Below are 110,992 nucleotides of genomic sequence, written 5' to 3' on the forward strand. Positions count from 1 at the left end.
GCCTCCGATCAGCTCCACCACGGCGTCCAGCAGGGCGTCATCATGGAAACTGGCTTTGGCTAAATAATAGTCGGCGCCGGCGTCCAGTCCACGGCGTCGGTCTTCTTCGCGATCCTTGTAGGACACCACCATCACCGGCAAAGATTGCAAGCGACTGTCTCGGCGCAAGAGTGTGACCAATTCAATACCGTCCATACGAGGCATATCAATATCAGTGATCAACAGGTCAAAGTCTTCGGAGCGCAAGGCGTTCCAGCCGTCCATGCCATCGACCGCCACGGCCACTTCATAACCACGATTAAGTAACAATTTGCGTTGCAACTCACGCACCGTCAACGAGTCATCCACCACCAACACCCGCTTACGCGGTGCCTCGGTGGTTTGTTGGCTGCGCCGGGCAATCCGTTCCAATCGACCGGTATTGAGTAACTTGTCCACCGAACGCAGCATGTCTTCAACGTCAACGATCAACACCACCGAGCCGTCATCCAGCAATGCGCCGGCGGAAATATCCTGGACCTTGCCCAGGCGATCATCCAGCGGCAGCACCACCAGGGTACGCTCGCCGATAAAACGCTCCACGGCAATTCCATACACGGCGTCGCGCTCGCGGATCACCACGACCTTCAAGGTGTCCGACTGACTCTGCCCCGTCGGGCGCTGCAACAACTGGCTGGCGGCGACCAGGCCAACATGCCGGCCCTCATGCCAGAAATGCTGGCGGCCTTCCAGTTGCACGATGTCGTCCGGCGCCAGGTCGCACATGCGCTCAATATGGGCCAATGGGAACGCGTAGGCTTCTTCGCCGACTTCCACCACCAGGCTGCGCACCACCGACAGGGTCAATGGCACTTCCAGATGGAAACGACTGCCCTGCCCCGCCGTCTGCTCAAGTACCACTGCGCCGCGCAGTTGGCGGACCATATGCTGCACCGCATCCAGACCGACACCACGCCCGGACACTTCGGTGACCTTGTCGCGCAGGCTGAACCCCGGCAGGAACAGGAACGTCAGCAATTCTTCTTCGCTCAGGCGCAGAGCGGTTTCCAGCGGCGACAGATGCCGGTCGACGATGGTGCCGCGCAGGCGTTCCAGGTCGACGCCATTGCCGTCATCACTCAATTCAAGTACCAGCAAGCCGGCCTGGTGGGACGCGCGCAGGCGGATCAAACCTTCCTCCGGCTTGCCCGCCAGCAGGCGTTGCTCAGGCATTTCGATGCCGTGGTCAACGGCATTGCGCAACAGATGGGTGAGCGGCGCTTCGAGCTTTTCCAATACGTCACGGTCGACCTGGGTCTTTTCGCCCTCGATCTCCAGGCGTACCTGCTTGCCGAGGCTGCGGCCAAGATCGCGCACCATGCGTACTTGGCCGGCCAGCACGTCGGCAAACGGGCGCATGCGGCAGGCCAGTGCGGTGTCATAGAGCACCTGGGCACGCTGTCCGGCCTGCCAGCCAAATTCGTCCAGTTCGGCGGTTTTTTCCGCCAACAGGGCTTGAGCTTCACTGAGCAAGCGGCGGGTATCGGCCAGTGCTTCCTGGGCTTCCAGGTTCAGATTTTGGGTCTTGAGTTGCCCGTCCAAGGCATCCAGGGCCCGCACACTCTGGCTTTGAATACGTTTGAGGCGCTGCAGGCTGACCAAATAAGGCTTGAGCCGCTGGGTTTCCACCAGGGATTTGCTCGACAGATCCAGCAGACTATTTAAGCGTTCGGCAGTCACCCGCAACACACGCTCACCGCCTTCGGTCATGCGCTTGTTCTGGCGCAGCGGCTCGGCGGCCACCGGCGGCGCTGGCGCGGGCTCCGGCGGCAGTTCTTCAACCACAGGCGCAGGTTCCGGTGGCGGCAGTGGCGCTTTGACCGGCGCCTGGGACGGGTCCAACAGGCGCTCCATCAACGCCACATAGGCTTGGATATCCGCAGGCCCCACGTCATTGCCGGGCGTGGCGATGCGCATCAGCAGGTCGGTGCCTTGCAGCAACGCATCAATATGTTCGGGTTGAAGGTACAGGCGACCTTCCTGCGCGCTGACCAGGCAATCCTCCATCACATGGGAGACGCTGACGCCCGCGTCGACCCCGACGATTCGCGCCGCGCCCTTGAGCGAGTGGGCAGCGCGCATGCAGGCCTCAAGCTGGTCGGCCTGGGTCGGGTTGCGCTCCAGGGCCAGCAGGCCCGCGCTCAGCACCTGGGTCTGCGCGTCGGCTTCCAGGCTGAACAGCTCCAGCAGCGAGGCATCGCGCATCTGGTCGGGGGTCATGTGAGGCTCCGGGTCACGGCGGACAACAATTGCGCCTCGTCCAGCCAACGCAGGCTGCGGCCTTTCCACTGCAACACACCTTGGGTGTAGCGCGCGCTGGCCTGGGTGCCGGAGGCCGAAGCCGCCTTCAAGGTGCGCTCATCGATGGCGTGGATACCGTCGACTTCATCCACCGGCACCACTACCGGGCCGTCTTGGGCGGCGATGATCAGCATGCGCGGCATGATGCGACCACCGCTGGCGCCGTTGCTGGTGGTTTCCAGGCCCAGCAGTTCTACCAGCGACAGGCACGCCACCAGCGCGCCGCGCACATTGGCCACTCCGAGCAAGGCGCGCGAGCGTTGGTGGGGCAGGGAATGTATCGGTTGCAAGGGCGCCACTTCCACCAGGCAGCGGGTGGCAATGCCCAGCCATTCTTCGCCGAGACGGAACATCAGCAAGGAACGGGTGACCACGTCTTCGCCCAACTCAGCAGCGGTATGCGCGCGGTGCGCATCCTGATGCAAGGCGTAGCGGTCCAGCAATCGCGTGGCTGCCGCCGAGTACACCGAGCAGTTGCGGCAATGGATATGGTCCGCCAACAGCGGGCAGGATTTGTCGCCATGGATGCCGATGCGGTTCCAGCAGTCGTCGATGGCTTGGGTGTCGGCCAGGGTCAGGTCCAGGCCGGCGGTGTCGAGCGCTTCGGTGTTACTCATCGTTTGGACTCACTGTCAGCTCGCTCGCTACGGGCAGCCCGCGCCTGCAGGCGGCGCGCCCCCGCACTGTCACCCTGGGATTCGAGCAACGCGGCCAGGTGCATCAAGGCCTGCGGGTGCTGGGGTTCCAGGTACAAGGCTTTTCGATAATAACCCTGGGCTTCCAGGGCACTGCCAGCCACGTCGCTGAGCAGCCCGAGCCAGTAGAACACCTGGGCGGCCGGCGGGTGGTTGCTCAAATACTGCTCGCACGCGGCACGGGCCTCGGTGCTCTTGCCTTCATTGGCCAAGGTGGCGATGCGGCTGAGCAGGTCGCCCGCATCGGTGTGCGGCGCCTTGATCGGCACCACTTGAGCGCTGGCCGTGCTGAACGGCCGTGGTTTGGTCGGAATCGGTGCGGCACTGCGTTGCGGGATAGGCGCGGCAATCGGTACAAACACGGGCTCCGGCTTGACCGGCTCGGCATGCCGACTGAAGGCAAACGACTGCGGCACCCCGATTGAACGCATGCCATGGCGCCCCAGCAGGCTGCCTTCGGCCGGGCCGATAAACAGCACGCCGTCCACGTGGGTCAAGCTCTTGAGCACGTCGAACACTTGCTTCTGGGTCGGCTGGTCGAAGTAGATCAGCAGGTTGCGGCAGAACACGAAGTCGTAGCTCGCCTCATTCACCAGCAAGCCCGGATCGAGCAGGTTGCCCACTTGCAGGCGCACCTGTTCGCGCACACGGTCGGCAATGTGGTAACCGTCGCCATACTCGGTGAAATGGCGATCGCGAAAGGCGATATCGCCACCGCGAAACGAGTTCTTGCCATACACCCCGCGCCGCGCACGCTCCACCGACAGCGGGCTGACATCCAGGCCCAGCACCTTGAACTGGTGTGGCGCGAGGCCAGCGTCTAGTAATGCCATGGCAATCGAATAAGGCTCTTCACCGGTGGAGCACGGCAGGCTGAGGATACGCAGTGCGCGCATCTGCTTGATTTCGATCAGCCGCGCCTTGGCCAAGCGGGCCAGGGTCGCGAACGATTCGGGGTAACGGAAAAACCAGGTTTCGGGGACGATCACCGCTTCGATCAGCGCCTGCTGCTCATCCTCGGAACTTTGCAGGTGCTGCCAGTACTCGCCGGCCGTCTGCGCATTGACGGCCTGGCTGCGCTGACGCAACGCGCGCTCGATGATGGCTTCGCCCACCGACGCGACATCCAGGCCGATGCGCTCTTTAAGGAAGGCAAAGAACCGCGGATCGCTGCTCATAGGCTCAGCTCGGCAGAAAACAGGACGGCGCGCACCTCATCGGTGAGCAGGTCGTTCACGCCGATCCATTGCATCAAGCCCAACGCGTCTTCGCGTACCGGCCCCAGGTACGGCGCCTGGCGGTTGTCGAGGCCGTAGGGCTGAAATTCCGTCGGGTCGCAACGCAGCGTGTCGGTGGCCTGCTCCAGGATCAGTCCCAGCCAGCGCGCTTCAATCCAGGGCTCGGGCTGGTAATTGACCAGTACCAGCCGCGTGCTGGTGCGCGCCTGGGCGGCGGTGCCAAAGGTCAAGGCACTGAGGTCGATCACAGGCACCAGCGCGCCACGGTGGGCAAAAATGCCCGCCACCCACAGCGGCGCATGGGCGATGGGTTTCAACGGCAGGCGCGGCAGCACCTCGGCCACTTCGGTGGCCTTGAGGGCGTAACGTTCGTTGCCGATGCAGAACACCAGGAACAACGCCTTTTTCGCTGCCGGGACGGCGCCGCGTTTAGCCGCGAGGTCGCTCATCAGACTTTGAAACGCGACACGCCGCTGCGCAGACCGACCGCCACCTGGCTCAGCTCGTCAATGGCAAAGCTGGCCTGGCGCAGAGACTCGACAGTCTGGCTGCTGGCATCGCCCAGTTGCACAAGGGCGTGGTTGATCTGCTCGGCGCCGGTGGCCTGGGCCTGCATGCCTTCGTTGACCATCAACACCCGCGGCGCCAGGGCCTGGACCTGATGGATGATCTGCGACAACTGCTCGCCCACTTGCTGCACTTCAAACATGCCGCGACGCACTTCTTCGGAGAACTTGTCCATGCCCATCACGCCAGCGGACACCGCCGACTGGATCTCGCGCACCATCTGCTCAATGTCGTAGGTGGCCACGGCCGTCTGGTCGGCCAAGCGACGCACTTCGGTGGCCACCACGGCAAAACCGCGTCCATATTCACCGGCCTTCTCGGCCTCGATCGCGGCGTTGAGCGACAGCAGGTTGGTCTGGTCAGCAACCTTGACGATGGTCACCACCACTTGGTTGATGTTGCCGGCCTTTTCATTGAGGATCGCCAGCTTGGCGTTGACCAGGTCGGCGGCGCCCATCACTGAGTGCATGGTTTCTTCCATGCGCGCCAGGCCTTGCTGGCCGGAACCGGCGGCGACCGAAGCCTGGTCGGCGGCGGTGGACACTTCGGTCATGGTGCGCACCAGGTCCTTGGACGTGGCCGCGATTTCACGGGAGGTGGCGCCGATTTCGGTGGTGGTCGCAGCGGTTTCAGTGGCGGTGGCCTGTTGCTGCTTGGAGGTGGCGGCGATCTCGGTCACCGAGGTGGTGACTTGCACCGATGAACGCTGGGCCTGGGACACCAGGGCCGTCAGCTCGGTCATCATGTCATTGAAGCCGGTTTCGACAGCGCCGAACTCGTCCTTGCGCTCCAGGTTCAAGCGTTTGCTCAAATCGCCGTCGCGCATGGTTTCGAGGATGTCGACGATACGCTGCATCGGCGCCATGATCGCGCGCATCAGCAACAGACCGCACAGGCCGGCGGCGAGGATGGCGACGGCGAGCGACACGGCCATACTGATCTTGGCCGACAGCACCGACTCGTCGATTGCCGCAGTGGCGCGGTCGGAGACGTTTTTGTTTTCGGTGATGATGTCGTTGAGCTTCATGCGCCCTTCGGTCCAGATCGGCGTCAGTTGCTCTTCCAGCAACGTACGCGCACCCTCCAGGTCATTGGCGTCGACGCGCTCCAGCAATTGCGCCAGTACCTTGTTATAGGTGATATGCGCGGCCTTGAAGTTGTCGAACTCCATACGGTCGGCCTGACCATGAATGGTCTTTTCGTAGTTGGCCATCTGCTGCGCAATACGCGCCTCGAAAGACTTGTAGTCCGACTTATCCGTATTGGTGAGGGTTTTTTCGTCGCGCAGGCCGATGATATCGATGGTCTCCAAGTAGCTGTCGACCCATGCACTACGGATCATCGAACTGAGATAGACCCCCGGCACCGCGTCGTCCCGGACGGCTTCCTGGCTGGCTTCGATCTTCAGCAACCGTGAATAGGAGACCACAACCATTAACAGCATGATGGCGATAATGACCGCAAAGCTTGCCAAGATCCGTTGGCGCAAGGTCCAGTTCTTCACAGTAATTCCTCGAAGGGCCGATCAAATGCCGGGGAGTATAGCTGAGCACAAGCGCTCATTTATCAACAGGTTTTGATGTAGCGCTTACAGAATGCAAAAACACCCCGGGCCTTTATGGCATCCGGGGTGTCTTCGATAAAGCGATGGGCTCAGAGCGCCGCTTGGCGCACCTGTTTTTCCAGCTCCAGCTTCAAACCCGGCTCCAGTTTCAGTTGGCGCGCCAGTTCGTCGAGGTAGGCCTTCTCCATAAAGTTCTCCTCATCCACCAGCATCACGCTGGCGATGTACATCTCGGCGGCCATTTCCGGCGTGCCGGCAGCCCGCGCTACGTCGGCCGGGTCGAGGGGTTTGTTGAGTTCGGCGTGCAGCCAGCTTTGCAGTTCGCGGTCGTTGTCCAGCTTGGTGAATTCGCCTTCGATCAGTTCGCGCTCGCGTTCGTCCACATGGCCGTCGGCCTTGGCGGCGGCGACCAGTGCCTTGAGGATGCCTTGGCTGTGTTGCTCGACCTGGGCCGGTGGCAGGCGGTCGATGGTCTGCGGCTCGCCTTGGGGTGCATTGGCCTGGTTGGCCTGCCAGTTGCCGTAGGCTTTGTAGGCAATCACGCCCAATGCCGCCAAACCGCCGTAGGTCAGGGCCTTGCCGCCGAATTTGCGGGCTTTTTTGTTGCCTAGCAGCAGGCCCATGGCGCCGGCCGCCAAGGCACCGCCGCCCGCGCCACCGAGCAGGCTGCCCAGGCCGCCACCGCCGAGCAAACCGCCCAATGCACCTTTGTCGTCCTGTTTACGCTGGCCGCCAGCCTTGTTTTGCAACATGTCCTGGCCAGACTTGAGCAACTGATCGAGCAATCCACGGGTATTCATTCGTAGCCTCCAGACACTAGGGTTCATAGGACCAATAGGCCCCCAGCGTAAAACTAAGTGCCAAAAAGCCTCGATCTAGAGTGCTTCCAGATGTAACGCGGCCGCCCTTCGCTTAAATCGATATACACTCGAACAAATCTATAAAAACACCCCACTGGTAATTCCAGCATGATGACCTTGCGTCAAATCCGGCATTTTATCGCCGTGGCCGAGACCGGCTCGATCTCCGCCGCCGCGCAGACCGCGTTCATTTCCCAGTCCACGTTGACCCTGGCGATCCAGCAATTGGAGCAGGAAATCGGCGTCAACCTGTTCAACCGGCATGCCAAGGGCATGACCCTGACCCACCAGGGCCATCAATTCCTGCGCCAGGCGCACCTGATCCTTGCCACTGTCGACAACGCCAAGCGCAGCCTGCAACAGAGCACCGACCAGGTCGCCGGGCAACTGATCATCGGCGTGACCAGCCTGGTGGCCGGTTATTACCTCGCTGACCTGCTGACGCGATTCCAGCGCGCCTACCCCAATGTGGAAATCCGCGTGATGGAGGATGAGCGCCCGTATATCGAGCATTTGCTGGTCAGCGGCGAAATCGATGTGGGCGTGCTGATCCTCTCCAACCTCGAAGACCGCCATGCCTTGCAGACCGAAGTCCTCACCCACTCCCCGCACCGCTTGTGGCTACCGGCGCAGCATCCACTGCTGGAACACGACAGCATCAACCTGGCCGATGTGGCGCGTGAACCGCTGATCCAGCTGAACGTCGATGAAATGGGCCACAACGCCCAGCGCATGTGGACCGGCGCGGGCCTGCAACCGCGCGTGACGTTGCGCACCGCGTCCACCGAAGCCGTGCGAAGCCTGGTGGCGGCGGGCCTCGGCGTGTCAATCCAGCCGGACATGACCTACCGGCCTTGGTCGCTTGAAGGCGACATCATTGAAGCCCGGCCGATTGCCGACCTCAGCCAGACCCTCGACGTCGGCCTGGCCTGGCGCCGTGGCACCGCACGTCCGGCGCTGGTGGACCCGTTCCTGACGGTGGCCCGCGAACAGCCGCACCCACGCAAGCCATCTATTTAATCGAATGCTGCATTCAGTATTTAGTATTTGTTGACCTCGCGCCTGACCTCTAGTCTCTGTTCATCCCATAAGAGAAGGTCAGGCGCCTTGTAAGAGAACGCCCATGGCCACACAAGAAAAGAGATCGCGAAAAATGTCCGGCGCTCCCACCCCGCTGCTCACTGCGTTGCTGATCGACGGCGAACTGGTCCAGGGCCAGGGTTTTGCCGAGCCGATCCTCAACCCGGCCACCGGTGAAGTGCTCACCCAGATCGCCGAAGCCAGCACCGAGCAGGTCGAAACCGCGATCCTTGCCGCCCACCGCGCCTTTGCCGGCTGGTCGCGTACCACGCCGCAGCAGCGCTCGAACATCCTGCTCGGCATCGCCGACGCCATCGAAAAACAAGCGGATTTCCTGGCCCGCCTGGAATCCCTGAACTGCGGCAAGCCATTGCACTTGGCCCGCCAGGATGACTTGAGCGCCACCGTCGATGTATTCCGCTTCTTCGCCGGGGCTGTGCGTTGCCAGACCGGGCAGTTGAGCGGTGAATACTTGCCGGGCTACACCAGCATGGTGCGTCGCGATCCGATTGGCGTGGTGGCCTCGATTGCGCCGTGGAACTACCCGTTGATGATGGCCGCGTGGAAGATCGCCCCAGCCCTGGCCGCCGGTAATACCCTGGTGTTCAAGCCGTCGGAACACACGCCACTGTCGATCCTGGCCCTGGCCCCCGTGCTTAAAGAGCTGCTGCCACGTGGCGTGATCAACATTCTGTGTGGCGGCGGCGAAGGCGTCGGCAGTCACTTGGTCAGCCATCCCAAGGTGCGCATGGTCTCGCTGACCGGCGATATCGTCACCGGGCAGAAAATCCTGCAAGCCGCCTCCAAAACCCTCAAACGCACACACCTGGAATTGGGCGGCAAGGCGCCGGTGATCGTGTGCAACGACGCCGACCTGCAAGCCGTGGTCGAAGGCGTGCGCGCCTATGGCTATTACAACGCCGGTCAGGACTGCACCGCCGCGTGCCGCATCTACGCCCAGGCCGGGATCCACGACAAACTGGTGGCTGAGCTGGGCGCAGCGGTCAGCAGCCTGCGTTTTGCCGGCAAGCGCGATGCCGACAATGAGCTCGGCCCGCTGATCAGCACGCGTCAGCGCGACCGCGTCGCCAGTTTTGTCGAACGCGCCCTCGGCCAGCCGCATATCGAACGCATCACCGGCGCCGCCGTGCATTCCGGTGCGGGCTTCTATTACCAGCCGACCTTGCTCGCCGGCTGTAAACAAAACGATGAAATCGTGCAGCGCGAAGTGTTCGGCCCGGTGGTCACCGTGACCCGCTTCGACGAGCTGGAACAGGCGGTGGACTGGGCCAACGATTCTGAATACGGCCTGGCCTCCTCGGTGTGGACCCAGAACCTGGACAAGGCCATGCAGGTGGCGGCGCGCCTGCAATACGGCTGCACCTGGATCAACAGCCATTTCATGCTGGTCAGCGAAATGCCCCACGGCGGCTTGAAGCGCTCGGGGTATGGGAAGGATCTGTCCAGCGATTCGCTGCAGGACTACAGCGTGGTGCGCCACATCATGGCGCGCCACGGCCAGCATCTTTAAAACAACAACTAAGCTGTTGCGTTACCGGCTTCAAACACTGCCCCGACCATAATTAAAGAAGAGGGAACCCCCATGTCTGCGCACAAGACCGCACTGCTCAGTGCCCTGACCACTGCACTGCTGGCCAGCGCCAGCCTCCAGGCCGCCGAACCGCTCAAAGCGGTGGGCGCCGGTGAAGGCCAGTTGGATATCGTCGCCTGGCCCGGTTACATCGAACGTGGCGAAAGCGACAAGGCCTACGACTGGGTCAGCGGTTTCGAGAAGGAAACCGGCTGCAAGGTCAACGTGAAAACCGCCGCCACCTCTGACGAAATGGTCAGCCTGATGGCCAAGGGCGGGTATGACCTGGTCACCGCATCGGGCGATGCGTCGCTGCGGTTGATCGTCGGCAAGCGTGTGCAGCCGATCAACACCTCACTGATCCCCAATTGGAAGAACATCGACCCGCGCCTGAAAGATGCGCCATGGTATGTGGTCGGCCAGCAAACCTACGGCACCCCGTACCAGTGGGGCCCGAACGTGTTGATGTACAACACCAACGTGTTCAAGACCGCGCCCACCAGCTGGAATGTGCTGTTCGAAGCGCAGAACCTGCCGGACGGCAAGCCGAACAAAGGTCGCGTGCAGGCGTATGACGGCCCGATCTACATCGCGGACGCGGCGCTGTACCTCAAGTCGACCCAGCCGGAACTGGGCATCCAGAACCCCTATGAACTGACTGAAACCCAATACAAGGCCGTGCTCGAATTGCTGCGCGCGCAACAACCGCTGATCCACCGTTACTGGCACGACACCACCGTGCAAATGAGTGACTTCAAGAATGAAGGCGTAGTGGCCTCCAGCGCCTGGCCGTATCAGGTCAACGGCCTGCAGAACGAGAAACAGCCGATTGCCTCGACCATTCCAAAGGAAGGCGCCACCGGCTGGGCCGACACCACCATGTTGCACAGCGAGGCCAAGCACCCGAACTGCGCCTACAAGTGGATGGACTGGTCGCTGCAGCCGAAGGTCCAGGGCGACGTTGCCGCCTGGTTCGGTTCGCTGCCGGCAGTGCCTGCGGCGTGCAAGGAAAGCGAGTTGCTCGGCGCCGAAGGCTGCAAGACCAACGGTTTCGACCAGTTCGACAAGATCGCCTTCTGGAAAACTCCGCAGGCTGAAGGCGGCAAGTTCGTGCCGTACAGCCGCTGGACCCAGGATTACATTGCGATCATGGGCGGCCGCTAAAGGTCCCTGCAGAGACTGCTTCTTGTGGTGAGCAGGCTTGCCCTGCGCGGGGCAAGCCCGCTCACCACAAAAGCCCGATTTTCACCGTTTCAGCGCAGCACCCATGCATCCTCGTTTTTTCAGAAGTCCAGGCCGGGCCGCTGCGACGACCCGCGCCTTTTTGGAGCACCGCACCATGACGCTTGCAGTCCAATTCACCCACGTTTCCCGTCAGTTCGGCGAAGTGAAAGCCGTTGACCGGGTTTCCATCGACATCCAGGACGGCGAGTTCTTTTCCATGCTCGGCCCTTCCGGCTCGGGCAAGACCACCTGCCTGCGCCTGATCGCCGGGTTCGAGCAGCCGAGCGCAGGCTCGATCCGCATCCATGGCGAGGAAGCCGCCGGCTTGCCGCCGTATCAGCGTGATGTAAACACTGTGTTCCAGGATTACGCGCTGTTCCCCCATATGAATGTGCGCGACAACGTGGCCTACGGCCTCAAGGTCAAGGGCGTGGGCAAGGCCGAACGCCTGAACCGTGCAGAAGAGGCGCTGGCGATGGTCGCCCTCGGCGGCTACGGCGACCGCAAACCGGTGCAACTGTCCGGCGGCCAACGTCAACGGGTCGCCCTGGCCCGCGCCTTGGTCAATCGTCCACGGGTATTGCTGCTGGATGAACCCTTGGGCGCCCTCGACCTCAAGCTGCGCGAGCAGATGCAAAGCGAGCTGAAAAAGCTGCAACGCCAGTTGGGCATCACCTTTATCTTCGTGACCCACGACCAGACCGAAGCGCTGTCGATGTCCGACCGCGTCGCCGTGTTCAACAAAGGCCGCATCGAGCAGGTCGACACCCCGCGCAACCTCTATATGAAACCGGCCACGTCGTTCGTCGCTGAGTTCGTCGGCACCTCCAACGTGATTCGTGGCGAGCTGGCCCAGCGTCTAAGCGGCAACCCACAGCCCTTCTCGATCCGCCCGGAACATGTGCGATTTGCCGAAGGCCCGCTGGGCGCTGGCGAAGTGGAAATCAGCGGCTTGCTCCACGACATCCAGTACCAGGGCAGCGCCACCCGCTATGAACTGAAGCTGGAAAACGGCCAGGCCCTGAATATCAGCCAGGCCAACAACCAGTGGCTGGATATCAGCAGCGGCCATCAAGTCGGCCAGCCGATCACCGCGCGCTGGGCCCGTGAAGCCATGGTGCCGCTGACCGATATCGCAGGCGAGGTGTGACATGAGCCTGGCCCTTTCCCAACCGCCGATGCGCAGGTTTTCCAACCTGCTGTACCGCAAGCCCAACCTCTACCTGGCGATGCTGCTGGTGCCGCCGCTGATCTGGTTCGGCGCGATCTACCTCGGTTCACTGCTGACCCTGCTGTGGCAAGGTTTCTATACGTTTGACGACTTCACCATGGCGGTCACTCCGGACCTGACCCTGGCCAACTTCGCCGCGCTGTTCCAGCCGTCGAACTTCGACATCATCGTGCGCACCCTGAGCATGGCGGTCGTGGTGTCGATCGCCAGTGCCGTCGTCGCCTTCCCCATCGCCTACTACATGGCGCGCTACACCACGGGCAAGACCAAGGCGTTCTTCTACATTGCGGTGATGATGCCGATGTGGGCCAGCTACATCGTCAAGGCCTACGCCTGGACCTTGCTGCTGGCCAAGGGCGGTGTGGCGCAGTGGTTTGTGCAGCACCTGGGTTTGGAGCCGGTGTTGCAGTTCGTGCTGGGCATTCCCGGCGTGGGCGGCAGCACCTGGAGCACCTCGCACCTGGGGCGCTTCATGGTGTTTGTCTACATCTGGCTGCCGTTCATGATCCTGCCGATCCAGGCGTCCCTGGAACGTTTGCCGCCCTCATTGCTGCAAGCGTCGGCGGATTTGGGCGCCAAGCCGCGCCAGACGTTCATGCAGGTGATCCTGCCGCTGTCGATTCCGGGGATTGCCGCCGGCTCCATCTTCACCTTCTCGCTGACCCTGGGCGACTTCATCGTGCCGCAACTGGTGGGCCCGCCGGGCTACTTCGTCGGCGGCATGGTCTACGCGCAGCAAGGCGCCATCGGCAACATGCCCATGGCGGCGGCGTTCACCCTGGTGCCCATCGTGCTGATCGCGGTTTACCTGTCCATCGTCAAACGCCTGGGGGCCTTCGATGCACTCTGAAAAATCTTCCATGGGTCTGAAGATCGCAGCTTGGGGTGGACTGGTGTTTCTCCACTTCCCGATCCTGATCATCTTCCTCTACGCCTTCAACACAGAAGAAGCGGCGTTCAGCTTCCCGCCACAGGGCTTCACGTTGAAGTGGTTCAGCGTGGCCTTCGCCCGGCCGGATGTGCTGGAAGCGATCAAGCTGTCGTTGCAGATTGCGGCCATCGCTACCCTGATCGCCATGGTGCTCGGCACCCTGGCCTCGGCGGCGCTGTATCGCCGTGAGTTCTTTGGCAAGCAAGGTGTGTCGTTGATGCTGATCCTGCCGATTGCGCTGCCGGGGATCATCACCGGTATCGCGTTGCTGGCGACGTTCAAGACGCTGGGCATCGAGCCGGGGATGTTCACCATCATCGTCGGCCACGCGACCTTCTGCGTGGTGATCGTCTACAACAACGTCATCGCCCGCCTGCGCCGTACCTCCCACAGCCTGATCGAAGCCTCGATGGACCTGGGCGCCGACGGCTGGCAGACCTTCCGCTACATCATCATGCCCAACCTGGGCTCGGCGCTGCTGGCCGGCGGCATGCTCGCCTTTGCGCTGTCGTTCGACGAAATCATCGTCACCACCTTCACCGCCGGTCACGAACGCACCTTGCCGTTGTGGCTGCTCAACCAACTGAGCCGCCCACGGGATGTGCCGGTGACCAACGTGGTCGCGATGCTGGTGATGCTGGTAACGATGTTCCCGATTCTCGGTGCCTATTACCTGACGCGCGGCGGTGAAAGCGTGGCCGGTAGTGGCGGTAAATAATTGTTTGAAGAGGACATGGCGATGCAAACCAAACTGCTGATCAATGGCCAACTGGTCGAGGGCGAAGGCCCGGCCCAGGCGGTATTCAACCCGGCGCTCGGCCGCGTGCTGGTGGAAATCAACGAAGCCAGCGAAGCCCAGGTAGACGCCGCCGTGCGCGCAGCCGATGCGGCTTTCGAAAGCTGGTCGCAGACCGCGCCCAAGGACCGTTCGCTGCTGCTGCTGAAACTGGCAGACGTGATCGAAGCCCACGGCGAAGAGCTGGCCAAGCTGGAATCGGACAACTGCGGCAAACCCTACAGCGCCGCCTTGAACGATGAGATCCCGGCAATTGCCGACGTATTCCGCTTCTTTGCCGGCGCCAGCCGTTGCATGAGCGGCTCGGCCGGCGGTGAATACCTGCCTGGCCATACCTCGATGATCCGCCGCGACCCGGTGGGGGTGATTGCGTCCATCGCACCATGGAACTACCCGCTGATGATGGTCGCCTGGAAAATCGCCCCGGCCCTCGCCGCCGGTAATACCGTGGTGCTCAAGCCGTCGGAACAAACCCCGTTGACCGCCCTGCGCATGGTCGAACTGGCCGCTGAAATCTTCCCGGCCGGTGTGCTCAACCTGGTATTCGGCCGTGGGCCAACCGTCGGTAGCCCGCTGGTGAACCACCCGAAAGTGCGCATGGTGTCGTTGACCGGTTCCATCGCCACCGGCGCAAACATTATCTCCAGCACCGCCGACAGCGTGAAGCGCATGCACATGGAGTTGGGTGGCAAGGCGCCCGTGATCATCTTCAACGACGCGGACATCGACGCCGCCGTGGAAGGTATTCGTACTTTTGGCTTCTACAACGCCGGCCAGGATTGCACGGCGGCCTGCCGGATTTATGCGCAGGCGGATATCTACGATGCGTTTGTCGAGAAACTCGGTGCGGCGGTCGCCAGCATCCAGTACGGCTTGCAGGATGATCCGGCTACCGAATTGGGCCCATTGATTACCGCGCAGCATCGCGACCGTGTCGCCGGGTTTGTCGAACGCGCCGTGGCGCAGTCGCACATTCGCCTGGTCACCGGGGGCAAGGCCGTGGAAGGCAATGGTTTCTTCTTCGAACCGACGGTATTGGCCGACGCACAGCAGGACGACGAAATCGTGCGCCGAGAGGTGTTCGGGCCGGTGGTCTCGGTAACCAAGTTCACCGATGAAGCACAGGTACTGGGCTGGGCCAATGATTCGGACTACGGCCTGGCGTCATCCGTGTGGACCGCCGATGTAGGACGCGCCCACCGCTTGGCCGCACGCCTGCAGTACGGCTGCACCTGGGTGAACACCCACTTCATGCTCGTCAGCGAAATGCCCCACGGCGGTCAGAAACTGTCCGGGTATGGCAAGGACATGTCCATGTACGGGCTGGAGGACTACACCACCGTGCGCCATGTGATGTTCAAGCACTGACGATTTAACCCGGCATCCTCCCTGGATGCCGGGAACCTATAACAATAATTTTCAGGATCCCCCATGGATATCACCCGCCGCGACTTCCTTAACGGCGTCGCTGTCACCATTGCCGCCGGCATGACCCCGCTGCAAATCCTGCAAGCCGCTCCCGATGGCCGTTACTACCCACCCGCCCTCACCGGCCTGCGCGGCAGCCATGCCGGCTCGTTCGAAGTGGCGCACCAGATGGGCTGGGAAAAGAAGGTGTTCAACACCGACGCACTGCCGATCACCGAGGACTATGACCTGGTGGTCGTGGGCGGCGGCTTGAGTGGTTTGTCGGCGGCGTGGTTTTACCGCGAGAAGCACCCCAAGGCGAAGATCCTGATCCTGGAAAACCACGACGACTTCGGCGGTCACGCCAAGCGCAACGAATTCCAGGCCGGTGGCCGCATGATCATCGGCTACGGCGGCAGCGAGGCGTTCCAGTCGCCCAACCACCTGTACAGCAAGGAAGTGAACGGGTTGTTGAAAAAGCTCGGGGTGAACATCAAGCGCTTCGAAACCGCCTTCGACCGCCAGTTCTACCCAGGCCTTGGGCTTTCGCGCGGGGTGTTCTTCGACAAGGAAAACTTCGGCGAAGACATACTGGTCACCGGCGACCCGACGCCGATGGTGGCCGACGATATTGCACCGGACCAGTTGAATGCCCGCGCCATCCGCGACTTCATCAATGACTTCCCCTTGCCAGCGGCCGACCGCCAGGCCTTGATCGAACTGCACACCGCGCCCAAGGATTACCTGCCGGGCAAGACCGCCGAAGAAAAGGCCGACACCCTGGCTACCACCAGCTACCGCGATTTCCTGCTCAAGAACGTAGGATTGTCGGAAGGCGCAGTGAAGTACTTCCAGAGTCGCACCAATGATTTCATGGCGTTGAGCATCGATGCCGTCGCTGCTGCTGACGCTTATAGCGTGGGTTTCCCAGGCTTTACCGGGATGAACCTGGCGCCGATCAGCGAAGAAGCGGCAGCGGAAATGGAAGAGCCCTACATCTACCACTTCCCGGATGGCAATGCCTCGGTGGCGCGGTTGCTGGTGCGCAGTCTGATTCCGGGCGTGGCGCCAGGGCACACCATGGACGATATCGTGCTGGCGGCGTTTGACTACGCCAAGCTCGACCAGCCCAAGGCGGCCGTGCGCTTGCGCTTGAACAGCACGGCAGTCAGCGTGCGTAACGTCGGCAGCAGCGTGCATATCGGCTACAGCCGGGGCGGACAACTCGCACAGGTGCGCGGCAAACGTTGCATCCTGGCCTGCTACAACATGATGATTCCGTATCTGCTGAAAGACCTGCCCGCAACCCAAGCCCAAGCCCTGAGCCAGAACGTGAAGTACCCGCTGGTGTACACCAAGGTGGTGATCCGCAATTGGCAGTCGTTCCAGAAGTTGGGCGTGCATGAAATCTACGCGGCGACCCAGCCTTACAGCCGCATCAAGCTGGACTATCCGGTGAGCATGGGCGGTTACGACCACCCGCGCGACCCGACGCAGCCGATCGGCTTGCACATGGTCTACGTACCCACCAGCCCCAACAGCGGCATGAACGCCCGCGACCAGGCCCGCGCCGGACGCGGCAAGCTGTATGGGCAAACGTTCGAGCAATTGGAAGCGCAGTTGCGTGACCAGTTGCAACGTATGCTCGGGCCAGGTGGGTTCAACCATGAGACCGACATTCTGGCGATCACCGTCAACCGCTGGTCACACGGTTATGCGAGCTTCTCCAACAGCTTGTTCGACGATGCGGACCAGAGCGAAGCATGGATGAACCTGGCAAAAAAGCCGGTGGGGCATGTGAGCATCGCCAACTCGGACGCGGCGTGGAGTGCGTATGCGCATGCGGCGATTGATGAGGCTTACCGGGCAGTCGGTGAAGTGAGCTGAAATACAGTCTAAATGTGGGAGCGGGCTTGCTCGCGAATACGGTGGATCAGTGAAAGATGTATCAGCTGACACACCGCATTCGCGAGCAAGCCCGCTCCCACATTTGATCGTCATAAGGTTCAAGGAAAGTGTTCGGCCACAGCGCTGGAAATGTCTTGTCGCACTTGCTACGCCATCACCCCGCTATCAATCAATTTTCCTGCGTCATCGAACCGCTTAAGCTATCCGGCGTCTGTTTATTGTCCGTTGCGTTTGGTCGAAGGCATGTCCGAACCGTAATTTCTGATCCGCTACGTGCCAGGAACGGCGCGGGATTTGCTCACGACAGGTTGTCTCTATGCACCGCAGGAATTTGCTTAAAGCGTCCATGGCCATTGCGGCTTACACCGGTTTGTCGGCCAGCGGCCTGCTCGCCGCCCAGGCCTGGGCCGGGAACCGTGCCGCCGATGGCAAGGCCGTGGCGTTCGATTTCGAATCGCTCAAGGCCCAGGCCAAACAACTCGCCGGGAGCGCTTACAAGGACACCAAACAGGTGCTGCCGCCGACGCTGGCGACCATGACCCCGCAGAATTTCAACGCCATCGGCTACGACGGCAATCATTCGTTGTGGAAGGAGTTGAACGGCCAACTGGACGTGCAGTTCTTCCATGTCGGCATGGGTTTCAAGACGCCGGTGCGCATGCACAGTGTCGACCCCAAGACCCGCGAAGCGCGTGAAGTGCATTTCCGCCCGTCGCTGTTCAACTATGAGAAAACCACAGTCGATACCAAGCAGTTGACCGGCGACTTGGGTTTCTCGGGCTTCAAGCTGTTCAAGGCGCCGGAGCTGGACCGCCATGATGTGCTGTCGTTTCTCGGCGCCAGCTACTTCCGCGCGGTGGACAGCACCGGGCAGTACGGTCTTTCGGCCCGCGGCCTGGCCATCGACACCTACGCGAAAAAGCGCGAGGAGTTCCCCGACTTCACGCAGTTCTGGTTTGAAACCCCGGACAAGAACGCCACCCGCTTTGTGGTCTACGCCCTGCTCGACTCCCCGAGCGCCACGGGTGCCTACCGTTTCGATATCGACTGCCAGGCCAACCAGGTCGTGATGGCGATCGACGCACACATCAATGCACGTACCACCATCGAACAACTGGGCATCGCACCGATGACCAGCATGTTCAGCTGCGGCACCCACGAGCGGCGCATGTGCGACACCATCCACCCGCAGATCCACGATTCGGACCGCCTGGCCATGTGGCGTGGCAACGGCGAGTGGATCTGCCGCCCGCTGAACAACCCGGCCAAGCTGCAATTCAACGCCTTTGCCGACAAAGACCCGAAAGGCTTCGGCCTGGTGCAGACCGACCATGAGTTCGCCAGTTACCAGGATACGGTGGACTGGTACAGCAAGCGCCCAAGCCTGTGGGTCGAACCGACCACTGCGTGGGGCGAAGGCTCCATCGACCTGCTGGAAATTCCTACCACCGGTGAGACCCTGGATAACATCGTGGCCTTCTGGACCCCGAAAAAACCCGTGGCAGCCGGCGACTCGCTCAACTATGGCTACAAGCTGTATTGGAGCGCCCTGCCACCGGTGAGCACGCCGCTGGCGCAAGTCGACGCGACCCGTTCAGGCATGGGTGGCTTTACCGAGGGTTGGGCACCGGGCGAGCACTATCCACCCGTGTGGGCGCGCCGTTTTGCCGTGGACTTCAAGGGCGGCGGCCTGGATCGCCTGCCACCGGGCACCGGGATCGAGCCGGTGGTGACCTGCTCCCATGGCGAAGTGAAAGACTTCAGCGTGCTGGTGCTGGATAACATCAAGGGCTACCGCATCCTGTTTGACTGGTACCCGACCAGCGACAGCGTGGAGCCGGTGGAACTGCGCCTGTTCATTCGCACCCAGGACCGCACCTTGAGTGAAACCTGGTTGTACCAGTACTTCCCGCCGGCTCCGGATCAGCGTAAGTACACCTGATCGTCCCTTGCAGGAGCTGGCAAGCCAGCTCCTGCAAGTGCTCAGAACCGCGACACACTCTTCATCGCCCCAATCAAATAGCGCATCGCCACCTGATCGTTTTCGGTCAGGGCGCGATATTGCGCCAGCAGTTCAGCTTCATCCGAACTCAGCCTTCGACCACGCAAAGACACCCTGCGGGTCAGAAAAGACGCCACCACCCCCGCTACACCATAGGACTTGGCCATGGACTGCTTCTCCTGATATCCATCAAATACTCCCGTTGCCCATAACCACCTCCCATGAAGCGCAATGCCTCAGTGAGCAAACCGACTGACTTCCTGGGCCAGAAATCAGACTTACCCTAAGCGTAGAAACCTTCTTGCCGAGCGTGCGACTTTTTTAGAGTAATCACTTAAATATTTTCTTCGGTAACAAATACCTACAGTCATTTCCCACTGGGCAGTCGTAAAAAAACCCACCGGATCAGGGTGGGTTCTGGTGCGGCGTGCAACGGTCTAATCCCTCAAGTCAGACTCATGGATCGGCTGGTCGCGGTGCGTGGCACGCTGGTACTGCGCCGGCCAAATAGCCTTGCGCCCGCCCAGGTCATCGTCGGCATGCAGCGGCCAGTAGGGGTCACGCAACAGCTCACGGGCCAGGAAGATGATATCGGCCTGGCAGGTACGCAGGATGTGCTCGGCCTGGGCCGGCTCGGTGATCATGCCAACGGTGCCGGTGGCCATGCCCGACTCTTTGCGCACGCGCTCGGCGAAACGGGTCTGATAACCGGGGCCGGTGGGGATCTCGGCGTTGGCGGCGGTGCCACCGGAGGAGACGTCGATCAGGTCCACCCCCAAGTCCTTCAGGCGACGCGCCAGCTCCACGGTTTCATCGGGGTTCCAGCCGTCTTCCACCCAATCGGTGGCAGACACCCGCACAAACAACGGCAGCTCCTGGGGCCAGACTTCACGCACGGCCTGGGTCACTTGCAGCACCAGGCGAATGCGGTTTTCGAACGAGCCGCCGTACTGGTCCTGACGCTGGTTGCTGATGGGTGAGAGAAATTGATGCAACAGGTAACCATGGGCTGCGTGGATTTCCACCACTTCGAAGCCTGCGGTCAACGCGCGCTTGGCGGCGGCGACAAAATCGGCGATCACTTGCTGGATCTGGCCTTCGTCCAATGGCTTGGGCTGGGTGTGCTGAGGGTCGAAGGCAATCGGCGATGGCCCTACCGGCGTCCAGCCGCCATCCTCCGGTTTGACGCTGCCGTGCTTGCCGATCCAAGGCCGGTGAGTGCTGGCCTTGCGCCCGGCATGGGCCAATTGGATGCCGGCCACCGCCCCCTGGGCCGCAATGAAACGTGTGATGCGTTGCAGCGGTTCGATTTGTGCGTCATGCCACAAGCCCAGATCCTGGGCGGTGATGCGGCCATCGGCAGTCACGGCGGTGGCTTCGGTGAAAATCAGCCCGGCGCCGCCGACGGCACGGCTGCCGAGGTGTACCAGGTGCCAGTCATTAGCCAGGCCATCGACGCTTGAGTATTGGCACATGGGCGACACGGCGATGCGGTTGAGCAGGGTCAATTGACGGAGGGTATAAGGTTCGAGCAGCTGACTCATGGCGCACCTCTTCTGGGTTCTGTGGGCACTATTCAAACAGTGCTTAGAGCCTAGTCGACAACGCTGGATTGCACAGGGTTCAGAACGAAAAGCGGGAGCCGATTGCCGGCCCCCGTGTTGCAACAGCTTACATTTCGACCTGGGTGCCCAGCTCGATCACCCGGTTTACCGGGAGTTTGAAGAAGCGCAGGTTGCCGTTGGCGTTCTTCAACATAAAGGCGAACAAGGCTTCGCGCCAACGGGCCATGCCCTTGATCCGCGAAGCGATGACCGTTTCGCGGCTGAGGAAGTAGGTGGTGCGCATCGGGCTGAAGTCCAGGTCATCCAGGTGACACAACCTCAACGCCTCTGGCACGTCCGGCTCATCGGTGAAACCGAAGTGCAGGATCACGCGGAAGAAACCTTCGCCGTAGGCATCCACCTCGAACCGCCGTGCGGCCGGTACGCGGGGAATATCCTCGTAGACCACCGTCAGCAGCACCACTTGCTCATGCAACACCTGGTTGTGCAGCAGGTTGTGCAACAGCGCGTGGGGCACGGCGTCCGGGCGCGCGGTGAGGAACACGGCGGTGCCCTGCACGCGATGAGGCGGCTGCACGCGGATGCTGCTGATGAAGATCGGCAGCGGCAGGCCGCCTTCGTCGAGACGCTCCACCAGCAACTGCTTGCCGCGCTTCCAGGTGGTCATCAGCACAAACAGCACGATGCCCGCCAGTACCGGGAAGGCGCCGCCCTGGATGATCTTCGGCACGTTGGCCGCGAAATACAGACCGTCCACCAACAGGCAGCAGACCAGGACCGGAACGGCCAGGATCGGCGGCCATTTCCACAGCAACAGCATCACTGCCGACACCAGAATGGTAGTCATCAGCATGGTGCCGGTCACTGCCACGCCGTAGGCCGATGCCAAGGCGTTGGACGACTCAAAACCCAGCACCAGTAGGATCACACCCACCATCAGCGACCAGTTCACCGCGCCGATGTAGATCTGGCCCTGTTCGGCGCTGGAGGTGTGCTGAATGTGCATGCGCGGGATGTAGCCCAGCTGGATCGCCTGGCGCGTCAACGAGAACGCACCGGAAATCACCGCCTGGGAGGCAATCACCGTGGCCAGTGTGGACAACACCACCAGCGGGATTAGCGCCCAGCTCGGCGCCAGCAGGTAGAACGGGTTGCGCGCGGCTTCCGGGTCACCGAGCAGCATGGCGCCCTGGCCAAAATAATTGAGCACCAGCGCCGGCAGCACCAGGATGAACCAGGCGCGGGCGATGGGTTTGCGGCCGAAGTGGCCCATGTCGGCATACAGCGCTTCGGCGCCGGTCAGTGCCAGCACCACCGCGCCCAGGATGGCCACGCCAATGCCAGGATGCGCCTCGAAGAAGCGCACCGCCCACATCGGGTTCATCGCACTGAGCACTTCAGGATGCAGGGTGATGCCATACACGCCGAGGCCGCCCAGCACCAGGAACCAGGTCACCATCACTGGCCCGAAGAGCTTGCCGATGTGGTCAGTGCCATGTTTCTGGATCAGGAACAGCGCCACCAGCACCACCAGAGCGATGGGCACGACCCATTTCTCCAGGCCGTCGAAGGCCAGTTCCAGGCCCTCAACTGCAGACAATACGGAAATCGCCGGGGTGATCATGCTGTCGCCGTAGAACAGCGCCGCGCCGCACAGGCCACACACCACCAGGAAACTGCGCAACTTCTTGCGCTCCCCCGCCGCCCGTCGTGCCAGTGCCGTGAGCGCCATGATGCCGCCCTCGCCCTGGTTATCGGCGCGCAGCACGAACAGCATGTACTTGATCGACACCACCCAGATCAGCGACCAGAAGATCAGCGCCAGGATCCCCAGCACGCCGTCATGATTGACCTGAACCCCATAACCGCCGTTGAACACCTCTTTAAGGGTGTAGAGCGGGCTGGTCCCGATATCGCCGTAAACCACCCCGACCGCTGCCACCAGCATGCCAATCGGCTTGGCGTTTGACTGCTCGGCACCTGCTGCCTGATTACTCGCGTGACCCATCAACCACTCCTGCCCTTTGACCTGCGGTCTTTTATTAACAACGCGTCTAAGCTGACCCTAGCATGCGCTGTTTTACTTCTCGTAACAGACGTTTTGTTGACCTTAGGACATTACCTACGCGCAACGGCGCGAAGCATAGCGCAGCACTCGTCGCATTTCCCTGCATAAAGCTGGTCAAGTGCGTTGCCCGTCGCTAGAATTGCGCACTTTTTGATCAGAGGCGCACCAAGCGCCCGTCCGCAGCCTTGTCGTGCCCGACTGGCGGCGTCATTCAATACCGAGGTTAGACATGTCCACCACCATCGCAAAAGCCAACCCCAAGGTTGGCTTTGTTTCCCTGGGTTGCCCGAAGGCGCTTGTCGACTCCGAGCGCATCCTTACGCAACTGCGTATGGAAGGCTACGACGTTGTGTCCACTTACCAGGACGCTGACGTGGTGGTGGTCAACACCTGCGGCTTCATCGATTCGGCCAAGGCGGAATCCCTGGAAGTGATCGGCGAAGCGATCAAGGAAAACGGCAAGGTCATCGTGACCGGCTGCATGGGCGTGGAAGAAGGCAATATCCGCAACGTGCACCCGAGCGTGCTGGCGGTGACCGGTCCGCAGCAATACGAGCAGGTGGTCAACGCCGTGCACGAAGTGGTACCGCCGCGCCAGGACCACAACCCGCTGATCGACCTGGTGCCACCGCAAGGTATCAAGCTGACCCCGCGCCACTACGCGTACCTGAAGATTTCCGAAGGCTGCAACCACAGCTGCAGCTTCTGCATCATCCCGTCGATGCGCGGCAAGCTGGTCAGCCGCCCGGTCGGTGACGTACTCGATGAGGCCCAGCGCCTGGTCAAGTCCGGCGTCAAAGAGCTGCTGGTGATCTCCCAGGACACCAGCGCCTACGGCGTCGATGTGAAGTACCGCACCGGCTTCTGGAACGGCGCGCCGGTGAAAACCCGCATGACCGAACTGTGCGAAGCCCTCAGCAGCCTGGGCGTGTGGGTACGCCTGCACTACGTTTATCCGTACCCGCACGTGGACGAGCTGATCCCGCTGATGGCCGCCGGCAAGATCCTGCCGTACCTGGACATCCCGTTCCAGCACGCCAGCCCGAAAGTGCTCAAGGCGATGAAACGCCCGGCGTTCGAAGACAAGACCCTGGCGCGCATCAAGAACTGGCGTGAGATCTGCCCGGAGCTGATCATCCGTTCGACCTTCATCGTCGGCTTCCCCGGCGAAACCGAAGAAGACTTCCAGTACCTGCTGGACTGGCTGACCGAAGCCCAACTGGACCGCGTCGGCTGCTTCCAGTATTCGCCGGTGGAAGGCGCTCCGGCCAACCTGCTGGACCTGGCCGTGGTGCCGGACGACGTCAAGCAGGACCGTTGGGAGCGTTTCATGGCGCACCAGCAGGCCATCAGCTCGGCGCGCCTGCAACTGCGCATCGGCAAGGAAATCGAAGTGCTGATCGACGAAGTCGACGAGCAAGGCGCAGTCGGCCGTTGCTTCTTCGATGCGCCGGAAATCGACGGTAACGTGTTTATCGACGATGCCAGCGGTCTGAAGCCGGGCGACAAGGTCTGGTGCACCGTGACCGATGCCGACGAATACGACCTGTGGGCTGAAAAGCGCGACTGATCGGCAACACACCAAAAAGCCCTGCATTTGATCAAGATGTGGGGCTTTTTTAGGTCTATCGTTTGCTCATCGCCAATCATCGGCAGGGGCAGCGGGCATGCGTCGGCATTCGGTTATCCACACACCTAAAACCAGCGATTATCAAAAACTGACTGAAATCTGGGAGTCCTCGGTGCGGGCTACCCACGATTTTTTGCCGGACAGTTACATCGAACGGCTGCGCAATCTGGTGCTGACTCATTACCTGGACACGGTGATGCTGATTTGCACCAAAGACCCGCACCAAAGCATCACCGGGTTTGCCGGTGTCGCCGCGGGCAAGGTCGAGATGCTGTTTATCGACCCGCAGCACCGGGGCCAGGGCCTTGGCCGGCAACTGCTGCGTTATGCGGTCGAGCGTTTGAACGCCGACGAGCTGGAAGTGAACGAGCAGAACCCCCAGGCACTCGGCTTTTACCTCAAGCAAGGCTTCGAGGTGATCGGACGCACGGAGCACGATGGGCTGGGCCAACCGTATCCGTTGTTGCACATGCGTTTGCGCTCTTCTGGGGGAGCTGGCTTGTCGGATCCCACAAAAAGCCACAGCACTGAAATGGGGCCGGGATTAACCGCGCCCACACAGGTACAATAGCCGCCCCCTTTTGCTACGGCCCTTGTCATGACTGACCCCATACGCCTCTCCAAACGCCTTATCGAACTGGTCGGTTGCTCCCGTCGGGAGGCTGAGCTGTTCATCGAAGGCGGCTGGGTCTCGGTGGACGGTGAAGTGATCGACGAACCGCAGTTCAAGGTCACCACCCAGAAGGTCGAACTCGACCCGGACGCCAAGGCCACCGCGCCCGAGCCCGTGACCATCCTGCTGCACGCCCCGGCTGGGGTAGATGCCGAAACGGCCATGGCGTCGATCAGCGCCGACACCCTCTCGGAAGAACACCGCTTCGGCAAGCGCCCGCTCAAGGGGCACTTCCTGCGCCTGACCGCCAGCGCCGACCTGCAAGCCAAGGCCAGCGGCCTGCTGGTGTTTACCCAGGACTGGAAGATCCTGCGCAAGTTGACCGCCGATGCCGCCAAGATCGAGCAGGAATACGTGGTGGAAGTCGAAGGCGACATGGTTGCCCACGGCCTCAATCGCCTGAACCACGGCCTGACCTACAAAGGCAAAGAGCTGCCGGCGGTCAAAGCCAGCTGGCAGAACGAAAACCGCCTGCGTTTTGCGCTGAAAAACCCGCAGCCAGGCGTGATCGCGCTGTTCTGTGAAGCGGTTGGCCTCAAAGTCGTCGCCATTCGTCGTATCCGCATCGGCGGCGTGTCCATCGGCAAGGTGCCGGTTGGCCAATGGCGTTACTTGTCCGGCAAAGAGAAGTTCTAAGCCGCTACCCTTTTCCTCGACACCGCCTCTATTTGCGCGGTGTCCTCAGTTGAATACCAGGATTGCCCACCATGATTCACAATGACGTACTGCGCAGCGTGCGCTACATGCTCGACATCAGCGACAACAAGATGGTCGAGATCATCAAGCTCGGCGGCATGGACGTGACCAAGGACGACCTGCTGACCTACCTCAAGAAAGACGAGGAAGAAGGCTTCGTGTTCTGCCCGGATGAAGTCATGGCGCACTTCCTCGACGGCTTGGTGATCTTCAAGCGCGGCAAGGACGAAAGCCGTCCGCCGCAGCCGATCGAGACCCCGGTGACCAACAACATCATCCTCAAGAAGCTGCGCGTGGCCTTCGAGCTGAAAGAAGACGACATGCACGCCATCCTCAAGGCCGCCGAGTTCCCGGTGTCCAAGCCTGAACTGAGCGCGCTGTTCCGCAAGTTCGGCCACACCAACTACCGCACCTGTGGCGACCAGTTGCTGCGCAACTTCCTCAAGGGCCTGACCCTGCGGGTGCGTGCTTAAGCCATGAGCTACAACGTCTCGCCCGTCGGCTTCGTGCGCTCCTGTTTCAAGGAGAAGTTCGCCATCCCACGCCAACCGCAACTGGCGCCTGCCGCCCGTGGTGTGCTGGAGCTGGTGGCGCCGTTCGACGGCGGCGAGGCCGTACAGGGCCTGGAGCAGGTCAGCCATGTGTGGCTGTTGTTCCTGTTCCATCAGGCGCTGGAAGACAAGCCACGCCTGAAAGTGCGCCCGCCGCGCCTGGGTGGCAACACGTCCATGGGCGTGTTTGCCACCCGCGCCACCCACCGACCCAACGGCATCGGCCAGTCAGTGGTCAAGCTGGAAAAAGTGGAGCCAGGACGGCTGTGGATTTCCGGGATTGATCTGCTCGATGGCACGCCGGTGCTGGATATCAAGCCGTATGTGCCGTATGCCGACGTAGTCGACACGGCGACCAACGACATCGCCAGCGCCGCGCCACAGCTGATTCCGGTGCAATGGCTCAAGACAGCGCTGCTGCAGGCACAAGGCCACGCTCAGCGCCTGGGCGAGCCACTGGTGGAACTGATTGATCAGTGCCTGGCACAGGATCCACGGCCGGCTTATCAGACGCCGGGGCCGGAGCGGGAATATGGCGCGCAGTTCTGGGATGTGGATGTGCGTTGGCACTATCCCGAGCCTGGGGTGATTTGTGTACTGGAAGTACTCCCAGCCCACTGAAGAAACCGGAAACAAAATGTGGGAGCGGGCTTGCTCGCGAAAGCGGTGTATCAGTCAATAACTCTGTCGACTGACACTCCGCTTTCGCGAGCAAGCCCGCTCCCACATTTTTTTGATCAGTGTTGTTACTGACCCAGCATTACTTCTCGACGAACGCACGCTCGATCAAGTAATCACCCGGCTCACGCATCCGTGGCGAAACTTTCAGGCCGAAGCTGTTCAACACTTCGCTGGTTTCGTCCAGCATGCTTGGGCTACCGCACAGCATGGCGCGGTCGTCCTCGGGGTTGATCGGTGGCAGGCCGATGTCGCTGAACAGCTTGCCGCTGCGCATCAGGTCGGTCAGGCGGCCTTCGTTTTCGAACGGCTCGCGGGTCACGGTCGGGTAGTAGATCAACTTGTCACGCAGGGCCTCGCCGAAGAATTCGTTCTGCGGCAGGTGCTCGGTGATGAATTCGCGGTAGGCGACTTCGTTGACGTAACGCACGCCGTGGCACAGGATCACCTTTTCAAAGCGCTCGTAGGTTTCCGGGTCCTGGATTACGCTCATGAACGGCGCCAGGCCAGTACCGGTGCTGAGCAGGTACAGGTGTTTGCCCGGTTTCAAATCGTCAAGCACCAGGGTGCCCGTCGGTTTTTTGCTGATGATGATCTCGTCGCCTTCCTTCAAGTGCTGCAATTGGGAAGTCAGCGGGCCATCCGGCACCTTGATGCTGAAGAACTCCAGATGCTCTTCCCAGTTCGGGCTGGCAATGGAGTAAGCGCGCATGAGCGGGCGGCCGTTGGGCTGTTGCAGGCCGATCATCACGAACTGACCGTTCTCGAAGCGCAGGCCCGGATCGCGGGTGCACTTGAAGCTGAACAGAGTGTCGTTCCAGTGATGAACACTGAGGACACGCTCGTGGTTCATGTTGCTCATGTACGGGGGACTCCTGGAAATGGGTCTGCGCCAAATGTAGTTGCGCAATTGCACAGCATTCTAATGGCGGCGACAATATCTGTTAACTGGATTATTAAGATAAGGGTTATCGGTTATATCGATATGCGATTTACTCTCCGTCAACTGCAAGTCTTCGTCGCCGTCGCCCAGCAGGAAAGCGTCTCGCGCGCTGCTGGCCTTCTGGCCTTATCTCAATCCGCCGCCAGCACCTCGATCACCGAGCTGGAGCGCCAATCCAGCTGCCAATTATTCGACCGCGCGGGCAAACGCCTGAGCCTCAACGCCCTCGGTCATCAGCTATTGCCCCAGGCAGTGGCGCTGTTGGACCAGGCCAAGGAGATCGAGGACCTGCTTAACGGCAAGAGCGGGTTCGGTTCCCTGGCGGTCGGCGCCACCCTCACCATCGGCAATTACCTGGCCACGTTGCTGATCGGCAGCTTCATGCAGCAACACCCCGAGAGCCAGGTGAAACTGCATGTGCAGAACACTGCCCATATCGTGCACCAGGTGGCGCACTACGAAATTGACCTGGGTCTAATCGAAGGCGACTGCAGCCACCCGGATATCGAGGTGAAAACCTGGGTGGAGGATGAACTGGTGGTGTTTTGCGCACCGCAACATCATTTAGCCAAGCGCGGGGTGGCAACCATGGACGAGTTGACCCATGAGGCGTGGATCCTGCGGGAACAAGGCTCAGGCACACGTCTGACCTTTGACCAAGCCATGCGCCATCACCGCAGTGCGCTGAATATTCGCCTGGAGTTGGAGCACACCGAAGCAATCAAGCGTGCAGTGGAGTCAGGATTGGGGATTGGCTGTATTTCGCGGCTGGCACTGCGCGACGCGTTCCGGCGTGGCAGCCTGGTACCGGTGGAAACTCCGGACCTGGACCTGGCCCGGCAGTTCTACTTCATCTGGCATAAGCAGAAGTACCAGACCTCGGCGATGCGCGAGTTCCTGGAACTGTGCCGCGCCTTCACCGCCGGGGTTCAGCGCAGCGACGAGATCGTGCTGCCGAGTATTGCCTGAGGGTTAGATCAGGATCACGGCCCAGACCAGGGTGATCATGGTCAGCGCAACGAATTGCGCGGCGCTGCCCATGTCCTTGGCGTTTTTCGACAGCGGGTGGCGGTCAAGGGAGATGCGGTCGATTGCCGCTTCGACTGCCGAGTTGAGCAACTCGACGATCAACGCCAGCAGGCACACGGCGATGAGCAAAGCACGCTCGACCCGGCTCACATTCAGGAAAAAGCTCAATGGGATCAGGATCACGTTGAGCAACACCAACTGGCGGAACGCCGCCTCGCCGGTGAAAGCCGCACGCAGGCCATCCAGGGAATAGCCCCCAGCATTGAAGATACGTTTGATACCGGTTTGACCCTTGAAAGGCGACATAGACGTAGGCAACTGAACCAAAGAAGTGGGGAAACTAGATCACGCCAAGTCAAAAAAGCGTGAATCGATGACAGCTTAATGCTGCGAAATTGACTCAAGTTGTTGCAAGAGCAACGCCGCCTGGGTGCGGGTACGCACGCCGAGTTTGCGGAAGATCGCCGTGACGTGGGCCTTGATGGTGGCTTCCGATACGCTCAACTCGTAGGCAATCTGCTTGTTCAACAAGCCTTCGCAGACCATGGTCAGCACCCGGAACTGCTGCGGTGTCAGGCTGGCAAGGCCATCGCGGGCGGCCTTGGCTTCGTCGGACACGTTGATTTCTTCAAACGCTTGCGGCGGCCAGGACACATCGCCATCCAGCACGGTGCGTACGGCTTTCTGGATATCTTCCATCGCACTGGACTTGGGAATGAAACCGCTGGCGCCAAACTCCTTGGAGCGCACCACCACGTCGGCTTCTTCCTGGGCCGAGACCATCACCACGGGGATCTGCGGGTACTGGCCGCGCAACAGCACCAAACCGGAGAAACCGTAGGCACCGGGCATGTTCAGGTCGAGCAGCACCAGGTCCCAGTCGGATTTCTCGGTAAGGCGGGCTTCCAGCTCGGCAATGCTGGCCACTTCAACCAGGCGGACGTCCGGGCCAAGGCCCAAGGTCACGGCCTGGTGCAACGCACTGCGAAACAGCGGGTGGTCATCGGCTATCAGGATTTCGTATGTGGCCATTGATTAAATGATCCTGTTTTTTAGGGGTGCCCTGATCGGCGCCCAGCATGCCCAGCGCAGCCTGGGGGGTCAAGCGCTACGCCCGTGGGCATTTTAGCGGGTTGCGGGTTTGGGGTGCCATCATGCAAACGTCGTCTGGTTATACCGTCGCAATATAGGGAGCAAGGCGCGTATGAACAGTATCCGTCGGATCCAGCGGCATCTGGAACTTGGCGGCCAGGTAATGGGTGCTGAACACATCCAGGTAGGCGTCCAGGACTTCACTGGCCACCAGGTCATCGGCCAGCTCAAGGCATAGAGCAGCGACTTCGGCGGTGCAGAAGTGGTCGTCGCGTTTGGAACGGCGCAGTTTGTAGCGCGATAGCTGCTCGGGCGCCAGACTGAGCACCGGCAAATGCTCCAGGTAGGGGCTTTTGCGGAACATTTTGCGCGCTTCGCTCCAAGTGCCATCCAGCAGGATGAACAGCGGACGCTTGCCCTCCTCTACCTTCACCTCGCTGACGACGCGCTCCGGTGCGACGAATTCGCCGGGGAACACGATATAGGGCTGCCACTGCGGGTCGGCCAGCAACGTGAGCAGGTCTGGATCGACCTCGGTACGTGACCAGGCGAACGCGGTGGTGTCGTCGATCACATCGGCGATCAGCCAGCCTGTATTGCTGGGTTTCATGGGTTCCACGTCATGCATCAGCAGGCACATCGCTGAAGTGGCGGCGACGTTGGGCCGCCAGGCACACAGGCAGTACTCAGGAATGACCCGGCAGCCGGGGCAGCGCTCGGCACGCGAACCACGGTTGAGGAACGGCCGGACGGCACGGGCCAGACGCTGGGTGCGCAGACGGGAAACGGCGTGGCTCATCGGATGCGCCGGTGGGACGGGTAGATCGACACGGTGAAAACTCGTGGACGGCTGAAGTGGCGGCAGTTTACCAGCGATACGCCTGGCTGTAGTGGCAAGGGCTCACCTATAATTGCGCGCCACTGAACGCACAGCGCAGTGGCTGGTCTATGCACCAGTAACCGAATCAGGAGAGTTTCATGCTGCGTTCCATGCTGCGCCTTGTCGCCCCATCCGTCGCCCTCGCGCTGGTATTGCCCGTGTGCGCCCAGGCGGCCTCGCTGCTGGAGGCCCAAATGAACCGCAAGCTGCAAAGCGTCGCGGCTGAGAGCAACAAGGACCTGCCCCGGGAAATCGACGAAAAGACCCTGGAAGTGGCCTACACCGTTGAAGGCATGCAACTGATCGACCACCTGAGCGTCTTGCCCGACCGCGCCGAACAGATGCGCGCGAACCCCAAGGCGGTGTACTTCCAGCTCGGTCAGAGCGTGTGCCTGAACAAGGGCTACCGCGAGCTGATGGCCAAGGGTGCGGTGATGCGTTACGAAATCACTGAGAACAAGACCAACCGTCCTGTGGCCTCGGTGAAGTTCGTGGAAGCGGATTGCCCGGCACCGGCTGCGGCAAAAAAGAAAAAGTAACGGCTTGACCTTCGCGTGCTGCCGTTCGGTGGCGCGCACTCCCCCCCGCTTCAAGTGCTTCCAGACAGCTAGACTCCGTATTGAGCGACCAATAAGTGGTTGCCAGCCAACGGTTTTCCGGCCCATGATCAAGTCATCCCAACCGTTCATCCACAGCGCTTTTCATGCTGTTCTGTAACATTTTCAGGGCAAAAGAAGGTTGCCCCTACGGCGAACAGCGACACAAGCAGTGTCGTCGCCTGCGGCGAAGGTGCCCTGCAAGAAGGAGAAGTTGAATGCCTTACGAACCGAATGACCGCCTGCTCCGACACTTCGAAGAACACGGCACCGACCTCACCCAGCAGGTCGACGCACAACTCCAACTGATCGCCCCAAACAGTCCGAATATCCCCCTTTATCGCGACATGATCCTCACCGTGCTGCGCATGGCCCAGGACGACCGCAACCGCTGGAACGCCAAGATCACCCTGCAAGCCATCCGCGAGCTGGACAATGCCTTTCGCGTGCTCGAACAGTTCAAGGGCCGCCGCAAGGTCACGGTGTTCGGCTCGGCTCGCACACCGATAGAAAGCCCATTGTATGCACTGGCCCGCGAAGTCGGCGCGGCACTGGCACGTTCGGACCTGATGGTGATCACCGGCGGCGGTGGCGGCATCATGGCCGCCGCCCACGAAGGCGCGGGCCTGGAACACAGCCTGGGTTTCAACATCACCCTGCCGTTTGAACAGCATGCCAACCCGACCATCGATGGCACTGAGAACCTGCTGTCCTTCCACTTCTTCTTTACCCGCAAGCTGTTCTTCGTCAAGGAGGCCGATGCCTTGGTGCTGTGCCCGGGCGGTTTCGGCACCCTGGATGAAGCATTGGAAGTGCTGACCCTGATCCAGACCGGCAAGAGCCCACTGGTCCCGGTGGTGCTGCTGGACGCGCCGGGTGGTGGGTTCTGGCAAGGCGCCCTGGACTTTATCCGCAGCCAGTTGGAAGCCAACCGCTACATCCTGCCCACCGACCTCAAGCTGGTACGCCTGGTGTACAGCGCCGAAGAGGCTGTGGAAGAGATCAACCAGTTTTATGCCAACTTCCACTCCACCCGTTGGCTGAAACGCGAGTTTGTGGTGCGCATGAATCACCCGCTCAGTGAACGCGCATTGGCCCATTTGCAAGGCGAGTTCGCCAGCCTGCGACTGAGTGGAGAGTTCCAGCAGCTCTCGTATACCGGCGAGGAACATGATGAACCGAGGTTCAGCCATTTGACGCGGCTGGTGTTCAACTTCAACGGGCGCGATCAGGGCCGGCTGCGGGAGTTGGTGGACTACATCAATTTACCGGAGAACTGGGCACAGGCTCAGGGCAAGGCGCAGCAGCGAGTGGCGCCGGAGCCGGCGTGATTTTTTGAGGGCAAAAAAAAAGACCCACTATTTTCATAGTGGGTCTTTTTTGGTGGTGTATCAGGTGAAGCAATTGGGGCTGCTGCGCAGCCCAGCGGGAGCAAGCTCCCTCGCCACAACAGCTCGCTCACCTCTACAGCAGTGTTCAGTCGTCCATGTCTCGGCCGCTCAACAAGCGGCTGATCATTTCCATCGAAAACCCGCGATAGCTGAGGAATCGTCCCTGCTTCGCCCGTTCCTTGGCATCAATCGGCAGATGGCCAGAGAACTTGCGCCGCCAGGTGTCTTCCAACTGCGCCTGCCAACTGATCCCGCACTCGCGCAGGGCAAGGTCGATATCCGCTCGTTGCAGGCCTCGCTGGCTCAGCTCTTCGCGAATACGCGCCGGGCCATAACCCGAACGGGCTCGGTACGAGACAAAACTTTCTAGATAACGGGCTTCGGAAAGCAGCCCCTCTTCCGTCAAGCGGTCGAGGGCGCTTTCGATCATCTCGGGCTCTGCGCCGCGCTGACGCAATTTACGCGTCAGCTCGACTCGACCGTGCTCGCGGCGAGCGAGCAGGTCCATCGCAGTGCGCCGAACGGCGACGAGTGTATCCAGCACAACTGTCATCGTTAGATGTCAGTGTCTACTTCTTCCACTTCTTCAACCGGCTCGCGGTTGGCGGCAGCTTTCACGTCTGGAGCAGCAGTCAGCAGCTTGTCGCGAATCTGCTTTTCAAGCGTGGCGGCGATGTCCGGGTTGTCCGCCAGGAACTTGGCCGAGTTGGCCTTGCCTTGACCGATCTTGCTGCCGTTGTAGGCATACCAGGCACCGGATTTTTCGACAAAACCATGCAGCACGCCCAGGTCGATCATCTCGCCGTTCAGGTAGATACCCTTGCCGTAGAGAATCTGGAACTCGGCCTGACGGAAAGGCGGGGCCACTTTGTTCTTCACGACTTTAACGCGGGTTTCGCTACCGACAACCTCGTCACCTTCTTTCACCGCGCCGGTACGACGGATGTCCAGACGGACCGAAGCGTAGAACTTCAGCGCGTTACCACCGGTGGTGGTTTCCGGGCTGCCGAACATCACGCCGATCTTCATACGGATCTGGTTGATGAAGATCACCAGGCAGTTGGCGTTCTTGATGTTACCGGTGATTTTACGCAGCGCCTGGGACATCAGACGGGCCTGCAGGCCCACGTGCATGTCACCCATTTCGCCTTCGATTTCAGCCTTGGGTACCAGGGCCGCCACGGAGTCGACCACGATCACGTCGATGGCGTTGGAGCGCACCAGCATGTCGGTGATTTCCAGGGCTTGCTCACCGGTGTCCGGCTGGGAAACCAGCAGGTCGTCAACGTTGACGCCCAGTTTGCCGGCGTATTCAGGGTCCAGGGCGTGCTCGGCGTCGACGAACGCACAGGTGGCGCCCATTTTCTGCGCCTGGGCAATCACCGACAAAGTCAGGGTAGTTTTACCGGAAGATTCAGGACCGTAGATTTCAACGATACGGCCTTTTGGCAGGCCGCCAATGCCGAGCGCGATGTCCAGACCCAGAGAGCCCGTGGAAATAGCCGGGATCGCCTGACGGTCGTGATCGCCCATACGCATTACGGCACCCTTGCCGAATTGACGTTCGATCTGACCCAGGGCCGCAGCCAAGGCTTTCTTCTTGTTGTCGTCCATTAAAGTCCTCACGTAATCAATAAGGCCGGGGCGGCCAACACCTGTATAAGTAGACAGTATTGTTCCACAAAGATCGGAGATCGCCTACCCCTGATTTTCTATTTCTGCTGCAGCTCGTCGCAACAAGCCCTCTAGCGCGGCCTTTACCGTTTGTCGGCGGACCTCGTCGCGGTTACCGGTGAAGTGCTCAAGCTCGGCCGTAACCTCATCGCCGACGCCGAAAGCCAGCCATACCGTGCCCACGGGTTTGTCCGGCGAACCGCCATCCGGTCCCGCTACACCACTGACCGCCACGGCAAAGCGCGCCAGGCTTTTTTCCTGTGCACCACGCACCATTGCCTCCACCACTTCCTGGCTGACGGCGCCGACTTTTGGAAACAACGTTTCCGGCACATTCAACTGGCGGGTCTTCTGGCGATTGGAATAGGTGACATACCCCGCCTCGAACCAGGCCGAACTTCCCGGAATCCGCGTAATGGCTTCCGCGATTCCGCCGCCGGTGCAGGACTCGGCGGTGGTGACGTGGGCGTTGAGCACCTGCAAACGGCGCCCCAGTTCAGCAGCCAGTTGAGTGATTTCCTTCACGGTCGTCTCCAGTCGTGGGCGGGGGTTCGCCTACCCTACAGGAGACAATCTCACACGCAAGTGACGGACTGTCTCAAGACACTAACGGGCGACGGCTCGCACATACGCCTGGCAGGCACGCAAGGCAATCAGGGCGCTGTCGCCGTCGTCGGTGATGCGGATAATTCGCTGAGCATGCGCTGGGTCAAGTCGGGCTCGCGGGGCTGCATGAACCACGCTGCCGGCGGCGGTGGCGGCTGGCATTGGGCAGCCACTGGAGGCGTCGAGAAGGACTGACAGCCGCACATCAGCAGTGGCAATGCGGTCACGCAAAGCTGCTTGAGTACGTTGGGCATCGCTCAACTCCCGGGCATGTTGTTGGTCGATGGCACTGAGCTGTTGCTCAAGGGCCAGCCGTCTGTCTTGCTCGGCCTGCTGTAGATGCAGGGCTTTCTGGGTCTGTGCGGCCGACAAGCGTTCAATCTGTGCCCCGTACCGCCACGCCTGCACCTGCCAGACAACGACCACCAGCACGCATACGCCAATCGCAACTAAGAAACGCATAACACCACCTTCGCCCGCGCCCACAACTGCAAACGGTCCTCCAGGCCATTGAGCCCGCCGTTGATACGCCGGGTGATGGTGGTGAACTGGTCCTTGTCGGCGAGTTCATTCAAGCCATTGCTTTGCCAGAACCAGGCGGCGGATTCACAGGCCCATTGTGGTTGCTCCAGTAATTCGGGTTGTTGCAGCAAGCGATCATCGCCGAACAGCGCTTGGCTGCATGCCAGGTAGTTGCGGCGACCGGTGACCTGGATCAGCCCCCTGCCCCGGTACTTTTGGCCGTCGCCGTCCGCTTCAGGCGTATTGCCCAGGCGCGCGGCCAACGTACCGGTGTCGTACTTGCTCAAATAAGTATCGCTGCCGAGTTCGCGCACGTAGTGCAGTTCGCCGGATTCGTGGCCGATCTGCGCGAGAAAAGCGGCGGCGCGCAGCACGCTGTTGATTTCGTACCGAACAAAAGACGCATTCAACGCGGTTGAAAAAACTCCCGCCATACGGCTAGCGCCTGGAATGATTTGAATCAATTGAGGCTGCGTTATCACCACCACGGTCACCTTGAAAGCCCCCTAGGTAGACAAACCAACGTCCGTGTTAGAACTGCGATAGGCACTGACCATTCCAGCCAGGTGCAACGAACTCGCGCCCCCAGTGATTAAGAAGATCACCCAGGTACGCCAATTCGCCAGGTCGTCCTTGTGCCAACAACTGGCGATCACCGCCCCGACGAGGCCCGCAATCAACAATTCGAACCGGTCGATCTTGTCGAGCAGGCGCTGTAAATACTCCATGCGCTCGACTCCGTGGGGCATGACTTGAATTGGAACGGCCCCAGCAGCACTCCCAGCTCGGAGCAATGGGTGTGGTGGAGCCGAAAACGAAAAGGCCCCGATCATGTCGAGGCCCTGAATAGGTGCGCGGTCTTTCCCGCAGTCAGCCAAAGACCAGCCCAGCGTCGACGCCCCAATGCATCGATCTCGCCAATCCAGTCTCGCGCCACTCTGGAAGTCTGGTGTGAACAGAGCGCACGGGCGGCCGATTTTTTTTCCGTAGCGCTGCACTACCGGCTTATCAGCGTCCAGGCATCCCCCGAAGGGCCACCCTGGCTGTGGCGAGCCTGAATCAGAAATGAAAAAGCCCAGCGCGACGGCTGGGCTCTATTACGCAAGGAGACAGAAGATCATGGAATCCAGTAAGCAATCTTGCCGTCTGCACCAACAGCTATAAACTTGCCGTTGCCATAGGCGACGCTCCGGATATCGATTCCTGCGAAAGTGTTGGCTTGCTGAACCCAACCGATCCCATCCTCGGAAACGGCTGTCTTGCCGCCGTCGCCGACAGCTACATACTTGCCATTACCGTAAGCAATGTCGCGGATGATGGTTCCACCGAAACTGGTATCTTCAACAGCAGTCCAGCTAAGCCCATCGGATGAATATGCCATCTTGCCATCCGCACCAACGATAAACATTTTCCCGTTGCAAAGCTTCATGGAAAGGATAGTGCTAGTGCCAAAGGTGCTGGTTCTGGGCGTGAATGTTTGCGGATTTTCCGTCGCCATCTTCACTGCGCTAAGCAGCTTCCCATTCGATCCCGCAACCAACACAAAACTGCCAATGACGTTGACGCAGTACACAGTCTCGCTAGAAGTGAAGGTCGTAGTGCGCTCCACCAGGCCTGACCAATCGCTATAACGGGAAAAGACTTTACCGTTAGACCCAACCAGTATCCAGGTGTAGCTGTTACCGGAAATTGGTTGATAAAACACAATGCCTTGCAAGTCTCCGGACGCGCGAACAGTTGCCGTAAGGTCTGTCCAAACCCTTTCAGGGCGTGCTGCGTCGCCGAAGATCAGATTGCCGGATTGAGAAAGGGCTTGAAGCGATACCCCAATACCGTTCCAGTACAGCTCGTTGAGGACCTTTGCGCTATCAGAGGTGACGGCGCCCTTAAGCTTGGTCCACGCTGTACCAGTTACGCCTCCGCTGACAACCTGAGTGGTTGTGTTAAGACCGTTACCACCAACCGCATAAAACTTGCCTTGCGCAAAAACCACGCGCCTAAGCATGCCAGTGTTATCCACCGGTTGTACTTGAGTCCAAAGATCTTGCAAGGTTTGAGACGCCGAGTTTGCATTTTCCATTTTAAACTCCATTACTGAGCTGATTTAAGTTCAGGCCTCTGAATTGGGCGTATGGCGCTCATGGGCGATTGCTCGAGGCTCGCGGCCTTCACATGATTCAGCGTCCCACATCGGGAACATTTGATCTGGAGCTCTGTAAATCCACCCGTGCGGGCGAGAAGTCGGTTGCAGTTACCGCATCTGAACTCTTTCAACATCTGCAAATTCCTTTTACTGAACCACCTTTTCCGTGTGATTGATTAGGAAGCGGCGTTACATTCGCCGCCCTCTCACACCCACCTACATACAGGTCCGTAGACGGCGGCATGCCTGCGGGATCTTTGAGCAGAGACAGTCCGAGGTAGAAGTTCTGGGTGAAGGATACAATCCAAGTGTCATAGTCCGTTTCCGCGCCGGTGAGCACGGAAGGTGCCGCGACAATCGCGGTGGGCAGGTCACATTGATCAGGCGGCAGGCCCCAACGGTTATCCAGGGCCAGATCCATCAGTCGGCTGGCCAGGTCGCAGGCGTCAAAGGGCGCCGAGCCACTGACGACCGTAGCCCTGAGTGAAACCGACAAGGCATGCGCCTTGCGCCCGGCAAGGGAGCGAACGCCCGGGCCATTGCGCTCCACGCTGATCAAAATGCCGGTTTTGTCGCCCGTGTCGGAGAGGTCATGGTGATTACCGACCCGTAGTTGTGGGAACGCGCGCTTCAGCACTTCGCCAATCGCCACAGGCAGCTGGGAAGGTTTTTCGAGAAGTGTCATCTGCTTGCATCCTTGCAGCGGTTACTGCTGATCCGGGCGAGAGGTTGGGGTCTCGTTGACCCCGATGCGCTTGGCCGCCCAGCGTTCATAAAGGCCGATGGCCACGTCCGCACCGGCCATGGCCGTCAGGCAGCCAATGGCACCGGCGGTCCAGATCGACATGCCGGCGGCGTAGCACAGCATTAATGCCGATACCCCGCAGACCATGCATGCCCCAGACCTCAGCGCCAGGCGCCGGATCAGCGACCAACCGCGGGCGCCCTCCTTGTCGGCGCGCCACATTTCGCCGGATACACCGCCAATCAGCGCCAGTACGATCACCAGCCAGATAGGCATTTCCGCTAACGCTTGCTGCTCGTTTGTCATGTCACGCCTCCTGGCTGAGCACTCCCGGCCAAAGACCGGCTCTTGGGTAAATCCATGGGTAGGTAGGCATTCCAAAAAGCCCGGTTGCCCGGGCTTTTCAGTAATGCGGTCCACGTTCGATCTTTCGGCGCTACTGGCGCGGTACGGATCTCTCCTCGATGTTTTTCCGACCACGATCCCTGTCTGCCGGATAACTGCTTCTGGTGCTTTACGCTGCACACCCGGGTCAGTTGCCAACCCTCTGAACCGTTAAGGCCGGTCCATCGCTGCCTGTTTGTTAAGCGGTGAAACTAAAGAGCGTCGGCTTCCTTGCCGGTGTTGCTGGCGTCCTTGCCATCGCTCGGATGGCGTCCTTGCCGGTGCTGCGTGACTTCCTTGTATTGATTGGCAGCATCCTTGCCGCCTCCACCAGGCCTTGTTGGCTGGCTTGAGATGGAGAATATGCATGTATGCATATACAGTCAATGCACAAATGCATTTATTTTCACAAGGTAATGCACGAATGCATTTTCGGGCTTGTAGGCTGCGGGTTGAGTGGTTTTTTACAGACGTAAAAAAACCCGCTCTTTGGCGGGCTTTGTCTTACAGAAGGAGGTTAACGGGCGTACATACCCCACCAAAACACATGACCCAGGATACTGATCTGCTCATCCTGGATATCCTGGAAGCTGTAGTCCTCATCCGGGTGCTCATCACGATTGAAACTGCGCAGGCGAATCCCGGAAGGCAGGCGGTAGAGCTGTTTAACCCGCAATTGGCCGTTGTGGTTGATGGCATACAAGTCACCATCGACGATATCACCAATGCCGCTTTTGCCCGCGTTCACCCCGACCGTCGCGCCATCACGCAGCACCGGCAACATGCTGTTGCCACGCACCGTCACACACTTGGCCTGGTCGAACTGCACACCGTTATGCCGCAGGCTGCGCTTGCCGAACCGCAGGCTGGCCTTCTCGCTTTCCTCGATGACGAATCTTCCTGATCCAGCAGCCAATTCAACCTCGCGCAGAAAGGGGATCGACACCTCGTCGTCATTCACGGGCGTGTCGTCGTCCCACAGGCTTATGTCCTTGAGTTCCGAATGCATCGGGTCGCGTCCATCTTCCCGCGAAACGCCCACCGCCACGCGCCCGCGCAGTTGGTCGGTGCTCACACGGAAATACTCGGCGATGCGGGAAATGTGCTTGTCCGACGGATCAACGATCTTGCCGCTGAGGATCCGGGACAGCGTGGATTGAGGCACGCCGGTACGCCGGTGAAGCTCCGTGGGGGAGATCCGGTCGCGGTCCAGCAGTTCACGTAAGACGATAGAAACGTTGCGTTTTTGCATAACGAGGATAGTGACGGGAGATTTTGGGGTTGGCAAATGCTAATTTGCATATCTTATGCGGGCGCTAATATGTGTTAGGTGAGGTTTCGGCCAGCTCTGAGGTTTTATCCGAGTGATAATCTTTGATACACCACTGAAACAAATGGGGATGTTTTGATGGAGCAGGCCGCATTTCACGACACTGACAAAATGACAGTCGCAGAGATCGAAATCTCAGAAGAAGCACTGCGATTTGCTCGCTCAAATAAAAAGTCAATTGCCAGACGCCTGACAGACAAAGCGATCTATCCGTCGGAAGAGTCGCCAGTGTCTGTATTCATGGCAGGATCACCGGGCGCAGGAAAAACTGAGGCCTCAGTCGCTCTTATAAACCTGTTCGCTGACACCCCTATTTTACGAATCGATCCCGATGAACTTCGCAACGAGTTTGCCACTTATAACGGAGCAAATTCCTGGCTTTTCCAACGAGGAGTGTCGATTCTGGTCGAAAAAATGATCGACCATGCTCTCGACCAACGACAGTCCTTTCTTCTCGATGGCACGTTTTCGAATCTTACGGTCGCCAAAAGAAATGTCGAACGCTCGTTGAAAAAGGGAAGATTCGTACAGATATTGTATGTGTATCAAAACCCCATGCTTGCATGGGAGTTCGTGAAGGCCCGTGAGGAGGCCGAGGGCAGAAGAATTCGTAAAGAGCATTTCATCGAGCAATACTTTGCCGCGCGTGACGTAGTGAATGCCCTTAAGCTAGAGTACGGGAGCAGCGTTCACGTGGATTTGCTCATCAAACACATCGACAACTCTGGACGTCTCTACAAAGCGGGTGTCGATAAGATTGACTACCATATCCCTGAGCAGCATACGTGGGCCGATCTCGAGGCCAAGCTCAGGCCACCATCAGGAGCACATTGATGATTTCGATCAAGCTTGGCTTGTCCAAAGGTGTGAAAAGCTCCTTTGCCGACTTTATTCGTGACGCAAAATCCGATCAGAAAAAGCGCGTTTACAGTGAAGTTCTCACCGAAGCGACCAAGCAACAAAACCTTGTAATAATGAAGGCCCAGGCAAAGCGCGCCTGATTGCATCAAAACCGCGTTCTGAAGCCCGGCCTGGCGCCGGGCTTTTTATTGGGCAAATTTAACCTGCGAGTACGGGAGCGGTGCCTTGAACTGAGATGTCGCCACGTTTACGTTTTACCTTCTCCATTTGCGACCTGCGCCCCCCGAACTCGCGTGTTAACCTTGCCGCCATTGCAATAAATGCTGGGCCAAGCGCGCCCTTTGCCCCATCACTTTCAACGAATTTGCCTACGACCCAATGAGTAAAAACACGTCCGATCTGTCCTCCCACACTCCAATGATGCAGCAGTACTGGCGACTCAAGAACCAGCACCCTGATCAGTTGATGTTCTACCGCATGGGCGACTTCTACGAGATCTTCTACGAAGACGCGAAGAAAGCCGCCAAGCTGCTGGACATCACCCTGACCGCGCGCGGGCAGTCGGCGGGGCAGTCGATTCCAATGTGTGGGATTCCTTACCATTCGTTGGAAGGTTACCTGGTCAAGCTGGTGAAGCTCGGCGAGTCGGTGGTGATCTGTGAGCAGATCGGTGACCCAGCCACCAGCAAGGGGCCGGTGGAACGTCAGGTGGTGCGCATTATTACGCCGGGGACGGTGAGTGATGAGGCGCTGCTGGATGAGCGTCGCGACAACCTGATTGCAGCAGTGTTGGGCGATGAGCGTCTGTTTGGCCTGTCGGTGCTGGACATCACCAGTGGCAACTTCAGCGTGCTGGAGATCAAAGGCTGGGAGAACCTGCTGGCCGAGCTGGAGCGCATCAACCCGGTTGAGCTGTTGATCCCGGACGATTGGCCGAAGGATCTGCCGGCGGAAAAACGCCGTGGGGCCAAGCGTCGCGCACCGTGGGATTTTGAGCGTGACTCGGCGTTGAAAAGTCTGTGCCAACAGTTCTCGGTGCAAGACCTTAAAGGCTTCGGCTGCGAAACCCTGACCCTGGCCATCGGCGCCGCCGGTTGCTTGCTGGGCTATGCCAAGGAAACCCAGCGCACCGCCCTGCCGCATTTGCGCAGCCTACGCCATGAGCGTCTGGACGATACCGTGGTGCTCGATGGCGCGAGCCGTCGCAATCTGGAATTGGACACCAACCTGGCCGGCGGGCGTGATAACACCCTGCAATCGGTGGTCGACCGTTGCCAGACCGCCATGGGCAGCCGTTTGCTGACCCGCTGGCTGAACCGCCCGTTGCGCGACTTGAGCGTGCTGCAGGCGCGTCAGACTTCTATTACGTGCCTGCTGGACGGTTATCGCTTTGAAAAGCTGCAGCCACAGCTGAAGGAAATCGGCGATATCGAGCGCATCCTGGCGCGGATCGGCCTGCGTAATGCGCGGCCGCGTGACTTGGCGCGCCTGCGTGACGCCCTCGGTGCCTTGCCACAATTGCAAGCGGCGATGACCGAACTGGACACGCCGCACCTGCAACAGCTCGCGGTCACCGCCGGTACTTACCCGGAGCTGGCGGCGTTGCTGGAAAAAGCCATCATCGACAACCCGCCCGCGATCATCCGCGACGGCGGCGTCTTGAAGACCGGTTACGACAGCGAGTTGGACGAACTCCAAGCCCTGAGCGAAAACGCCGGGCAGTTCCTGATTGACCTGGAAGCCCGCGAAAAAGCCCGTACCGGCCTGGCCAACCTGAAAGTCGGCTACAACCGTGTGCACGGCTACTTCATCGAATTGCCGAGCAAGCAGGCCGAGTCGGCCCCCATCGACTATCAACGTCGCCAGACACTGAAAGGCGCCGAACGGTTTATCACCCCAGAGCTGAAAGAATTCGAAGACAAGGCACTGTCGGCCAAGAGCCGTGCCCTGGCTCGGGAAAAGATGCTCTATGAAAACCTGCTGGAAGACCTGATCAGCCAGTTGGCACCGCTGCAGGACACCGCCGCCGCCCTGGCCGAGCTGGATGTGCTGAGCAACCTGGCCGAGCGCGCGCTAAACCTTGACCTGAACTGCCCGCGTTTTGTCAGCGAGCCGTGCATGCGCATCGTGCAAGGTCGCCACCCGGTCGTAGAACAGGTGTTGACCACGCCGTTCGTCGCCAACGACCTGTCGCTGGACGACGATACCCGCATGCTGGTGATCACCGGACCGAACATGGGCGGTAAATCCACCTACATGCGTCAGACCGCTTTGATTGTGCTGTTGGCGCACATCGGCAGCTTTGTGCCGGCGGCCAGTTGCGAGCTGTCCCTGGTGGATCGCATTTTCACCCGGATCGGCTCCAGCGATGACCTGGCCGGTGGCCGTTCGACCTTTATGGTGGAAATGAGCGAGACCGCCAACATCTTGCACAATGCCACTGAACGCAGCCTGGTGCTGATGGACGAAGTGGGTCGCGGCACCAGCACTTTCGACGGGCTATCCCTGGCCTGGGCGGCGGCCGAGCGCCTGGCGCATCTGCGTGCCTATACGCTGTTTGCCACCCACTATTTCGAGCTGACCGTACTGCCGGAAAGTGAACCGCTGGTGGCGAACGTGCACCTGAACGCCACTGAGCACAACGAGCGTATCGTGTTCCTGCACCACGTGCTGCCGGGGCCGGCCAGCCAGAGTTACGGCCTGGCCGTGGCCCAACTGGCCGGTGTGCCGAATGCCGTGATCACCCGCGCCCGCGAACACCTCAGCCGCCTGGAAACCACGGCCCTGCCCCATGAAACCGTGGTCGCCAGCCCTGCCAAAGCCTCCAGCAAACCGGCTGCGCCACATCAGAGCGACATGTTCGCCAGCCTGCCCCACCCGGTGCTGGATGAGTTGGCAAAGCTTGACCTGGATGACTTGACGCCGCGAAAAGCGCTCGAAATGTTATATGCACTGAAGACTCGGATATAACGCTGAGGCTTGCAAGCTGGTAGACTCTCGCGCGGTTTGGGATGCTGCAGGCTATTAGCCTGGCCTGCAGACTATCGCTCCCGAACCTCGCGAGCCCTGCCACAAAGGGTTTCGCTGCCGCCGCCTGAGGAGAAAATTAGAAATGACCTTCGTCGTCACCGACAACTGCATCAAGTGCAAGTACACCGACTGCGTGGAAGTATGTCCGGTGGACTGCTTCTACGAAGGCCCGAACTTCCTGGTCATCCACCCGGACGAGTGCATTGATTGCGCCCTGTGTGAACCTGAATGCCCGGCCGTCGCTATTTTCTCCGAGGATGAAGTCCCGGCAGGTATGGAGCAGTTCATTCAGCTGAACGTCGAGCTGGCTGAAATCTGGCCGAATATCACTGAGCGCAAAGATCCGATGCCGGATGCTGCGGAATGGGATGGCAAGACGGGTAAAATTGCTGACCTCGAACGCTGATAGCGTCGCGTCCAAAAAGGCCCCTTGCGGGCCTTTTTGCGTTTCTGGAAGGTGGGTGTCACTTTCCTACAGGCAAAAAAAAGGGGCGGTATGACCCGCCCACATTTTTTCCCTAGTCCCTGTATTCCTTTTCATCATCCTGATGAATCGCATCCTGCGATATTCCCTTAACCATCGTTCCTTGATGGTTGTGTCAATCCGTGGACACAGGGCTGATGTTAGAGAGTTCCAAAGGAAGTTCAACGGGATCCGTTTCTGCGGCTGACAGGCTGTGATGCTCAACAGACAATAATTAATTGTTATTTTTCAATAAGATGGAAAACTCTTTCGACCAACCGGGATGGACTTGGCGGGTAAAAAACCCAAACGCTTACGAAAAAGTAAGCGAATGCTTACACGACCAATTGCGTAAATGAGAAATAAACCCGCTTTGACCACTGCCCAGAGATGAAAAAGCCCCGACACTGTCGAGGCTTTTTCCCTTCAATGCCCTCAGTCGTCGCTGACGGTGATGGTCGGCATCGCTGGCGCAGCGGCTTCCTGCAGCACAATACGTGCACCGACATGGCGGGCAAGCTCCTGATAGACCATGGCGATCTGGCCATCAGGGTCCGCCGCGACCGTCGGCTTGCCGCCGTCAGCCTGTTCACGAATAACCATCGACAGTGGTAATGAGGCCAGCAGTTCCACCCCATATTGGGTGGCCAGTTTCTCGCCACCGCCTTCGCCGAACAGGTGCTCCGCGTGGCCGCAATTGGAGCAGATGTGCACCGCCATGTTCTCCACCACGCCCAGCACCGGGATATTGACCTTGCGGAACATTTCCACGCCTTTTCTCGCGTCGAGCAGCGCCAGGTCCTGGGGCGTGGTGACGATCACCGAGCCAGCCACCGGGACTTTCTGCGCCAGGGTCAGCTGGATATCGCCCGTGCCTGGTGGCATGTCGATCACCAGGTAGTCCAAATCGCCCCAGGCGGTCTGGGTGACCAGTTGCAGCAAGGCGCCGGAGACCATTGGCCCGCGCCAGACCATCGGTGTGTTGTCATCGGTAAGGAAGGCCATGGACATCACTTCCACGCCCAAGGACTCAATTGGCACGAACCACTTCTGGTCCTTGACCTTCGGCCGTGTGCCCTCGGCGATGCCGAACATCACGCCTTGGCTCGGGCCGTAGATGTCCGCATCAAGGATGCCCACGCGCGCACCTTCGCGGGCCAGGGCCAAGGCCAGGTTGGCCGCCGTGGTGGATTTGCCCACGCCGCCCTTGCCGGAGGCCACGGCCACCACGTTCTTGACGTTGGACAGGCCCGGGATCTGCGCCTGGGCCTTGTGCGCGGCGATCACACACTGGATGTCGACCTTGGCCGAACGCACCCCGTCGAGGCCCTCGATGGCCATTTGCAGCATCTGCGCCCAACCGCTTTTGAACAGGCCGGCGGCGTAGCCGAGTTCCAACTGGACCGACACCTGGTCGCCCTGGACGTCGATGGAACGTACACAGCCGGCACTGACCGGGTCCTGGTTCAAATAGGGGTCGGTGTACTGGCGAAGCACGGCTTCCACCGCTGCGCGATTGACGGCGCTCATGGGCTACTCCCGAAAAAAGACTGACTGAAACAGGCGGCTATCCTAACCGTTCCAGCGGCGTAACGGCATGCTTTCGCAGGTTCGGAAGATTCTGAAACAGCGCCACGGGGTGAAATATATTTCCCGGCGCTTTATAGTGGCCGACCTCCGTTTCATCAAGTAGCCGAGCCCCATGTCCGAGCCACGCAAGATCCTCGTCACCAGCGCCCTGCCCTATGCCAATGGTTCCATCCATCTTGGCCATATGCTTGAGTACATCCAGACCGATATGTGGGTGCGCTTCCAGAAGCATCGCGGCAACCAATGCATTTATGTCTGCGCGGACGACGCCCATGGTTCGGCCATCATGTTGCGCGCCGAAAAGGAAGGGATCACCCCGGAACAACTGATCGCCAACGTGCAGGCTGAACACAGCGCCGACTTTGCCGAGTTCCTGGTGGACTTCGATAACTTCCACTCGACCCACTCCGAAGAAAACCGTGAGCTGTCGAGCCAGATCTACCTGCGCTTGAAAGAAGCCGGGCATATCGACCAGCGTTCGGTGACCCAGTATTTCGACCCGGAAAAGAAAATGTTCCTGGCCGACCGCTTCATCAAGGGCACCTGCCCGAAATGCGGCACCGAAGACCAGTACGGCGACAACTGCGAAAAATGCGGTGCGACCTATGCACCCACCGAGCTGAAGAACCCTAAGTCGGCAATCTCTGGCGCCACCCCGGTGCTCAAGGATTCCCAGCACTTCTTCTTCAAGCTCCCGGATTTCCAGCAGATGCTGCAAACCTGGACCCGCAGCGGCACCCTGCAGGACGCCGTGGCCAACAAACTCTCCGAATGGCTCGACAGCGGCCTGCAGCAGTGGGACATCTCCCGCGATGCGCCGTACTTCGGCTTCGAGATCCCAGGCGAGCCGGGCAAATATTTCTACGTGTGGCTGGATGCTCCAATCGGCTACATGGCCAGCTTCAAGAACCTGTGCGACCGCACGCCGGAGCTGGACTTCGACACGTTCTGGAACAAGGACTCCACCGCCGAGCTGTACCACTTCATCGGCAAGGACATCGTCAACTTCCACGCGCTGTTCTGGCCGGCCATGCTTGAGGGGTCGGGCTACCGCAAGCCCACCGCCATTGCCGTGCACGGCTACCTGACGGTCAATGGCCAGAAGATGTCCAAGTCCCGTGGCACCTTCATCAAGGCACGCACCTACCTGGATCACTTGTCGCCGGAATACCTGCGCTACTACTACGCCTCCAAGCTGGGCCGTGGCGTCGATGACCTGGACCTGAACCTGGAAGACTTCGTACAGAAGGTCAACTCGGACCTGGTCGGCAAGGTTGTCAACATTGCCAGCCGTTGTGCCGGGTTTATCCAAAAGGGCAATGCGGGCCTGCTGGTGGCCGAGAACGCTGCGCCGGATCTGACTGAAGCGTTCCTGGCCGCTGCGCCCAGCATCGCCGATGCCTACGAAGCGCGCGATTTTGCCCGCGCCATGCGCGAGATCATGGGCCTGGCCGACCGTGCCAACGCCTGGATCGCCGACAAGGCACCGTGGTCGCTGAACAAACAGGAAGGCAAGCAGGCGGAAGTGCAGGCGATCTGCGCCACGGGCGTCAACCTGTTCCGCCAACTGGTGATCTTCCTCAAGCCGGTGCTGCCTCTGCTGGCCGCCGACGCCGAGGCGTTCCTCAATGTGGCGCCGCTGACCTGGAACGATCACACCACCTTGCTCAGCAACCATCAGTTGAACGAGTTCAAGCCGCTGATGACCCGTATCGACCCGGTGAAAGTTCAGGCCATGACCGACGCTTCGAAAGAAGACCTGGTTGCCAGCCAGACCGATACCGGTTCGGCTGCGCCCGCGGGCAACGGTGAGTTGGCCAAAGATCCGATCTCTGCGGAAATCGACTTTGATGCTTTCGCCGCTGTGGACCTGCGTGTCGCGCTGATCGTCAAGGCCGAAGCCGTGGAGGGTGCCGACAAGCTGCTGCGCCTGACCCTGGACCTCGGCGGCGAGCAACGCAACGTGTTCTCCGGCATCAAGAGCGCTTATCCGGACCCGTCCAAGCTTGATGGTCGCCTGACCATGATGATCGCCAACCTCAAGCCTCGGAAAATGAAGTTCGGCATCTCCGAGGGCATGGTGATGGCAGCCGGCCCTGGCGGGGAAGAGATCTACCTGCTCAGCCCTGACAGCGGTGCCAAGCCGGGCCAACGTATCAAGTAAGCCTGTAAGACAGCCCTGTCGTTTCGGCGGCAGGGCTTTTCAGCTAGTCCCCTCTTTTCGCTTGCCGGATAATCAGCTTCTGTTTGTTAACCGGCATCCCCATGATCACCCCATGAACCTCATTCAACGTATCGACGCGCTGCTGCCGCAGACCCAATGCGGCAAATGCGGGCACCCTGGTTGCAAGCCTTACGCCGAGGGTATTGCTCAGGGCGAAGCGATCAACAAGTGCCCGCCTGGTGGACAAGAAACCATTGCTGGCCTTGCGCAATTGTTGCGCGTGCCGGCGCTGGAACTGGATATCAGCCGAGGGGAAGCCCCGGCCCAGATTGCCTATATCCGCGAAGCCGAGTGCATCGGTTGCACCAAGTGCATCCAGGCCTGCCCGGTGGACGCCATTGTCGGCGCAGCCAAGCTGATGCACACGGTCATTGTCGATGAGTGCACCGGTTGCGACCTCTGCGTCGCGCCCTGCCCCGTTGATTGCATAGAAATGCGCCCGACAGCCACGGAATTGCCGATTGTGGGTGGCCTGGCCACCAATGATCAGCAACGCCATGAACGCCACCTCAAGCGCGACCGGGCAAGGCGGCGTTATGAGCAACGCAACGCGCGGCTGCAACGAGAGGAAGCGCAAAAAGTCGCCGAACGCCAGGCTCGGGCCAAACGCTCAGTGCCGGTTTTACCCGTGCAAGCCGATGCAGCACAGGATGGCGCGATCAAGAAAGCCAAAATCACGGTCGCCATGAGCCGAGCCCAACTGCATAAATCCTTGAAGGCCTTCGGTCACCCGCCAACCTTTGAACAACAATCGCAGTTGATCGTCTTGCAGCAGCAGTTCGAAGCGGCAGAACAAGCGCTGGCTGCCCTGGAACGGGACACCACACCAAAGGCAGTCCCTATGGCCTTGAATACTGCCGACCTGAAACGCGCCAAAATCCAGCTGGCGATGCGCCGCGCAGAATTGAAGAAAGCCCAGGACTTGAACGCCAACCCGCAGCAACTGGCCGAGGCGCAGCACAACCTCGACGAGGCGCAGCGCCAAGTCGATGCCCACGGCAACGCCTGACCCGCAAAGCCTGTATTGCTACAATCCCGCCGATCGACTGCCAGGAAAACCCCACCCCATGAACGCCGCAAAACGCCTGGAAATTTTCCGCAGGCTCCACGAAGACAATCCAGAACCCAAGACCGAACTGGCCTACACCACGCCGTTCGAGTTGCTGATTGCGGTGATCCTGTCGGCCCAATCCACGGACGTCGGCGTGAACAAGGCCACGGCCAAGCTGTACCCCGTGGCGAATACGCCAGAGGCGATCTATGCCCTGGGTGTGGAGGGGTTGTCGGAATACATCAAGACCATCGGCCTGTACAACAGCAAGGCCAAGAACGTCATCGAAACCTGCCGCCTGCTGGTGGAACTGCACGGCAGTGAAGTGCCGCAGACCCGCGAAGCCCTGGAGGCCTTGCCAGGCGTTGGCCGCAAAACCGCCAACGTGGTACTCAACACCGCGTTCCGGCAACTGACCATGGCCGTGGACACCCACATCTTCCGGGTCAGCAATCGAACCGGCATCGCCCGTGGCAAGAACGTGGTGGAAGTGGAAAAGCAACTGATGAAGTTCGTGCCCAAGCCGTATCTGCTGGATTCGCACCACTGGCTCATCCTTCATGGCCGCTACGTTTGCCAGGCCCGCAAGCCGCGCTGCGGCAGCTGTCGCATCGAAGACCTGTGCGAATACAAGGACAAGACCTCCGACGATTAAGGGATCATTGGTTTTCTCGATCAGTCGATTGAAAAAATCTTTTTTACCGGATCATGGATTATCGTTATAAGGAGCGCCAACGGCAGTCTTAGCCCGGAGTGAACCTTATGAGCACTGGCAAAGAGCAACTGGAAGTGGAAGACGACCTCGTTGAGTCGGATGACGAGGGCGCGCAGACACCTGTGGCAGAGGTCGCCAAGACCAATTTGAGCAAACGCCGCACTATCGACAATCTACTGGAAGAACGACGCTTGCAAAAACAGCTGGCCGATTACGACTTCGATCTCTGATCGAGCGATCGACAGCCGGAAGCCTCCTTCAGGGAGGCTTTTTTCTGCCGGTGACCCAGGCAATACGCTGTGCTATGCCCTCCTCTAAACCAAGCCGTTACGCTGGGCCAGTTCGATCAGGTCCACCAGCGAACGCGCATTGAGCTTGAGCAGCAAACGCGTCTTATAGGTGCTGACGGTCTTGTTACTGAGGAACATGCCGTCGGCGATCTCCTTGTTGGTCCTGCCCCGTGCCAACTGCTGCAATACCATCATTTCCCGCCCGGACAGGCGCTCGACCATATCGGCTTCGCTGGCATTGCCCATGGTGGAGCGTACCGAGTTGAGCGCCTGGTTGGGGAAATAGCTGTAGCCGGACAAGACCGCCTTGATAGCACTCAACAGCTCGGTGAGGTCCTGTTGCTTGCACACGTAGCCGGCAGCCCCCGCTTGCATGCAACGCATGGAAAAATGACCCGGGGCCTGGGACGTCAGCACCAGCACCTTAAAGGGCGCAGGTTGCTTGGTAGAAGACAACCGGCAAATAACTTCAAGGCCATCAAGTTTGGGTATCCCGATATCCAGTATCACAATGTCCGGCATATGCTCCCGTGCAAGTTGCAATGCATCGACACCGTTATCGGTCTCGGCAACGACCTCATAACCATGACGTTCCATTAGCATACGCACAGCAAGACGAATGACGGGATGATCATCCACGATCAGCACTTTATTCATAAGAAAGTCCAATTTCGCTGTTCGAATTATTTAGAGCAAGCACAATAGCCTAGTCGTTTCCTAGTTGGCATAGCGTTACCCCCCAAGCAACAGCAAGCAGAGACCCACCCCACAGCGATAAAGGAATTGCCCTACAAAAAAACGCCCTCTCGGAGGGATCTGATTTTGTGGATGCTTTCAGACCTTTCCTGGGACTTACATACTTTGAGTGAAATATCCGTGGCTTATAGGGGTTTGGGTAAACGTGCCGCACATGACTCTCAGGAAATGCCCCTTGCCTCTCGCCTGCCGCTGGGGAAAACGGCCAGAACGATCCGTCTGCTTTAGTTCCATTTAACATATTCACTTACATCCTTAATTCCTACAGACGATTCGGTGATTCGTATCTTCTCCGCACTTACATGAGTGAATTATCTGTAAGACCAGTTCCTACATAGATGTAAAAAATTCATTCCCCCTACAAACTTTCAACAACAATTCATTCAAACCCCATTTCTGATAAAGATTTTGAGGAAAAACATCCACAGCCGTTTAATCGTTATAAACATCTAAAGTCTCTACACAATCACAGGACAAAAAAAATGGCCCCTTGAACAAGGGGCCATTCTTCACAACAGGCTGAGACTTAGAACAGCGAGCGACCTTTGTTGGCGGCAATGCGCATGCGCAATGCGTTCAACTTGATAAAGCCTGCCGCGTCTGCCTGGTTGTACGCACCGCCGTCTTCTTCGAAGGTGGCGATGTTGGCGTCGAACAGCGACTCATCGGACTTGCGACCGGTCACGATCACGTCGCCCTTGTACAGCTTCAGGCGCACAACGCCGTTCACGTGGGCCTGGGAAGCGTCGATCATCTGCTGCAGCATCAGACGCTCAGGGCTCCACCAGTAGCCGGTGTAGATCAGGCTGGCGTACTTGGGCATCAGCTCGTCTTTGAGGTGAGCCACTTCGCGGTCCAGGGTGATCGATTCGATCGCGCGGTGGGCGCGCAGCATGATGGTGCCACCAGGGGTTTCGTAGCAGCCACGGGACTTCATGCCCACGTAACGGTTCTCGACGATGTCGAGACGGCCGATCCCGTGTTCGCCACCGATACGGTTCAGGGTCGCCAGCACGGTGGCCGGGGTCATCTCGACGCCGTCCAGCGCGACGATGTCGCCGTTGCGGTAGGTCAGTTCCAGGTATTGCGGCTTGTCGGGAGCGTTCTCCGGGGAGACGGTCCACTTCCACATGTCTTCTTCGTGCTCGGTCCAGGTATCTTCCAGCACGCCGCCTTCATAGGAGATGTGCAGCAAGTTGGCGTCCATCGAATACGGGGACTTTTTCTTGCCGTGGCGCTCGATCGGGATTGCGTGCTTTTCAGCGTAATCCATCAGCTTTTCACGGGACAGCAGGTCCCATTCACGCCAAGGGGCAATCACTTTCACGCCTGGCTTGAGGGCGTAGGCACCCAGTTCGAAACGCACCTGGTCGTTGCCTTTGCCGGTGGCGCCATGGGAAATGGCGTCGGCGCCGGTTTCGTTGGCGATTTCGATCAGGCGCTTGGCGATCAGCGGACGTGCGATGGAGGTACCCAGCAGGTACTCGCCTTCGTAGACGGTGTTGGCGCGAAACATCGGGAAAACGAAATCGCGGACGAACTCTTCGCGCAGGTCGTCAATGTAGATCTCTTTCACGCCCATGGCTTGCGCCTTGGCGCGTGCAGGTTCGACCTCTTCGCCCTGACCCAGGTCAGCGGTGAAGGTCACCACTTCACAGTTATAAGTATCCTGCAGCCACTTGAGGATCACCGAAGTGTCCAGGCCGCCGGAATACGCGAGAACGACCTTGTTTACGTCGGCCATGCCATCACTCCACGGGGTTGTACGGAAAGGCGTCGATTCTACCGACCAAAACCGCGAATTTACAGGGGCGCGACAGCAAATGAAGATAAAGCGACAGATTATGTCGAACGGGCGACCGATGGTCGCACCTCAGGACGTGTGCGCGGCGTTGCTTGGGCCAGTGGCCTGAGGCGCCGGTTTCTCGGGGGCTGCGACGCGTTCGAGCTGGATATTCACGCGACGGTTGCGCGCCCGGTTGGCCGCATTGGTGTTGGGCGCCAGTGGGTAGCTTTCGCCGTGGAAACGCAGTGTGATCTGCGATTCCGGGATCCCGTTGGCTTTGAAGTAGTCCATGACCGCCAAGCCGCGACGACGCGAGACGTCGCGATTGGTCAGGCGGTTGCCGCTGTTGTCCGAATGGCCATTCAACTCGATATGGTTGACGGTGGGGTCGGCTTTCATGAACGCGAGAATCACGTCGAGTTTCTTCTTGGCGGCCGCGTCCAGCTCGATTCCGCCGCCGGGGAAGCCAACTTCAGTCTGTTTGACCTGGTCATAATTCATCGGCAACAGCTTGGCGGTGCACAGCTGGTAATCGTTGTAGGCCTTGTTGAATTTAACCGGCAGCAGCCGGATCTCCGAATAGCCGCCTTCGCGCCCATAGTGCCGCACGGTGGGGCTACGCCCTTCCAGCAAGCCATTGAACAGACGCCCGGCCTGGCCCTGGGAGCTGTTGAACAACACATCGCCACTGCCGGCACGCACGGCGCCGAGGTTGATATCCCCTCGCCCCGGCTGCCACGGTGCAGCGGCGGCCAGCAAGGTGGCCGAACCGGCGCCCAGCGAGCCGTTGTAGGCCTTCAGACGAAACGTCGCCTGCTCGCCGGCCCGACGCACGAACTCACCCGAACCGAAATCGGTGATCGGCTGGGTCAGGCGGCACTCGAATTGGTCGCCTTCCACCTTCCACTCAATATTCTCCAGACGTGTCTGGAACGTGAGGGCCATCGCAGGCAGGCTGGCGAACACACTGAGCAGGGCTAGATATTGCTGGCGCACGGGAGGCTCCACTGGTTTCTACAACACTTCAAAGCGTCATACATCGATAAGGCATACCCAAGGCTATCGGTTGCATCCTGCAAAACTTGATAGCGAGTGCCTGATAGAGTCTTTTCCGGTAGCATTCCCACCAGATTGACCCGCCTGGAATCCCCAATGTCCGACCGCCTGACCCTGCTGCGTCCCGACGACTGGCATATTCATCTTCGCGATGGTGCTGCGTTACCCCACACCGTGGCCGATGTCGCGCGCACGTTTGGCCGCGCCATCATCATGCCTAACCTGGTACCTCCGGTGCGTAATGCCGAGCAAGCCGATGCCTATCGCCAGCGTATCCTCGCTGCACGACCGGCCGGCAGCCGCTTCGAACCGTTGATGGTGCTCTACCTCACCGACCGCACCCAGCCCGAAGAGATTCGTGAGGCCAAGGCCAGCGGTTTCGTGCACGCTGCCAAGCTGTACCCGGCTGGCGCGACCACCAACTCCGATTCCGGCGTGACCAGTATCGACAAGATCCTGCCGGCCATCGAAGCCATGGCCGAAGTCGGCATGCCACTGTTGATCCACGGCGAAGTCACCCGTGGCGACGTGGACGTGTTCGATCGCGAGAAAATCTTCATCGACGAGCATATGCGCCGCGTGGTCGAGCTGTTCCCGACCCTCAAGGTGGTATTCGAGCACATCACCACCGCCGATGCCGTGCAGTTCGTCAGCGAGGCCTCGGCCAACGTTGGCGCGACGATCACCGCGCATCACTTGCTGTACAACCGCAACCACATGCTGGTGGGCGGGATTCGGCCACACTTCTATTGCCTGCCGATCCTCAAGCGCAACACCCACCAGGTGGCCTTGCTGGATGCGGCGACCAGCGGCAATCCGAAGTTCTTCCTCGGCACCGACTCGGCGCCCCACGCCCAGCATGCCAAAGAAGCGGCGTGCGGCTGTGCCGGTTGCTACACCGCCTATGCGGCGATTGAGCTGTACGCCGAAGCGTTCGAACAGCGCAACGCCCTGGACAAGCTTGAAGGTTTTGCCAGCCTCAACGGCCCGCGGTTCTACGGCCTGCCGGCGAATACCGACCGCATCACCCTGGTCCGTGAAGACTGGACCGCCCCTGCCAGCCTGCCGTTTGGCGAGCTGACTGTTATCCCGCTGCGCGCCGGTGAAACACTGCGCTGGCGCCTGCTGGAGGAAAGCAAGTGAGTGAAGACCATTACGACGACGAACACGAGCACAGTGGTGGCGGCTCCCGTCACCCGATGGCCGAGCGGTTCCGCGGCTATCTGCCGGTTGTCATCGACGTAGAAACCGGCGGTTTCAATTGCGCCACCGACGCGTTGCTGGAAATCGCCGCAACGACGATTGGCATGGATGAGCAGGGTTTTGTGTTCCCGGAACACACCCACTTCTTCCGCGTCGAGCCGTTTGAAGGCGCCAACATCGAAGCGGCGGCCTTGGAATTTACCGGCATCAAGCTCGATCACCCACTGCGCATGGCGGTCAGTGAAGAAGCGGCATTGACCGATATCTTCCGTGGTGTGCGCAAGGCGTTGAAGGCCAATGGCTGCAAACGCGCGATCCTGGTCGGCCACAACAGCAGCTTCGACCTGGGCTTTCTCAACGCCGCCGTGGCGCGGTTGGACATGAAGCGCAACCCGTTCCACCCTTTCTCCAGCTTCGACACGGCCACCCTCGCAGGCCTGGCGTATGGCCAGACCGTGTTGGCGAAAGCCTGCCAGGCCGCCGGTATCGATTTTGACGGCCGTGAGGCTCACTCGGCTCGCTACGACACCGAGAAGACTGCCGAGCTGTTCTGCGGCATCGTCAACCGATGGAAAGACATGGGCGGCTGGGAAGACTTCAATGATTGAGGTCATATCCCGCGCATAAAAAAACCGGCCTTCTCAGGCCGGTTTTTTTGTACCTCAAACCTGGCTTACAGCTTGCCAGCGTTCTCGGTCAGGTAAGCCGCAACGCCTTCTGGCGAAGCGTTCATGCCTTTGTCGCCTTTTTTCCAGTTGGCTGGGCAGACTTCGCCGTGCTCTTCGTGGAATTGCAGGGCGTCGACCAGGCGGATCAGCTCTTCCATGTTACGACCCAGTGGCAGGTCGTTGATGATCTGGGAGCGGACAACGCCCTTGTCGTCGATCAGGAACGCGCCACGGAACGCCACGCCGCCTTCGGACTCAACGTCGTAGGCCTTGGCGATGTCGTGCTTCATGTCGGCAGCCATGGTGTATTTGACTTTGCCGATGCCGCCATCATTGATGGCAGTGTTGCGCCAGGCGTTGTGGGTGAAATGGGAGTCGATGGAAACAGCTACCACTTCAACGTTGCGCGCCTTGAAATCGTCCATGCGGTGGTCCAGAGCGATCAGCTCCGAAGGGCAGACGAAGGTGAAGTCCAGCGGGTAGAAGAACACCAGGCCGTATTTGCCTTTGATGGCTTCAGACAGTTTGAAGCTGTCTACGATTTCGCCATTGCCGAGGACGGCTGGGACGTCGAAATCCGGGGCTTGTTTGCCGACGAGTACGCTCATTGGGTATCTCCTGATGTAGGGGTGACGATTGAAGTAAAAGGACCGGCCCGAGTCTGCCGCATTCAAGCGACAGCCCTGTGACGCAGTCACGCTTCGTGAAGACCGACCATCATACACTGAAAAAACCGTTCGTCAGTGCGGGCGCGGTGCCAGCAAATACCCTACGAATCTACTTTGACAATCATTCTCGTTAACATTAAGATCCATCGCACTTAAGCCTTAAACCCGCGACGGTTCTCCCTTATGTATGTGTGCCTCTGTACTGGCGTCACCGACGGACAAATCCGCGAAGCAATCTATGAAGGTTGCTGCAGCTACAAGGAAGTGCGTGAAACCACCGGCGTTGCCAGCCAGTGCGGTAAATGTGCTTGCCTCGCCAAGCAAGTGGTTCGGGAAACCCTGACGCAGCTGCAGACAGCCCAGGCCGCGCTCCCCTATTCAGCAGAATTTACACACGCCTGATTGGCGTGTTTTAAAGAACCGGACTTAGTGTCCGGTTTTTTTATGCCCGTAATTCAATAAGTTAGCGCTAAGACGCGGAACACAAACATTCTTATTCCGATTAATTTTCATTTATTATTCAATAACTTAGGTTTGACACTAGGGATTTCGCCGCTCAAACTCCGCCTTATACACAGCTATTACAGGGCAGGACCCCAGTCATGAAAGGCGACATCTCAGTCATCCAGCAACTCAACAAAATCCTTGCCAATGAACTGGTCGCGATCAATCAGTACTTTCTGCATGCGCGCATGTATGACGATTGGGGCCTGGAAAAGCTGGGCAAGCGTGAATACAAAGAATCCATCAAGGCCATGAAAGATGCGGACAAGCTGATCAAACGCATCCTGTTCCTGGAAGGCCTGCCGAACGTGCAGGACCTGGGCAAGCTGAACATCGGCGAGCACACCCAGGAAATGATCAGCAGCGACCTGAAGTTCGAACACAAGAGCCACAGCGACCTCAAGGCCGCCATCGCTCATTGCGAAACCAAGGGCGACTTCGGCAGCCGTGAGCTGCTGGAAGACATCCTGGAAGACCAGGAAGAACACATCGACTGGCTGGAAACCCAACTGGGCCTGATCGACAAAGTCAGCCTGGAAAACTACCTGCAATCGCAGATGGGCGAAGAATAAGCCCCCCCAGCAAAGCAGGTACAAAAAAGCCCCGCTCTCTCACGAGAAGCGGGGCTTTTTATTGCAAGCGCATCAAGCGTCGGTCTTGGCCGCCGCGTTGGCTGCTGCTTCTTTGACCAGCGTTTGCAGCGAACCATCAGCCGCCATCTCAACGATGATGTCGCTACCGCCGACCAGCTCACCGGCCACCCACAGTTGTGGGAAAGTCGGCCAGTTGGCGTATTTCGGCAGGTTGGCGCGGATTTCAGGGTTTTGCAGGATATCCACGTAAGCGAATTTCTCGCCGCACGCCATGATGGCCTGGGACGCCTTCGCGGAGAAACCGCACTGAGGAGCGTTTGGCGCGCCCTTCATGTAAAGCAGAATGGTGTTATTGGCAATCTGCTCTTTGATCGTTTCGATGATATCCATGGAACACCTCGGCTGGAACTTTGCGACTCACAGGTCGGCACGGTGGCGCATTGTAACGCAAAATTCCGGCGCAGTGCTCAAGCGGCTGCTACCTGCACAGGGACCCCGTTCAAGGCCGCATTGCCCGATAGCTCGTCCAGTTGCCGTTCGTCGGTCAAATCGTTGGCGCTCGCCCCTGGCTGCCCACTGGCGATCGTCATCTGTACCCCAGGACGCCCGTGGCCCCAACCGTGGGGCAGGCTGACCACGCCGGGCATCATGTCCAGGCTGGCCACGACTTCCACTTCGATCATGCCGATGCGCGAACTGACCCTGACCCGCTGGCCATCGCTCAATTGCCGACTGGCCAGATCATCCGGATGCATCAGCAATTGATGGCGCGGCTTGCCCTTCACCAGCCGGTGATAGTTATGCATCCAGGAATTATTGCTGCGCACGTGGCGGCGGCCGATCAGCAGCAGTTCGTCGGCCACTGGCGCCGGTTGCACGGCAAAGCGCGCCAGGTCGGCGAGGATCACTGGCGGCGCTGCCTGCACCTTGCCATCAGCGGTTTTCAAACGCGCTGCAAGGTTGGGTTGCAGCGGACCAAGGTCGACGCCGTGGGGATGATCCGCCAGCATGGCCACGGACAACTTGTGGCTGGATGCATCACCGTAGACGCCCGCACGCAGACCGAAATCAATCATGTGTGCCGGGGGCATCGTCGGCTTGAGCGCGACACCGTTCTGGGCTGCAAAGGCTTTGGCCAGGCCGACGAAAATCTCCCAGTCATGCAACGCGCCTTCCGGCTTGGGCAAGATCGCCCGATTGAAGCGGGTGACATTACGCACCGCAAACATATTGAAGGTGGTGTCGTAATGATCGTTTTCCAGCGCCGACGTAGACGGCAGGATCAGGTCGGCATAGCGCGTGGTTTCGTTGATGTAGAGGTCGATGCTGACCATGAACTCCAGCCCATCGAGGGCCTGTTCCAACTGCCGGCCGTTGGGCGTCGACAACACCGGATTGCCCGCCACCGTGACCAACGCGCGGATTTGTCCTTCGCCCTCGGTCAGCATTTCCTCAGCCAACGCCGACACAGGCAACTCACCACCGTACTCCGGACGCCCGGACACCCGACTCTGCCAGCGATTGAAATGCCCGCCACCGGTCGATGCCACCAGGTCCACCGCCGGCGTGGTGCACAGTGCACCGCCAACACGGTCCAGGTTGCCGGTCACCAGGTTGATCAACTGCACCAGCCAATGACAGAGCGTGCCGAAAGCCTGGGTCGACACGCCCATGCGCCCGTAGCACACGGCCTTGTCCGCAGCGGCAAAGTCCCGTGCCAACTGCCGGATCTGCTCGGCAGGCACCGCACATTGGCGGCTCATGGACTCGGCGGTAAACCCGGCGATGGCACGACGCACCTCCTCAAGGCCTTCAATCGGTAGATGGCTGTCGCGCGTCAGGTTCTCGCTGAACAAGGTGTTGAGCACGCCGAACAACAACGCCGCATCCCCACCGGGGCGCACGAACAGATGCTGGTCGGCCATTGCTGCCGTTTCACTGCGCCGTGGGTCGACCACCACCACTTTACCGCCCCGCGCCTGGATCGCCTTGAGGCGTTTCTCCACGTCGGGCACGGTCATGATGCTGCCATTGGACGCGAGCGGATTGCCTCCCAGGATCAACATGAAGTCGGTGTGATCGATGTCCGGGATCGGCAACAACAGGCCATGGCCGTACATGAGATAGCTGGTGAGGTGATGGGGCAACTGGTCTACCGAAGTCGCAGAAAACCGATTGCGCGTCTTCAACTGGCCGAGGAAGTAGTTGCTGTGGGTCATCAGCCCATAATTGTGCACGCTGGGGTTGCCCTGGTACACCGCCACCGCATTCTGCCCGTGCCGCGCCTGAATGCCTGACAGACGCTCAGCGACAAGCGCGAAGGCGTCTTCCCACGCAATCGGCTGCCAATCGCTGCCGACCCGCAACATGGGTTGGTGCAAGCGGTCGGGATCGTTCTGGATATCCTGCAACGCGACGGCCTTGGGGCAGATATGCCCACGGCTGAACGTATCCAGCGCATCGCCCTTGATCGAGGTGATCGCCAGGCTGCCATCGTCGGCTTGGGTGGTTTCCAGGGTCAGGCCACAAATGGCTTCACACAGATGGCAGGCACGGTGGTGGAGAGTCTTGGTCATGGCCAGTCTCTTTTATAGGGGCTTTGATCCCACTATGGGCCGCGACCGAGACGGGCGCCACCAACGTTCGTCCCGTGAATCGACCTGCATCAGGCCAGGCCATGGCCAAGCGTGAGCAAATGTTTCAAAACCCGGCGTACCGCCTCTGAAACCGACGCAGCCTGGCCTGCGCCCGCCCCCGCACGTTGCAAAAGGCCTCGGCGCCAGTGTACAAATGGCTCGCTGCTGTCTGGAAATAGTCTTCAAAAGCGCCTTGGCGCCCTTCTTGAACACCCTTAAAAACCGTAGCCCTATTGGTAAGACGCGACATTTAATTATAAGATCGCGCCTTCCCCTATTTCGTCGCCCCGTGCGGCTTTCGCCGCAGGTCTCGCCCGTTGTCACAATAAACAAGGCTTTGAGTATCTGCGGTCTGTTGCAAAAAGGTAGTTAATGATGAGCGCAAGGCACTTTCTCTCCCTGATGGATTGCACGCCCGAAGAGCTGGTCAGCGTGATCCGTCGAGGCATTGAGCTTAAAGACCTGCGTAACCGCGGCGTACTGTTCGAGCCTTTGAAAAACCGCGTACTCGGCATGATCTTCGAGAAGTCTTCGACCCGCACCCGCGTGTCATTTGAAGCCGGCATGATCCAACTGGGTGGCCAAGCCATCTTCTTGTCCTCGCGCGACACCCAACTGGGCCGTGGCGAGCCGATCGCCGACAGCGCGAAGGTGATGTCGAGCATGCTCGACGCCGTGATGATCCGTACCTTTGCCCACAGCACCGTGACCGAATTTGCCGCCCACTCCCGCGTACCGGTGATCAACGGCCTGACCGACGACCTGCATCCGTGCCAGCTGCTGGCCGACATGCAGACCTTCCTTGAACACCGCGGCTCGATCCAGGGCAAGACCGTGGCTTGGATCGGCGACGGCAACAACATGTGCAACAGCTATATAGAAGCGGCGATCCAGTTCGACTTCCAACTGCGCGTTGCCTGCCCGGAAGGCTACGAGCCTGACGCGCGCTTCCTGGCCCAGGCCGGCGACCGCGTGACCCTGGTGCGCGACCCGCGTGACGCGGTGATCGGCGCACACCTGGTGAGTACCGACGTCTGGACCTCCATGGGCCAGGAAGAGGAAACCGCCAAACGCCTGGCCCTGTTCGCCCCGTACCAGGTGACCCGTGCCCTGCTCGACCTGGCTGCGCCAGACGTGCTGTTCATGCATTGCCTGCCGGCCCACCGTGGCGAAGAGATCAGCACCGACCTGCTCGACGACCCACGCTCGGTCGCCTGGGACCAGGCTGAAAACCGCCTGCATGCGCAAAAAGCCCTGCTCGAATTCCTCGTTCCGCCGTCGTACCACCACGCATGAGCCAGCCATTACTGCTGAACCTGCGCAATCTGGCATGCGGCTATCAAGATCAACGGGTGGTACAGAACCTCAACCTGCACCTCAACGCCGGCGACATCGGTTGCCTGCTGGGCTCTTCGGGGTGCGGCAAGACCACCACGTTGCGTGCGATTGCCGGGTTTGAGCCGGTGCATGATGGCGAGATCAGCCTGGCGGGCGAAGTGATCTCCAGTGCCGGTTTCACACTGGCACCGGAGAAACGTCGTATCGGCATGGTGTTCCAGGACTACGCACTGTTTCCGCACCTCAGCGTGGCCGACAACATTGCCTTCGGCATTCGCAAGCATCCGCAAAAAGATCGTGTGGTGGCTGAGTTGCTGGAGCTGGTCAACCTGAAGAACCTCGGCAAACGCTTTCCCCACGAACTTTCCGGCGGCCAGCAACAACGCGTCGCCCTCGCCCGCGCTTTGGCGCCGGAGCCGGCCCTGTTGCTGCTGGATGAACCCTTCTCCAACCTGGACGGCGAGTTGCGCCGCAAGCTCAGCCACGAGGTGCGCGACATCCTCAAGGCACGCGGCACCAGCGCGATCCTGGTGACCCATGACCAGGAAGAAGCCTTTGCCGTCAGCGACCAGGTCGGGGTTTTCAAGGAGGGTCGTCTGGAGCAGTGGGACACGCCCTACAACCTCTATCACGAACCGCAGACGCCCTATGTCGCCAGCTTTATCGGCCAGGGTTACTTCATCCGTGGCCAATTGAGTTCGCCAGAGTCGGTCAGCACCGAACTGGGTGAGTTGCGCGGCAACCGCGCCTACACCTGGCCGACCGGCGGCGCGGTGGATGTGCTGCTGCGCCCGGATGACATCGTCTACGCCCCGGACAGCGCGTTGAAAGCGCGGATCGTCGGCAAGACCTTCCTCGGCGCGTCGACCTTATATCGCCTGCAACTGCCGACCGGCGCGCAATTGGAGTCGATTTTCCCGAGCCATGCCGACCATCAGGTCGGCGCGGATGTGGGGATCCGTGTGGCGGCCGAACACCTGGTGTTGTTCCAGGCCTCAGGCAGCACCGCCGCGCAGATTCCTCAAGCCGAATCCGGCGTCCGCCGCTACAGCCCGGTATAACGCCCGGTCATACCCGGCCAATTTCTGCGAATTTGGCCTGGGTATGTTCAGCCAGCACCGCCGCTGGCAGTTCAACCTCCAAGCCCCTCCTGCCCGCACTCACAAAAATCGTCACAAACGGTTGTGCTGTTGCATCGATAAACGTGCGCAGGCGTTTCTTTTGCCCCAACGGGCTGATGCCACCCAACAGGTAACCGGTTGAACGCTGCGCGGCCGCCGGGTCGGCCATTTCGACTTTCTTGACGCCTGCCGCTTGAGCCAGAGCCTTGAGGTCCAGACTTCCGACGACCGGCACCACCGCCACCAACAATTCGCCCTTCTCGCTGCTCGCCAACAAGGTCTTGAACACCTGTGCCGGGTCGAGGCCCAATTTTTCCGCGGCCTCCAGCCCATAGGACGCCGCCTTGGGGTCGTGTTCATAACTGTGGATACGATGTTCGGCGCGAACTTTTTTCAACAGGTCCAATGCGGGGGTCATGACGTCTCCGGGCGTGGCAAACAGATGGCCAATTCTAGGCCAAGCCCACACAAAACGCTCTAGTCCGCCCACTCTTAAGGTGCACACACAATGTGACAAGCGTGATCATTCACCAGACCAATAGTTTGAAAGTGACTAGCTGTTCACTTTCGACCTTTGACAGCCGTCATTCTTGTCTATATTTTTTCGTTTCCGAATACTGTAGGAATAGCCCCACAGTATTGAAGCAGTAAGCCGTGACCGGGATGGGGATCCTTGCCACGGTGAAAATCGCGCAACAATCCGTTGAGATTGTGCGCCAGACAAGAACAACAACTGAGGTTTTCCATGGCAACTGCTCTTCAACAGCCTTCACTTTCGAGCCAATGCATGGCCGAGTTCCTGGGGACTGCGCTTCTGATCTTCTTCGGTACAGGATGCGTCGCTGCGCTCAAGGTCGCGGGTGCCAGCTTTGGCTTGTGGGAGATCAGTATCATCTGGGGGGTCGGCGTCAGCATGGCGATCTACCTGAGCGCCGGGATTTCCGGGGCCCACCTCAACCCCGCCGTCAGTATTGCCCTGTGTATTTTCGCTGACTTCGAAAAGCGCAAACTGCCCTTCTATATCCTCGCCCAGATCGCCGGTGCCTTTTGCTCGGCGGCCTTGGTGTACACGCTCTACAGCAACCTGTTTTTCGATTACGAACAAACCCACCACATGGTGCGCGGTTCCCAGGCCAGCCTGGAATTGGCATCGGTGTTCTCCACCTACCCCCATGCGCTGCTGAGCACCGCCCAGGCGTTCCTGGTGGAAATGGTCATCACCGCGATCCTGATGGGCGTGATCATGGCCCTCACCGATGACAACAACGGCTTGCCACGCGGCCCGCTGGCCCCGCTGCTGATCGGCCTGCTGATCGCGGTGATTGGCAGCGCCATGGGCCCGCTGACCGGCTTTGCGATGAACCCGGCGCGGGATTTCGGGCCCAAGCTGATGACCTTTTTCGCGGGCTGGGGTGAAATGGCTTTCACTGGCGGCCGAGATATCCCTTACTTCCTGGTACCGATTTTCGCGCCGATCGTCGGCGCATGCCTCGGTGCTGCGGCCTATCGCGGGCTGATTGCCCGCCATCTGCCGAGCGCCGCACCTGCTATAGATGAAGAAACACCTGACACGGCTGTCAACGGCAAGACCCGTATTTCCTGATAGCGCCAGCCTGGGCACCTGCCCTTTTGTAGCCCAGGCTGATTACCGATTTTCTTATTTTCCAAGGCATTCGACATGACCGATATTCAGAATAAGAACTACATCATTGCCCTTGACCAAGGCACCACCAGTTCCCGGGCGATCATCTTCGATCGTGACGCCAACGTCGTCTGCACCGCCCAGCGTGAATTCGCACAGCATTACCCACAGGCTGGCTGGGTTGAACATGACCCGATGGAAATCTTCGCCACCCAGAGCGCGGTGATGGTCGAAGCCCTGGCCCAGGCCGGCCTGCACCATGACCAGGTAGCCGCCATTGGTATCACCAACCAGCGTGAAACCACCGTGGTGTGGGACAAGGTCACTGGCCGCCCGATCTACAACGCCATCGTCTGGCAGTGCCGCCGCAGCACCGAGATCTGCCAGCAACTCAAGCGCGACGGCCACGAGCAGTACATCAGCGACACCACCGGCCTGGTCACCGACCCTTACTTCTCCGGCACCAAGCTCAAGTGGATCCTCGACAACGTCGAAGGCAGCCGCGAGCGTGCGCGCAATGGCGAACTGCTGTTCGGCACCGTCGACAGCTGGCTGATCTGGAAATTTACCGGTGGCAAGACCCACGTCACCGACTACACCAACGCCTCGCGTACCATGCTCTTCAACATCCACACCCTGGAGTGGGATGCGAAGATGCTGGAGATCCTCGACATTCCGCGCGAGATGTTGCCGGAAGTTAAGTCGTCGTCCGAAATCTACGGCCGCACCAAGAGCGGCATTGCCATCGGCGGTATCGCCGGCGACCAGCAAGCCGCCCTGTTCGGCCAGATGTGCGTCGAAGCCGGCCAAGCCAAGAACACCTACGGCACCGGTTGCTTCCTGCTGATGAACACCGGCGACAAAGCCGTGAAATCCAAGCACGGCATGCTCACCACCATCGCTTGCGGCCCACGTGGCGAAGTAGCCTACGCCCTGGAAGGTGCGGTGTTCAACGGCGGCTCCACCGTGCAATGGCTGCGTGACGAGCTGAAAATCATCAACGACGCCCACGACACCGAATACTTCGCTGGCAAGGTCAAAGACAGCAACGGCGTGTACCTGGTGCCGGCCTTCACCGGCCTGGGCGCTCCGTACTGGGACCCCTACGCCCGTGGCGCGCTGTTCGGCCTGACCCGTGGCGTACGCGTGGACCACATTATTCGTGCCGCCCTGGAGTCGATTGCCTACCAGACCCGCGACGTACTCGACGCCATGCAACAGGACTCGGGCGAACGCCTCAAGGCCCTGCGCGTGGACGGCGGCGCGGTGGCCAACAACTTCCTGATGCAATTCCAGGCCGACATCCTTGGCACCCAGGTCGAGCGCCCGCAAATGCGCGAAACCACCGCATTGGGCGCCGCCTACCTGGCCGGCCTGGCGTGCGGCTTCTGGGGCAGCCTGGAAGAGTTGCGCGGCAAGGCAGTGATCGAGCGCGAATTCGAACCGCAACTGGACGAAGCAGCCAAAGAGAAGCTCTACGCCGGCTGGCAAAAAGCGGTCAGCCGCACGCGCGACTGGGAGCCCCACGAAGGCGCTGAATAAGCCAACGTCCGGTTGTAACTGGCAGGGAGCGGATTCCTGCGTCATCATGGGCCACTTTTGTATGGCAGCCCAAAGGACGCCCCATGAATCTGCCTCCCCGCCAACAACAAATCCTCGAGCTGGTCCGCGAACGCGGCTACGTCAGCATCGAGGAAATGGCGCAGCTGTTCGTTGTCACCCCGCAAACCATCCGCCGCGATATCAACCAGCTGGCGGACGCCAACCTGCTGCGCCGCTACCACGGCGGCGCGGCCTATGACTCCAGTGTCGAAAACACCGCCTACGCCATGCGCGCCGACCAGATGCGCGACGAGAAACAGCGTATCGGCGAAGCCATCGCTGCGCAGATCCCCGATCACGCCTCGCTGTTCATCAATATCGGCACCACCACCGAATCAATCGCCCGTGCGTTGCTCAACCACAATCACCTGAAAGTCATCACTAACAACCTCAACGTCGCCACCATGCTCAGTGCCAAGGACGACTTCGACGTGTTGTTGACCGGCGGTAACGTGCGGCGTGACGGTGGCGTGGTGGGTCAGGCGAGTGTCGACTTCATCAACCAGTTCAAGGTCGACTTTGCCCTTGTGGGCATCAGCGGTATCGATGAAGACGGTAGCCTGTTGGACTTTGACTATCAGGAAGTACGGGTTTCCCAGGCGATCATCGCCAATGCACGCCAGGTGATCCTGGCAGCGGACTCCAGCAAATTCGGGCGCAATGCCATGATTCGCCTGGGGCCGATCAGCCTGGTGGACTGCCTGGTGACTGATCAGCAACCGGTGCCGGCGTTGGTGCAGTTGTTGAGTGACCATAAGGTGCGGCTGGAAGTCGTCTGAGGCTCTCCACTTTTCACTGTGGCGAGCGGGCTTGCCACAGATGTGCCTTTAAGCCGACCATAATGTTCACAAATCTTCCTTTCCCAGCCCTTCGATGAGTTTTTTCAATCGAAGTCGACTGGCTGCGCGCGTGTTTATCAGCTACCATTTTCGAAAATGAACATTAATGTTCGAATTCCAAGACGAAAATTCGCGAGGCCAGCCGATGAACCCTTCCACCTTGCCTGCTCCACCGCTTGCCGAAGTCTATGACGTTGCCGTTATCGGTGGCGGGATCAATGGCGTCGGCATTGCAGCAGACGCAGCCGGTCGCGGTTTATCGGTATTCCTTTGCGAAAAGGACGACCTGGCCAGCCACACCTCGTCCGCCAGCAGCAAGCTGATCCACGGCGGCCTGCGCTACCTCGAACATTACGAATTCCGCCTGGTGCGCGAGGCCCTGGCCGAGCGTGAAGTATTGCTGGCCAAGGCCCCGCATATCGTCAAGCAAATGCGCTTCGTGTTGCCGCACCGCCCGCACCTGCGCCCGGCGTGGATGATCCGTGCCGGTCTGTTCCTGTATGACAACCTGGGCAAGCGCGAAAAACTCGCCGGTTCGAAAAGCCTCAAGTTCGGCCCAGACAGCCCGCTGAAAAGCGAAATCACCAAAGGCTTCGAATACTCCGACTGCTGGGTCGATGACGCCCGCCTCGTCGTGCTGAACGCTATGGCCGCCCGTGAAAAAGGCGCGCACATCCACACCCAGACCCGTTGCATCAGCGCCCATCGCAGCAACGGCATGTGGGAAATGAACATGGAACGTGCCGATGGCAGCCTGTTCTCGATCCGTGCCCGCGCACTGGTGAACGCCGCCGGTCCATGGGTCGCCAAGTTCATCAGGGACGACCTGAAGCTGGATTCGCCTTACGGCATCCGCCTGATCCAGGGCAGCCACCTGATCGTACCGAAACTCTATGAAGGCGCCCACGCGCACATCCTGCAGAACGAAGACCAGCGCATTGTCTTCACCATTCCGTACCTGAACCACCTGACCATCATCGGCACCACCGACCGCGAATATACCGGTGACCCGGCTGCCGTTGCGATCACCGAAGGTGAAACGGACTACATGCTGAAAGTGGTCAACGCGCACTTCAAGAAACAACTGAGCCGCGACGACATCGTCCACACCTACTCCGGCGTGCGCCCACTGTGCAACGACGAATCGGACAACCCGTCGGCCATCACCCGCGACTACACCCTGGCGTTGTCCGGCGGCAAGGGCGAAGCGCCGATCCTCTCGGTGTTTGGCGGCAAGCTGACCACGTATCGCAAGCTCGCCGAGTCGGCGATGGCGCAACTGGCGCCGTATTTCACCCAGATGCGCCCAAGCTGGACCGCCAAGGCCAGCCTGCCGGGCGGCGAAGACATGACCACGCCGCAAGCCCTGGCCGAGGCCATTCGCAACAAATTCGACTGGGTGCCGAGCGAGATCGCACGCCGCTGGTCCACCACCTACGGCAGCCGCACCTGGCGCCTGCTGGAAGGCGTGCAGTCGCTGGCGGACCTGGGTGAGCACCTGGGGGGTGGCCTGTATACCCGCGAGGTTGATTACCTGTGTGCCGAGGAATGGGCGACCCAACCTCAGGACGTGCTGTGGCGCCGTACCAAGCTGGGTCTGTTCACCACCCCGGAAGAACAGGCCAACGTGCAGCGCTACCTGTCCACCGTTGAGCAGAACCGCAGCAAGATCGAAGCGGCCTGACAGACCGATACTACAAAAGCCCCTGCGCCGAAAGGCTCAGGGGCTTTTTTTCGCATTCGGTTTTCCGAACACCACACTGCCGTCCATTCGGTTTGCCGGACCCACACCCCGAAAAAACGCCGTCATATAAAGTTAATTAGCATATAAATCATGGAGTTAACCTTTTATATCGGGCCTGGCACGACTCATGCTCTACACTCTTGGACGATTGCTTGGGACGCCTCAGGAGCCGTCACGGGCATTCGCTGTACAAGAGAGCCGTTTAGCCGGCTTCATAAAAAAAACAAATGTCGAGGAAGTATTGATGCGCATCGTTCCCCATATTCTGGGCGCAGCTATCGCTGCTGCTCTGATCAGCACTCCAGTTTTCGCCGCCGAACTCACCGGCACGCTGAAGAAGATCAACGACTCCGGCACCATCACTCTCGCTCACCGCGACAGCTCCATTCCGTTTTCCTACATCGCGGATGGTTCGGGCAAACCTGTGGGCTACTCCCACGACATTCAGTTGGCCGTCGTCGAGCAACTGAAAAAAGACCTGAACAAACCCGACCTGAAGGCCAAGTACAACCTGGTCACGTCGCAAACCCGTATTCCGCTGATCCAGAACGGCACCGCGGACCTCGAGTGCGGCTCCACCACCAACAATGCCGAACGCGCCCAGCAAGTTGATTTCACCGTCAACATCTTCGAAATCGGCACCCGTCTGCTGGTCAAGAAAGACAAGGATGGCAAGCCGTCCTACGCTGACTTCGCTGACCTGAAAGGCAAGAACGTCGTGACCACTGCGGGCACCACGTCCGAGCGCATCATCAAAGCGATGAACGCCGACAAGCAAATGGGCATGAACGTCATCTCCGCCAAAGACCACGGCGAGTCCTTCCAAATGCTGGAAAGCGGCCGTGCCGTTGCCTTCATGATGGACGACGCCCTGCTGGCCGGTGAAGAAGCCAAGGCCAAGAAGCCGGACGACTGGGTCATCACCGGTACGCCGCAATCCTTTGAAGCCTACGCGTGCATGGTGCGTAAAGACGACCCAGCCTTCAAGAAAGCCGTCGATGACGCCATCGTTGCCCTGTACAAATCCGGCGAAATCAACAAGATCTACAGCAAGTGGTTCGAGAGCCCGATTCCACCAAAAGGCCTGAACCTGAACTTCCCGATGAGTGAAAAGGTTAAGGAGCTGATCGCTAACCCAAGCGACAAGCCAGCGCCTGACGTAAAAATCTGATACCTGACTAAGCTTATCTCCTGAGGGAGCCAACCCTCCCTCAGGCGTCTGTTACTACCTGCTGGCTTTAATGTGGAACACTCGACCTGGCGGTTTTCGAGCCGATCGCGTGTGCCTGACGTTCACCGTCAGGCGGGAAAGGATCTTCCCCAAGCGGGTGCTTGTACATCGATCGATTTCGAGGGGAGACCCTAATGAATTACAACTGGGACTGGGGCGTGTTCTTCAAGTCCACTGGCGTGGGCAGCGAGACTTATCTCGACTGGTACATCGCCGGCTTGGGCTGGACCATCGCCATCGCTGTCGTGGCATGGATTATCGCCTTGCTGCTGGGGTCCATTCTGGGCGTCATGCGCACCGTGCCAAACCGCATCGTATCGGGCATCGCGACCTGCTACGTGGAACTGTTTCGTAACGTGCCGCTGCTGGTTCAGCTGTTCATCTGGTACTTCCTGGTACCCGACATGCTGCCGCAGAACCTGCAGGACTGGTACAAACAAGACCTCAACCCGACCACCTCGGCCTACCTGAGCGTTGTCGTGTGCCTGGGCCTGTTCACCGCCGCCCGTGTGTGTGAGCAAGTGCGTACCGGCATCCAGGCGCTGCCACGTGGCCAGGAATCCGCCGCGCGTGCCATGGGCTTCAAGCTGCCGCAGATCTACTGGAACGTGCTGCTGCCACAGGCCTACCGGATCATCATTCCGCCGCTCACCTCGGAATTCCTCAACGTCTTCAAGAACTCCTCCGTGGCGTCCTTGATCGGCCTGATGGAACTGCTGGCGCAAACCAAACAGACCGCCGAGTTCTCGGCCAATCTGTTTGAAGCCTTCACCCTGGCCACGCTGATCTACTTCACCCTGAACATGAGCCTGATGCTGCTCATGCGCCTGGTCGAGAAGAAAGTCGCAGTGCCCGGCCTGATCTCCGTGGGGGGTAAATAATGGACTTCGATTTCAGCGGCATCATCCCCGCTATTCCAGGCCTGTGGAACGGCATGGTCATGACCTTGCAGTTGATGGTCATGGGCGTGGTTGGCGGCATTGCGCTGGGTACGGTCCTGGCGCTGATGCGCCTGTCGTCCAGCAAACTGCTGTCGCGCGTTGCCGGCGCTTATGTGAACTACTTCCGCTCGATCCCGCTGCTGCTGGTGATCACCTGGTTCTACCTGGCGGTGCCGTTCGTGTTGCGCTGGATCACCGGCGAAGACACGCCGATCGGTGCGTTCACCTCGTGCGTCGTGGCTTTCATGATGTTCGAAGCCGCGTACTTCTGCGAAATCGTACGGGCCGGCGTGCAGTCGATCCCCAAAGGCCAGATGGCGGCGGCACAGGCGATGGGCATGACCTATGGCCAGACCATGCGCCTGATCATCCTGCCCCAGGCGTTCCGCAAGATGACCCCGTTGCTGCTGCAACAGTCGATCATCCTGTTCCAGGACACCTCGCTGGTCTACACCGTGGGCCTGGTGGACTTCCTCAACTCCGCCCGCTCCAACGGCGACATCATCGGCCGCTCCAACGAGTTCCTGATCTTTGCCGGTGTCGTCTACTTCATCATCAGCTTTTCCGCCTCGCTGCTGGTCAAGCGTCTGCAAAAAAGGTTTGCCGTATGATCTCTATCAAGAACATCAACAAGTGGTATGGCGACTTCCAGGTGCTGACCGATTGCAGCACCGAGGTTAAAAAAGGCGAAGTGATCGTGGTGTGCGGGCCGTCCGGTTCGGGCAAATCCACCCTGATCAAGTGCGTCAACGCGCTGGAACCGTTCCAGAAGGGCGATGTTGTAGTGGACGGCACCTCGATTGCCGACCCGAAGACCAACCTGCCGCAGCTGCGTTCGCGCGTGGGCATGGTGTTCCAGCACTTCGAACTGTTCCCGCACCTGACCATCACCGAGAACCTGACCATCGCGCAGATCAAGGTGCTCGGCCGCAGCAAGGAAGAAGCCACCAAGAAAGGCTTGCAACTGCTCGACCGCGTCGGCCTGTCGGCACACGCCCACAAGCACCCTGGCCAACTCTCCGGTGGTCAGCAACAACGTGTCGCGATTGCCCGCGCCCTGGCTATGGACCCGATCGTCATGCTGTTCGACGAACCGACCTCGGCGCTGGACCCGGAAATGGTCAACGAAGTGCTCGACGTGATGGTGCAACTGGCCCACGAAGGCATGACCATGATGTGCGTGACCCACGAAATGGGCTTCGCCCGCAAAGTGGCCGACCGCGTGATCTTCATGGACGCCGGCAAGATCATCGAAGACTGCCCGAAAGAAGAGTTCTTCGGCGACATCAGCGCTCGCTCCGAACGCGCGCAGCACTTCCTTGAGAAAATCCTGCAGCACTAAGCACTGCCCAGTTGTGGTGAAGGGCCCAATCCCTTTCACCACAACTGGTTGACCCAAGGCATCTGTGATGAAATGCGACCCCAACCAATTTCGCGCCGCACCGCCATCACTTGCCGTGAAACCACGCCTGATCCGCCAACTGTTCCTGCCACCGTTGATCATCGCCCTGATGATCGGCCTGGGTTATATCGGCTTCTGGGTCAGCGAGTACTACGGCATCCGCACCCTCAGCGACACCGGCGAACGCCAGCTGGAGCTGCATGCCCGCACTGTCGAAAGTGAACTGAGCAAATACACCTACCTGCCGAGCCTTCTGGAACTGGAATCCAGCGTCTCCACGCTGCTGGCTGATCCGAACCAGGAAACCCGCAAGACCGTCAACGATTACCTCGAAGGCCTGAACCGACGCAGTCGCAGTCGGGCCATCTACGTGATGGACACCACCGGCCGCGTACTGGCCACCAGTAACTGGCGCGATGCCGACAGTTACCAGGGTGAAGACCTGTCCTTCCGCGCCTATTTCCAGAACGCCGTACGCGGCCAGCCGGGCCGTTTCTACGGCATTGGAAGCACCAACGGTGAACCCGGCTACTACCTGGCCCACGGCCTGGAAGAGCACGGCAAGATCATCGGCGTCGCCGTGGTCAAGGTGCGCCTCGAAGCCTTGGAAGAACGCTGGCAACGCGCGCGCCTCGAAGCCTTTGTGAGCGATGAGAACGGCATCATCATCCTCTCCAGCGACCCGGCCCGCCGCCTCAAGGCCGTGCGCCCGCTGAGCGATGACACCAAGGATCGCCTGGCCCACAGCCTGCAATATTACTGGGCGACCTTAAACGAGCTGGAACCCCTGGCCCGCGAGCGTATCAACGAAGGCACCGAAAAGCTGACCTTCCCGGCCAACAGCGAAGTGGTCAATGACGCGCACGAAGTCAGCTACCTCGCGCAAACGCGTCCTTTGAATGACACGCCGTGGAATTTCACCCTGCTCACTCCGCTCAATGACCTGCGCCGCGCCGCGATCAACCAGGGCATCCTGGTGGCCGTTGCGTTTGGCCTGGTCGCGTTTTTGCTGATCGCCTGGAACGAGCGGCGTAAGGTCATCGCCACCCGCCTCGCCGCCCGTGAAGCCCTTCAGGAAGCCAACAGCCAGTTGGAACGGCGGATCGCCGAGCGCACCGCCGACCTGCGCGCCAGCAACGAACGGCTCAAAGGCCAGATCCGCGAACGACGCCAGGCCGAAGAAACGCTGCGCCGCGCCCAGGATGAGCTGGTGCAGGCCGGCAAACTGGCGGCCATCGGCCAGATGTCCACCAGCATCGCCCACGAATTGAACCAGCCACTGGCGGCGCTGCGCACCTTGTCCGGCAATACTGTGCGCTTCCTGGAGCGCGGTGCCCTGGACACCGCCAGCGCCAATCTCAAGACCATCAACGAACTGATCGACCGCATGGGCCGCATCACCGCCAGCCTGCGTTCCTTCGCCCGGCGCGGCGATGACCAGGGCGAGGCCAGCCTGGCCAAAGCGGTCGACGCGGCTTTCCAAGTACTCGGCGCACGCCTGGACAGCCTGCCGCTGACCCTGCACCGCGACTTTTCCCCCGCCCAGTTGCAAATCGACCAGACGCGCCTGGAGCAGATCCTGGTCAACCTGATCGGCAATGCCCTTGACGCCATGCAGGCCCAGCCTGCGCCCGAGCTGTGGCTGGAAGGCAGCAGCAGCGAGGGCAAATACCGCCTGCACGTGCGCGATAATGGCCACGGTATCGACGCCGAGGCGCGCAAGCATTTGTTTGAACCGTTCTTCACCACCAAGCCCGGCGAGCAAGGCCTGGGCCTGGGCCTGACGCTGTCCGCGAGCCTTGCGGCGGCCACCGGCGGCAACCTTGCCGTGGAGCACCCGGCCAGTGGTGGAACGGCCTTTGTCTTGTGCCTGCCGTTGGCGGGCGCTCAAAAAGCTGAGTCGACATGAATACAGACGCTAAAGCCATCAAAGACGAGCTCACCGTGCTGATCGTCGAAGACGATCCCCATGTGCTGCTCGGCTGCCAGCAGGCGCTGGCCCTGGAAGACATTCCCAGCGTCGGCGTGGGCAGCGCTGAAGAAGCGTTGAAGCGCATCGGCGAGAACTTCGCCGGCATCGTGATCAGCGACATCCGCTTGCCAGGCATTGACGGCCTGGAGCTGCTCACCCGCCTCAAGGCCTTGGATAAAAGCCTGCCGGTGGTGCTGATCACCGGGCATGGCGATATCTCCATGGCCGTCGGCGCCATGCGCAACGGCGCCTATGACTTCATGGAAAAACCCTTCTCCCCCGAACGCCTGGTCGACGTGGCCCGTCGCGCCCTGGAGCAGCGCGGGCTGGCGCGGGAAGTCTGGTCGCTGCGCCGCCAACTGGCCGAGCGCGATTCACTGGAAGGCCGCATCATCGGCCGCTCGCCGGCCATGCAGAACCTGCGCGAACTGATCGCCAATGTGGCCGACACCTCGGCCAACGTGCTGATCGAAGGCGAGACCGGCACCGGCAAGGAACTGGTCGCGCGCTGCCTGCATGATTTCAGCCGGCGCCACGCCCACCAGTTCGTCGCCCTGAACTGCGGCGGCCTGCCGGAGAACCTGTTCGAAAGCGAAATTTTCGGCCACGAAGCAAACGCCTTTACCGGTGCCGGCAAACGCCGCATCGGCAAGATCGAACACGCCCACGAAGGCACGTTGTTCCTCGATGAAGTGGAAAGCATGCCGATCAACCTGCAGATCAAACTGCTGCGGGTGTTGCAGGAGCGCACCCTGGAACGCCTGGGTTCGAACCAGAGCGTGGCGGTGGATTGCCGGGTGATCGCCGCCACCAAGTCCGACCTCGACGAACTGAGCCGCGCCAACCAATTCCGCAGCGACCTGTACTACCGCCTCAACGTAGTGACCCTGGAACTGCCACCGTTGCGCGAGCGCCGTGAAGACATCCTGCAACTGTTCGAACACTTCCTGCAGCAGTCGTCGCTGCGTTTCGACCGCAGTGTGCCGGAGCTGGACAACCAGACCCTGTCGAGCCTGATGAGCCACGACTGGCCGGGCAACGTGCGTGAGCTGCGCAACGTCGCCGAACGCTTTGCCCTGGGCCTGCCGGCCTTCAAGAAAAGCGGCGCCAGCAGCGGCAGCCAGGGCCTGGCCTTCACCGAAGCGGTGGAAGCCTTCGAACGCAACCTGCTCAACGATGCCTTGCAGCGCAGCGGCGGCAACCTGACCCAGGCCAGCCAGGAACTGGGGATGGCCAAGACCACACTGTTCGATAAAGTCAAAAAATACGGGTTGAGCCACTGATGGATCTGCTATTAAAAGCCGCCCTGGGCGCCGCCGTGGTATTGATTCTGGCCGCGCTGGCCAAGACCAGGAATTACTACATCGCAGGCTTGGTGCCGCTGTTTCCGACCTTTGCCTTGATCGCCCACTACATCGTCGGCAAAGGCCGTTCGGTGGACGACTTGAAGACCACGATCCTGTTCGGGATGTGGTCGATCATTCCGTACTTTGTGTATTTGGCGACGTTGTATGTGATGGTCGATCGGATGCGGTTGGAAGCGTCACTCGCCGTGGCGGCAGTAGCATGGTTGATGGCCGCGACGGTGCTGGTCAGCGTGTGGGTCCGCGTTCACGCCTGATCAGCGCACGATCTTGTCGACCTGGATGCCCAACTTCTTCAGCCGGTACCAGAAGCTGCGCTCCGAAATTCCGATCTTCGCTGCCGCCGCCGCCTGCACGCCGTTGCTCTCCTGCAACGCCGCGAGTATGTAGGCCTTCTCCACCTCCGCCAGCGCCGCATCCAGGTCATGGGGAATGCCCGGTCCATCGCTGAGGATCGCCGTCACACCGTCCTCGCTTGGCTTGGAAGCAAACAGGTAACCCGGCAAGTCGATATCTTCGATCACCGGCGACGCCGCCACGATGGTCGCGCGCTCCACGCAGTTTTGCAGTTCTCGGATATTGCCAGGCCAGTGATACGCCGCCATGGCCTGCAACGCCTCAGGGCTGAAGCCCGTGATACGTTTGCCGGCCGTGGCGCTGAGGGTCTGGGCAAAATGACGGGCCAGCGGCGCGATGTCCTCCACCCGTTCGCGCAAGGACGGCAGGGGAATCGGGAACACGTTGAGGCGGTAGTACAGGTCTTCGCGAAATTCCTTGTTGGCCACCGCTTCCAGCAGGTTTTTGTTGGTCGCGGCGATCACGCGCACATCGACCTTGCGTTCGCGGGGATCGCCCACCGGCTCAATCACCCGCTCCTGCAACGCGCGCAGGATCTTGGCCTGCAACGCCAGGGGCATGTCGCCCACTTCATCGAGAAACAGCGTGCCCTTGTCGGCCTGTTGGAAGCGCCCTACCCGGTCCGCCACGGCGCCGGTAAACGCGCCCTTGCGATGGCCAAACATTTCGCTTTCCAGCAACCCTTCCGGAATGGCTGCGCAATTGACCGCCACGAAGGGTTTGTCGGCGCGACTACCATGCTTGTGGATGGCACGGGCAACCATTTCCTTGCCGGTACCGCTTTCGCCGGTCAGCAGGATGGTAGCGCTGCTGTCGCGCACCGAGTCCACCGCTTGCAGCACTTTGCGAAACGCCGGGCTGTCGCCCACCAGGCTGTCGAACTGGGCGTGTTCGTCCAGCTCGGCGCGCATGCGTGCGTTGTCGCGCATGATGTCGCGAAATTGCAGGGCCTTGGCCACGGTGATGTCCAGCTCGTCGATATCAAACGGCTTGGCGATGTAGTCGTAGGCGCCGTTGCGCATCGACTGCACGGCGTTTTTCACCGTGCTGTAGGCGGTCATCACGATCACCGGCACATGGGGGTAGCGCACCTTGATCTCGGCCAGCAGCGCCGGCCCGTCCATGCCGGGCATGCGCCAGTCGCTGATCACCAGGTCAATGTCTTCCTGCTCCAGCACCTTGAGCGCGTGCAGGCCGTTGCCGGCGACAAACACCTGCACGTCGTTCTGGCCCAGGGCCGAGGCCAGCAGGTCGCAGAGTTTGGGTTCGTCGTCGACTACCAGAATGTTATGCGTCATGACTGTCCTCGTCGTCTTCGCCACTCGCCGGAATGTACAGGCTGAAGGTGGCGCCGGCATCTTTCTCACTGGCACATTCGATGCTGCCGTCGTGACTTTCCATGATCGAATAGACTTTGGCCAGGCCCAAACCGGTGCCCGACGCCTTGGTGGTGACAAATGGCGTAAAGATGCGCTCGATCATGTCCGCCGGAATGCCTTGGCCGGTGTCGGTGATACTGATCAGCGTGTTCTCGCCTTCCGCGCGAATGCCCAGGGTCAGGCGCCCGCCTTCGGGCATCGCGTCGATGGCGTTGAGAATCAGGTTGAGGCACGCCTGCTTGAGCTGCTTGGCATCCGCGTAGATCGTCGCTCCGGGGGCCTGGTCGTCGATGTGCGCGTCGATGTTATGGGTGGCCAGTTCCGGTGCGCAGAAGCCGAGGATTTCCTCCACCAGCGGGCGCGCCGGCAACAAGACGCGCAACGGCGGGTTGGGCTTGGCAAAGTCGAGGAATTCGGTGATCAGGTCGTTGATGCGGCTGACCTCGCTGACCACGTATTCCAAATGGCGCTTGTCGGTTTCCGCCAGGTCGGCGCGGCGGTGCAGCAGCTGCGTCGCCGTCTTGATGATGCCCAGCGGGTTGCGGATTTCGTGGGCCAGGCCCATGGCGACTTCACCCAGGGCATGCAGGCGATCACGTCGACGCAGCTGGGCTTCAAGGTGATGCAACTCGCCCAGCCGCTCGGTCATGTGGTTGAAGGTACTGCTCAACTGCGCCAGTTCGTCGCCACCGCTGACCACCACGCGGTGCGCGTAGTCGCCGGAAATCACCGCGCTCACGCCTTGGGACAAGTCCCGCAGCGGCTTGGTCAGGCGCCGCGACACCAACACCCCCGCCGCCAGCGACAGCGCCGAACTGAGCAGGAAAATCAGCACGAACAGATTGCTCTGGTTTACCAGCCCCACCAGGCTGGTATGGCGCAACAAGCCACTGAAGATCACACCTTGCAGCTCACCGGCGTCGTTGAAGATCGGCCAGTACAAGCCGCTGTAGTTGTTGGTGAACTGTTCGCTCGGCTGCTTGGTGCTGCGCATGGCGATTTCGACGTTCTTGGGGATGCGCGACGGGTGATCTTCAAAGCGTTGGGTCGAGAAAATCTCTGAGAAGCCATTGGGGTTGGCCAGGTACAGGCGCAGGTCGAGGGAATGCACGTCGGCCACGCTGGTGAGAAAACTGCTGTCCAGGTAAGTGGCGACCAACAGCAGGTAATCGACACCGTCCTGGGTGGTTTCAAAAGTCGACACCACAACGCCCGTGCTCACCCCGGCCACCTGCACGGTCTGCAACACCGCGTTGCTGGTCAGGCTGATCTGCTTGACGATGTCGTCAGAGGCGGTGCTGAACACCAGCTTGTGGTCGCTCATACGGATCAGCGCCACCACATCGATGTCGGTGGCGTCGGCAATGTCGGCGGTCAGGCGGTCGTGCTTGGCGGCTTGCCGGCTCGACGGCGGGCTGGTGTAGCGCAGGAACAGCTTGGCCATGCGCGCGTTGTCATGAAGGATGTCGCCAATCTCATCCTTGACGATCTTGGTCGACTCCTGCAGCCAGATGCGCACGTTGCTGTCGAAGATCTGCGACAGCGTGGTAGCCGCCAGTTCGGCGGCGATCATGGTGGGGATCACGCTGACCAACCAGAACGCCAGCACCAGCTTGCGCTGGACGCTCCAGCGCGAAATGGCAAAGGGGCGGGCTTTCTGGCGGGTCTTGGTGATCATCAGGTTTCGCTTATCGCAGCAGCCATGGCAGGGTCGGAACGATCCGGTCGAATAAACAGTTTCACAAGCTTGAGCAGGCCGTTGACCAGCCGGTTGCGGTGGCGGAAAAACACGCTGTTGCCCTGGAACTCGCAGCCCAAGCGCAGCTTACTGGCATACCCGGCCTGGCCGCACTCATACACGGCAATATTGTGTTGAATACAGTAGTCGACATTGGTCAGCCAGCTACGGAAGTACAGGTTGTAGTCGCGGGTGAATTCCACGTCATGCCCGAAAAACTTGTCCACCAGCCGGTGTTCGTCCACCAGGATCAGGTTGAACGCCACCAATTGCTCGTCCACCCAGTAAAGAACACAGACCGCCCGCTCATCAAGGCGTTCGAGCACACCGGTGAAGTAGCCGGCGGGCAGCCGCTCGAACTGCAACTCGGCACGCGTCAGCGTGGCCTCGTACAAGCGCATGACCTCGGGCAGCACGTCGTCGATATTGCGCCGCCACTCCACTCGCGGCCCCGGCGCGCGCAGTTTGCGGCGCAGGTCCTTGCGTGTGGATTTACCCAGGGAACCCAGGTAGGCGTCCACCGAGCCGTAGGGCAGCGGCAACACGCCCGTGGGCAAACTCGGCATGCTCTGGAAGCCTGCCGCGCGGCAACTCTCGACCCAGTGCGGGTCTTTGCTCGGTGCGTCCTTGACCGCCACCAGGCCGATACCGAAGTCATCGGCATCCTGGCGCGCGGCTTCCAGCAGGTGCTTGAGCAGCAGCGGGCGGCGTGCATCCGCCACACTGCTGGCAAAACCGACGTCGCAGCGCTCCGCCACCGGGGAACCGAGGGCATACAGGCCCAGTTGCAAAAGCCCCGGCCACAGTCGCTCCACACGCTCGGTCAAGCGCTTGCCGGCGCCCGACACCGTGGTGTCGAGGCGATAATGGGTGATGAACGCGGCCGCCACAGCCACCAGCGTTCCATCGTCGTAAATCGCCAGGTAACGCCACTGAAAATCATCGATAGCAGCGTTTTCCACGGCGACGTAATAGTCCCAGTCCTCCAGGGCACCCGGGAAACAGTCGTTCCAGGCACTGCGCTGGAGGGCCCGGATGGTCGGGAAGGCTTGGGCGGTAATCACAAGGGTTTCCTTAAGGCTCAAGCCCGCTGTCGATAATCTTGGGGGGCCGGAATGGACTCGGCATGCTGCCCGACAAACTCCGCGCTCAACTCGATCACCCGGCGATATTGCAAGTCGACGGTGATCATGTGGTAGCAGTTGTCCAGCAGGATCTTGGTCACCGGGCCACCGAGGTGGCGTTCCACATAGTCAGCGTTCCAACGGCTGGTGATGTCGTCCTCGATGGAGTGCAACACCAACGCCGGCACCTTGACCTGCGGCATGCGCTTCTTGACCACGGCGTTCATCCGGTGCAGCTCGCGCACGGTGATGCCCTCCATGGTCAGCAAGCCCGCCTCGCTGCTCTCGCCCTCTTTCATCTGCCGCTCGACGATGCCGCGCAGGCGTTCATTCTTGATGCCGTACGGCGGCTTCTCTTCGAAGCGGCAGATGTGCACGCCGAAGGGGATTTTCATCAGCAACGGCGTGAGGAACGCCAGCTTGTTGATACTCCAACCGTCGTACTTCAGAGTGGTGGAATACATCAGCAGCCCAGCGACTTGCCCAGGATGCTCGGCGGCCACGTACATCGACATCACCGCGCCCATGGACAAACCACCGACAAACACCTGCTCATGGCGCTGTTTCACACCGACGAACGTCTTGCGCACGCCTTCGTACCAGTCGCGCCAGCCGGTGGCTTGCAGGTCGCTGTTGTCCCCGCAGTGCCCGGCCAGGGTGGGCACGTACACCGTGCAATTGCCCACCTTGGCCAGGCCCTTGGCGACCTGGCGCAATTCCGTCGGGGTGCCGGTCAGGCCGTGGATCAACAGGATCCCGACCGGACCATCACCGAGAACGAAGCCGGCAGTACCTTCACCGAGGTCGATCTCTGCTGTGTTCACCGGTTGGTCGCCCGCACCAGCAGTTGCTCAAGCAGCTTCAGGCCCAGTTCGATTTCCGGGTAGCTGATTTCCAGGGACGGTGCCAGGGTGATCACGTTTTTGTAGTAACCGCCCACGTCGAGGATCAAACCGAGTTTCTGACCGTCCACCACCATGTCGCCCTTCATGCCTTCTTCGACCATGTAGTCCAGGGTCGCCTTGTCCGGCGTAAAACCATCCGGGCCGCAGATTTCGCAGCGCAGGGCCAGGCCCAGGCCGTCGACGTCGCCGATGATCGGGAAACGCTTCTGCAGGTCTTGCAGGCCTTCGAGGAAGAACTTGCCCTTGGCCATGACCATCGCGCCGTAGTCGACTTCGTTGGTCATCTTGAACATTTCCAGGCCTACCGCCGTGCCCAATGGGTTGGAGGCGAAGGTGGAGTGGGTCGAACCAGGTGGGAAGATCTTCGGGTTGATCAACTCTTCACGGGCCCAGATGCCGCCCAGTGGGTTGAGGCCGTTGGTCAGCGCCTTGCCGAACACAATCACGTCCGGTTGCACGTCGAAGTGCTCGATCGACCACAGTTTGCCGGTGCGGTAGAAGCCCATCTGGATCTCGTCGGAGACCATCAGGATGCCGTGCTGATCCAGCACATGCTTCAACTCACGGTAGAAGTTCATCGGCGGGATCACGTAGCCGCCAGTGCCCTGGATCGGCTCGACGTAGAACGCAGCGTATTCGCTGGAACCGACTTTCGGGTCCCACACACCGTTGTATTCGGTCTCGAACAGGCGGGCGAATTGCTGCACGCAGTGGCTGCCGTACTCTTCCTTGGTCATGCCTTTAGGGCCACGGAAGTGATACGGGAACGGGATGAACTGCGCGCGCTCGCCGAAGTGGCCGTAGCGCCGACGGTAGCGGTAACTGGAGGTGATCGACGACGCGCCGAGGGTACGCCCGTGGTAGCCGCCTTCGAAGGCGAACATCAGGCTCTTGCCGTTGGTGGCGTTACGCACCACCTTCAGGGAGTCTTCGATGGACTGCGAACCGCCGACGTTGAAGTGCACGCGACCGTCGAGGCCGAATTTCTTCTTGGCGTCGACCGCGATCATTTCCGACAGCTCGATCTTGCCCTTGTGCAGGTACTGGCTGGCGATCTGCGGCAGGGTGTCGATCTGCTGTTTCAGCGCGTTGTTGAGGCGCGGGTTGGCGTAGCCGAAGTTGACCGCCGAGTACCACATCTGCAGGTCAAGGTAGGCCTGGTCTTCGGTGTCCCACACGTAGGAGCCTTCGCAACGGCTGAAAATGCGCGGCGGCTCGATGTAGTGGACGGTGTCGCCGTAGGAGCAGTATTTGGCTTCTTTATCGAGAAGGATCTGGTCTTCGGCGGTAGCGATACGGATATCAGACATGGTGGAAGAGTTCCTGATTGTCAGCAGCAGTAAAGGAGGTGGCGTTGGCGGCGATGCCTTGTGGCAGTCGGGCCAGCAGCGCAGGCAGTTCGGCAAAGGTGTCGAAGCGTGCGTGAGGAATGTGGTTGGCTTCGCAGTACTTGGCGAGGCTGCCCTTGGCGAACACGAAGTCGGCGGTGGACGCCACGCACATGTCCGACTTGCCGTCGCCGATCACCAGCACGCGCTTGTTGCGCGGCGTGGACTTGCACTTGCAGTTGCCGGAGGCGGCGCGGCAGGCATCGCTGGAATACGGGAAGTCGATGCGCCAGCTGTTCTGGTCGACTTGGCGCAGGCGGTTGGCGAGGATCGGCAGCAAGGTCACGTAGTTGCGCGACAGGATCCGTGCGATGCCCTGCTCGATGCCGTCGCTGACCACTTCGATGGTTGCGCCCAGGCCCATGACGTGGTCGACGAAGTCCGGGAAGTCCGGGTCAATCTCGACGCTGTCGAAATACGCCAGCAGTTCGGAGGGGGTCGCCTTGATCAGCGCCAGTTGGCGGCTCAGGCATTCGCGTGAACCGATATGCCCATCCAGCCATTCCTGTTCGATGGTTTCCCACTCGGGGCCGGCGAAGCGTTGGAGGACGTTGTCGATGACATCGGTGGGGGTAATGGTCCCGTCGAAGTCACACACGATATGCCAGTGGATCATCGTTGTTTACCTTGGAGGAGCGCGCTGTATGCGCTTGCAACAAGGGGTAGAGCAGGGAGTGTGCCAACTGGCCAACAGCCAGCGGGGCTGGGGCTTTGCCTGGCATGGCGGGCAATTTGTGTCGCAGGAGCTACAATTTTTGTAGCTTGCTACAAACAAGATGAGTGCTTGCGTGGAAAGGATGCTTTGCGCGTTCATGCGCACGTAATCAATCAAGGAACAGTGACCATGTTGAGGATCACTTGCGCTGCACTGGCCGGTTTACTGGGCCTCTGGAGCGTTTCTAGCGCGGCTCAGGCCGGCGGTATCACCGGCGAAGTCGGCGCAGGCGTCAGCTACCAGCCCCATGACCCCACCGGCAGCCGCTACGAAACGCGGCCCGTTCCCTACTTCGACCTGGACTGGGGCGATGTCAGCCTGAGCACCGATGACGGCCTGACCTGGAGCGCACTCAACACCCACGGTTTGACCGCCGGCCCCTACATCAATTACCTGTCGGGCCGCACGTCCAACGGCGATCTCCAGGGCCTGCGCAATGTGTCGGACATGGCGGAAGTCGGTGGTTTTATCCAATACGCCCCGGCTGATTTCTGGCGGGTCTACGCGCAATTGGGGCAAGCCGTGGGCGGGGGGCATTCGCAGAGCGGTGCCCTGGGCAAAGTCGGCGGCGAACTGGGCTACCCCCTGGGTGGCGGGATTATCGGCAGCAGCGGTCTGGTCGCGCATTTCGCCGATGCGCGCCAGACCAACACGTTTTTCGGCGTGGATGACAACGAGGCCGCCGCCACCGGCTTTCGCCCCTACAACGCCAGCGGCGGCTTCCAGAACCTGACGCTGACCCAGAGTTTCGAGTTTCCCCTGGCCGAAAAATGGTCGCTGCTGACCAGCGCCAGCTGGGTTCACCTGGTCGGCTCGGCGGCCGACAGCAGCATCGTGCGGCAGACCGGCGACGTGAACCAGGGCCAGGTGCAGACGGCCATCAGCTACAAGTTCGATTAGGTTGGTCTGGGGTTTGCAATGAGGTCCTGGAATCCATTTTTCCAGGACACTCTTCATGGCTCGCCCCGCTTACCGCCTGCTGCACCACTCGCTCTGGGACCTGGTGCCCATCGCCCTGGGCCTGGCGCATTTCGCTTTTGTCATCTGGCTGGTCACCGCGTTCCACAGCCTGAGCTGGTGGGCGCTGGTGCCCCTGGCGCTGGTCTACTCGGTGAGTCTGTCGTGGAGCATCAACAGCATCTCCCACAACCAGATCCACAACGCCTACTTCACCCATCGTGCGATGAACCGGGCGTTCGATCTGCTGCTGTCGGTGACCATCGGCTTTTCCCAGACGCTCTACCGCGATATCCACAACAGCCATCACCGTGGCAACGCCGACCTGCCGGGCCCGGACGGTAAAACCATCGACCCGCTGTCGATCTACCAGCGCGGCCACAATGGCCAGCCGGAAAATCCGTGGGCTTACACTTTCCTGAGTTTTTTCCGCGACGATCCCAAGCCGTTCTACCACGAGATGAAGCGCAAGCGCCCGGCAGATGCGCGCTGGGTCAAGGTTGAGATCGGCGTGACGGTAGCGTTCTATATCGCCCTGGCGTTCTACAACTGGCAGGCGGTGTTGTGGCTGTTGCCGTTCTGGTACCTGGGCCAGTGCCTGTCATCGCTCAATGGCTACTACGAACACTTCGGCGGCAACCCGGACCTGCCGATTGCCTGGGGCGTGAGTTCCTACAGCGTGCTCTACAACCTGATCTGGATGAACAATGGCTACCACGCCGAGCACCACTACCGGCCGAAGATGCACTGGACCCAAGTGAAGGCGTTTCATCGGGAGATTGCCGAGCAGCAGCGTGAGGCGGGGGTCAAGCAGCTTCCCGTGTCACACGGGTTGGGCTTTCTGGTAGCGCACCGCAACAACTAGGGCTGAAAACCGGGATTTTGTGGTGAGCGAGCTTGCCTCGCGCGAGGCAAGCCCGCTCACCACAACAATCAAATCAAACCAGACCAAAGTGATCAGTTTTCTTCGCCTTCGGCCAGCAGGGCGATGCCGGCGATAATCACCGCCACCCCTACCCAGTGCAGCGGGCTGATATGTTCCCCCAGCCCCAGCCACGACCCCAGCAACACCACCACAAACACCAGTGAACTCAGCGGAAACGCCAGGGACAGGCTGCTGCGCCGCAGGATCAGCATCCACACGAAAAACGCGCCGATGTAGCTGGCGATCGCCGCCAGAATCCCAGGGTTGCGCGCCACGTCCGCCAGCCATTGCCAGCTCAAATCCATCTGCCCCAGTTGATCGCCAGCCACTTTGGTAAACAGCTGACCAGCGCTTTCGGTACAGATCAACAAGGCCCACAGCACCACCGTGCCGAGGCGCCCATGCAGCCATCCGTTATTCATGGTTTGCGTACTCATGCCTGACTCCCTGCAATCGCCACCAACATCACACCCAAGGTGATCACCAGCGTGCCAAGCCAACGGCGGCGGCTGACGGTTTCGCCCAGCACCACCTTGCCCGCCAGCACCACGCCGCAATAGGCCAGCGCCGCAGCCGGGAACAACAGGCTCAACGGCGCACGGGACAACGCTTCAAGCCATACGAAGAACTCGACGGCATAGGCACCGATCCCGGCCCACAGCAACGGTGCATTGAACACCTGGCCCCAGAACGCATTCAGGCGAAAACCGCCGTCCAACTCGGGCAACCGGTCCAGGCCGATCTTGAAACACAGCTGGCCGATCACATCGAGCACGATGGAAAACGCCACCAGCAACACCACGGTCAACGTCACGGGAACAGCTCCTCAAACAGGTCGATCAGGGCTTCATTGGTGGCCGCATTACGCTGCAGATCTTCCGCGCTCCAGCGCTCGGGCGGTGGCTGGTCTGACTTGGCTTCCCAACGCTTGAACGCATTGCTGAAGGCGGGCGTGGCGAACTCGCCGCACACGTCGATGCCGATGATGCGTTTGCGCGCAGCCAAGGCCCGCAGGGCTTGCAGCAGATGGGTCAGGCGCATGCCGCCCTGGTCCCAGTTGGTGGCCGCATCTTCGCTGGCGAGCACGTCTTTGTCGATGGTGATCCAGATCGCTTCAGTGGGCAGGCTGGTGATCATCTGATCGAGGAATTGCGCCCAATCCAGCTCGGCCAGGTTGCGCCAGTACAGGTGATCTTCCTGCTGCTGGTGACCGGCGCCGTCCCCTACCCGGCCCCAGACTTTCGACGGTGGATGCTGCCAGGGAAACAGCTGCAAGTGCCCGCGCTTGAGCGCCCCAAGGTTGCCACCGCGCAGTTGCGGGTTGTGCAGGTCATCGCTGCAAGGGCCGAGGGTGACGATACGTTTGATCGCCGGCATCTTCAGCGCGCGATTGACCCACGATCCGCAATGACGCTTGGGCGCAAAGCGCACCCAGTCGGGGTGGTTGTCGAAGTGGATCAGGCTGATGGGTTCTTTCAGGTCGGCGAGGAAGGCCGGGGTGAGGTGGTGATAGTCACCGGAACCGACAAACAGGATTTCCGGGCGCGCATCGGTGGGCCGGGGCCGTTGGGCGAGGCGCTCGGCGAAACGCTTCCAGGTTTTTTCAGTGGACCACAGGCGCAGCTTGGGGCCCAGGTCCAGCAGGTCGATACGCGTGGCACGGCCGCTGGCCAGACGCCGGGCAATCGGTGCCTGGCCGGTGAGGCTGTGGTCGAGGTCAAGAATATTCAAGGCAGTGTCCCCTAAGGCTTTAGGGGGTCAATGCAAGGGGCGGGCCAGCACAACTCTTGAAGACGGTGACTGACCAATGTGGGAGCGGGCTTGCTCGCGAATGCGGTGTGTCAGTCATTGAATACTTGGCTGACACACTGCATTCGCGAGCAAGCCCGCTCCCACATTTTGAACCGTGATCGGCTTTAGTTTTTCGCTTCGTTGATGATCTGGCGGATCGCCCCCACAAAGGCTTCCGCCGGCTGGCCGCCGCTGACGGCGTACTGGTCGTTGAAGACGATGGTCGGCACCGAGGTCACGCCACGGGAGATCCACAGTTGCTCTTGCTCGCGCACTTCAGCGGCGTATTCATCGCAGGCGAGAATCTCGGCCGCACGCTGGATATCCAGGCCGACGCTTTCGGCGATGATCGCCAGGGTGGCGTGATCGGACGGGTCCTGGCCATCCGTGAAATACGCCTTGAACAGCGCTTCCTTGAGGTTGTACTGCAAGCCTTCCAGCCCGGCCCAATGCAACAGGCGATGCGCGTCGAAGGTGTTGTAGATGCGGCTTTGGCCGTCAGTGCGGAACGCGAAGCCCAAGCCGGCGCCCAGGTCGCGGATACGCTCGCGGTTGGCCTGGGATTGCTCGGCGGTGGAGCCGTATTTTTCGGTGATGTGCTCGACGATGTTCTGACCGATGGCAGGCATGTTCGGGTTCAACTCGAACGGCTGGAAATGGATCTCGGCCTGGACGTCGGCGCCCAGTTGGTCGAGGGCCTCGGTCAGTCCACGCAGGCCGATGATGCACCATGGGCAGGACACGTCGCTGACGAAATCGATTTTCAGGGGAGTACTCATGACAGGCAACCTCGCAGGCGCAAATGGGCCACAAAGGTTGCACGATACACCAATGTCACAAGACCTTCGAAGGCTCGCCCAGGTCAATCTGCGCCCAATGCGCCGCGTCTTGGCGATGGGCTTGCAGGTACGGCAACACCGCCGTCAGCAGCGGCGCCTTGAACGCTTCCTGGAAACGATGGGCCATGCCGGGAATCAGCTTCAACTGGCTGCCCTGGATATGCGCCGCCAGGTGCACGCCATGCATCACCGGCAACAGCGGGTCGGCGGTGCCGTGCACCACCAGGGTCGGTACGCGCAGTTGGTTGAGCAACGGTACGCGGCTGGGTTCGGCAAGGATCGCCATGATCTGGCGCTTCACGCCGTCCGGGTTGAAGGCGCGGTCGTAGGACAGCGCCGCTTGGTGCAACAGCGCCTGGCGATCATCCGTCACGTTCGGGCTGCCCAGGGCCGCCAGTAGATCGGCCTGCTGCTCCAGCGCCACTTCACGGCTCGGCGCGCTGCGCCGTGACAGCAGTTGCACCAACGCCGCATTCGGCGCCGGCAAGCCTTCGGCACCGGAGCTGGTCATGATCAGCGTGAGGCTCTCGACCCGCTGCGGCGCCATGGCCGCCAGGTGCTGGGCGATCATGCCGCCCATGCTCGCGCCGAGCACGTGGAATTGCTGGATCTGCAACGCGTCCATCAAGCCGATGGCGTCATCAGCCATGTCGGTCAGCGTGTAAGGCGCCGCCACCGGCAGGCCGAGCTTGTAGCGCAGCACTTCAAAGGTCAGGTTGGCGTTGGCCGGTGCCTGGCGCCAGGTGGACAGGCCGACATCACGGTTGTCGTAGCGGATCACCCGAAAACCCTGTTGGCACAGGGCGACCACCACTTCATCCGGCCAGTGGATCAACTGCCCGCCCAGGCCCATCACCAGCAGCAACGCCGGGTCGGACGCACGGCCGATGCTCTGGTAGGCGATGCTCACCTGAGCCAGGTCGACCGTTTGGGTCGGGACATTGACGTCACATCGAGAAGCCGCAAAAGACGGCAGGCCGAACAATAGAGCGGCCAGTAAAAGCAACACGCGCATGAAAAACACCGAAACGCAGAACCCCAGTAGAGCGCGAGTCTGATGAAGTTTGTTCAAGCGCGCTGCCACAGTTGCGTGACAGTTTGATGAAGAGTGCCCAGCGGTCATTGTCGACCTGCTTATCGACAGGCAGGCCAACATGAGACAAACTCACGCCATTCGAATTCGTCACAAATTATATTCATGGAGAGCCCGTGCTCGAGATCCGTCACCTCAAGACCCTGCACGCGTTACGCGAGGCCGACAGCCTGGTGGAAGCCGCCGAACGCCTGCACCTGACGCAGTCGGCGCTGTCCCACCAGTTCAAAGAGTTGGAAGAGCGCCTGGGCATGCCGCTGTTCGTGCGCAAAACCAAGCCGCTGCGCTTCACCAGCGCCGGCCTGCGCCTGCTGCAACTGGCCGACGCCACCCTGCCGCTGCTGCGCGGCGCCGAGCGTGACATAGCGCGACTGGCAGGCGGCACCGCCGGACGCCTGCACATGGCAATCGAATGCCACAGCTGCTTCCAGTGGCTGATGCCGACCATCGACCAATTCCGCGATGCATGGCCGGAGGTTGAGCTGGACCTGGCCTCCGGTTTCGCTTTCGCGCCGCTGCCGGCGCTGGCCCGTGGCGACCTGGACCTGGTGGTGACCTCCGACCCGCTGGAACTGCCAGGCATCACCTACGTGCCGCTGTTCACCTACGAAGCCATGCTCGCCGTCGCCAACCAGCATGCGCTGGCAACCAAGGCGTACATCGTGCCCGAAGACCTGTTGACCGAAACCCTGATCACCTACCCGGTGGAACGCGACCGCCTGGATATCTTCACCCGCTTCCTCGAACCCGCCGATGTGGAACCGGCGCAGGTGCGTACGTCCGAGCTGTCGGTGATGATGATGCAGCTGGTGGCCAGCGGCCGTGGCGTGTGCGGCATGCCCCATTGGGCGCTGCATGAGTACAGCTCGCGTGGCTACGTGAAGGCCAAGCGCCTGGGTGAAAAAGGTTTGTTTGCCACGCTGTATGCCGGGATTCGTGCGGACATGCTGGATGCGCCCTACATGCGCGACTTCCTGCTGACGGCCAAGGACACGTCGTTTTCCACCCTGGATGGGGTCAGCGCAGTGCGCTAGCGCGTCAGCTCGCGCCACATGTGGATCTTGTCGAAATAATCCACACCGACCCGCACCGCCAGCGGCTCCAGGCCGTATTGGATGAAGCCGCAGCGTTGGTACAGGGCGAAGGCGGCGTCATTGCCGGCGGTGACCGTCAGTTGGATCACTTTGAGCCGCGGCTGTTTGCGCGCTTCATCCAGTGCCGCTTCCACCAGTTGCCGGCCCAAGCCTTGTTGTTGGTGGCCTGCATTCACGTACATGCCGAACAGAGTCACCTTGTGCCGCGCTTTCTCTCGCGGCTCAAACGCCAGGCCGACAATGCCGGCCAGCTCATCCTCGGCAAACGCACCGAGCAAGCAATCCAACGGACTGCTCAAGCGTTTTTCCCACCAACTCAGCGGCATGGCTGCGCGCTCCGCCACGCTGGAGGTGAACGCCTGGGGATAGACGCCATAGGCTTCCAACATCAACGCCCGATACGCCTCGGCATCGCTGACCACCAGCGGGCGAATGATCATGCCGTCAGCGAGGCACGGTAAAACGGCAGGATCAGGTCCCGCGTCAACGGGGCCAATTGCAGGCCGCCGTCACCGGCCGGGTCGATCCAGCGCACTTCTTCAATCTCGGCAGCTGGCGTGACCGCCACATCGATCTGCACCTGGAACAGCTCGGCTTCCACGGTGAAACCCGGCTCGTTGACCGCAGGTGCGGAAAACTTCCCAAGATAGACCGCAGCGCTTGGCTCGATAAGCAGGTTCAGCTCTTCGTGCAGCTCACGGGCCAAGGCCTCGGCAGGCTGCTCGCCAGCGTCGATCTTGCCGCCGGGTTGCATGAAGGCCTGGGTGCCGCGCTTGCGCACCAGCAAAGTCTGGCCATCGCTACCGATCAAAAGGGCAGCGGCAATACGGATTGTGGTGGACATGACATCTACGCCTGGAAAAAGTCACCAAGGATCCCATGCACATCAGCCGCAATCAACTGAACGGGTAGCCCTCCAGCGCGCCGTTTGAACGCTTTCAACCCACACACACATGCACCGCAAAGTGTCTCGCAGCCAACCCTAGACTTGGAGTTCCCCCTCATCCGGGCTTGCTGTGTAGCAGCACACAACGCCTCTTATACGAGTACTACATGCTCATGCCCACTCAAACATCGCCGAATGACGATCCGAAGCAGCTCCAAGCCCGCCGCCTGGCACATGATCCTTTACGGCCAGTGACCTTGCCTGTCGAGCCGCCAGCTAACCAGAACCCTAACGAACAACAGGCGCACCTTATTCGCGAACTGGGCCGCCTCAATGCCCAAACCGACGAACTGCTGCTGCAGCAACCAAGCCTGGAGACGGTGTACCAGATTCAACTGGCCGCTATGTTTCCCGAGCTGAACCGGCCGATCAATCCGAATCGAATTTTTTATACGCGTTACCGTGAAGCCGAGCAGGGGCAATCACAACTGCTGAGCAGCGAACCGCTGGGATCGCTGCTTATCCATTTGCGCACGCCGGACGCCAATACGTACCTCATCGAAGAGACTGGCGCCTTCTATCGGGAGGCCCAGACACTGGAAGCAGGCAAACGCCTGTCTGCGGGTATGCCTATAACGACACTGGCCAGCGCATTGGAAATTGCCTTTACGGTAAAACTCAACGAGTTCTGGAGGGCTAAAAAAGACGCTCAACCCGACACCGAGGAGCGCCTGATTGCAATACAACGGCAAGTGCTGGCCCATCAATTGGCATTACGCACAGTGGACGGCACGCTGTCAGCCGAAGGGCGAACGCTGGCAGACACTGTATTGAAATACCCGAGCGCAGAAGCACGGGAATTGGCTTTCGTCCCCGAACTAAGGCCTGGCGTGTTCCGTCTGACGCTGGCGGACGGCAGTGAATTCGCCAGTGCGTTCATCCTGAGCAGCACCGTGGCAACGCCGACAACGGGCAGCGTTTTGCTTTACACGCCAGGCGCAGGGTTTGAAGAATATGACAATCTGAGACAGTTGAATGAGTGTGTGGAGACCCGGCTTCGTGAGAACGAATCGGCACGCACGCTGCTTGCCGCTTCCCTGCCGGTAGCAGCGCTCGAAACATTGAGCGGTGTACCCAGGCTGGCAGCCGATCCGCCGGTGATTGAAGCCGATGTCATTGCCGACAGCGTTCGCTCGTTGCGAGTGCGACAATACTTCAATACCCGGGCACTCCTGCGCAAGCCGACGTTACCGTTGGCCGGCGAACTTGACTACGCCGCACACCTGGCACCGCGATTGGATGCATCCACAGCCCTTGCAGCCCGCAACCTGCTGTTGGTCAAGCCGCACGAACCGGATTGGTTGAAGGCTGCCAGCTCGCAGGATCAGTCCCAGTATCGGCAACATGAAGCAGCAATGGTTGCAAGCTATGACACGCTCATGCCGCTGCTTGAGGAGATTTTGCCATTGACCTCTTTTTCAGAGGACGAAGTCAGCAGGGTACTGAAACGACAAAAACCCGAATATGCCAATGTTGAACTGTCCCCCTACGACAGCCTGGTAAGACTGCGCGTTACCTCTTCTATGGACGTCGAGGTGACGGGTTATCGTGATGAAAATGCCGACACGGTGTATATCAGCGAAGACCCGAGCATCGACATCCCGCTCTTTCTGAGCCGGCGGACACTGACAAAGGGTAAATGGAAAACCAAGGTTGTGGTGGATCTGCGTACATTGGCAAGTTACGCACGGCGTAACGTCGATCCGTGGTCGATACATGAAGTACATAGAATGATCACCGCCACAGCCAACCTATTCGACAGCACAGGGAAAAAAATCGGCAGACTCAGCGATACGGATTTACGGGCGCTGGCCCATGAGGCCGATATTGGCAAAAAATATGACGAGTACCTCAGATCAGCTTTCTCTCAACGCGGCGAAGGTCGCGCCTTCGCCACGGCCTGGCAGCGAGCGAGTGCGGAAAAAATGCGCAAAGAGGCCCTTGAGAGCCGTTTGAACCCTGCAGTTTCTGACCTTTTCACATTCAAGACGCCCGGCAGTGGGTTTGACTGGATACGTGCAATCACCCACTTTCCCGATCCGAAAACCCGGCCTCAGGTTGGCTCGTTCGATATCGAGGCCCATCTATTGGTGATGGGCAGTGAGCTGGAGGGGGGGCGCGGGGGGCAGGTCATCAACGGCGTGCTGATCATCCAGCGAAAAAACACAAAGCCGGGCGGAGTCTGTGTCCTCTACACCCCGGATGCGCCGGATAACGCCTCCTTCCGGGAACTCGTGACTGGCCTCGGAGAGTTGGATGCACTCAAGGCAAAGCCGCAATGGCGCACCTATTTCACCCTGCGGATGGCCACGCAAGATGCTGAAGAGCTTGCACGAATCTTCAGCGAATCACGCAGTGCCAATCGCTATACCTTGAGCCTCGTCACCGGCGATCTTCAGGACTATCTGTATTCAGCGCAACTTGGCTTTCAGCTGGCGCATGCCGATTACCGCTCGCGCAGCAACGCGGACATTGCATGGGAGTCAGGGGTGAATGCCTTTGTGTACGGGGTTGAAATTGCCGACTTTCTGGTCGATCTGTTGATGGTCAAGACCGTGCACACGCTACTGCATCGCACTGTCGTCGCAGGTGCGGGCAGGGCGCAAACATTGGGGCGCCGTATCCCAGGGCTGCTGGGTAAACGCGCTGGTGCGCGCATCACCCGTATCAAGGTTGCAAAGACCTCCATCCGACCGTTGGACCCCGCCTGGGTCAATGTCGCAGAGTACCGGTTACCGACTAGCATCGACGCGCTGTTTGACGTGGAGGCGTTTGCACAAACGCATCATTACAGGTTGTCACGCAGTCTGGGCGCGCCCAGTTTTATCGACAGTCGCAACAACCAATTCATTGCCATGCGAGCGGATGACGGTCGCTATTACCTCTACCCATCCTATGTCGAGGATGGCGCGCGCTATGTCAAAGACCCGCTCGGCCTTAAAACGGACTTTATGGTAGTACCAGGCGACGCCAAAAGTTGGAAGCCTCGCTTTGAACGCACGACAAGAGGAGGAGGACCGGTGTTGAGCGCGCTGCGGCCACTCACCGCTGAACAGCAACTGGATGACGATCTGACCCGGGCACTCGGCGTCTATACATCCTCTACGGAATATCAACAATACGCAGAAGCCATCAAGACGCTCAGTGGTCCGCAGAAACAAAAGCTACGTGATCAAGCACTCGAACGGCTAAGGGTCGACGAGGTCACTTTTCGCCGTATCGTTTCGGGTGACTACGACGTGCCCCATACGCCAGTATTACGCAACACGCTGTTGGAGCTTAGGTTCGACGCGAACATCTACCTGCACTTGAACAAGACTACCGAACTCCTCTCCAACTATCTGACGCTCTCTCCCACGGAGATGGAAAAACTCTTCCTGAGAATAAAGCGGTTGATTGGGAAAAATGACGACTTCTCAAAACACATCCGGGCATCGATCAGCGCTATCGATCACGACACCGGGGCGCAATTTGTAGGCTATGCCTTCACCCAAAAACAGCTGAACAACCTTAATAAATTCGACCAGAAATTCCAGCTGTCCACTTGGAAAAACAATACGCTCAATGCGTTCCTCGACGAAAAAGGGCGACGGAAAATTCTCGGAAAAATAGCATCCGATAACAACATAAAACCCGAGGATGCATTGAAGCGCCTACTGTCTGCCCCAGAGATAAAAAAAGCATTGGAACAATTCAGGATCGAAAAGCGAGCAGAGCTTCTCAACACCCTGGGCGTCGTTTCTTTTTCCGATGAATTCAAGAAATCCGGTATTCCCTATATTGTCTTGTCTTACGGTGATGCGACTGAAGCGAATGCGGGCCTGAACGTCGTCGACAGTATCAGCATCGTGACGTTTGAAAAAAACATCCCGCAGTTTTCAACGCCGCTGGAGTTTTCACCGTCACGCGTGCCCACGCACAAAGTTGAAAAACCACCCCGCAAGCCTGGAACACCGCCCCCTCCAGAAACCTCTGCGTCCAGCGACACCGCGATCAACATCGTGACATTAGATGAACTGGCAGATGCTCAACTGGCGCTGATGCCGATCAGTGCAAAAAACAAAGTTGAAGAAATCATTCAGGATATTCAAGCAGGCCGCGTCAGCCGAAAAAAAATCGGCAATTACACCTATGTTGATCTACCGCAACTGGATAGCGGAACGGGACGTGGTCGATGGCGGGTGGCACTTGAGAAAACCGGGAAGTCTGGCGAAAAAGACGTCTATGTCATCAGAGGCATCATCGACTATCACGGCAACAAGCTGAAAGCCTGGGGAATATAGAAGCCCCGCCCCCCCCAAGATGTCGTCGCTATGCTATTTCAATAGCGACACTCCATCATTCATCTTGATAAATACGCTGTACCTGGCTCCTTCCATCGTTTCGAACGCGATCAACTTATCCACCAACGGCAAATTCAAGGCTTTGCCGGCATTGAGCAGCAACATGCCATTGTCGGCATTGAGGTTGCGCGCCAGCACCATGCCCTCCGCAAGCTCGCGGGTACCGAGGACTTTGACGTTGGGGTCGCCCAAGGTTACGTCATTGAGATAGGTCGCGCAGACCAGCACAAAGTCTTCGACCATCACCGGGTCATACAGCCGGCCCGCGTACTTGCGGATGTACAGCAGCGCTTCGTCGCTGTTCATCTGCCGCTCCAGGATCAAGCCCTTTTGCAACTCGATGAAATCCACCGCCAGTTTCAACAGGCGCGAACCGGCGGGAATCGCTTCGCCTTTGAGGTGATCGGGGAAGCCGCTGCCATCCCAACGTTCTTGGTGATGGCGGATCAGGCGTGCGGCGTCTTTCATCGGTTCCAGGGTCATCAGCAGTGATTCGCTCTGGGTGGCGTAGGCGCGATAGCGTTCGCGGTCGCTGCTGTGCAGCAGGTCCGAGGGCGAGGCCATCATGCTGTCGCTCCAGCTCAGCTTGCCGATGTTGTAGAGCGCGGCGGCCATGGTCAGGTCGCGGTTGCTCGCCTCGTCCACGCCATGAGTCACACACCAGGTGCGCACCAACTCGATAATCTGCCGGTTGGTCTGTTTGGCACGAGGCAGGCGCAGGTTGGCCAACAGCGAGAACACTTCAGTGCCGGTGGCGTAGCTGTGCTTGAGTTCTTCGTAGGCCAGGTCGAGCATGTCGGCGGTCTGCTGCAACTCGCTGGTGCGCGAGGCCACGCGTTTTTCCAGGCTGGCGTTGAGCTGCTTGAGTTCATCGTTCTGCTGCTGGATCAGTTGTTCAAGGCGCAGGCGTTCGCGCTCGGAATGCTGATGGGCCAGGGATTGGCGCAAGGCCAGCAGCAATTCTTCGTCCTTCCAGGGTTTGCTCAGATAGCGGTAGATCTCGCCTTCGTTGATGGCTTTGACGATCAGGGTCAGGTCGGTTTCGCCGGTCAGCAGAATGCGTACGGTGTGAGGGTAGTGTTGGTGGATATGCGCCAGCAGCGAGGCGCCGTCCATGTCCGGCAGGCGCGCGGCGCTCATCACCAGGTCGACGGGTTGGCTGGCGAGAACGGCCAGGGCATCGGCAGCGCAGGTGGCGCTGTGCAGGTCGAAGGGTTCCAGCCGCAACAGTTGGGTGAGGCTATTGAGGACGTCCGGGTGGGCATCGATCAACAGCACCACGGCACGTTCGGCATCGGTAAAAGTGACTGACTCTCCCATGGGACACCTCGGATCGTCGGTGTGCGGTCCTTATGGTCGGGGTCTGCCTCCCTGGCGAATACTGACTTGCCTATTACTGAGTAGCTTAGTCGGTTTTTTGGGTAGTGATGGCCTTTCAGCATCACCCCTTTTCAACCGCCAATAAAAACCCGGCACTCTCGCCGGGTTTGAAGAAGTAGTGGAACATCAGGCGCAATGCGCAACTTTCTCCACTTCCTTGGATATCTGAGCGCCCTTGGCAATTTCCACCGTACGCAAATCATAAGCGGTCTGCAGGTTAAGCCAAAACTGCGCGGATGTTTCCAACGCAGCGGCCAAGCGAAGCGCCACATCAGCACTGATGCTACGGCGCATCAGCACAATGTCATTCACCGTGGGCGCGGAGACATGCAGCGCCCGCGCGAGGGCTGCAGCCGTAAGTCCCAACGGCTCCAAGTACTCTTCCTTGAGAATCTCTCCAGGGTGTACGGGACGCATGCCGTTTTTAAACATGATTCACCTCAGTGGTAATCCACAATTTCAACGTTTTGCGGACCGTTAGGCCCCCAAATGAAACAGATCCGGAATTGACCATTGATTCGGATGCTGTGCTGCCCCTCTCTGTCACCATACAGTGCTTCCAGCCTGTTTCCAGGTGGCGAGCGCAAGTCGGCAAGATCAATGGCCGCATCGAGCATGCTGAGCTTTCGTTCAATCACCGACACGATGGCAGACCAGCGCCGGGTTCGACCGGTTTCAAAAAGGGTTTTGGTATCCGCGCATTTGAAGCTTCTGATCATCGCTTAATGCTTAACGTTATTCGTTAACATCGAACTCTACACGGGTTCCCAGGATATTCAACGGGTCATTGAGCACGCTCAGGGATGTAGCGACAAACGGTCAGCACCGAAGCAAAAAAGCCGCTCCGGATTCCGGAGCGGCCTTCGAGGTGAAACCTGTAAACCTCACGCGTCAGCTTTTTTCGGGCTTGAACCGAACGAAGCGAAACGCTTGTTGAACCCGGCGATGCGGCCCTCGACCTGGGTCTTGCGCTGTTGGCCGGTGTAGATCGGATGCGAGGCGCTGGAAACGTCCAGCGGGATGTACGGGTACGTGTTGCCGTCGCTGTGTTTATGGGTGCGGTCGCTGTCGGCGGTGGAGCCGATCAGGAAGAACACGTCGGCGGCAGTGTCGTGGAACAGCACGGTGCGGTAGTCGGGATGGATACCAGCTTTCATAAGGCCTCCGGGGCGTCTGGGTGCATTTGATGTGTTATACAGTAACACAAGTAATGCGCCCAAACGAGAACCGATTGCAATAAGAATAGGCCCGTCGCTTCTATGCGGCTTCCTGGAAGTCCATCTCCGGTGGCTGCTGTGAGAACCCGCGAGTCAGCACGCCCAGGTAAACCAGGCCGATGGCCAACCACACAAGGCCCAGGTAGATCGCCAGATGATCGAGGCTGACCATCAGCCACAAGTCCGCCAGCAGGCCAATGAACGGGAACACCAGGAACAGGATCAACTCACGCAGGCCGCGCTGCTTGGCGCCGATCCAGTAATGGAAGATCACCGACAGGTTGACCAGGCTGAACGCCAGGAATGCACCGAAGTTAATGAATGACGTGGAAGTGGTCACGTCCAGCTTCAACGCCAGCAGCGCCACCACCGCGCACAACAGGATGCTGTTGACCGGCGTACCGAAGCGCGCATGCAAAGCGCCGAAGAACGACTTGGGCAACACACCGTCGCGGCCCATGGCGAACAGCAAGCGCGAACCACTGGCCTGGGCCGACAGCCCCGAAGCGAACTGCCCGACAATCAGGCCGATCAGGAAGATCGACACGAACAGGTCGCCACCGATATTGCGCGCGATTTCATACGCCGCCGAATCCACATTGGCGAATTCGAATGACGGATGGGCAATCTGCACAAAGTAGGACACCGCCACGAAGATCAGGCCGCCAATCAAGGTGATCAACATGATCGCCCGTGGGATGGTGCGGCGTGGGTCGCGGGTTTCTTCGGTCAGCGTACTCACCGCGTCAAAGCCCAGGAACGAGTAGCAGGCGATGGCCGCGCCGCTCATGATCAACGGCATGTGCATCTGGCCGTTGAAGAAGGGGGCGATGGTCCACAGCGGCTTGCTTGCATCACCACCGATGTAATGAATGCACAGCGCCACAAACGCAATCAACACCAGAAATTGCACCAGCATCAGCAACGCATTGATGCCATTGGCCAGCTTCAGACCGACGATGTTGATGGCGCTGGTGATGCCGATAAAGGCCAGCACCCAGATCCACTGCGGCACCGCCGGGAACGCTGAATTGAGGTACGCCGCACCGATCAGCCAGATAGCCATGGGCAAGAACAGGTAGTCGAGCAACACCGCCCAACCCGCGATAAAGCCCAGTTTGGGGCTGATGGCCTTGCGCACATAGCTGTAGGCGGAACCGGCCACCGGAAACGCCGAAGCCATGCGCCCGTAACTCATGGCGGTGAAAAACATCGCCACCAGGGCGGCCAGGTACGCGGCGGGGACCATGCCCGCAGTGGATTGCGCCAGGATGCCGAAGGTGCCGAGCACGATGATCGGCGTCATATAGGCGATGCCAAACAGCACCACCGACCCTAACGACAGGGTGCGTTGCAAACGAGCCATGGGTGATTCTCCGCGCAATTATTAGATTTATGGCAGAACTGAAGTGGGTGAAGCGGAATCTGTTTTTATGGTTGTCACCTGTGGCGCGGGAGCAAGCTCCCTCGCCACAACGGCATCCGTGCCACACGATCGGGTCAGGGTTTTGGGATCAAAAGCTCCCGGGTCCCGTCTGCGCGTTCAATCACCTCACCCGGCAATTTCATGCGCTGGTCATCCAGGTAGCGGTAGTCCTTGCGTGCCGCCGCCAGTCGGTCGAGATCCAGCTCGACCGTGTATTGCCCTTCCTCACGCCCGGCTTCAAACAGCAGCGTGCCAAACGGGTCCACCAACGCACTGCCGCCAGCGAACACCAGGTCGCCATCGCCCGCTTCCACCCGGTTGACCATCAGCGCAAACGCCTGGTTTTCCTGGGCACGGGCCATGATCGCGGTGCGGTGGGTAGGCCCGTAGGGGTCCATGTTGCCGTTGGTGACAATCAGCAACTCGGCGCCCAATTGCGCCAGGGCGCGGGCAGTTTCAGGGAACTCGATGTCGTAGCAGATCAACAGGCCGACGCGCAGACCGTTCCACACACAAGTGGGGTAACGGTCGCCAGGATTGAACACACCGCGCTCCAACGGCCACAGGTGGGTCTTGCGGTACTTCAGGGCGATGCCTTCGGGGGTGATCAGCAAGGTCGCGTTGTAGAACTGGCCGCCATCATTTTCTGCGATGCCGATGACCACGGCGACGTTGCGCGCGCGGGCGGCCTGGATAATCGCCTGCACAGTCGGGCCATCCAGCGGCTCGGCGATGGCCGCAACGGTCTCGGCCGTGGGGAAACCGGTCAGGTGGGTTTCCGGGAATACGATCAGTTGCGTATCGTCGGCGCAGGCAGCAATGGCCGCCAAGGCGCGCTCAAGGTTGTAAGCTGTATCGTTATCACGACCGGCCAACTGGGCAAATTCGACCTTCATGGGTATTCCTTGTTCTTTAGCTGTGCCGCAGTATGCGCAGCCTCAACCCACCAGGGAATCACGCGGCGGGGGTAACCCGATAGGGGTAGATCAATGACCATGTCGCTGCAAGACATCGCCTGGCACCGTGCGGTGGGGCAAATGATAGACGCGCTGGACCAGCCCAACTTCTGGACCCAGCTTGTCCGATTGCTGGACCAATACGTGCCGTCCGACAGCTGGGTAGCCCTGCTGTTCAGCAGCGCGCACCGCCCGCTGGTGTTCGCCGAATGCCCAGGCGCCGACGGCACGCCGGACCACCTGTTCCAGGACTACCTCAACGGCCTGTACCTGCTCGACCCCTTCTACATCGCCAGTCGCGAACACGCGCGCACCGGGCTTTTGCGCCTGGCCGAAGTCGCGCCGGAACACTTTGAACTCACCGAGTACTACCAGCGCTACTTCCGCCTGAACGTGGTCGCTGATGAGATCCAATTCAATTGCCACCTGCCGGATGGGCGTACCCTGTGCCTGTCGCTGGGCTCGAAGCAGCGCTTTGACCCGCAGCAGATCGCCCTGCTATCGCTGATTCAACCCTGGGTCGTGAGCCTGCTGCGCCAACGCCTGCCCCATGAACTCAGCCAGGTCAGCACCCCGCAGCCGATCCAGAATGATGACTGGGGCGCGCAACTCACTGCCCGCGAGCTGGATGTGGGCCGCTTGATGCTCAGCGGTTGCTCCAGCAAGGAAATCGCTCGTAAGCTGGAAATCTCTGTTGAAACCGTGAAAGTCCATAAGAAACACATCTACAGCAAGCTAGGGATCAAATCCCAGTCAGAGCTGTTCTCGATCTTTCTACAGGCGCAAAACGCCTAGCCGATGAGTCCGAACCAAGGAAAACCGTATGAGCCTGTCGTTATTAAGCCGTTACGCCTTCTTTGCCGTGTGCGTCATTTTCACCCTTGCCAGCCTCCCCTTTATCGAACACGAATGGCTGTGGCCGATCACCCTGGTCACGGGCGTGTTGAGCCTGATCGGTATTTTCGACCTGCTGCAAAGCCCCCACGCCGTGCGCCGCAACTACCCGATCCTGGGCAATATCCGTTACCTGGTGGAGGCCATCCGCCCGGAAATCCGCCAGTACCTGCTGGAGTCTGACAGCGATGCCCTTCCCTTCTCCCGGGCCCAACGTTCACTGGTGTATTCGCGCGCCAAGAATGAAACCGCCGACAAACCGTTCGGCACCCTGATCGACGTGTACCAGTCGGGCTTCGAATTCATCGGCCACTCCATGCGCCCGGCACCGCTCAGCGATCCCAGCGCATTTCGCGTGATGGTCGGCGGCCCGCAATGCACGCAGCCTTACTCGGCATCGGTGTTCAATATCTCGGCAATGAGCTTTGGCTCGTTGAGCGCCAACGCAATTCGCGCCCTCAATCAAGGCGCCAAGCTTGGCAACTTTGCCCATGACACCGGCGAAGGCAGCATCAGCCCCTACCACCGTGAAAACGGCGGCGACCTGACCTGGGAGCTGGGCAGTGGCTACTTCGGCTGCCGCACCAGCGACGGCCGCTTCGACCCGGAACGCTTCGCCGTGCAGGCGCAGAACCCGCAAGTGCGCATGATCGAAATCAAGATGAGCCAGGGCGCCAAACCCGGCCATGGCGGGATTTTGCCCAAGCACAAAGTCACCCAGGAAATCGCCGACACCCGCGGCATCCTGATGGGCGAAGATTGCATCTCGCCGTCACGCCACAGCGCGTTTTCTACGCCGCTGGAACTGATGCAGTTCATCGCGCAACTGCGCGAACTGTCCGGCGGCAAACCGGTGGGCTTCAAGTTTTGCCTGGGCCACCCGTGGGAATTCATGGGCATCGCCAAGGCCATGCTCGAAACCGGCATCCTCCCGGACTTTATCGTGGTGGACGGCAAGGAAGGCGGCACCGGCGCCGCGCCCGTGGAATTCACCGACCATATCGGCGTGCCGCTGCGTGAAGGCTTGCTGTTCGTGCACAACACCCTGGTGGGCCTGAACCTGCGCGACAAGATCAAGCTGGGTGCCAGCGGCAAGATCGTCAGCGCATTCGACATCGCAAGTGTGCTGGCCATCGGCGCCGATTGGGCCAACTCCGCGCGGGGGTTCATGTTTGCCATCGGCTGCATTCAATCCCAGAGCTGCCACACCAACAAATGCCCGACCGGCGTGGCCACCCAGGATCCACTGCGCCAACGTGCGCTGGTGGTGCCGGACAAAGCCCAGCGCGTGTTCAACTTCCACCGCAACACTCTCAAGGCCCTCGCGGAAATGCTCGCGGCAGCGGGGCTGGATCATCCGTCGCAGTTGTCGGCCAAGCACTTGGTACGGCGCATGTCGGCGACCGAGATCAAGTTGTTCTCGCAGTTGCATGTGTTCCTCAAGCCAGGTGAGTTGCTGACCGGCGAGGTAAATGGCGAGTTCTATTCGCGCATGTGGCAGATGGCACGGGCGGATAGCTTCGAACCCCATGAAGTGGTCGCCGCCTGATACACGCCTTCCGAGCCTGCCTTTACCGGGCAGGCTTTCGAGACATTCAGTAATACCCAACCTTTGCAATTACTTACAAATACCGCCAACCTGCGCCCGCCCGACGTGCGGCGTACGACAACACGCGCATTCGCCTGTCATTACTAAACCTTTTGTTCAAGAGCCCGCTGCCATGCTGAACGGACGCGACCCGCGCATCGATTTTTTTCGGGGCCTGGCGTTGATCTTCATTTTCTGGGATCACGTCCCCCACAACCCCCTCGGCCAGATCACCCTGCGCAACATCGGTTTCAGCGATGCAGCGGAGGTGTTTGTGTTCCTCGCCGGTTACGCCGCCGTATTGGCCTACGGCAAGATCCTGCAACGCGATGGCTACTGGATTGCCACGCTAAAAATCCTGCGTCGCACCTGGGTGTTGTACGTGGTGCATATCTTCTTGCTGGCGATGCTGATGGGCATCGTGTTCTTCGCCAACAGCCATGTGGAAACCCGCGACCTGGTTGAAGAGATGGGCCTGACGCACTTCGTCACTCATCCGCAACAAGCCCTGACCGATGAATTGCTGCTGCGCTTCAAGCCCAATCTGATGGACCCGTTGCCGCTGTATATCGTGCTGCTGGCCGGCTTGCCACTGGTGCTGCCCCTGATGCTGCGCAAGACCTGGATGGTCGTGCTCGGGTCGGCAACGATTTACCTGCTGGCACCCTGGATGGGCTGGAACCTGAGGGCCATTGCCGATGGCGTGTGGTACTTCAACCCGGTTACCTGGCAATTCTTGTTCGTGCTGGGCGGCGCGGCGGCGATTCATGCGGGGAAGACACGTCCCGTGGACACGCGCCCGCTCACGCGCCAACCCTTGTTCGTGACGGCGGCCCTGTACGCGGTGGCCGCGGGTATCCTGACGCTATCGTGGCGCTGGCCCGAGGTGCATGACGCGTGGATGCCCGCGCCGCTCAGCGACCTGCTCTACCCCATCAGCAAAACTGACCTGTCACCCGTACGCCTGCTGCATTTTCTCGCGTTGGCCTATGTGACGGCAAAGTTGCTGCCAGGCCGCGCATGGACCGAGAACTGGTTGGCGCAGCACACCTGTCGCATGGGCCGTTATTCGCTGGAAGTGTTTTGCCTCGGCGTGGTACTCGCGCCACTCGCGGACATGATCAACGCCTTGGCAGGCGATAGCTTCGCCATGCAAATACTGACGGCGATGGCCGGCGCGGCCTTGATGGTGATGCTGGCGATGTGGCTGGAATTCAACAAGCGACTGGATCAGTCGCTCAAATTGGCGACACGGACGCAATAGACCCAAGGGCCCGTTGCACGCAACGAGCCCTTCCAGGCATCAGGCCGAACGCGCCGAAGGCGAGGCCAGGTTGGTCGGTTGCAGCTTGAAGGCGTAGAACAACACCGTCAGCAATACCAGGAACGCCGGGCCCACATACAGCGCCACACGTGTGTCCGGGAAGTACGCCATCAGGCCCACCACCAGCACCAGGAACGCCAGGGCCAGGTACGAACTGACCGGGTACAGCCACATGCGGTACTTGAGGCCGGCCTGCTCGGCCGGGCTCAAGCCTTTGCGGAATTTGAGCTGGGCCAGCAGGATCATCAGCCAGGTCCAGATCGCGCCGAAGGTGGCGATCGAGGTTACCCAGACAAATACCTGATCCGGCACCAGATAATTGAGCAGCACGCCCAGCAGCAACGCGAAGATCGACAACAGCAGGGCCTTGCGTGGCACGCCGTTGCTGGAAGTGGTGCCGAAGGTGGCCGGGGCCTGGCCGTTCTGCGCCAGGCTGTAGAGCATGCGGCCGGTGCTGAAGATGCCGCCGTTGCAGGAAGACAGCGCCGCAGTGATCACCACGAAGTTGATGATGCCAGCGGCAGTCTTGATGCCCAGGCGCTCGAAGGTCATCACGAACGGGCTACCCTGGGTGCCGATTTCATTCCACGGGTAGATCGACAGAATCACGAACAGCGCACCGACGTAGAACAACAGGATGCGCCAGAACACCGAGCCGATCGCACTGGGGATGGTCTTCTGCGGGTTGCGCGCTTCACCGGCGGTGAGGCCGATCATCTCGACGCCCAAGTAGGCGAACATCACCATTTGCAACGACATCAGCACGCCCTGCACACCATTGGGCATGAAGCCGCCGTGGGCCCACAGGTTGGAAATGCCCAGCGCCACGCCATCATTGCCAAAGCCGAACGCGATGATGCCGACGCCGCCGATGACCATCGCAATAATCGTGACGATCTTGATCAGCGCAAACCAGAACTCGAATTCACCGAAGGCTTTCACCGCGATGAGGTTGATGGTGCCCATGCTGATCAGGGCGGCCAGGGCCCAGATCCAACGTGGCGTGTCGGGGAACCACACGCCCATGTACACCGCCACGGCGGTAATCTCCGCGACGCAGGTCACCAGCCACAGGAACCAGTAGTTCCAGCCAGTGAGAAAACCCGCCAACGGGCCGAGGTAATCCTGGGCGTAACGGCTGAACGAACCGGCGACGGGGTTGTGTACCGCCATCTCGCCGAGGGCGCGCATGATCACCAGGATCGCCAGGCCGCCGATGATGTACGACAGCATGATCGCCGGGCCGGCCATTTCGATGGCCTTGGCCGAGCCGAGGAACAGGCCGACACCGATGCAGGCGCCGAGGGCCATGAGGCGAATGTGCCGTTCGCCGAGTTCGCGTTTGAGCGGGCCGCCTTGAGCGGTCTCGCCGTGGGGCAGTGGGTTGCCGACTGGCATAAGGGGTACAACCTCATTTTGTTATTGGAGTGTCCGCCGAGGGGCTGGCTCGACGGGGCATGCAGTATAAAAAGCCCGGCTCAGGGTCTTTCACCATAAAATCGGGTCAATTTAGTGGAAGACTCCGTAAAATATCAATTTTACAGGAGCATCTTACCTGCCCAGAGCGACTAAACGTCGCAGCTCACCTCCTACCAACCGCTTGGAGGCGAATCACAATTTCCTCACAACCAGCCCCCAGCGACTAAGCTTCCAACAAGTCCGATCAATCTGCGTGCAGGGATCAATCGACTATGGGCGCACTGTGGCAAACCGACTCGACCCAGGCTGCGAAAGTACAAGGCAGTTCGGACCCAGCGCCTCTATCCAAAAATAAACCTGGGCCTCGCTACGGGCTCCGGTTGTTCGGGTTGATCGTGCTGCTCGCCCTGATTGCCCTGGTTTTTGCCGCCAACAAAGAGATGCGCACCTCGCGCCTGCAGGCCCAGGAACTGAGCCGCCTGGCCCGCGACCTCACATACCAGGTCAAGCCCGGTGCCAGCGATGCCATGGTCTACCCCGGCGCCGGCCCGTTCGACCGACGCCTGGGCTACAGCGACCTTGATACCTTCCTGCCTCGCCTGCTCAAGCGCGGCTATGTCATCCAGGCCCAGGCGCGCTTCTCACCCGAACTGATGGACTACACCGCCAAAGGCCTGTTCGTGCCCTATGCGGAAAAAATCCAGGCCGGGTTGTCCATCACCGACTGCCGTGCGGTACCGCTCTACCAGTACAACTACCCGCAACAGCTGTACGCCAGCTTTGGCGCGATCCCGCCGCTGGTGGTCAACAGCCTGTTGTTTATCGAGAACCGCGACCTGCTCGACCCCACCCAACCCCAGGCCAACCCAGCGGTGGACTGGCCGCGCTTTGCCAAGGCGGCCTGGTCACAAGTCGCCAAGCTGCTGCACCTGCCGGGCCAGAGTGCCGGCGGCAGCACCCTGGCCACCCAGCTGGAAAAATACCGTCACTCGCCGGATGGCCTGACCCTGTCGGGCGGGGAAAAACTGCGGCAGATGTTTTCTGCCGGCGTGCGCGCCTATCGAGACGGGCCGGACACGCAGGTGGCGCGGCAAAACATCGCCCGTGATTACCTCAACAGCGTGCCGCTGTCCGCCGTGCCCGGCCACGGTGAAGTGCATGGGCTGGCCGAAGGCCTGCGGGTGTGGTTCGGGGCCGACTTCAACCAGGTCAACCAGGCGTTGCTCGGCGACAACCTCGCCCACAAAGGCTTGGCCCTGCGCCAGGTGCTGGCGCTGATCATTGCCCAGCGCAGGCCCTCCCATTACCTGGCCAAAGGTCGCGAAGAACTGGCGCAATTGATCGACAGCCACCTGCGCCTGCTCGCGCAGAATGGTGTGTTCGATGCGCCGCTGTTGCAGGCCGCGCTGACGGCCAAGCTCACGTACCGCGACTGGCAGCAGCAACCCACCGTGCAACCGATTGAAACCAACAAGGGCATCAGCGTGGCCCGCAGCCGCCTGGCCGCGCTGCTGCAACGCCCGCTGTACGACCTGGACCGCCTCGATCTGTCGGCCACCACCACCTTGCAAGCCCAGTTACAGGGCCAGGTCAGCGACTACCTCAAGCAGCTCGCCGACCCCGATTACGCCCGCCAGATCGGCCTGCTCGGCGAACGCCTGCTCACCCCCTCCAGCACCGCGCAAGTGCGCTACAGCTTTACCTTGTTCGAACTGACCCCGGACGGCTCGCGGGTGCGCGTGCAAACCGACAACACCGACCAACCCTTCGACATCAACGAAGGCAGCAAACTGGAACTGGGCTCCACCGCCAAGTTGCGGGTGCTCACCACCTACCTGCAAATCATCAGCGAGTTGCACGCCAAGTACGCCGCGCAAGCCCCCGCCGAGTTAAAGAAAATCACCGTGGACGACCAAGACCGCCTGAGCCGCTGGGCCCTCGACTACCTGATCCAGACGCCGGACAAGTCCCTCGCCAGGATGCTCGACGCGGCCCTCGACCGCACCTATTCGGCCAACCCCGGCGAGCGTTTCTTCACCGGCGGCGGGCTACACACTTTTCATAACTTTCGCAGCCAGGACAACGGCCGCAGCCCTACCCTGCGCGATGCCCTGCGCGAGTCGATCAACCTGCCGTTCATTCGTCTGATGCGCGACGTGGTGCGCTATGTCACCTATTCCGGTGAGAACAACAGCGCCGACCTGCTCAAGGACGACAGCGATCCGCGCCGCCAGGAATACCTCGCCAGTTTCGCCGACCGCGAAGGCACGACGTTCCTGCGCAAGTTCTGGAAGAAGTACCAGAAGAAAGACACCCAGGCACGCCTGGAAACCTTCCTCGACAGCCTGCGCCCCACGCCGATTCGTCTGGCTGCCGTACACCGTTATTTGCTGCCGAATGCCAGCCAGGCAAGCTTCAACCTGTTTGTGCGCTCGCACCTCACCGGGGTCAAGACCAACGAAAAACTCACCGACCAGCGCCTGGAAAAACTCTACGCCGCCTACGGCCCCGGCACCTATGACCTGCCCGACCAGGGCTATATCGCCAAGGTCCATCCGCTGGATCTGTGGCTGCTGGGCTTCCTGCTTAACCATCCCGATGCCACCTTCACCGACGCGGTCAAAGCCAGCCAGTTCGAACGCCAGGAGGTCTACAGCTGGTTGTTCAAGAGCCGCCACCAAAGCGCGCGGGACAGCCGCATCCGCACCATGCTGGAGATCGAAGCGTTCCTGGATATACATCAACGATGGCAGGCCGTGGGGTATCCCTTCGACCATCTGGTACCGTCACTCGCCACCGCCATCGGCAGCTCCGGCGACCGTCCCGCCGCGCTGGCAGAACTGATGGGGGTCATCCTCAACGACGGCGTGCGACCCCGGGTGCTGCGAATCGACACCCTGCATTTCGCCGCCGGCACGCCGTATGAAATCCAGCTGAGCAACGACCCGGCGCCGGGCAAGCAGGTGGTTCCGGTGGAAGTGGCCAGGGCCTTGCGCGGCGCCCTGTCCCAGGTGGTGGATGCCGGCACGGCCAAACGTGTGGCCGGCAGTTTCAAGCTGGCTGACGGCACGCCGTTGGCCCTGGGTGGCAAGACCGGTACCGGCGACAACCGCATCGAAGCGATTGGTGCCGGCGGGCGGATTCTGAGCTCCAAGTCGATCAACCGTACGGCGACCTTTGTGTTCTACCTGGGCGAACATCACTTCGGCACGTTGACGGCCTTCGTGCCCGGCCAGTCCGCCGAGCACTTCACCTTCACTTCGGCGCTGCCGGTGCAGGTGCTCAAGGGCATGGCGCCGATCCTGTTACCGTACCTGCAACCGGGTGAACATACGCAATGCTTGCCCGACGTTTTAACCGCCGTGGATAAACAATCGCAGGGCCAAGCGACGCTGAATCTCTGAACGGTGAATCTCCAAGGGTTGTACCGCCCGTCCGCCTTGCCCGCTGCGCATACGCTCAAACGCTTGCGTCTCTACCCGGGCTTGTGCCATGCGCCCCAGCCGTGCCTGATCTGGAGTCTTGAGGTGGGCTGCGGAGAAATTGTCATCCACATCGCGGCTGCTTGTGTAATGAAAGTGCGCGTAAGCCATGGCCTTGCCGGTGCGTGCATCATTGACCGCATACTCCTGCAAGAAGTCATTCTTGCGCCCTATGAGCGCCACCCTTGGCCCCTTGCGGACAATGCGCACTTGGTTCTGCGCATGCAGAAACGCAACATCATCCTGGTTCAATACTTTGTTGCGGGTAGCGCTGATTCGCACCGCCAACCCCTTGGCCTCCAAACGCGCCACCGCCGTGCGCAGTGCCGCTTCGGCGGTGCGCGCCTTGTCTTGCTGCGGCGCTGCCAGGCGGATGCGACTGTCGTCATTGAGTTTTTCGCGTATCTTGTTGGCGGTCCACAGGCGGCGACGCGCCTCGGCATCGAGCAAGTCTTGCAGGGAGGCCGGGCTGTGGGTCCGCTTGGCCAGGGCCTCGACGCTGGCAATGGCTTTGTCGACGTCTTGCAACAGCGTGTTGGCGGTTTTCACCAGGGCACCCAGCTCCGGGTCCGGGCGTGAAGGCGCAGGGGCCGGCTCCCAAACGCCATCATCGGCCACGGTAAAGGTGCCAATCACCGCTCCGGTGTCATCATTGACCTGCGCCGTCGTCGTGTCCGCCGTCTCAGTCTGGACGACGAAAAGATCACGGTTGCGGGTGCGAATGATCTTCTTGCGACGCCCGGGAGCGGGCGGTGCGCTGACCTTCGGGGCAGGCTCTGCGCCCGGTGCCGGTTGCAACAACGCTTGCAGGTCATCCTCCACGTGGCGGTGGAGGCCGGCGAGCAACTGCTGGAGTTTTTCCAGGTCGGGCAGGCTGAATCTGTCCGGCTCCATGACGCGCCAGAATTCGATCTGATCGTCGGTCTGGGCAAATACATGGTCGAGGCTGTCGAGCAATTCAATCTGTTCAGTGTCGCTGGCCTGTACCTGCGAGCGTTCGACGAGGGAACTACAGGCCCAGCGCGCGCGCGCAAAGGTGCGGGAGATAGTGGTCGTCACTTCATCTTCGACCTGCCCTGCCGGCACATCGGTGGCGAGGGTCCATAACATTCTCACTTGCTGGGATTTCAGCGCGAGCAGCGACGGTCTCTCCGGTATCGGCTTAGCCTGGGAACGCTGCGCGCGGTCCATCAACAGTTGCGTCTCCTCGATCAACGCATTCGCCCTGTCGCGCCCAAGCCGGGGGACTTTTCGCAACGCATCTAAGCAGCTGTCTTCCTGGGTGCGCCAGTCGATCTGGCTGTCGTAGATAGCCACCAGTTCACGGGTGAGCTGGTTCAATTCGGTATGGGCCTGCATATCGCGATCGTGCTCGGCGCGCCCCAGTAACGGCAGCATCCGCGCGCCGGTTTGCTTCGCACGCTTGTTGAGCTGGATATCGAGCAAGGTCAGGGCATTGATAATCGACTCCAGCGCGTCGCACTCCATCGTTTCATAGCGTGGCAGCGGCTTGAGGCTGCGTAACTGGCGCAGGTATTGCCATTCCGTGAGCGCCTTGCGCGCCATGGTCTCGGTGGCCTTGTAGTAGCTGCTCAGGAGGCGCGCCTGCTGCTGTTCATTGCCCTCACCTTGGGCTTTTTCCGCCAGGGTACGTGCCAGCGCCATCGTATTAAAAGCCCGGCCACGCTCAGTGATCGCTTGCCGGTACTGGCTCTCCACCTGCCGCCAATCCGGCGGCGCGTCAGCGCTGGTATCGGCACCACCGCTCAAGCGCAATTGCAAATCGACGTCC

At 60.1% G+C, this 110,992-nt stretch carries 101 protein-coding genes and 2 pseudogenes (1 of these 103 running past the window's edge); 50 read left to right on the top strand and 53 right to left on the bottom strand.

Annotated features, from left to right (window positions below; all coding sequences use genetic code 11):
• The 6 genes from HX823_RS20065 to HX823_RS20090 form a co-directional block, all read right to left on the bottom strand.
• Positions 1–2,259, bottom strand: partial view of a hybrid sensor histidine kinase/response regulator gene (locus HX823_RS20065; RefSeq protein WP_038849282.1) — the 5' portion only. It extends 12 nt beyond the left edge of the window; 2,259 of the gene's 2,271 nt are visible here — the first part of the coding sequence; it begins with the start codon at positions 2,257–2,259; the stop codon falls past the left edge of the window.
• The gene (locus HX823_RS20070; RefSeq protein ID WP_038849285.1) at positions 2,256–2,957 is read right to left on the bottom strand and encodes a chemotaxis protein CheW; all 702 of its coding nucleotides are present in this window, start codon (positions 2,955–2,957) and stop codon (positions 2,256–2,258) included. The genes HX823_RS20065 and HX823_RS20070 overlap by 4 nt, the downstream gene beginning before the upstream one ends.
• On the bottom strand, positions 2,954–4,213 hold the full coding sequence (locus HX823_RS20075; RefSeq protein WP_177076267.1) for a protein-glutamate O-methyltransferase CheR: 1,260 nt from the start codon (positions 4,211–4,213) through the stop codon (positions 2,954–2,956). The genes HX823_RS20070 and HX823_RS20075 overlap by 4 nt, the downstream gene beginning before the upstream one ends.
• Positions 4,210–4,722 carry a chemotaxis protein CheW gene (locus tag HX823_RS20080; protein ID WP_038849287.1) on the bottom strand — a complete coding sequence of 171 codons (513 nt, stop codon included), beginning with the start codon at positions 4,720–4,722 and terminating at the stop codon, positions 4,210–4,212. Before HX823_RS20080 ends, HX823_RS20075 begins: the two co-directional genes overlap by 4 nt.
• Positions 4,722–6,344, bottom strand: a complete 1,623-nt coding sequence (locus HX823_RS20085) for a methyl-accepting chemotaxis protein (RefSeq protein WP_038849289.1) — start codon at positions 6,342–6,344, stop codon at positions 4,722–4,724. Before HX823_RS20085 ends, HX823_RS20080 begins: the two co-directional genes overlap by 1 nt.
• Positions 6,345–6,493: 149 nt before the next feature.
• Complete coding sequence (locus HX823_RS20090; protein ID WP_177076269.1) at positions 6,494–7,204, bottom strand: tellurite resistance TerB family protein; 711 nt, start codon at positions 7,202–7,204, stop codon at positions 6,494–6,496.
• 168 nt (positions 7,205–7,372) lie between these two features.
• Here HX823_RS20090 and HX823_RS20095 point away from each other — a divergent pair, with 168 nt between their 5' ends.
• From HX823_RS20095 to HX823_RS20135, 9 genes are all read left to right on the top strand, one after another.
• On the top strand, positions 7,373–8,284 hold the full coding sequence (locus HX823_RS20095; protein WP_003209548.1) for a LysR family transcriptional regulator: 912 nt from the start codon (positions 7,373–7,375) through the stop codon (positions 8,282–8,284).
• Positions 8,285–8,417: 133 nt separating this feature from the next.
• On the top strand, positions 8,418–9,875 hold the full coding sequence (locus HX823_RS20100) for a gamma-aminobutyraldehyde dehydrogenase (RefSeq protein WP_177076271.1): 1,458 nt from the start codon (positions 8,418–8,420) through the stop codon (positions 9,873–9,875).
• A gap of 72 nt (positions 9,876–9,947) precedes the next feature.
• Complete coding sequence (ydcS, locus tag HX823_RS20105) at positions 9,948–11,099, top strand: putative ABC transporter substrate-binding protein YdcS (RefSeq protein WP_038849295.1); 1,152 nt, start codon at positions 9,948–9,950, stop codon at positions 11,097–11,099.
• A 175-nt stretch (positions 11,100–11,274) separates the two neighbouring features.
• The gene (locus HX823_RS20110) at positions 11,275–12,309 is read left to right on the top strand and encodes an ABC transporter ATP-binding protein (protein WP_177076273.1); all 1,035 of its coding nucleotides are present in this window, start codon (positions 11,275–11,277) and stop codon (positions 12,307–12,309) included.
• A 1-nt stretch (position 12,310) separates the two neighbouring features.
• On the top strand, positions 12,311–13,240 hold the full coding sequence (locus tag HX823_RS20115) for an ABC transporter permease (protein ID WP_177076275.1): 930 nt from the start codon (positions 12,311–12,313) through the stop codon (positions 13,238–13,240).
• Positions 13,230–14,039: an ABC transporter permease gene (locus HX823_RS20120; protein ID WP_012722540.1), complete on the top strand. Its 810-nt coding sequence runs from the start codon at positions 13,230–13,232 to the stop codon at positions 14,037–14,039. The genes HX823_RS20115 and HX823_RS20120 overlap by 11 nt, the downstream gene beginning before the upstream one ends.
• Before the next feature lie 21 nt (positions 14,040–14,060).
• Entirely contained in the window at positions 14,061–15,485 is a 1,425-nt protein-coding gene (locus HX823_RS20125; RefSeq protein ID WP_038849307.1) for a gamma-aminobutyraldehyde dehydrogenase, read from the top strand.
• A gap of 63 nt (positions 15,486–15,548) precedes the next feature.
• Positions 15,549–17,411, top strand: coding sequence for an FAD/NAD(P)-binding protein (locus tag HX823_RS20130; protein WP_177076277.1), 1,863 nt, complete (start codon positions 15,549–15,551; stop codon positions 17,409–17,411).
• 337 nt (positions 17,412–17,748) lie between these two features.
• Entirely contained in the window at positions 17,749–19,374 is a 1,626-nt protein-coding gene (locus HX823_RS20135; RefSeq protein WP_177076279.1) for a glucan biosynthesis protein D, read from the top strand.
• A 41-nt stretch (positions 19,375–19,415) separates the two neighbouring features.
• Here HX823_RS20135 and HX823_RS20140 read toward each other — a convergent pair whose 3' ends face one another.
• The 3 genes from HX823_RS20140 to HX823_RS20150 all read right to left on the bottom strand — a co-directional run bounded on the left by HX823_RS20140 (position 19,416) and on the right by HX823_RS20150 (position 23,007).
• Positions 19,416–19,601, bottom strand: a complete 186-nt coding sequence (locus tag HX823_RS20140) for a hypothetical protein (RefSeq protein ID WP_038847769.1) — start codon at positions 19,599–19,601, stop codon at positions 19,416–19,418.
• Positions 19,602–19,871: 270 nt separating this feature from the next.
• A complete protein-coding gene (locus tag HX823_RS20145; protein WP_038847765.1) occupies positions 19,872–20,978 on the bottom strand; it encodes an NADH:flavin oxidoreductase/NADH oxidase in 1,107 nt (368 codons plus the stop codon).
• Between the two features lie 127 nt (positions 20,979–21,105).
• A complete protein-coding gene (locus HX823_RS20150; protein ID WP_177076281.1) occupies positions 21,106–23,007 on the bottom strand; it encodes a potassium transporter Kup in 1,902 nt (633 codons plus the stop codon).
• A 289-nt stretch (positions 23,008–23,296) separates the two neighbouring features.
• Here HX823_RS20150 and rimO point away from each other — a divergent pair, with 289 nt between their 5' ends.
• The 5 genes from rimO to tsaA all read left to right on the top strand — a co-directional run bounded on the left by rimO (position 23,297) and on the right by tsaA (position 27,238).
• On the top strand, positions 23,297–24,637 hold the full coding sequence (gene rimO / locus HX823_RS20155; protein WP_003231334.1) for a 30S ribosomal protein S12 methylthiotransferase RimO: 1,341 nt from the start codon (positions 23,297–23,299) through the stop codon (positions 24,635–24,637).
• A gap of 97 nt (positions 24,638–24,734) precedes the next feature.
• A complete protein-coding gene (locus tag HX823_RS20160; protein ID WP_256350190.1) occupies positions 24,735–25,268 on the top strand; it encodes a GNAT family N-acetyltransferase in 534 nt (177 codons plus the stop codon).
• A gap of 27 nt (positions 25,269–25,295) precedes the next feature.
• Complete coding sequence (locus HX823_RS20165) at positions 25,296–26,006, top strand: rRNA pseudouridine synthase (RefSeq protein WP_033899932.1); 711 nt, start codon at positions 25,296–25,298, stop codon at positions 26,004–26,006.
• 71 nt (positions 26,007–26,077) lie between these two features.
• The gene (locus HX823_RS20170) at positions 26,078–26,539 is read left to right on the top strand and encodes a DUF1456 family protein (RefSeq protein ID WP_032893248.1); all 462 of its coding nucleotides are present in this window, start codon (positions 26,078–26,080) and stop codon (positions 26,537–26,539) included.
• Between the two features lie 3 nt (positions 26,540–26,542).
• Positions 26,543–27,238, top strand: a complete 696-nt coding sequence (gene tsaA / locus HX823_RS20175) for a tRNA (N6-threonylcarbamoyladenosine(37)-N6)-methyltransferase TrmO (RefSeq protein WP_177076283.1) — start codon at positions 26,543–26,545, stop codon at positions 27,236–27,238.
• A gap of 139 nt (positions 27,239–27,377) precedes the next feature.
• Here the strand turns inward: tsaA and fpr are convergent, their stop codons facing one another.
• Positions 27,378–28,157 (bottom strand): ferredoxin-NADP reductase, encoded by a 780-nt coding sequence (fpr, locus tag HX823_RS20180; protein ID WP_003189055.1) that lies wholly within the window; start codon positions 28,155–28,157, stop codon positions 27,378–27,380.
• Between the two features lie 123 nt (positions 28,158–28,280).
• Here fpr and HX823_RS20185 point away from each other — a divergent pair, with 123 nt between their 5' ends.
• Entirely contained in the window at positions 28,281–29,207 is a 927-nt protein-coding gene (locus HX823_RS20185) for a LysR family transcriptional regulator (RefSeq protein WP_177076284.1), read from the top strand.
• Between the two features lie 3 nt (positions 29,208–29,210).
• Here HX823_RS20185 and HX823_RS20190 read toward each other — a convergent pair whose 3' ends face one another.
• The 3 genes from HX823_RS20190 to HX823_RS20200 form a co-directional block, all read right to left on the bottom strand.
• The gene (locus HX823_RS20190) at positions 29,211–29,573 is read right to left on the bottom strand and encodes a diacylglycerol kinase (RefSeq protein WP_003172176.1); all 363 of its coding nucleotides are present in this window, start codon (positions 29,571–29,573) and stop codon (positions 29,211–29,213) included.
• A 75-nt stretch (positions 29,574–29,648) separates the two neighbouring features.
• Entirely contained in the window at positions 29,649–30,299 is a 651-nt protein-coding gene (erdR, locus tag HX823_RS20195) for a response regulator transcription factor ErdR (RefSeq protein ID WP_003189050.1), read from the bottom strand.
• Positions 30,300–30,438: 139 nt separating this feature from the next.
• Entirely contained in the window at positions 30,439–31,158 is a 720-nt protein-coding gene (locus tag HX823_RS20200) for a tRNA-uridine aminocarboxypropyltransferase (protein WP_038847867.1), read from the bottom strand.
• Positions 31,159–31,337: 179 nt separating this feature from the next.
• Between HX823_RS20200 and HX823_RS20205 the strand changes: the two genes are divergently transcribed.
• Together HX823_RS20205 and HX823_RS20210 are read left to right on the top strand one after the other, a co-directional pair.
• Positions 31,338–31,778: a PA3611 family quorum-sensing-regulated virulence factor gene (locus tag HX823_RS20205; RefSeq protein ID WP_010212685.1), complete on the top strand. Its 441-nt coding sequence runs from the start codon at positions 31,338–31,340 to the stop codon at positions 31,776–31,778.
• A 275-nt stretch (positions 31,779–32,053) separates the two neighbouring features.
• Positions 32,054–33,166 carry a TIGR00730 family Rossman fold protein gene (locus tag HX823_RS20210; protein WP_177076286.1) on the top strand — a complete coding sequence of 371 codons (1,113 nt, stop codon included), beginning with the start codon at positions 32,054–32,056 and terminating at the stop codon, positions 33,164–33,166.
• A 145-nt stretch (positions 33,167–33,311) separates the two neighbouring features.
• Here the strand turns inward: HX823_RS20210 and recX are convergent, their stop codons facing one another.
• The 11 genes and pseudogenes from recX to HX823_RS20265 all read right to left on the bottom strand — a co-directional run bounded on the left by recX (position 33,312) and on the right by HX823_RS20265 (position 40,552).
• The gene (recX, locus tag HX823_RS20215) at positions 33,312–33,779 is read right to left on the bottom strand and encodes a recombination regulator RecX (protein WP_033899922.1); all 468 of its coding nucleotides are present in this window, start codon (positions 33,777–33,779) and stop codon (positions 33,312–33,314) included.
• A 2-nt stretch (positions 33,780–33,781) separates the two neighbouring features.
• Positions 33,782–34,840 carry a recombinase RecA gene (recA, locus tag HX823_RS20220; protein WP_010170065.1) on the bottom strand — a complete coding sequence of 353 codons (1,059 nt, stop codon included), beginning with the start codon at positions 34,838–34,840 and terminating at the stop codon, positions 33,782–33,784.
• 84 nt (positions 34,841–34,924) lie between these two features.
• Positions 34,925–35,425: a CinA family protein gene (locus HX823_RS20225; protein ID WP_095014909.1), complete on the bottom strand. Its 501-nt coding sequence runs from the start codon at positions 35,423–35,425 to the stop codon at positions 34,925–34,927.
• An 81-nt stretch (positions 35,426–35,506) separates the two neighbouring features.
• Positions 35,507–35,968: a lysis system i-spanin subunit Rz gene (locus HX823_RS20230; RefSeq protein ID WP_016977938.1), complete on the bottom strand. Its 462-nt coding sequence runs from the start codon at positions 35,966–35,968 to the stop codon at positions 35,507–35,509.
• A complete protein-coding gene (locus HX823_RS20235) occupies positions 35,956–36,513 on the bottom strand; it encodes a glycoside hydrolase family 19 protein (protein ID WP_038847875.1) in 558 nt (185 codons plus the stop codon). The genes HX823_RS20230 and HX823_RS20235 overlap by 13 nt, the downstream gene beginning before the upstream one ends.
• 57 nt (positions 36,514–36,570) lie before the next feature.
• Positions 36,571–36,756: pseudogene (locus tag HX823_RS20240) on the bottom strand (MFS transporter); the annotation flags it as partial.
• Between the two features lie 389 nt (positions 36,757–37,145).
• Complete coding sequence (locus tag HX823_RS20245; protein WP_177076289.1) at positions 37,146–38,108, bottom strand: hypothetical protein; 963 nt, start codon at positions 38,106–38,108, stop codon at positions 37,146–37,148.
• An 11-nt stretch (positions 38,109–38,119) separates the two neighbouring features.
• Positions 38,120–38,305 carry a Com family DNA-binding transcriptional regulator gene (locus tag HX823_RS20250; protein ID WP_080642401.1) on the bottom strand — a complete coding sequence of 62 codons (186 nt, stop codon included), beginning with the start codon at positions 38,303–38,305 and terminating at the stop codon, positions 38,120–38,122.
• Positions 38,299–38,856 (bottom strand): hypothetical protein, encoded by a 558-nt coding sequence (locus HX823_RS20255; RefSeq protein WP_177076291.1) that lies wholly within the window; start codon positions 38,854–38,856, stop codon positions 38,299–38,301. The genes HX823_RS20250 and HX823_RS20255 overlap by 7 nt, the downstream gene beginning before the upstream one ends.
• A gap of 21 nt (positions 38,857–38,877) precedes the next feature.
• A complete protein-coding gene (locus tag HX823_RS20260) occupies positions 38,878–39,222 on the bottom strand; it encodes a phage holin family protein (protein WP_016977943.1) in 345 nt (114 codons plus the stop codon).
• A gap of 595 nt (positions 39,223–39,817) precedes the next feature.
• On the bottom strand, positions 39,818–40,552 hold the full coding sequence (locus HX823_RS20265; RefSeq protein ID WP_016977944.1) for an XRE family transcriptional regulator: 735 nt from the start codon (positions 40,550–40,552) through the stop codon (positions 39,818–39,820).
• Between the two features lie 156 nt (positions 40,553–40,708).
• Between HX823_RS20265 and HX823_RS20270 the strand changes: the two genes are divergently transcribed.
• The 4 genes from HX823_RS20270 to fdxA all read left to right on the top strand — a co-directional run bounded on the left by HX823_RS20270 (position 40,709) and on the right by fdxA (position 44,927).
• Positions 40,709–41,464, top strand: coding sequence for a zeta toxin family protein (locus tag HX823_RS20270; protein ID WP_235165469.1), 756 nt, complete (start codon positions 40,709–40,711; stop codon positions 41,462–41,464).
• Positions 41,464–41,631 (top strand): hypothetical protein, encoded by a 168-nt coding sequence (locus HX823_RS20275; protein ID WP_177076293.1) that lies wholly within the window; start codon positions 41,464–41,466, stop codon positions 41,629–41,631. The genes HX823_RS20270 and HX823_RS20275 overlap by 1 nt, the downstream gene beginning before the upstream one ends.
• Before the next feature lie 238 nt (positions 41,632–41,869).
• A complete protein-coding gene (gene mutS, locus HX823_RS20280) occupies positions 41,870–44,461 on the top strand; it encodes a DNA mismatch repair protein MutS (RefSeq protein WP_177076295.1) in 2,592 nt (863 codons plus the stop codon).
• Positions 44,462–44,603: 142 nt separating this feature from the next.
• Positions 44,604–44,927 carry a ferredoxin FdxA gene (gene fdxA / locus HX823_RS20285; protein WP_033899812.1) on the top strand — a complete coding sequence of 108 codons (324 nt, stop codon included), beginning with the start codon at positions 44,604–44,606 and terminating at the stop codon, positions 44,925–44,927.
• A gap of 492 nt (positions 44,928–45,419) precedes the next feature.
• Here the strand turns inward: fdxA and apbC are convergent, their stop codons facing one another.
• Positions 45,420–46,514, bottom strand: coding sequence for an iron-sulfur cluster carrier protein ApbC (gene apbC, locus HX823_RS20290; RefSeq protein ID WP_177076297.1), 1,095 nt, complete (start codon positions 46,512–46,514; stop codon positions 45,420–45,422).
• A 172-nt stretch (positions 46,515–46,686) separates the two neighbouring features.
• On the opposite strand from apbC, the gene metG reads away from it, so the two are divergent.
• The 4 genes from metG to HX823_RS20310 all read left to right on the top strand — a co-directional run bounded on the left by metG (position 46,687) and on the right by HX823_RS20310 (position 50,794).
• Positions 46,687–48,738, top strand: coding sequence for a methionine--tRNA ligase (gene metG, locus HX823_RS20295; RefSeq protein WP_177076299.1), 2,052 nt, complete (start codon positions 46,687–46,689; stop codon positions 48,736–48,738).
• Between the two features lie 112 nt (positions 48,739–48,850).
• Positions 48,851–49,807 (top strand): electron transport complex subunit RsxB, encoded by a 957-nt coding sequence (rsxB, locus tag HX823_RS20300; RefSeq protein ID WP_177076301.1) that lies wholly within the window; start codon positions 48,851–48,853, stop codon positions 49,805–49,807.
• A gap of 58 nt (positions 49,808–49,865) precedes the next feature.
• Positions 49,866–50,504, top strand: coding sequence for an endonuclease III (gene nth, locus HX823_RS20305; RefSeq protein WP_038847851.1), 639 nt, complete (start codon positions 49,866–49,868; stop codon positions 50,502–50,504).
• 107 nt (positions 50,505–50,611) lie between these two features.
• Entirely contained in the window at positions 50,612–50,794 is a 183-nt protein-coding gene (locus HX823_RS20310) for a PA3496 family putative envelope integrity protein (RefSeq protein ID WP_038847849.1), read from the top strand.
• Between the two features lie 84 nt (positions 50,795–50,878).
• On the opposite strand, the gene HX823_RS20315 is transcribed toward HX823_RS20310, so the two are convergent.
• The 3 genes from HX823_RS20315 to HX823_RS20325 all read right to left on the bottom strand — a co-directional run bounded on the left by HX823_RS20315 (position 50,879) and on the right by HX823_RS20325 (position 54,392).
• Positions 50,879–51,511, bottom strand: coding sequence for a response regulator transcription factor (locus HX823_RS20315; RefSeq protein ID WP_010212736.1), 633 nt, complete (start codon positions 51,509–51,511; stop codon positions 50,879–50,881).
• 625 nt (positions 51,512–52,136) lie between these two features.
• Complete coding sequence (locus tag HX823_RS20320; RefSeq protein ID WP_177076303.1) at positions 52,137–53,354, bottom strand: argininosuccinate synthase; 1,218 nt, start codon at positions 53,352–53,354, stop codon at positions 52,137–52,139.
• A gap of 129 nt (positions 53,355–53,483) precedes the next feature.
• On the bottom strand, positions 53,484–54,392 hold the full coding sequence (locus tag HX823_RS20325) for an OmpA family protein (protein ID WP_177076305.1): 909 nt from the start codon (positions 54,390–54,392) through the stop codon (positions 53,484–53,486).
• Positions 54,393–54,548: 156 nt separating this feature from the next.
• Between HX823_RS20325 and pyrC the strand changes: the two genes are divergently transcribed.
• Both pyrC and rnt read left to right on the top strand, forming a co-directional pair.
• Positions 54,549–55,595, top strand: a complete 1,047-nt coding sequence (gene pyrC / locus HX823_RS20330) for a dihydroorotase (RefSeq protein ID WP_028619063.1) — start codon at positions 54,549–54,551, stop codon at positions 55,593–55,595.
• The gene (gene rnt, locus HX823_RS20335) at positions 55,592–56,263 is read left to right on the top strand and encodes a ribonuclease T (RefSeq protein ID WP_010212742.1); all 672 of its coding nucleotides are present in this window, start codon (positions 55,592–55,594) and stop codon (positions 56,261–56,263) included. The genes pyrC and rnt overlap by 4 nt, the downstream gene beginning before the upstream one ends.
• A gap of 65 nt (positions 56,264–56,328) precedes the next feature.
• Here rnt and HX823_RS20340 read toward each other — a convergent pair whose 3' ends face one another.
• A complete protein-coding gene (locus HX823_RS20340; protein ID WP_003172097.1) occupies positions 56,329–56,931 on the bottom strand; it encodes a peroxiredoxin in 603 nt (200 codons plus the stop codon).
• A gap of 243 nt (positions 56,932–57,174) precedes the next feature.
• Here HX823_RS20340 and HX823_RS20345 point away from each other — a divergent pair, with 243 nt between their 5' ends.
• Positions 57,175–57,393 (top strand): bacterioferritin-associated ferredoxin, encoded by a 219-nt coding sequence (locus HX823_RS20345; protein WP_010564137.1) that lies wholly within the window; start codon positions 57,175–57,177, stop codon positions 57,391–57,393.
• A gap of 200 nt (positions 57,394–57,593) precedes the next feature.
• The gene (gene bfr / locus HX823_RS20350) at positions 57,594–58,067 is read left to right on the top strand and encodes a bacterioferritin (protein ID WP_033896414.1); all 474 of its coding nucleotides are present in this window, start codon (positions 57,594–57,596) and stop codon (positions 58,065–58,067) included.
• 72 nt (positions 58,068–58,139) lie between these two features.
• Here the strand turns inward: bfr and grxD are convergent, their stop codons facing one another.
• Positions 58,140–58,478, bottom strand: coding sequence for a Grx4 family monothiol glutaredoxin (gene grxD, locus HX823_RS20355; RefSeq protein WP_033896413.1), 339 nt, complete (start codon positions 58,476–58,478; stop codon positions 58,140–58,142).
• A 77-nt stretch (positions 58,479–58,555) separates the two neighbouring features.
• Positions 58,556–60,664 carry a molybdopterin oxidoreductase family protein gene (locus HX823_RS20360; RefSeq protein ID WP_177076307.1) on the bottom strand — a complete coding sequence of 703 codons (2,109 nt, stop codon included), beginning with the start codon at positions 60,662–60,664 and terminating at the stop codon, positions 58,556–58,558.
• A 435-nt stretch (positions 60,665–61,099) separates the two neighbouring features.
• Between HX823_RS20360 and argF the strand changes: the two genes are divergently transcribed.
• Entirely contained in the window at positions 61,100–62,020 is a 921-nt protein-coding gene (gene argF / locus HX823_RS20365; protein WP_038847844.1) for an ornithine carbamoyltransferase, read from the top strand.
• Positions 62,017–63,123: an ABC transporter ATP-binding protein gene (locus HX823_RS20370; RefSeq protein ID WP_038847842.1), complete on the top strand. Its 1,107-nt coding sequence runs from the start codon at positions 62,017–62,019 to the stop codon at positions 63,121–63,123. Before argF ends, HX823_RS20370 begins: the two co-directional genes overlap by 4 nt.
• Before the next feature lie 7 nt (positions 63,124–63,130).
• Here HX823_RS20370 and ybaK read toward each other — a convergent pair whose 3' ends face one another.
• Positions 63,131–63,601, bottom strand: coding sequence for a Cys-tRNA(Pro) deacylase (ybaK, locus tag HX823_RS20375; RefSeq protein ID WP_177076309.1), 471 nt, complete (start codon positions 63,599–63,601; stop codon positions 63,131–63,133).
• A gap of 327 nt (positions 63,602–63,928) precedes the next feature.
• On the opposite strand from ybaK, the gene HX823_RS20380 reads away from it, so the two are divergent.
• From HX823_RS20380 to HX823_RS20430, 11 genes are all read left to right on the top strand, one after another.
• On the top strand, positions 63,929–64,786 hold the full coding sequence (locus tag HX823_RS20380) for an MIP/aquaporin family protein (RefSeq protein ID WP_177076311.1): 858 nt from the start codon (positions 63,929–63,931) through the stop codon (positions 64,784–64,786).
• A 75-nt stretch (positions 64,787–64,861) separates the two neighbouring features.
• Positions 64,862–66,367 carry a glycerol kinase GlpK gene (gene glpK / locus HX823_RS20385; RefSeq protein ID WP_010212752.1) on the top strand — a complete coding sequence of 502 codons (1,506 nt, stop codon included), beginning with the start codon at positions 64,862–64,864 and terminating at the stop codon, positions 66,365–66,367.
• 83 nt (positions 66,368–66,450) lie between these two features.
• A complete protein-coding gene (locus HX823_RS20390; protein ID WP_038847836.1) occupies positions 66,451–67,206 on the top strand; it encodes a DeoR/GlpR family transcriptional regulator in 756 nt (251 codons plus the stop codon).
• 205 nt (positions 67,207–67,411) lie between these two features.
• Complete coding sequence (gene glpD, locus HX823_RS20395) at positions 67,412–68,950, top strand: glycerol-3-phosphate dehydrogenase (RefSeq protein ID WP_177076313.1); 1,539 nt, start codon at positions 67,412–67,414, stop codon at positions 68,948–68,950.
• A 304-nt stretch (positions 68,951–69,254) separates the two neighbouring features.
• Positions 69,255–70,181: a glutamate/aspartate ABC transporter substrate-binding protein gene (locus HX823_RS20400; protein WP_038847834.1), complete on the top strand. Its 927-nt coding sequence runs from the start codon at positions 69,255–69,257 to the stop codon at positions 70,179–70,181.
• A gap of 194 nt (positions 70,182–70,375) precedes the next feature.
• Positions 70,376–71,122 (top strand): amino acid ABC transporter permease, encoded by a 747-nt coding sequence (locus tag HX823_RS20405; protein ID WP_010212762.1) that lies wholly within the window; start codon positions 70,376–70,378, stop codon positions 71,120–71,122.
• Complete coding sequence (locus tag HX823_RS20410; protein WP_010212763.1) at positions 71,122–71,793, top strand: amino acid ABC transporter permease; 672 nt, start codon at positions 71,122–71,124, stop codon at positions 71,791–71,793. Before HX823_RS20405 ends, HX823_RS20410 begins: the two co-directional genes overlap by 1 nt.
• On the top strand, positions 71,790–72,524 hold the full coding sequence (locus HX823_RS20415; protein WP_038847832.1) for an amino acid ABC transporter ATP-binding protein: 735 nt from the start codon (positions 71,790–71,792) through the stop codon (positions 72,522–72,524). The genes HX823_RS20410 and HX823_RS20415 overlap by 4 nt, the downstream gene beginning before the upstream one ends.
• 67 nt (positions 72,525–72,591) lie before the next feature.
• Positions 72,592–74,493 carry a sensor histidine kinase gene (locus HX823_RS20420; RefSeq protein ID WP_177076315.1) on the top strand — a complete coding sequence of 634 codons (1,902 nt, stop codon included), beginning with the start codon at positions 72,592–72,594 and terminating at the stop codon, positions 74,491–74,493.
• On the top strand, positions 74,490–75,839 hold the full coding sequence (locus HX823_RS20425) for a sigma-54 dependent transcriptional regulator (RefSeq protein WP_016977477.1): 1,350 nt from the start codon (positions 74,490–74,492) through the stop codon (positions 75,837–75,839). Before HX823_RS20420 ends, HX823_RS20425 begins: the two co-directional genes overlap by 4 nt.
• A complete protein-coding gene (locus tag HX823_RS20430; RefSeq protein ID WP_033896402.1) occupies positions 75,839–76,177 on the top strand; it encodes a GlpM family protein in 339 nt (112 codons plus the stop codon). The genes HX823_RS20425 and HX823_RS20430 overlap by 1 nt, the downstream gene beginning before the upstream one ends.
• On the opposite strand, the gene HX823_RS20435 is transcribed toward HX823_RS20430, so the two are convergent.
• Genes HX823_RS20435 through HX823_RS20460 form a run of 6 tightly spaced genes read right to left on the bottom strand, consistent with a single transcriptional unit; the run spans position 76,178 to position 83,427 of the window.
• Entirely contained in the window at positions 76,178–77,575 is a 1,398-nt protein-coding gene (locus tag HX823_RS20435) for a sigma-54 dependent transcriptional regulator (protein ID WP_038847827.1), read from the bottom strand.
• The gene (locus HX823_RS20440; RefSeq protein WP_177076317.1) at positions 77,565–79,334 is read right to left on the bottom strand and encodes a HAMP domain-containing sensor histidine kinase; all 1,770 of its coding nucleotides are present in this window, start codon (positions 79,332–79,334) and stop codon (positions 77,565–77,567) included. Before HX823_RS20440 ends, HX823_RS20435 begins: the two co-directional genes overlap by 11 nt.
• Positions 79,334–80,458 carry a GNAT family N-acetyltransferase gene (locus tag HX823_RS20445; protein WP_177076319.1) on the bottom strand — a complete coding sequence of 375 codons (1,125 nt, stop codon included), beginning with the start codon at positions 80,456–80,458 and terminating at the stop codon, positions 79,334–79,336. Before HX823_RS20445 ends, HX823_RS20440 begins: the two co-directional genes overlap by 1 nt.
• A gap of 17 nt (positions 80,459–80,475) precedes the next feature.
• The gene (locus HX823_RS20450) at positions 80,476–81,342 is read right to left on the bottom strand and encodes an alpha/beta fold hydrolase (RefSeq protein WP_177059396.1); all 867 of its coding nucleotides are present in this window, start codon (positions 81,340–81,342) and stop codon (positions 80,476–80,478) included.
• The gene (locus tag HX823_RS20455; protein WP_016977483.1) at positions 81,339–82,733 is read right to left on the bottom strand and encodes an aspartate aminotransferase family protein; all 1,395 of its coding nucleotides are present in this window, start codon (positions 82,731–82,733) and stop codon (positions 81,339–81,341) included. Before HX823_RS20455 ends, HX823_RS20450 begins: the two co-directional genes overlap by 4 nt.
• The gene (locus tag HX823_RS20460; RefSeq protein WP_177076320.1) at positions 82,726–83,427 is read right to left on the bottom strand and encodes an MtnX-like HAD-IB family phosphatase; all 702 of its coding nucleotides are present in this window, start codon (positions 83,425–83,427) and stop codon (positions 82,726–82,728) included. The genes HX823_RS20455 and HX823_RS20460 overlap by 8 nt, the downstream gene beginning before the upstream one ends.
• Before the next feature lie 228 nt (positions 83,428–83,655).
• Between HX823_RS20460 and HX823_RS20465 the strand changes: the two genes are divergently transcribed.
• Positions 83,656–84,426 carry a MipA/OmpV family protein gene (locus HX823_RS20465; protein WP_177076322.1) on the top strand — a complete coding sequence of 257 codons (771 nt, stop codon included), beginning with the start codon at positions 83,656–83,658 and terminating at the stop codon, positions 84,424–84,426.
• 55 nt (positions 84,427–84,481) lie between these two features.
• Positions 84,482–85,348, top strand: coding sequence for a fatty acid desaturase (locus HX823_RS20470; RefSeq protein WP_177076324.1), 867 nt, complete (start codon positions 84,482–84,484; stop codon positions 85,346–85,348).
• Positions 85,349–85,440: 92 nt separating this feature from the next.
• On the opposite strand, the gene HX823_RS20475 is transcribed toward HX823_RS20470, so the two are convergent.
• From HX823_RS20475 to HX823_RS20495, 5 genes are all read right to left on the bottom strand, one after another.
• Positions 85,441–85,845, bottom strand: coding sequence for an EamA family transporter (locus tag HX823_RS20475; RefSeq protein WP_016977487.1), 405 nt, complete (start codon positions 85,843–85,845; stop codon positions 85,441–85,443).
• Positions 85,842–86,222, bottom strand: coding sequence for a transporter (locus tag HX823_RS20480; RefSeq protein WP_016977488.1), 381 nt, complete (start codon positions 86,220–86,222; stop codon positions 85,842–85,844). The genes HX823_RS20475 and HX823_RS20480 overlap by 4 nt, the downstream gene beginning before the upstream one ends.
• On the bottom strand, positions 86,219–87,139 hold the full coding sequence (locus HX823_RS20485) for an arginase (RefSeq protein WP_177076326.1): 921 nt from the start codon (positions 87,137–87,139) through the stop codon (positions 86,219–86,221). The genes HX823_RS20480 and HX823_RS20485 overlap by 4 nt, the downstream gene beginning before the upstream one ends.
• Positions 87,140–87,324: 185 nt before the next feature.
• On the bottom strand, positions 87,325–87,978 hold the full coding sequence (locus HX823_RS20490) for a DsbA family oxidoreductase (RefSeq protein WP_038842289.1): 654 nt from the start codon (positions 87,976–87,978) through the stop codon (positions 87,325–87,327).
• Positions 87,979–88,033: 55 nt separating this feature from the next.
• The gene (locus HX823_RS20495) at positions 88,034–89,053 is read right to left on the bottom strand and encodes an alpha/beta fold hydrolase (RefSeq protein WP_177076328.1); all 1,020 of its coding nucleotides are present in this window, start codon (positions 89,051–89,053) and stop codon (positions 88,034–88,036) included.
• Between the two features lie 194 nt (positions 89,054–89,247).
• Between HX823_RS20495 and metR the strand changes: the two genes are divergently transcribed.
• Positions 89,248–90,165: a transcriptional regulator MetR gene (gene metR, locus HX823_RS20500; RefSeq protein WP_033896390.1), complete on the top strand. Its 918-nt coding sequence runs from the start codon at positions 89,248–89,250 to the stop codon at positions 90,163–90,165.
• On the opposite strand, the gene HX823_RS20505 is transcribed toward metR, so the two are convergent.
• Positions 90,162–90,665: a GNAT family N-acetyltransferase gene (locus HX823_RS20505; RefSeq protein ID WP_177076330.1), complete on the bottom strand. Its 504-nt coding sequence runs from the start codon at positions 90,663–90,665 to the stop codon at positions 90,162–90,164. The genes metR and HX823_RS20505 overlap by 4 nt on opposite strands.
• Positions 90,662–91,069 carry an NUDIX domain-containing protein gene (locus HX823_RS20510; RefSeq protein WP_038842280.1) on the bottom strand — a complete coding sequence of 136 codons (408 nt, stop codon included), beginning with the start codon at positions 91,067–91,069 and terminating at the stop codon, positions 90,662–90,664. Before HX823_RS20510 ends, HX823_RS20505 begins: the two co-directional genes overlap by 4 nt.
• A 209-nt stretch (positions 91,070–91,278) precedes the next feature.
• Between HX823_RS20510 and HX823_RS20515 the strand changes: the two genes are divergently transcribed.
• Positions 91,279–95,454 (top strand): dermonecrotic toxin domain-containing protein, encoded by a 4,176-nt coding sequence (locus HX823_RS20515; protein ID WP_177076332.1) that lies wholly within the window; start codon positions 91,279–91,281, stop codon positions 95,452–95,454.
• 33 nt (positions 95,455–95,487) lie between these two features.
• Here HX823_RS20515 and HX823_RS20520 read toward each other — a convergent pair whose 3' ends face one another.
• The 6 genes from HX823_RS20520 to HX823_RS20545 form a co-directional block, all read right to left on the bottom strand.
• Positions 95,488–96,834: an HD domain-containing phosphohydrolase gene (locus HX823_RS20520; RefSeq protein WP_177076334.1), complete on the bottom strand. Its 1,347-nt coding sequence runs from the start codon at positions 96,832–96,834 to the stop codon at positions 95,488–95,490.
• A 186-nt stretch (positions 96,835–97,020) separates the two neighbouring features.
• Positions 97,021–97,326: a HigA family addiction module antitoxin gene (locus tag HX823_RS20525; RefSeq protein WP_033896386.1), complete on the bottom strand. Its 306-nt coding sequence runs from the start codon at positions 97,324–97,326 to the stop codon at positions 97,021–97,023.
• A gap of 8 nt (positions 97,327–97,334) precedes the next feature.
• Positions 97,335–97,613 (bottom strand): type II toxin-antitoxin system RelE/ParE family toxin, encoded by a 279-nt coding sequence (locus HX823_RS20530; protein ID WP_038846016.1) that lies wholly within the window; start codon positions 97,611–97,613, stop codon positions 97,335–97,337.
• Between the two features lie 165 nt (positions 97,614–97,778).
• On the bottom strand, positions 97,779–98,051 hold the full coding sequence (locus tag HX823_RS20535; RefSeq protein ID WP_033896384.1) for a type B 50S ribosomal protein L31: 273 nt from the start codon (positions 98,049–98,051) through the stop codon (positions 97,779–97,781).
• A 100-nt stretch (positions 98,052–98,151) separates the two neighbouring features.
• Positions 98,152–99,477 carry an APC family permease gene (locus HX823_RS20540; RefSeq protein WP_177076336.1) on the bottom strand — a complete coding sequence of 442 codons (1,326 nt, stop codon included), beginning with the start codon at positions 99,475–99,477 and terminating at the stop codon, positions 98,152–98,154.
• A 134-nt stretch (positions 99,478–99,611) separates the two neighbouring features.
• Positions 99,612–100,433, bottom strand: a complete 822-nt coding sequence (locus HX823_RS20545; protein ID WP_177076338.1) for a carbon-nitrogen hydrolase family protein — start codon at positions 100,431–100,433, stop codon at positions 99,612–99,614.
• A gap of 93 nt (positions 100,434–100,526) precedes the next feature.
• On the opposite strand from HX823_RS20545, the gene HX823_RS20550 reads away from it, so the two are divergent.
• The 3 genes from HX823_RS20550 to HX823_RS20560 all read left to right on the top strand — a co-directional run bounded on the left by HX823_RS20550 (position 100,527) and on the right by HX823_RS20560 (position 104,239).
• The gene (locus HX823_RS20550; RefSeq protein ID WP_133074520.1) at positions 100,527–101,288 is read left to right on the top strand and encodes a LuxR C-terminal-related transcriptional regulator; all 762 of its coding nucleotides are present in this window, start codon (positions 100,527–100,529) and stop codon (positions 101,286–101,288) included.
• Positions 101,289–101,316: 28 nt separating this feature from the next.
• Positions 101,317–102,936 (top strand): FMN-binding glutamate synthase family protein, encoded by a 1,620-nt coding sequence (locus tag HX823_RS20555; protein ID WP_177076340.1) that lies wholly within the window; start codon positions 101,317–101,319, stop codon positions 102,934–102,936.
• Positions 102,937–103,108: 172 nt separating this feature from the next.
• Complete coding sequence (locus HX823_RS20560; protein WP_038846011.1) at positions 103,109–104,239, top strand: OpgC family protein; 1,131 nt, start codon at positions 103,109–103,111, stop codon at positions 104,237–104,239.
• Between the two features lie 39 nt (positions 104,240–104,278).
• Here the strand turns inward: HX823_RS20560 and HX823_RS20565 are convergent, their stop codons facing one another.
• Complete coding sequence (locus tag HX823_RS20565; protein ID WP_038846010.1) at positions 104,279–105,697, bottom strand: amino acid permease; 1,419 nt, start codon at positions 105,695–105,697, stop codon at positions 104,279–104,281.
• A gap of 293 nt (positions 105,698–105,990) precedes the next feature.
• Here HX823_RS20565 and HX823_RS20570 point away from each other — a divergent pair, with 293 nt between their 5' ends.
• Positions 105,991–109,122 (top strand): transglycosylase domain-containing protein, encoded by a 3,132-nt coding sequence (locus HX823_RS20570; RefSeq protein ID WP_177076343.1) that lies wholly within the window; start codon positions 105,991–105,993, stop codon positions 109,120–109,122.
• Here the strand turns inward: HX823_RS20570 and HX823_RS20575 are convergent.
• Positions 109,072–110,992, bottom strand: a pseudogene (locus tag HX823_RS20575) (hypothetical protein); the annotation flags it as partial. The gene HX823_RS20570 and the pseudogene HX823_RS20575 sit on opposite strands and share 51 nt — an antisense overlap.

This window comes from Pseudomonas sp. P7759, assembly GCF_013386445.1.
In the GTDB taxonomy this organism is placed as follows: Bacteria; Pseudomonadota; Gammaproteobacteria; order Pseudomonadales; family Pseudomonadaceae; genus Aquipseudomonas; species Aquipseudomonas azotoformans_A.

Bases quoted from the DNA above. Each gene is read 5' to 3' on its own strand.
- HX823_RS20070 (WP_038849285.1), bottom strand. From the start codon at position 2,957: ATGAGTAACACCGAAGCGCTCGACACCGCCGGCCTGGACCTGACCCTG.
- HX823_RS20075 (WP_177076267.1), bottom strand. From the start codon at position 4,213: ATGAGCAGCGATCCGCGGTTCTTTGCCTTCCTTAAAGAGCGCATCGGC.
- HX823_RS20080 (WP_038849287.1), bottom strand. From the start codon at position 4,722: ATGAGCGACCTCGCGGCTAAACGCGGCGCCGTCCCGGCAGCGAAAAAG.
- HX823_RS20090 (WP_177076269.1), bottom strand. From the start codon at position 7,204: ATGAATACCCGTGGATTGCTCGATCAGTTGCTCAAGTCTGGCCAGGAC.
- HX823_RS20095 (WP_003209548.1), top strand. From the start codon at position 7,373: ATGATGACCTTGCGTCAAATCCGGCATTTTATCGCCGTGGCCGAGACC.
- HX823_RS20100 (WP_177076271.1), top strand. From the start codon at position 8,418: ATGTCCGGCGCTCCCACCCCGCTGCTCACTGCGTTGCTGATCGACGGC.
- ydcS (WP_038849295.1), top strand. From the start codon at position 9,948: ATGTCTGCGCACAAGACCGCACTGCTCAGTGCCCTGACCACTGCACTG.
- HX823_RS20110 (WP_177076273.1), top strand. From the start codon at position 11,275: ATGACGCTTGCAGTCCAATTCACCCACGTTTCCCGTCAGTTCGGCGAA.
- HX823_RS20115 (WP_177076275.1), top strand. From the start codon at position 12,311: ATGAGCCTGGCCCTTTCCCAACCGCCGATGCGCAGGTTTTCCAACCTG.
- HX823_RS20120 (WP_012722540.1), top strand. From the start codon at position 13,230: ATGCACTCTGAAAAATCTTCCATGGGTCTGAAGATCGCAGCTTGGGGT.
- HX823_RS20125 (WP_038849307.1), top strand. From the start codon at position 14,061: ATGCAAACCAAACTGCTGATCAATGGCCAACTGGTCGAGGGCGAAGGC.
- HX823_RS20130 (WP_177076277.1), top strand. From the start codon at position 15,549: ATGGATATCACCCGCCGCGACTTCCTTAACGGCGTCGCTGTCACCATT.
- HX823_RS20135 (WP_177076279.1), top strand. From the start codon at position 17,749: ATGCACCGCAGGAATTTGCTTAAAGCGTCCATGGCCATTGCGGCTTAC.
- HX823_RS20140 (WP_038847769.1), bottom strand. From the start codon at position 19,601: ATGGCCAAGTCCTATGGTGTAGCGGGGGTGGTGGCGTCTTTTCTGACC.
- HX823_RS20145 (WP_038847765.1), bottom strand. From the start codon at position 20,978: ATGAGTCAGCTGCTCGAACCTTATACCCTCCGTCAATTGACCCTGCTC.
- HX823_RS20150 (WP_177076281.1), bottom strand. From the start codon at position 23,007: ATGGGTCACGCGAGTAATCAGGCAGCAGGTGCCGAGCAGTCAAACGCC.
- rimO (WP_003231334.1), top strand. From the start codon at position 23,297: ATGTCCACCACCATCGCAAAAGCCAACCCCAAGGTTGGCTTTGTTTCC.
- HX823_RS20160 (WP_256350190.1), top strand. From the start codon at position 24,735: ATGCGTCGGCATTCGGTTATCCACACACCTAAAACCAGCGATTATCAA.
- HX823_RS20165 (WP_033899932.1), top strand. From the start codon at position 25,296: ATGACTGACCCCATACGCCTCTCCAAACGCCTTATCGAACTGGTCGGT.
- HX823_RS20170 (WP_032893248.1), top strand. From the start codon at position 26,078: ATGATTCACAATGACGTACTGCGCAGCGTGCGCTACATGCTCGACATC.
- tsaA (WP_177076283.1), top strand. From the start codon at position 26,543: ATGAGCTACAACGTCTCGCCCGTCGGCTTCGTGCGCTCCTGTTTCAAG.
- fpr (WP_003189055.1), bottom strand. From the start codon at position 28,157: ATGAGCAACATGAACCACGAGCGTGTCCTCAGTGTTCATCACTGGAAC.
- HX823_RS20185 (WP_177076284.1), top strand. From the start codon at position 28,281: ATGCGATTTACTCTCCGTCAACTGCAAGTCTTCGTCGCCGTCGCCCAG.
- HX823_RS20190 (WP_003172176.1), bottom strand. From the start codon at position 29,573: ATGTCGCCTTTCAAGGGTCAAACCGGTATCAAACGTATCTTCAATGCT.
- erdR (WP_003189050.1), bottom strand. From the start codon at position 30,299: ATGGCCACATACGAAATCCTGATAGCCGATGACCACCCGCTGTTTCGC.
- HX823_RS20200 (WP_038847867.1), bottom strand. From the start codon at position 31,158: ATGAGCCACGCCGTTTCCCGTCTGCGCACCCAGCGTCTGGCCCGTGCC.
- HX823_RS20205 (WP_010212685.1), top strand. From the start codon at position 31,338: ATGCTGCGTTCCATGCTGCGCCTTGTCGCCCCATCCGTCGCCCTCGCG.
- HX823_RS20210 (WP_177076286.1), top strand. From the start codon at position 32,054: ATGCCTTACGAACCGAATGACCGCCTGCTCCGACACTTCGAAGAACAC.
- recX (WP_033899922.1), bottom strand. From the start codon at position 33,779: ATGACAGTTGTGCTGGATACACTCGTCGCCGTTCGGCGCACTGCGATG.
- recA (WP_010170065.1), bottom strand. From the start codon at position 34,840: ATGGACGACAACAAGAAGAAAGCCTTGGCTGCGGCCCTGGGTCAGATC.
- HX823_RS20230 (WP_016977938.1), bottom strand. From the start codon at position 35,968: ATGCGTTTCTTAGTTGCGATTGGCGTATGCGTGCTGGTGGTCGTTGTC.
- HX823_RS20245 (WP_177076289.1), bottom strand. From the start codon at position 38,108: ATGGAAAATGCAAACTCGGCGTCTCAAACCTTGCAAGATCTTTGGACT.
- HX823_RS20250 (WP_080642401.1), bottom strand. From the start codon at position 38,305: ATGTTGAAAGAGTTCAGATGCGGTAACTGCAACCGACTTCTCGCCCGC.
- HX823_RS20255 (WP_177076291.1), bottom strand. From the start codon at position 38,856: ATGACACTTCTCGAAAAACCTTCCCAGCTGCCTGTGGCGATTGGCGAA.
- HX823_RS20260 (WP_016977943.1), bottom strand. From the start codon at position 39,222: ATGACAAACGAGCAGCAAGCGTTAGCGGAAATGCCTATCTGGCTGGTG.
- HX823_RS20265 (WP_016977944.1), bottom strand. From the start codon at position 40,552: ATGCAAAAACGCAACGTTTCTATCGTCTTACGTGAACTGCTGGACCGC.
- HX823_RS20270 (WP_235165469.1), top strand. From the start codon at position 40,709: ATGGAGCAGGCCGCATTTCACGACACTGACAAAATGACAGTCGCAGAG.
- HX823_RS20275 (WP_177076293.1), top strand. From the start codon at position 41,464: ATGATTTCGATCAAGCTTGGCTTGTCCAAAGGTGTGAAAAGCTCCTTT.
- mutS (WP_177076295.1), top strand. From the start codon at position 41,870: ATGAGTAAAAACACGTCCGATCTGTCCTCCCACACTCCAATGATGCAG.
- fdxA (WP_033899812.1), top strand. From the start codon at position 44,604: ATGACCTTCGTCGTCACCGACAACTGCATCAAGTGCAAGTACACCGAC.
- apbC (WP_177076297.1), bottom strand. From the start codon at position 46,514: ATGAGCGCCGTCAATCGCGCAGCGGTGGAAGCCGTGCTTCGCCAGTAC.
- metG (WP_177076299.1), top strand. From the start codon at position 46,687: ATGTCCGAGCCACGCAAGATCCTCGTCACCAGCGCCCTGCCCTATGCC.
- rsxB (WP_177076301.1), top strand. From the start codon at position 48,851: ATGAACCTCATTCAACGTATCGACGCGCTGCTGCCGCAGACCCAATGC.
- nth (WP_038847851.1), top strand. From the start codon at position 49,866: ATGAACGCCGCAAAACGCCTGGAAATTTTCCGCAGGCTCCACGAAGAC.
- HX823_RS20310 (WP_038847849.1), top strand. From the start codon at position 50,612: ATGAGCACTGGCAAAGAGCAACTGGAAGTGGAAGACGACCTCGTTGAG.
- HX823_RS20315 (WP_010212736.1), bottom strand. From the start codon at position 51,511: ATGAATAAAGTGCTGATCGTGGATGATCATCCCGTCATTCGTCTTGCT.
- HX823_RS20320 (WP_177076303.1), bottom strand. From the start codon at position 53,354: ATGGCCGACGTAAACAAGGTCGTTCTCGCGTATTCCGGCGGCCTGGAC.
- pyrC (WP_028619063.1), top strand. From the start codon at position 54,549: ATGTCCGACCGCCTGACCCTGCTGCGTCCCGACGACTGGCATATTCAT.
- HX823_RS20340 (WP_003172097.1), bottom strand. From the start codon at position 56,931: ATGAGCGTACTCGTCGGCAAACAAGCCCCGGATTTCGACGTCCCAGCC.
- HX823_RS20345 (WP_010564137.1), top strand. From the start codon at position 57,175: ATGTATGTGTGCCTCTGTACTGGCGTCACCGACGGACAAATCCGCGAA.
- bfr (WP_033896414.1), top strand. From the start codon at position 57,594: ATGAAAGGCGACATCTCAGTCATCCAGCAACTCAACAAAATCCTTGCC.
- grxD (WP_033896413.1), bottom strand. From the start codon at position 58,478: ATGGATATCATCGAAACGATCAAAGAGCAGATTGCCAATAACACCATT.
- HX823_RS20360 (WP_177076307.1), bottom strand. From the start codon at position 60,664: ATGACCAAGACTCTCCACCACCGTGCCTGCCATCTGTGTGAAGCCATT.
- argF (WP_038847844.1), top strand. From the start codon at position 61,100: ATGAGCGCAAGGCACTTTCTCTCCCTGATGGATTGCACGCCCGAAGAG.
- HX823_RS20370 (WP_038847842.1), top strand. From the start codon at position 62,017: ATGAGCCAGCCATTACTGCTGAACCTGCGCAATCTGGCATGCGGCTAT.
- ybaK (WP_177076309.1), bottom strand. From the start codon at position 63,601: ATGACCCCCGCATTGGACCTGTTGAAAAAAGTTCGCGCCGAACATCGT.
- HX823_RS20380 (WP_177076311.1), top strand. From the start codon at position 63,929: ATGGCAACTGCTCTTCAACAGCCTTCACTTTCGAGCCAATGCATGGCC.
- glpK (WP_010212752.1), top strand. From the start codon at position 64,862: ATGACCGATATTCAGAATAAGAACTACATCATTGCCCTTGACCAAGGC.
- HX823_RS20390 (WP_038847836.1), top strand. From the start codon at position 66,451: ATGAATCTGCCTCCCCGCCAACAACAAATCCTCGAGCTGGTCCGCGAA.
- glpD (WP_177076313.1), top strand. From the start codon at position 67,412: ATGAACCCTTCCACCTTGCCTGCTCCACCGCTTGCCGAAGTCTATGAC.
- HX823_RS20400 (WP_038847834.1), top strand. From the start codon at position 69,255: ATGCGCATCGTTCCCCATATTCTGGGCGCAGCTATCGCTGCTGCTCTG.
- HX823_RS20405 (WP_010212762.1), top strand. From the start codon at position 70,376: ATGAATTACAACTGGGACTGGGGCGTGTTCTTCAAGTCCACTGGCGTG.
- HX823_RS20410 (WP_010212763.1), top strand. From the start codon at position 71,122: ATGGACTTCGATTTCAGCGGCATCATCCCCGCTATTCCAGGCCTGTGG.
- HX823_RS20415 (WP_038847832.1), top strand. From the start codon at position 71,790: ATGATCTCTATCAAGAACATCAACAAGTGGTATGGCGACTTCCAGGTG.
- HX823_RS20420 (WP_177076315.1), top strand. From the start codon at position 72,592: ATGAAATGCGACCCCAACCAATTTCGCGCCGCACCGCCATCACTTGCC.
- HX823_RS20425 (WP_016977477.1), top strand. From the start codon at position 74,490: ATGAATACAGACGCTAAAGCCATCAAAGACGAGCTCACCGTGCTGATC.
- HX823_RS20430 (WP_033896402.1), top strand. From the start codon at position 75,839: ATGGATCTGCTATTAAAAGCCGCCCTGGGCGCCGCCGTGGTATTGATT.
- HX823_RS20435 (WP_038847827.1), bottom strand. From the start codon at position 77,575: ATGACGCATAACATTCTGGTAGTCGACGACGAACCCAAACTCTGCGAC.
- HX823_RS20440 (WP_177076317.1), bottom strand. From the start codon at position 79,334: ATGATCACCAAGACCCGCCAGAAAGCCCGCCCCTTTGCCATTTCGCGC.
- HX823_RS20455 (WP_016977483.1), bottom strand. From the start codon at position 82,733: ATGTCTGATATCCGTATCGCTACCGCCGAAGACCAGATCCTTCTCGAT.
- HX823_RS20460 (WP_177076320.1), bottom strand. From the start codon at position 83,427: ATGATCCACTGGCATATCGTGTGTGACTTCGACGGGACCATTACCCCC.
- HX823_RS20465 (WP_177076322.1), top strand. From the start codon at position 83,656: ATGTTGAGGATCACTTGCGCTGCACTGGCCGGTTTACTGGGCCTCTGG.
- HX823_RS20470 (WP_177076324.1), top strand. From the start codon at position 84,482: ATGGCTCGCCCCGCTTACCGCCTGCTGCACCACTCGCTCTGGGACCTG.
- HX823_RS20475 (WP_016977487.1), bottom strand. From the start codon at position 85,845: ATGAGTACGCAAACCATGAATAACGGATGGCTGCATGGGCGCCTCGGC.
- HX823_RS20490 (WP_038842289.1), bottom strand. From the start codon at position 87,978: ATGAGTACTCCCCTGAAAATCGATTTCGTCAGCGACGTGTCCTGCCCA.
- HX823_RS20495 (WP_177076328.1), bottom strand. From the start codon at position 89,053: ATGCGCGTGTTGCTTTTACTGGCCGCTCTATTGTTCGGCCTGCCGTCT.
- HX823_RS20505 (WP_177076330.1), bottom strand. From the start codon at position 90,665: ATGATCATTCGCCCGCTGGTGGTCAGCGATGCCGAGGCGTATCGGGCG.
- HX823_RS20510 (WP_038842280.1), bottom strand. From the start codon at position 91,069: ATGTCCACCACAATCCGTATTGCCGCTGCCCTTTTGATCGGTAGCGAT.
- HX823_RS20515 (WP_177076332.1), top strand. From the start codon at position 91,279: ATGCTCATGCCCACTCAAACATCGCCGAATGACGATCCGAAGCAGCTC.
- HX823_RS20520 (WP_177076334.1), bottom strand. From the start codon at position 96,834: ATGGGAGAGTCAGTCACTTTTACCGATGCCGAACGTGCCGTGGTGCTG.
- HX823_RS20525 (WP_033896386.1), bottom strand. From the start codon at position 97,326: ATGTTTAAAAACGGCATGCGTCCCGTACACCCTGGAGAGATTCTCAAG.
- HX823_RS20530 (WP_038846016.1), bottom strand. From the start codon at position 97,613: ATGATCAGAAGCTTCAAATGCGCGGATACCAAAACCCTTTTTGAAACC.
- HX823_RS20535 (WP_033896384.1), bottom strand. From the start codon at position 98,051: ATGAAAGCTGGTATCCATCCCGACTACCGCACCGTGCTGTTCCACGAC.
- HX823_RS20540 (WP_177076336.1), bottom strand. From the start codon at position 99,477: ATGGCTCGTTTGCAACGCACCCTGTCGTTAGGGTCGGTGGTGCTGTTT.
- HX823_RS20545 (WP_177076338.1), bottom strand. From the start codon at position 100,433: ATGAAGGTCGAATTTGCCCAGTTGGCCGGTCGTGATAACGATACAGCT.
- HX823_RS20550 (WP_133074520.1), top strand. From the start codon at position 100,527: ATGACCATGTCGCTGCAAGACATCGCCTGGCACCGTGCGGTGGGGCAA.
- HX823_RS20555 (WP_177076340.1), top strand. From the start codon at position 101,317: ATGAGCCTGTCGTTATTAAGCCGTTACGCCTTCTTTGCCGTGTGCGTC.
- HX823_RS20560 (WP_038846011.1), top strand. From the start codon at position 103,109: ATGCTGAACGGACGCGACCCGCGCATCGATTTTTTTCGGGGCCTGGCG.
- HX823_RS20565 (WP_038846010.1), bottom strand. From the start codon at position 105,697: ATGCCAGTCGGCAACCCACTGCCCCACGGCGAGACCGCTCAAGGCGGC.
- HX823_RS20570 (WP_177076343.1), top strand. From the start codon at position 105,991: ATGGGCGCACTGTGGCAAACCGACTCGACCCAGGCTGCGAAAGTACAA.